The organism is Dietzia sp. IBK-p2-15D, from assembly GCF_057773105.1.
Map to the genome: position 1 here is coordinate 281,600 of NZ_JBYMTK010000002.1, position 110,927 is coordinate 392,526.

At 70.7% G+C, this 110,927-nt stretch carries 107 protein-coding genes, 5 tRNA genes, 1 other RNA gene and 4 pseudogenes (2 of these 117 running past the window's edge); 65 read left to right on the forward strand and 52 right to left on the reverse strand.

Features of this window, described 5'->3' with window-relative positions:
• Positions 1-62 carry the beginning of a TetR family transcriptional regulator gene (locus tag AC3DEV_RS04190; RefSeq protein ID WP_488371381.1) on the reverse strand. The gene continues 475 nt to the left of window position 1, outside the view, so 62 of the gene's 537 nt are visible here — the first part of the coding sequence; it begins with the start codon at positions 60-62; its stop codon lies beyond the left edge, outside the window.
• Between the two features lie 106 nt (positions 63-168).
• Between AC3DEV_RS04190 and bioB the strand changes: the two genes are divergently transcribed.
• Genes bioB through bioD form a run of 4 tightly spaced genes read left to right on the forward strand, consistent with a single transcriptional unit; the run spans position 169 to position 4,793 of the window.
• On the forward strand, positions 169-1,320 hold the full coding sequence (gene bioB / locus AC3DEV_RS04195; protein ID WP_488371382.1) for a biotin synthase BioB: 1,152 nt from the start codon (positions 169-171) through the stop codon (positions 1,318-1,320).
• A gap of 1 nt (position 1,321) precedes the next feature.
• The gene (locus AC3DEV_RS04200) at positions 1,322-2,746 is read left to right on the forward strand and encodes an adenosylmethionine--8-amino-7-oxononanoate transaminase (protein WP_488371383.1); all 1,425 of its coding nucleotides are present in this window, start codon (positions 1,322-1,324) and stop codon (positions 2,744-2,746) included.
• Entirely contained in the window at positions 2,743-3,957 is a 1,215-nt protein-coding gene (locus tag AC3DEV_RS04205) for an 8-amino-7-oxononanoate synthase (RefSeq protein WP_488371384.1), read from the forward strand. Before AC3DEV_RS04200 ends, AC3DEV_RS04205 begins: the two co-directional genes overlap by 4 nt.
• Entirely contained in the window at positions 3,954-4,793 is an 840-nt protein-coding gene (gene bioD, locus AC3DEV_RS04210; protein ID WP_488371385.1) for an ATP-dependent dethiobiotin synthetase BioD, read from the forward strand. The genes AC3DEV_RS04205 and bioD overlap by 4 nt, the downstream gene beginning before the upstream one ends.
• Here the strand turns inward: bioD and AC3DEV_RS04215 are convergent.
• Positions 4,778-5,062, reverse strand: coding sequence for a ribbon-helix-helix domain-containing protein (locus tag AC3DEV_RS04215; protein ID WP_131886375.1), 285 nt, complete (start codon positions 5,060-5,062; stop codon positions 4,778-4,780). The genes bioD and AC3DEV_RS04215 overlap by 16 nt on opposite strands.
• 319 nt (positions 5,063-5,381) lie before the next feature.
• On the opposite strand from AC3DEV_RS04215, the gene AC3DEV_RS04220 reads away from it, so the two are divergent.
• Entirely contained in the window at positions 5,382-5,570 is a 189-nt protein-coding gene (locus tag AC3DEV_RS04220; RefSeq protein WP_067716182.1) for an antitoxin VbhA family protein, read from the forward strand.
• A gap of 16 nt (positions 5,571-5,586) precedes the next feature.
• On the forward strand, positions 5,587-6,291 hold the full coding sequence (locus AC3DEV_RS04225) for a Fic/DOC family protein (RefSeq protein ID WP_488371386.1): 705 nt from the start codon (positions 5,587-5,589) through the stop codon (positions 6,289-6,291).
• Between the two features lie 49 nt (positions 6,292-6,340).
• Here the strand turns inward: AC3DEV_RS04225 and AC3DEV_RS04230 are convergent, their stop codons facing one another.
• A complete protein-coding gene (locus AC3DEV_RS04230) occupies positions 6,341-6,691 on the reverse strand; it encodes an ArsR/SmtB family transcription factor (RefSeq protein WP_069390034.1) in 351 nt (116 codons plus the stop codon).
• Between the two features lie 98 nt (positions 6,692-6,789).
• Here AC3DEV_RS04230 and arsB point away from each other — a divergent pair, with 98 nt between their 5' ends.
• The 3 genes and pseudogenes from arsB (at position 6,790) to AC3DEV_RS04245 (ending at position 8,738) form a co-directional block, all read left to right on the forward strand.
• Positions 6,790-7,902 (forward strand): ACR3 family arsenite efflux transporter, encoded by a 1,113-nt coding sequence (gene arsB / locus AC3DEV_RS04235; RefSeq protein WP_313313004.1) that lies wholly within the window; start codon positions 6,790-6,792, stop codon positions 7,900-7,902.
• Positions 7,899-8,318 (forward strand): annotated as a pseudogene (locus AC3DEV_RS04240) (arsenate-mycothiol transferase ArsC); the annotation flags it as partial. The gene arsB and the pseudogene AC3DEV_RS04240, both read left to right, overlap by 4 nt.
• A 27-nt stretch (positions 8,319-8,345) precedes the next feature.
• Entirely contained in the window at positions 8,346-8,738 is a 393-nt protein-coding gene (locus AC3DEV_RS04245; RefSeq protein WP_386850697.1) for an arsenate reductase ArsC, read from the forward strand.
• 55 nt (positions 8,739-8,793) lie between these two features.
• Here AC3DEV_RS04245 and AC3DEV_RS04250 read toward each other — a convergent pair whose 3' ends face one another.
• The 3 genes from AC3DEV_RS04250 to AC3DEV_RS04260 form a co-directional block, all read right to left on the reverse strand.
• A complete protein-coding gene (locus AC3DEV_RS04250; protein WP_488371387.1) occupies positions 8,794-10,296 on the reverse strand; it encodes a glutamine synthetase beta-grasp domain-containing protein in 1,503 nt (500 codons plus the stop codon).
• Positions 10,297-10,388: 92 nt separating this feature from the next.
• Positions 10,389-11,081, reverse strand: a complete 693-nt coding sequence (locus AC3DEV_RS04255) for a trimeric intracellular cation channel family protein (protein ID WP_488371388.1) — start codon at positions 11,079-11,081, stop codon at positions 10,389-10,391.
• Positions 11,082-11,096: 15 nt separating this feature from the next.
• The gene (locus AC3DEV_RS04260; protein WP_488371389.1) at positions 11,097-12,077 is read right to left on the reverse strand and encodes an LLM class flavin-dependent oxidoreductase; all 981 of its coding nucleotides are present in this window, start codon (positions 12,075-12,077) and stop codon (positions 11,097-11,099) included.
• 307 nt (positions 12,078-12,384) lie between these two features.
• Here AC3DEV_RS04260 and AC3DEV_RS04265 point away from each other — a divergent pair, with 307 nt between their 5' ends.
• The 4 genes from AC3DEV_RS04265 (at position 12,385) to AC3DEV_RS04280 (ending at position 18,090) form a co-directional block, all read left to right on the forward strand.
• Positions 12,385-13,539: a phosphotransferase family protein gene (locus AC3DEV_RS04265; protein WP_488371390.1), complete on the forward strand. Its 1,155-nt coding sequence runs from the start codon at positions 12,385-12,387 to the stop codon at positions 13,537-13,539.
• Between the two features lie 138 nt (positions 13,540-13,677).
• Positions 13,678-14,091 carry a (deoxy)nucleoside triphosphate pyrophosphohydrolase gene (locus AC3DEV_RS04270; RefSeq protein WP_488371391.1) on the forward strand — a complete coding sequence of 138 codons (414 nt, stop codon included), beginning with the start codon at positions 13,678-13,680 and terminating at the stop codon, positions 14,089-14,091.
• An 8-nt stretch (positions 14,092-14,099) separates the two neighbouring features.
• Positions 14,100-17,147 carry a DUF3427 domain-containing protein gene (locus tag AC3DEV_RS04275; RefSeq protein ID WP_488371492.1) on the forward strand — a complete coding sequence of 1,016 codons (3,048 nt, stop codon included), beginning with the start codon at positions 14,100-14,102 and terminating at the stop codon, positions 17,145-17,147.
• A gap of 226 nt (positions 17,148-17,373) precedes the next feature.
• Positions 17,374-18,090, forward strand: a complete 717-nt coding sequence (locus tag AC3DEV_RS04280) for a hypothetical protein (RefSeq protein WP_488371392.1) — start codon at positions 17,374-17,376, stop codon at positions 18,088-18,090.
• A 71-nt stretch (positions 18,091-18,161) separates the two neighbouring features.
• On the opposite strand, the gene AC3DEV_RS04285 is transcribed toward AC3DEV_RS04280, so the two are convergent.
• Positions 18,162-18,371 (reverse strand): hypothetical protein, encoded by a 210-nt coding sequence (locus AC3DEV_RS04285; RefSeq protein ID WP_488371393.1) that lies wholly within the window; start codon positions 18,369-18,371, stop codon positions 18,162-18,164.
• Positions 18,372-18,768: 397 nt separating this feature from the next.
• Here AC3DEV_RS04285 and AC3DEV_RS04290 point away from each other — a divergent pair, with 397 nt between their 5' ends.
• Positions 18,769-19,740 carry a VOC family protein gene (locus AC3DEV_RS04290; protein ID WP_488371394.1) on the forward strand — a complete coding sequence of 324 codons (972 nt, stop codon included), beginning with the start codon at positions 18,769-18,771 and terminating at the stop codon, positions 19,738-19,740.
• A 30-nt stretch (positions 19,741-19,770) separates the two neighbouring features.
• On the opposite strand, the pseudogene AC3DEV_RS04295 reads toward AC3DEV_RS04290, so the two are convergent.
• From AC3DEV_RS04295 to AC3DEV_RS04340, 10 genes and pseudogenes are all read right to left on the reverse strand, one after another.
• Positions 19,771-19,977: pseudogene (locus AC3DEV_RS04295) on the reverse strand (sucrase ferredoxin); the annotation flags it as partial.
• Positions 19,978-20,109: 132 nt separating this feature from the next.
• The gene (locus AC3DEV_RS04300; RefSeq protein WP_488371395.1) at positions 20,110-21,114 is read right to left on the reverse strand and encodes an alpha/beta hydrolase; all 1,005 of its coding nucleotides are present in this window, start codon (positions 21,112-21,114) and stop codon (positions 20,110-20,112) included.
• The gene (locus AC3DEV_RS04305; RefSeq protein ID WP_488371396.1) at positions 21,111-21,983 is read right to left on the reverse strand and encodes an SDR family oxidoreductase; all 873 of its coding nucleotides are present in this window, start codon (positions 21,981-21,983) and stop codon (positions 21,111-21,113) included. Before AC3DEV_RS04305 ends, AC3DEV_RS04300 begins: the two co-directional genes overlap by 4 nt.
• Positions 21,980-23,140 (reverse strand): MBL fold metallo-hydrolase, encoded by a 1,161-nt coding sequence (locus AC3DEV_RS04310; RefSeq protein WP_488371397.1) that lies wholly within the window; start codon positions 23,138-23,140, stop codon positions 21,980-21,982. Before AC3DEV_RS04310 ends, AC3DEV_RS04305 begins: the two co-directional genes overlap by 4 nt.
• A gap of 98 nt (positions 23,141-23,238) precedes the next feature.
• Positions 23,239-24,258 carry an AraC family transcriptional regulator gene (locus AC3DEV_RS04315; protein WP_067714565.1) on the reverse strand — a complete coding sequence of 340 codons (1,020 nt, stop codon included), beginning with the start codon at positions 24,256-24,258 and terminating at the stop codon, positions 23,239-23,241.
• A 115-nt stretch (positions 24,259-24,373) separates the two neighbouring features.
• Positions 24,374-25,276 (reverse strand): ferredoxin family protein, encoded by a 903-nt coding sequence (locus AC3DEV_RS04320; RefSeq protein WP_488371398.1) that lies wholly within the window; start codon positions 25,274-25,276, stop codon positions 24,374-24,376.
• Entirely contained in the window at positions 25,273-26,520 is a 1,248-nt protein-coding gene (locus tag AC3DEV_RS04325; protein WP_488371399.1) for a cupin domain-containing protein, read from the reverse strand. The genes AC3DEV_RS04320 and AC3DEV_RS04325 overlap by 4 nt, the downstream gene beginning before the upstream one ends.
• Positions 26,521-26,799 (reverse strand): hypothetical protein, encoded by a 279-nt coding sequence (locus tag AC3DEV_RS04330; protein WP_061917080.1) that lies wholly within the window; start codon positions 26,797-26,799, stop codon positions 26,521-26,523.
• Positions 26,800-27,056: 257 nt separating this feature from the next.
• Complete coding sequence (locus tag AC3DEV_RS04335; protein WP_488371400.1) at positions 27,057-27,728, reverse strand: enoyl-CoA hydratase/isomerase family protein; 672 nt, start codon at positions 27,726-27,728, stop codon at positions 27,057-27,059.
• Positions 27,729-27,739: 11 nt separating this feature from the next.
• A pseudogene (locus AC3DEV_RS04340) lies at positions 27,740-28,466 on the reverse strand (TetR/AcrR family transcriptional regulator).
• Positions 28,467-28,710: 244 nt separating this feature from the next.
• On the opposite strand from AC3DEV_RS04340, the gene AC3DEV_RS04345 reads away from it, so the two are divergent.
• Complete coding sequence (locus AC3DEV_RS04345) at positions 28,711-29,613, forward strand: YsnF/AvaK domain-containing protein (RefSeq protein WP_488371401.1); 903 nt, start codon at positions 28,711-28,713, stop codon at positions 29,611-29,613.
• Positions 29,614-29,733: 120 nt separating this feature from the next.
• Here AC3DEV_RS04345 and AC3DEV_RS04350 read toward each other — a convergent pair whose 3' ends face one another.
• The 3 genes from AC3DEV_RS04350 to AC3DEV_RS04360 all read right to left on the reverse strand — a co-directional run bounded on the left by AC3DEV_RS04350 (position 29,734) and on the right by AC3DEV_RS04360 (position 31,509).
• The gene (locus AC3DEV_RS04350; RefSeq protein WP_488371402.1) at positions 29,734-30,069 is read right to left on the reverse strand and encodes a type II toxin-antitoxin system PemK/MazF family toxin; all 336 of its coding nucleotides are present in this window, start codon (positions 30,067-30,069) and stop codon (positions 29,734-29,736) included.
• On the reverse strand, positions 30,062-30,289 hold the full coding sequence (locus tag AC3DEV_RS04355) for a hypothetical protein (protein WP_061917071.1): 228 nt from the start codon (positions 30,287-30,289) through the stop codon (positions 30,062-30,064). The genes AC3DEV_RS04350 and AC3DEV_RS04355 overlap by 8 nt, the downstream gene beginning before the upstream one ends.
• Positions 30,290-30,474: 185 nt before the next feature.
• The gene (locus AC3DEV_RS04360; protein WP_069389897.1) at positions 30,475-31,509 is read right to left on the reverse strand and encodes an aspartate-semialdehyde dehydrogenase; all 1,035 of its coding nucleotides are present in this window, start codon (positions 31,507-31,509) and stop codon (positions 30,475-30,477) included.
• Positions 31,510-31,854: 345 nt separating this feature from the next.
• Here AC3DEV_RS04360 and AC3DEV_RS04365 point away from each other — a divergent pair, with 345 nt between their 5' ends.
• Positions 31,855-32,760, forward strand: coding sequence for an endonuclease domain-containing protein (locus AC3DEV_RS04365; RefSeq protein WP_269501715.1), 906 nt, complete (start codon positions 31,855-31,857; stop codon positions 32,758-32,760).
• 117 nt (positions 32,761-32,877) lie between these two features.
• On the opposite strand, the gene AC3DEV_RS04370 is transcribed toward AC3DEV_RS04365, so the two are convergent.
• Positions 32,878-34,140, reverse strand: a complete 1,263-nt coding sequence (locus AC3DEV_RS04370; protein WP_488371403.1) for an aspartate kinase — start codon at positions 34,138-34,140, stop codon at positions 32,878-32,880.
• A 71-nt stretch (positions 34,141-34,211) separates the two neighbouring features.
• On the opposite strand from AC3DEV_RS04370, the gene AC3DEV_RS04375 reads away from it, so the two are divergent.
• The 5 genes from AC3DEV_RS04375 to AC3DEV_RS04395 all read left to right on the forward strand — a co-directional run bounded on the left by AC3DEV_RS04375 (position 34,212) and on the right by AC3DEV_RS04395 (position 40,011).
• Positions 34,212-35,105: a DMT family transporter gene (locus AC3DEV_RS04375; protein WP_488371404.1), complete on the forward strand. Its 894-nt coding sequence runs from the start codon at positions 34,212-34,214 to the stop codon at positions 35,103-35,105.
• 88 nt (positions 35,106-35,193) lie between these two features.
• Positions 35,194-36,006, forward strand: a complete 813-nt coding sequence (locus AC3DEV_RS04380) for a trypsin-like serine protease (RefSeq protein WP_488371405.1) — start codon at positions 35,194-35,196, stop codon at positions 36,004-36,006.
• 52 nt (positions 36,007-36,058) lie between these two features.
• A complete protein-coding gene (locus AC3DEV_RS04385; protein ID WP_069388945.1) occupies positions 36,059-36,490 on the forward strand; it encodes a GNAT family N-acetyltransferase in 432 nt (143 codons plus the stop codon).
• Between the two features lie 158 nt (positions 36,491-36,648).
• A complete protein-coding gene (gene leuA / locus AC3DEV_RS04390) occupies positions 36,649-38,508 on the forward strand; it encodes a 2-isopropylmalate synthase (RefSeq protein WP_488371406.1) in 1,860 nt (619 codons plus the stop codon).
• A 402-nt stretch (positions 38,509-38,910) separates the two neighbouring features.
• Positions 38,911-40,011: a peptidoglycan recognition protein family protein gene (locus AC3DEV_RS04395; RefSeq protein WP_206473353.1), complete on the forward strand. Its 1,101-nt coding sequence runs from the start codon at positions 38,911-38,913 to the stop codon at positions 40,009-40,011.
• Between the two features lie 172 nt (positions 40,012-40,183).
• Here AC3DEV_RS04395 and AC3DEV_RS04400 read toward each other — a convergent pair whose 3' ends face one another.
• From AC3DEV_RS04400 to AC3DEV_RS04410, 3 genes are all read right to left on the reverse strand, one after another.
• Positions 40,184-40,615, reverse strand: a complete 432-nt coding sequence (locus AC3DEV_RS04400) for a phage holin family protein (protein WP_472981813.1) — start codon at positions 40,613-40,615, stop codon at positions 40,184-40,186.
• Between the two features lie 7 nt (positions 40,616-40,622).
• Positions 40,623-41,984, reverse strand: a complete 1,362-nt coding sequence (locus AC3DEV_RS04405) for an aspartate aminotransferase family protein (RefSeq protein WP_067714604.1) — start codon at positions 41,982-41,984, stop codon at positions 40,623-40,625.
• A gap of 167 nt (positions 41,985-42,151) precedes the next feature.
• Entirely contained in the window at positions 42,152-43,093 is a 942-nt protein-coding gene (locus AC3DEV_RS04410; RefSeq protein ID WP_488371407.1) for an exonuclease domain-containing protein, read from the reverse strand.
• Between the two features lie 156 nt (positions 43,094-43,249).
• Between AC3DEV_RS04410 and AC3DEV_RS04415 the strand changes: the two genes are divergently transcribed.
• The 4 genes from AC3DEV_RS04415 (at position 43,250) to AC3DEV_RS04430 (ending at position 47,688) form a co-directional block, all read left to right on the forward strand.
• Positions 43,250-44,323 (forward strand): serine hydrolase, encoded by a 1,074-nt coding sequence (locus AC3DEV_RS04415; RefSeq protein ID WP_488371408.1) that lies wholly within the window; start codon positions 43,250-43,252, stop codon positions 44,321-44,323.
• Between the two features lie 28 nt (positions 44,324-44,351).
• A complete protein-coding gene (locus AC3DEV_RS04420; RefSeq protein WP_488371409.1) occupies positions 44,352-45,659 on the forward strand; it encodes a MurT ligase domain-containing protein in 1,308 nt (435 codons plus the stop codon).
• Positions 45,656-46,489 (forward strand): type 1 glutamine amidotransferase, encoded by an 834-nt coding sequence (locus AC3DEV_RS04425; protein ID WP_488371410.1) that lies wholly within the window; start codon positions 45,656-45,658, stop codon positions 46,487-46,489. Before AC3DEV_RS04420 ends, AC3DEV_RS04425 begins: the two co-directional genes overlap by 4 nt.
• A 269-nt stretch (positions 46,490-46,758) precedes the next feature.
• Complete coding sequence (locus AC3DEV_RS04430) at positions 46,759-47,688, forward strand: amidohydrolase family protein (protein ID WP_488371411.1); 930 nt, start codon at positions 46,759-46,761, stop codon at positions 47,686-47,688.
• Between the two features lie 261 nt (positions 47,689-47,949).
• On the opposite strand, the pseudogene recR reads toward AC3DEV_RS04430, so the two are convergent.
• The 5 genes and pseudogenes from recR to ffs all read right to left on the reverse strand — a co-directional run.
• A pseudogene (gene recR / locus AC3DEV_RS04435) lies at positions 47,950-48,555 on the reverse strand (recombination mediator RecR); the annotation flags it as partial.
• A gap of 112 nt (positions 48,556-48,667) precedes the next feature.
• Positions 48,668-49,003 (reverse strand): YbaB/EbfC family nucleoid-associated protein, encoded by a 336-nt coding sequence (locus AC3DEV_RS04440; protein ID WP_067714618.1) that lies wholly within the window; start codon positions 49,001-49,003, stop codon positions 48,668-48,670.
• 148 nt (positions 49,004-49,151) lie between these two features.
• On the reverse strand, positions 49,152-51,944 hold the full coding sequence (locus AC3DEV_RS04445) for a DNA polymerase III subunit gamma and tau (protein WP_488371412.1): 2,793 nt from the start codon (positions 51,942-51,944) through the stop codon (positions 49,152-49,154).
• A gap of 526 nt (positions 51,945-52,470) precedes the next feature.
• Positions 52,471-53,745, reverse strand: a complete 1,275-nt coding sequence (locus AC3DEV_RS04450; protein WP_488371413.1) for an aspartate aminotransferase type Ic — start codon at positions 53,743-53,745, stop codon at positions 52,471-52,473.
• A 59-nt stretch (positions 53,746-53,804) separates the two neighbouring features.
• Positions 53,805-53,899: signal recognition particle sRNA small type (ffs, locus tag AC3DEV_RS04455), an RNA gene on the reverse strand.
• A 117-nt stretch (positions 53,900-54,016) separates the two neighbouring features.
• Here ffs and AC3DEV_RS04460 point away from each other — a divergent pair.
• The 16 genes from AC3DEV_RS04460 to nuoN all read left to right on the forward strand — a co-directional run bounded on the left by AC3DEV_RS04460 (position 54,017) and on the right by nuoN (position 71,488).
• Positions 54,017-54,104: transfer RNA gene (locus tag AC3DEV_RS04460), tRNA-Ser, on the forward strand.
• Positions 54,105-54,404: 300 nt separating this feature from the next.
• Complete coding sequence (locus AC3DEV_RS04465; protein WP_449757810.1) at positions 54,405-54,824, forward strand: Rv3143 family two-component system response regulator; 420 nt, start codon at positions 54,405-54,407, stop codon at positions 54,822-54,824.
• A 251-nt stretch (positions 54,825-55,075) separates the two neighbouring features.
• Positions 55,076-55,435, forward strand: coding sequence for an NADH-quinone oxidoreductase subunit A (locus AC3DEV_RS04470; RefSeq protein WP_067714630.1), 360 nt, complete (start codon positions 55,076-55,078; stop codon positions 55,433-55,435).
• 27 nt (positions 55,436-55,462) lie between these two features.
• Entirely contained in the window at positions 55,463-56,017 is a 555-nt protein-coding gene (locus AC3DEV_RS04475) for a NuoB/complex I 20 kDa subunit family protein (protein ID WP_067714633.1), read from the forward strand.
• Complete coding sequence (locus tag AC3DEV_RS04480) at positions 56,014-56,766, forward strand: NADH-quinone oxidoreductase subunit C (protein ID WP_488371414.1); 753 nt, start codon at positions 56,014-56,016, stop codon at positions 56,764-56,766. The genes AC3DEV_RS04475 and AC3DEV_RS04480 overlap by 4 nt, the downstream gene beginning before the upstream one ends.
• Complete coding sequence (nuoD, locus tag AC3DEV_RS04485; RefSeq protein WP_206473332.1) at positions 56,763-58,115, forward strand: NADH dehydrogenase (quinone) subunit D; 1,353 nt, start codon at positions 56,763-56,765, stop codon at positions 58,113-58,115. The genes AC3DEV_RS04480 and nuoD overlap by 4 nt, the downstream gene beginning before the upstream one ends.
• Entirely contained in the window at positions 58,112-58,942 is an 831-nt protein-coding gene (gene nuoE / locus AC3DEV_RS04490) for an NADH-quinone oxidoreductase subunit NuoE (RefSeq protein WP_488371415.1), read from the forward strand. Before nuoD ends, nuoE begins: the two co-directional genes overlap by 4 nt.
• 1 nt (position 58,943) lies before the next feature.
• Positions 58,944-60,377 carry an NADH-quinone oxidoreductase subunit NuoF gene (gene nuoF, locus AC3DEV_RS04495; protein ID WP_313312660.1) on the forward strand — a complete coding sequence of 478 codons (1,434 nt, stop codon included), beginning with the start codon at positions 58,944-58,946 and terminating at the stop codon, positions 60,375-60,377.
• Positions 60,374-63,082 carry an NADH-quinone oxidoreductase subunit G gene (locus AC3DEV_RS04500; RefSeq protein ID WP_488371416.1) on the forward strand — a complete coding sequence of 903 codons (2,709 nt, stop codon included), beginning with the start codon at positions 60,374-60,376 and terminating at the stop codon, positions 63,080-63,082. The genes nuoF and AC3DEV_RS04500 overlap by 4 nt, the downstream gene beginning before the upstream one ends.
• A 95-nt stretch (positions 63,083-63,177) precedes the next feature.
• Positions 63,178-64,533, forward strand: a complete 1,356-nt coding sequence (gene nuoH, locus AC3DEV_RS04505; protein ID WP_488371493.1) for an NADH-quinone oxidoreductase subunit NuoH — start codon at positions 63,178-63,180, stop codon at positions 64,531-64,533.
• The gene (gene nuoI, locus AC3DEV_RS04510) at positions 64,526-65,155 is read left to right on the forward strand and encodes an NADH-quinone oxidoreductase subunit NuoI (RefSeq protein ID WP_488371417.1); all 630 of its coding nucleotides are present in this window, start codon (positions 64,526-64,528) and stop codon (positions 65,153-65,155) included. Before nuoH ends, nuoI begins: the two co-directional genes overlap by 8 nt.
• Positions 65,152-65,904: an NADH-quinone oxidoreductase subunit J gene (locus AC3DEV_RS04515; RefSeq protein WP_488371418.1), complete on the forward strand. Its 753-nt coding sequence runs from the start codon at positions 65,152-65,154 to the stop codon at positions 65,902-65,904. The genes nuoI and AC3DEV_RS04515 overlap by 4 nt, the downstream gene beginning before the upstream one ends.
• Positions 65,901-66,200, forward strand: a complete 300-nt coding sequence (nuoK, locus tag AC3DEV_RS04520) for an NADH-quinone oxidoreductase subunit NuoK (RefSeq protein WP_067714654.1) — start codon at positions 65,901-65,903, stop codon at positions 66,198-66,200. Before AC3DEV_RS04515 ends, nuoK begins: the two co-directional genes overlap by 4 nt.
• Positions 66,201-66,225: 25 nt before the next feature.
• The gene (gene nuoL / locus AC3DEV_RS04525; protein ID WP_488371494.1) at positions 66,226-68,232 is read left to right on the forward strand and encodes an NADH-quinone oxidoreductase subunit L; all 2,007 of its coding nucleotides are present in this window, start codon (positions 66,226-66,228) and stop codon (positions 68,230-68,232) included.
• Positions 68,229-69,836: an NADH-quinone oxidoreductase subunit M gene (locus tag AC3DEV_RS04530; protein WP_488371419.1), complete on the forward strand. Its 1,608-nt coding sequence runs from the start codon at positions 68,229-68,231 to the stop codon at positions 69,834-69,836. Before nuoL ends, AC3DEV_RS04530 begins: the two co-directional genes overlap by 4 nt.
• Positions 69,833-71,488, forward strand: a complete 1,656-nt coding sequence (nuoN, locus tag AC3DEV_RS04535) for an NADH-quinone oxidoreductase subunit NuoN (RefSeq protein ID WP_488371420.1) — start codon at positions 69,833-69,835, stop codon at positions 71,486-71,488. Before AC3DEV_RS04530 ends, nuoN begins: the two co-directional genes overlap by 4 nt.
• A 137-nt stretch (positions 71,489-71,625) precedes the next feature.
• Here the strand turns inward: nuoN and AC3DEV_RS04540 are convergent, their stop codons facing one another.
• Positions 71,626-71,982, reverse strand: a complete 357-nt coding sequence (locus AC3DEV_RS04540) for a 4a-hydroxytetrahydrobiopterin dehydratase (protein WP_067714662.1) — start codon at positions 71,980-71,982, stop codon at positions 71,626-71,628.
• A 119-nt stretch (positions 71,983-72,101) separates the two neighbouring features.
• On the opposite strand from AC3DEV_RS04540, the gene gluQRS reads away from it, so the two are divergent.
• The 3 genes from gluQRS to AC3DEV_RS04555 all read left to right on the forward strand — a co-directional run bounded on the left by gluQRS (position 72,102) and on the right by AC3DEV_RS04555 (position 74,420).
• Positions 72,102-73,025: a tRNA glutamyl-Q(34) synthetase GluQRS gene (gene gluQRS / locus AC3DEV_RS04545; protein WP_488371421.1), complete on the forward strand. Its 924-nt coding sequence runs from the start codon at positions 72,102-72,104 to the stop codon at positions 73,023-73,025.
• A 208-nt stretch (positions 73,026-73,233) separates the two neighbouring features.
• Positions 73,234-74,055 carry a queuosine precursor transporter gene (locus AC3DEV_RS04550; RefSeq protein WP_488371495.1) on the forward strand — a complete coding sequence of 274 codons (822 nt, stop codon included), beginning with the start codon at positions 73,234-73,236 and terminating at the stop codon, positions 74,053-74,055.
• Positions 74,052-74,420 carry a CHY zinc finger protein gene (locus AC3DEV_RS04555; protein ID WP_396444350.1) on the forward strand — a complete coding sequence of 123 codons (369 nt, stop codon included), beginning with the start codon at positions 74,052-74,054 and terminating at the stop codon, positions 74,418-74,420. Before AC3DEV_RS04550 ends, AC3DEV_RS04555 begins: the two co-directional genes overlap by 4 nt.
• Here AC3DEV_RS04555 and AC3DEV_RS04560 read toward each other — a convergent pair.
• The gene (locus AC3DEV_RS04560; RefSeq protein ID WP_268099126.1) at positions 74,405-75,094 is read right to left on the reverse strand and encodes a hypothetical protein; all 690 of its coding nucleotides are present in this window, start codon (positions 75,092-75,094) and stop codon (positions 74,405-74,407) included. The genes AC3DEV_RS04555 and AC3DEV_RS04560 overlap by 16 nt on opposite strands.
• 123 nt (positions 75,095-75,217) lie before the next feature.
• On the opposite strand from AC3DEV_RS04560, the gene AC3DEV_RS04565 reads away from it, so the two are divergent.
• A complete protein-coding gene (locus tag AC3DEV_RS04565) occupies positions 75,218-75,913 on the forward strand; it encodes an SIMPL domain-containing protein (RefSeq protein ID WP_069388828.1) in 696 nt (231 codons plus the stop codon).
• A 72-nt stretch (positions 75,914-75,985) separates the two neighbouring features.
• On the opposite strand, the gene tgt is transcribed toward AC3DEV_RS04565, so the two are convergent.
• Positions 75,986-77,263: a tRNA guanosine(34) transglycosylase Tgt gene (gene tgt / locus AC3DEV_RS04570; protein WP_268099125.1), complete on the reverse strand. Its 1,278-nt coding sequence runs from the start codon at positions 77,261-77,263 to the stop codon at positions 75,986-75,988.
• Positions 77,264-77,399: 136 nt separating this feature from the next.
• On the opposite strand from tgt, the gene AC3DEV_RS04575 reads away from it, so the two are divergent.
• A complete protein-coding gene (locus tag AC3DEV_RS04575) occupies positions 77,400-78,005 on the forward strand; it encodes a TetR/AcrR family transcriptional regulator (RefSeq protein ID WP_488371422.1) in 606 nt (201 codons plus the stop codon).
• 299 nt (positions 78,006-78,304) lie between these two features.
• On the opposite strand, the gene AC3DEV_RS04580 is transcribed toward AC3DEV_RS04575, so the two are convergent.
• The 4 genes from AC3DEV_RS04580 to AC3DEV_RS04595 all read right to left on the reverse strand — a co-directional run bounded on the left by AC3DEV_RS04580 (position 78,305) and on the right by AC3DEV_RS04595 (position 79,853).
• Positions 78,305-78,395, reverse strand: a tRNA-Ser gene (locus AC3DEV_RS04580).
• Between the two features lie 74 nt (positions 78,396-78,469).
• Positions 78,470-78,673, reverse strand: coding sequence for a CsbD family protein (locus AC3DEV_RS04585; protein WP_067714680.1), 204 nt, complete (start codon positions 78,671-78,673; stop codon positions 78,470-78,472).
• A 143-nt stretch (positions 78,674-78,816) separates the two neighbouring features.
• A complete protein-coding gene (locus tag AC3DEV_RS04590; RefSeq protein ID WP_271799238.1) occupies positions 78,817-79,254 on the reverse strand; it encodes a nucleoside deaminase in 438 nt (145 codons plus the stop codon).
• A gap of 71 nt (positions 79,255-79,325) precedes the next feature.
• Positions 79,326-79,853, reverse strand: coding sequence for a tRNA adenosine deaminase-associated protein (locus AC3DEV_RS04595; protein WP_069388832.1), 528 nt, complete (start codon positions 79,851-79,853; stop codon positions 79,326-79,328).
• Between the two features lie 36 nt (positions 79,854-79,889).
• Between AC3DEV_RS04595 and AC3DEV_RS04600 the strand changes: the two genes are divergently transcribed.
• The gene (locus tag AC3DEV_RS04600; RefSeq protein ID WP_488371423.1) at positions 79,890-80,852 is read left to right on the forward strand and encodes a prephenate dehydrogenase; all 963 of its coding nucleotides are present in this window, start codon (positions 79,890-79,892) and stop codon (positions 80,850-80,852) included.
• Between the two features lie 61 nt (positions 80,853-80,913).
• Here AC3DEV_RS04600 and AC3DEV_RS04605 read toward each other — a convergent pair whose 3' ends face one another.
• From AC3DEV_RS04605 to AC3DEV_RS04615, 3 genes are all read right to left on the reverse strand, one after another.
• Positions 80,914-81,525, reverse strand: coding sequence for a putative glycolipid-binding domain-containing protein (locus tag AC3DEV_RS04605; RefSeq protein ID WP_301162854.1), 612 nt, complete (start codon positions 81,523-81,525; stop codon positions 80,914-80,916).
• 159 nt (positions 81,526-81,684) lie between these two features.
• Positions 81,685-83,151 (reverse strand): cytochrome P450, encoded by a 1,467-nt coding sequence (locus AC3DEV_RS04610; protein ID WP_488371424.1) that lies wholly within the window; start codon positions 83,149-83,151, stop codon positions 81,685-81,687.
• A 4-nt stretch (positions 83,152-83,155) separates the two neighbouring features.
• Positions 83,156-83,302 carry a hypothetical protein gene (locus AC3DEV_RS04615; protein WP_256820843.1) on the reverse strand — a complete coding sequence of 49 codons (147 nt, stop codon included), beginning with the start codon at positions 83,300-83,302 and terminating at the stop codon, positions 83,156-83,158.
• On the opposite strand from AC3DEV_RS04615, the gene AC3DEV_RS04620 reads away from it, so the two are divergent.
• Both AC3DEV_RS04620 and AC3DEV_RS04625 read left to right on the forward strand, forming a co-directional pair.
• Positions 83,301-83,930 carry a hypothetical protein gene (locus tag AC3DEV_RS04620; RefSeq protein WP_488371425.1) on the forward strand — a complete coding sequence of 210 codons (630 nt, stop codon included), beginning with the start codon at positions 83,301-83,303 and terminating at the stop codon, positions 83,928-83,930. The genes AC3DEV_RS04615 and AC3DEV_RS04620 overlap by 2 nt on opposite strands.
• Positions 83,931-83,995: 65 nt before the next feature.
• Entirely contained in the window at positions 83,996-84,538 is a 543-nt protein-coding gene (locus tag AC3DEV_RS04625) for a PGPGW domain-containing protein (protein WP_488371426.1), read from the forward strand.
• Here AC3DEV_RS04625 and AC3DEV_RS04630 read toward each other — a convergent pair.
• Entirely contained in the window at positions 84,525-86,966 is a 2,442-nt protein-coding gene (locus AC3DEV_RS04630; protein WP_488371427.1) for a glycoside hydrolase family 65 protein, read from the reverse strand. The genes AC3DEV_RS04625 and AC3DEV_RS04630 overlap by 14 nt on opposite strands.
• A gap of 185 nt (positions 86,967-87,151) precedes the next feature.
• Here AC3DEV_RS04630 and AC3DEV_RS04635 point away from each other — a divergent pair, with 185 nt between their 5' ends.
• Positions 87,152-87,613: a hypothetical protein gene (locus tag AC3DEV_RS04635; protein ID WP_067715077.1), complete on the forward strand. Its 462-nt coding sequence runs from the start codon at positions 87,152-87,154 to the stop codon at positions 87,611-87,613.
• Here AC3DEV_RS04635 and AC3DEV_RS04640 read toward each other — a convergent pair.
• Positions 87,568-89,625, reverse strand: a complete 2,058-nt coding sequence (locus tag AC3DEV_RS04640; RefSeq protein WP_488371428.1) for a DUF2339 domain-containing protein — start codon at positions 89,623-89,625, stop codon at positions 87,568-87,570. The two genes, AC3DEV_RS04635 and AC3DEV_RS04640, sit on opposite strands and share 46 nt — an antisense overlap.
• Before the next feature lie 140 nt (positions 89,626-89,765).
• Between AC3DEV_RS04640 and AC3DEV_RS04645 the strand changes: the two genes are divergently transcribed.
• Positions 89,766-90,275, forward strand: a complete 510-nt coding sequence (locus tag AC3DEV_RS04645; RefSeq protein WP_067714703.1) for a CopD family protein — start codon at positions 89,766-89,768, stop codon at positions 90,273-90,275.
• Here AC3DEV_RS04645 and AC3DEV_RS04650 read toward each other — a convergent pair.
• Together AC3DEV_RS04650 and AC3DEV_RS04655 are read right to left on the reverse strand one after the other, a co-directional pair.
• The gene (locus AC3DEV_RS04650; protein ID WP_404850865.1) at positions 90,243-91,214 is read right to left on the reverse strand and encodes an ADP-ribosylglycohydrolase family protein; all 972 of its coding nucleotides are present in this window, start codon (positions 91,212-91,214) and stop codon (positions 90,243-90,245) included. The two genes, AC3DEV_RS04645 and AC3DEV_RS04650, sit on opposite strands and share 33 nt — an antisense overlap.
• On the reverse strand, positions 91,214-92,062 hold the full coding sequence (locus AC3DEV_RS04655) for a T3SS (YopN, CesT) and YbjN peptide-binding chaperone 1 (protein WP_488371429.1): 849 nt from the start codon (positions 92,060-92,062) through the stop codon (positions 91,214-91,216). The genes AC3DEV_RS04650 and AC3DEV_RS04655 overlap by 1 nt, the downstream gene beginning before the upstream one ends.
• A 70-nt stretch (positions 92,063-92,132) precedes the next feature.
• Between AC3DEV_RS04655 and AC3DEV_RS04660 the strand changes: the two genes are divergently transcribed.
• Positions 92,133-92,825 carry an NrtR DNA-binding winged helix domain-containing protein gene (locus AC3DEV_RS04660; RefSeq protein ID WP_488371430.1) on the forward strand — a complete coding sequence of 231 codons (693 nt, stop codon included), beginning with the start codon at positions 92,133-92,135 and terminating at the stop codon, positions 92,823-92,825.
• Here AC3DEV_RS04660 and AC3DEV_RS04665 read toward each other — a convergent pair.
• Positions 92,784-93,728 (reverse strand): DMT family transporter, encoded by a 945-nt coding sequence (locus AC3DEV_RS04665; protein WP_488371431.1) that lies wholly within the window; start codon positions 93,726-93,728, stop codon positions 92,784-92,786. The two genes, AC3DEV_RS04660 and AC3DEV_RS04665, sit on opposite strands and share 42 nt — an antisense overlap.
• Positions 93,729-94,009: 281 nt before the next feature.
• Between AC3DEV_RS04665 and AC3DEV_RS04670 the strand changes: the two genes are divergently transcribed.
• The 4 genes from AC3DEV_RS04670 (at position 94,010) to AC3DEV_RS04685 (ending at position 96,937) form a co-directional block, all read left to right on the forward strand.
• Positions 94,010-94,354, forward strand: coding sequence for a hypothetical protein (locus AC3DEV_RS04670; RefSeq protein WP_404850861.1), 345 nt, complete (start codon positions 94,010-94,012; stop codon positions 94,352-94,354).
• Positions 94,355-94,431: 77 nt separating this feature from the next.
• Complete coding sequence (locus AC3DEV_RS04675; RefSeq protein ID WP_488371432.1) at positions 94,432-95,322, forward strand: oxygenase MpaB family protein; 891 nt, start codon at positions 94,432-94,434, stop codon at positions 95,320-95,322.
• 254 nt (positions 95,323-95,576) lie between these two features.
• Entirely contained in the window at positions 95,577-95,921 is a 345-nt protein-coding gene (locus AC3DEV_RS04680) for a PadR family transcriptional regulator (protein WP_069390443.1), read from the forward strand.
• Positions 95,921-96,937: an HAAS signaling domain-containing protein gene (locus AC3DEV_RS04685; RefSeq protein WP_488371433.1), complete on the forward strand. Its 1,017-nt coding sequence runs from the start codon at positions 95,921-95,923 to the stop codon at positions 96,935-96,937. Before AC3DEV_RS04680 ends, AC3DEV_RS04685 begins: the two co-directional genes overlap by 1 nt.
• Before the next feature lie 59 nt (positions 96,938-96,996).
• Here AC3DEV_RS04685 and AC3DEV_RS04690 read toward each other — a convergent pair.
• Both AC3DEV_RS04690 and AC3DEV_RS04695 read right to left on the reverse strand, forming a co-directional pair.
• Positions 96,997-97,069: transfer RNA gene (locus tag AC3DEV_RS04690), tRNA-Arg, on the reverse strand.
• A 47-nt stretch (positions 97,070-97,116) separates the two neighbouring features.
• A tRNA-Ser gene (locus tag AC3DEV_RS04695) sits at positions 97,117-97,208 on the reverse strand.
• Between the two features lie 105 nt (positions 97,209-97,313).
• Here AC3DEV_RS04695 and AC3DEV_RS04700 point away from each other — a divergent pair.
• The 4 genes from AC3DEV_RS04700 to AC3DEV_RS04715 all read left to right on the forward strand — a co-directional run bounded on the left by AC3DEV_RS04700 (position 97,314) and on the right by AC3DEV_RS04715 (position 101,716).
• Entirely contained in the window at positions 97,314-98,372 is a 1,059-nt protein-coding gene (locus AC3DEV_RS04700) for a pyridoxal phosphate-dependent aminotransferase (protein ID WP_096906230.1), read from the forward strand.
• Between the two features lie 221 nt (positions 98,373-98,593).
• The gene (locus AC3DEV_RS04705; RefSeq protein ID WP_488371434.1) at positions 98,594-100,231 is read left to right on the forward strand and encodes a bifunctional metallophosphatase/5'-nucleotidase; all 1,638 of its coding nucleotides are present in this window, start codon (positions 98,594-98,596) and stop codon (positions 100,229-100,231) included.
• A 256-nt stretch (positions 100,232-100,487) separates the two neighbouring features.
• Positions 100,488-101,414, forward strand: a complete 927-nt coding sequence (locus tag AC3DEV_RS04710; RefSeq protein WP_488371496.1) for an alpha/beta hydrolase family protein — start codon at positions 100,488-100,490, stop codon at positions 101,412-101,414.
• Between the two features lie 101 nt (positions 101,415-101,515).
• Positions 101,516-101,716: a hypothetical protein gene (locus AC3DEV_RS04715; RefSeq protein ID WP_488371435.1), complete on the forward strand. Its 201-nt coding sequence runs from the start codon at positions 101,516-101,518 to the stop codon at positions 101,714-101,716.
• A gap of 79 nt (positions 101,717-101,795) precedes the next feature.
• Here AC3DEV_RS04715 and AC3DEV_RS04720 read toward each other — a convergent pair.
• A tRNA-Ser gene (locus AC3DEV_RS04720) sits at positions 101,796-101,881 on the reverse strand.
• 139 nt (positions 101,882-102,020) lie between these two features.
• Here AC3DEV_RS04720 and AC3DEV_RS04725 point away from each other — a divergent pair.
• On the forward strand, positions 102,021-103,061 hold the full coding sequence (locus AC3DEV_RS04725; protein WP_488371436.1) for an NAD(P)H-quinone oxidoreductase: 1,041 nt from the start codon (positions 102,021-102,023) through the stop codon (positions 103,059-103,061).
• Here the strand turns inward: AC3DEV_RS04725 and AC3DEV_RS04730 are convergent.
• The 4 genes from AC3DEV_RS04730 to AC3DEV_RS04745 form a co-directional block, all read right to left on the reverse strand.
• Entirely contained in the window at positions 103,048-103,599 is a 552-nt protein-coding gene (locus AC3DEV_RS04730) for a PadR family transcriptional regulator (protein ID WP_070720094.1), read from the reverse strand. The genes AC3DEV_RS04725 and AC3DEV_RS04730 overlap by 14 nt on opposite strands.
• Before the next feature lie 4 nt (positions 103,600-103,603).
• Positions 103,604-104,584: an NAD(P)H-dependent flavin oxidoreductase gene (locus AC3DEV_RS04735; protein ID WP_070720092.1), complete on the reverse strand. Its 981-nt coding sequence runs from the start codon at positions 104,582-104,584 to the stop codon at positions 103,604-103,606.
• Between the two features lie 100 nt (positions 104,585-104,684).
• On the reverse strand, positions 104,685-106,037 hold the full coding sequence (locus AC3DEV_RS04740) for a polysaccharide pyruvyl transferase family protein (RefSeq protein WP_488371437.1): 1,353 nt from the start codon (positions 106,035-106,037) through the stop codon (positions 104,685-104,687).
• A gap of 92 nt (positions 106,038-106,129) precedes the next feature.
• Entirely contained in the window at positions 106,130-107,146 is a 1,017-nt protein-coding gene (locus AC3DEV_RS04745) for an NADP-dependent oxidoreductase (protein WP_488371438.1), read from the reverse strand.
• Positions 107,147-107,212: 66 nt separating this feature from the next.
• On the opposite strand from AC3DEV_RS04745, the gene wzm reads away from it, so the two are divergent.
• From wzm to AC3DEV_RS04765, 4 genes are all read left to right on the forward strand, one after another.
• Entirely contained in the window at positions 107,213-108,100 is an 888-nt protein-coding gene (gene wzm, locus AC3DEV_RS04750; RefSeq protein WP_132062167.1) for a galactan export ABC transporter permease subunit Wzm/RfbD, read from the forward strand.
• 12 nt (positions 108,101-108,112) lie between these two features.
• Complete coding sequence (gene wzt, locus AC3DEV_RS04755; RefSeq protein WP_488371439.1) at positions 108,113-108,931, forward strand: galactan export ABC transporter ATP-binding subunit Wzt/RfbE; 819 nt, start codon at positions 108,113-108,115, stop codon at positions 108,929-108,931.
• On the forward strand, positions 108,921-110,072 hold the full coding sequence (gene glfT1 / locus AC3DEV_RS04760) for a galactofuranosyltransferase GlfT1 (RefSeq protein WP_488371440.1): 1,152 nt from the start codon (positions 108,921-108,923) through the stop codon (positions 110,070-110,072). The genes wzt and glfT1 overlap by 11 nt, the downstream gene beginning before the upstream one ends.
• Before the next feature lie 93 nt (positions 110,073-110,165).
• Complete coding sequence (locus AC3DEV_RS04765) at positions 110,166-110,771, forward strand: maleylpyruvate isomerase family mycothiol-dependent enzyme (protein WP_067714750.1); 606 nt, start codon at positions 110,166-110,168, stop codon at positions 110,769-110,771.
• Here AC3DEV_RS04765 and AC3DEV_RS04770 read toward each other — a convergent pair.
• Positions 110,758-110,927, reverse strand: the 3' portion of a protein-coding gene (locus AC3DEV_RS04770; protein ID WP_007633389.1) for a ferredoxin. 22 nt of this gene lie beyond the right edge of the window; the window shows 170 of its 192 coding nt (coding positions 23-192); its start codon lies beyond the right edge, outside the window — the gene reads right to left on this strand; the stop codon is at positions 110,758-110,760. The genes AC3DEV_RS04765 and AC3DEV_RS04770 overlap by 14 nt on opposite strands.

The window sequence follows — 110,927 nt, forward strand, 5'->3', positions numbered from 1 at the left end:
AGCCCCGACTCGCGGAGCAGTTCCAGGGCGGTATCGACGACCGCCGTCTTTGTCAGGGCCACGGGCGCCGATCCTACCGGCCGCCACCACCCTCTCCTGAACGCTGTACAAGTCGACGACCGTGCGCTAGCTTGAACGGCGTTCAATGAACGGCGTTCAGGAGGAACCATGGCCATCACGACCCCCCGCTGGCACGAGCTCGCGGATCACGTACTCGACGGCGGAGTCGTCACCGCGGCGGACGCCCTCGCCGTTCTCCGGTCCCCGGACTCCGAGCTCATGGAGGTGGTCGCGGCCGCGTCCCGGCTGCGGTACGAGCACTTCGGCAACAAGGTCAAGGTCAACTACCTGGTCAACCTCAAGAGCGGCCTGTGCCCGGAGGACTGCTTCTACTGCTCCCAGCGGCTCAACTCCACCGCCGGCATCCTGCGCTACACCTGGCTCGACACCGAGGAGGCCGTCACCGCGGCCAAGGCGGGCATCGCGGCCGGTGCCTCCCGCGTGTGCCTGGTCGCCAGCGGCACCGGCCCCAGCAACCGCGAGGTCGGCAAGGTCTCCGACATCATCGAGGCCATCAAGTCCGACACCCCGGGCGTCGAGGTGTGCGCCTGCCTGGGTGCACTGAAGGATGGCCAGGCGGAGAAGCTGTGCTCCAGCGGCGCCGACGCCTACAACCACAACCTCAACACGGCCGAGAGCCACTACGAGGACATCTGCACCACCCACACCTACGCCGACCGGGAGCACACGGTCGCCCAGGCCCACGGCGCCGGACTCTCGGCGTGCTCGGGCTTCATCGCGGGCATGGGTGAGACGCACGACCAGCTCGTCGAGCTCGCCTTCGACCTGCGCGCCAAGGACGTCGACTCGATCCCGGTCAACTTCCTGCTGCCCTTCGACGGCACCCCGCTCGAGGGCGTGGACACCCTCAACCCGCGCGACTGCCTGCGCATCCTCGCGATGGTCCGCTTCGTCGCCCCCGACACCGAGATCCGGATGGCCGCCGGCCGCGAACGACACCTCGGCTACCTCCAGGGCATGGGCCTCTACGTGGCCAACTCACTCTTCCTGGGCGACTACCTCACCAGCGAGGGCCAGCCCGGCGGCGAGGACCTGCAGATGATCGCCGACGCCGGCCTCGAGGTCCTCCAGATGGACCACCCGGCCTGGGACACCGGGGACGGGACCGTGGAGGCCGCCACCGCGAACGCGCCCGCGAATGCCGCCGGGCCGGCCACACCCGCCGCCGCCCCCGGGCGGGACCAGAAGGTGGCCATCCGCACCCGCGGGGCCGGCACCAGCGAGCCCGCGAACGCCTGACATGTCCGCCTCGGTCCACTCTCCCGGTGCCCGGGACCTCGTCGTCGTCGACACTCCCTCCTCCCCCTCCACCCCGGACGACGCCGCGGCGATGCTGGCCGCCGACGCCGGGCAGGCCGCCACCACCGCGCTGCTCGCCGCCGACGCCGAGCACGTCTGGCACCCCTACGGCGGGTTCCCCGCGAGCACCCCGCCGCTGCCGGTCGTCTCCGCCTCGGGGGTCCGGCTGCGGCTGGCGGACGGGCGCGAGCTCATCGACGGTATGAGCTCGTGGTGGGCGGCCATCCACGGCTACCGGCACCCGCACCTCGATGCGGCCGCGCACCGGCAGGTCGACACGATGAGTCACGTGATGTTCGGCGGGCTCACGCACGCGCCGGCCGTCGAACTGGCGACCCGACTCGCCCGCATGGCGCCGGGCGGGCTGAACAAGGTGTTTCTCGCGGACTCGGGCTCTGTATCCGTAGAGGTGGCCGCGAAGATGGCGATCCAGTACCAGCGCTCGCTCGGCCGCCCCGAACGCACCCGGCTGGCGACGTGGCGCGGCGGCTACCACGGCGACACGCTGGCGCCCATGAGCGTGTGCGACCCCGACGGCGGCATGCACTCGATGTGGCGCGGCGTCGTGGCCGAGCAGGTGTTCGCGCCCGCGCCGCCCGCCAACTACTGCGCTGACTACGTCGCCGAGCTCGAGCGGGTGATCCGTGGGAGCGCCGACGAGCTGGCGGGGATCGTCGTCGAGCCGGTGGTCCAGGGCGCGGGCGGGATGCGCTTCCACCACCCCGGCTACCTTCGCGACCTGCGCCGGTTGGCCGACGAGACGGGCACGCTGCTCATCTTCGACGAGATCGCCACCGGCTTCGGCCGCACCGGCGAGCTGTGGGCGGCCGACCACGCCGGCGTCGCCCCGGACGTGATGTGTGTGGGCAAGGCCCTGACCGGCGGGTATCTCACCCTCGCCGCGACGCTCACCACCGACCGGGTGGCCGAGGTCATCAGCGCCGGCGAGGCGGGGGGCCTGGCGCACGGGCCGACGTTCATGGGCAATCCGCTGGCGTGCGCGGTGGCGTGCGCGTCGCTGGATCTGGTGGAGGCGGGCGGGTGGCTGCGCGATGTGCCGCGCATCGAGGCGCGCCTTCGCCACGGGCTGGCGCCCGCGCTCGACGTGCCCGGTGTGGTGGACGTGCGGGTGCTCGGGGCGATCGGGGTGATCCAGCTGGCCGAGCCGGTGGAGATGACGACGACGACAACGGCGATCACCTCGCACGGCGTCTGGCTACGCCCCTTCCGGGATCTCATCTACACGATGCCGCCACTGGTCTCTACGAATGAGGAGATCGACCAGATCTGTGCTGCCGCCGTCCGCGGCGCTGCTGTGTCGGCAGGCGCTGCGGGGGCGACGGGCGCTGCGGGGGCGGTACGGTGACCGGGAAGCACTCCCCCGCCCTGGACTGGCTCGACGCCGCCGCCGCGGACCGCGCCGCCAGGGGCCTGCATCGTGTCCTGCGCCCACGGCCAGCCGACGACCGCGTGATCGACCTCGCCTCCAACGACTATCTCGGGCTCGGCACCCACCCCGAGGTGGTCGCCGGCGCCGTCGCGTCCACCCGCCGGTGGGGCGCGGGCTCGACGGGGTCGCGCCTGGTCACAGGCACAACAGACGAGCACACGGAGCTCGAGCGCGAGCTCGCCGAGTTCTGCGGCAAGCCCTCCGCGCTGGTGTTCTCTTCCGGGTACACGGCCAACCTCGGGGCGGTGGTCGCGCTGTCCGGGCGGGGATCGCTCATCGTCTCCGACGGCGGATCGCACGCCTCACTCGTGGACGCGTGTCGCCTGTCGAGGGCCCGCGTCGTCGTCGTCGACCGGGGTGACGTCGCGGCGGTCGCACGCGCCCTGGCGCGGCGCACCGAGGAGCGCGCGCTCGTGGTGACCGACTCGGTGTACAGCGCCGACGGCGAGCTCGCCCCCCTGCTCGCGCTGCACGGCGCGTGCCAGGCGCACGGCGCGGTGCTGCTGGTCGACGAGGCCCACGGCCTCGGCGTGCGCGGCAGCGGCGAGGGAGGCCGCGGTGACGGAGGCAGCGACGGGCGGGGGCTCGTGGACGAACTGGGGTTGAGCAGGCACGAGGACGTGGTGGTCACGGCGACGCTGTCCAAGGCGCTCGGGTCGCAGGGCGGGGTGGTCCTGGCGTCCGAGCGGGTGCGCGAGCACCTCATCAGCAGCGCGCGCTCCTTCATCTTCGACACCGGCCTCGCCCCCGCCGCGGTGGGCGCGGCCCGCGCAGCGCTCGGCGTCCTGCGCCGCGACCCCGCGCTCGCCTCGCGCGTGGTGGAGGTGGCCGAGCACCTGGCCGCGGTCACCGGCGCCGAGCAGCCACGCTCGGCGGTGGTGTCGGTGATCCTCGGCGACCCCGCCCGCGCGGTCGCCGCCGCCGGCAGGTGCCTCGAGCTGGGCGTCCGGGTGGGGTGCTTCCGCCCGCCGTCGGTTCCCGAGGGCACCGCTCGACTGCGTCTCACCGCCCGGGCGGACCTCTCCGACGCCGACCTCGCGCGGGCGAGCGACGTGCTGGCGCAGGTGTTGGCCGAGCACGGTCACCCGGTTGACGCGGCCGCGCGGCTCGAGGGGGCCCGCGCATGACCGCGTCTTCCGGCTCCGCATCCCCGCCCGCCCCGGCGCCGATCGTCATCACCGGCACCGGCACGGACGTGGGCAAGACTGTCGCCACCGCCGCGCTGGCCGCCCACGGCCTGTCGGAGGGCCTGGACGTGGGGATCTGCAAGCCGATCCAGACGGGGCTGGGCCCGGGCGAACCGGGCGACGCCCACGAGGCCGCGCGCCTGTCCGGGGTGCGGCGGGTGTTGGAGGTCCGCCGGCTGCCCGATCCGCTGGCACCCGAGACCGCCGCGCGCGTCGCCGGCCTCCCGCAGTCCACTCTGCCGGCGCTGCTCGACCCGATCCGCGCGTGGCTCCGCGCGCCCGGCGGGTCGGCGTCCGACTCCCCGGCGACCTCCGGACCTGCACGCGGGCGCCTGGATCTGGTCGAGGGCGCCGGCGGCGTGCTCGTGCGACTCGGCACCGACCTCACCGTCCTCGACCTCGCCCGGTCGCTCGACGCCCCGGTGGTCGTGGTCGCGAGGGCCGGACTGGGCACGCTGTCGGACACCGAGCTCACCGTCCGCGCGATCGAGGCCGCGGGCCTGCGCTGCGCGGGGATCGTCATCGGGTCCTGGCCGGCCGACCCGGACCTCGCCGAGCGCTGCAACCTTGAGGACCTGCCCCGCCTGACCGGGGTTCCGGTGCTCGGCCGGGTGCCCGCGGGGGCCGGGGCGCTGGAGCCGGACGAGTTCGGGCGGCGCGCACCGGGATGGTTCGTCACCGACCTGCCCGACGTCCTTCGAAGCGGAGATCGGCGGGCGCACTACGGTGAGAAGTCGACGGTTCTCGGATCTCCGGCTTGTCAGGCTGCGGGATGACGTCCGAGGTACTCGTCGATCGCTGACCGGATAACCGCACTCATCGGCTGCCCGGTCCGCTCGGCATAGTCCGCAAGCCTTCGACGGTCCGACTCGGTCAAACGGACAGCCAACGGCCGGGTCTCTTCTGCGACATCACCGGTCCGCGGCCGGCCGGGCCGGTAGTCCGGACGTATTTCGACAGCTCCGGCGTCGATCTCGTACTCGCCGGCCTCCACCGCGTCGGCAAGACGCTCGTAGCGGGCTTCACGTTCACTGGCAGCACTCATCATTCCTCCAATCGCGCTCTCTGCCGGGCACTGACCTCATCGGTCAGATCAACCGCCCCTCCGGTTGCCACGAGGACTTCGCGAGCCACAGCCGCCGTCAGTAGCGGACTATCGGATGCGCCAGCACCGCTCTGATCTCCGCATCCGCAACTCCATGTCGGCGTGCGGACGCGTAGATCACCGCTTTCACATTCAAAACTGTATCACGGTTTGAGGCGACGAGAACGACCGAGGCGGGGCGGGGCGGTCCACTTGCCGGTCGCGGTCCCCGCCCTGCTGAGCAGGTAGAATCGGCTGCACGTCGACGCAAGGAGACTGTGTGGCCACCCGCATCCGCCCGACCACCGACCAGGCACTCGCAGGAGCCGCCGCCGGCCACCGTATGGCCGGCATGGAGCCCTCACCCGAGGCCCTCGAGATCACCCGCCGGTTCGCCGACGGGCTCCTCACCCGCGACCGGGCTCTCGCCGAGATCCGCGCCGCGGTGCGTGAGCGCACCGCTCCCTGACGCTGCCCTCACGCCAATGAACCCCCGAGATCCGTACAAGGAACCCTCGGGGGTTCTGCGTAACCGGCTGGGCATCTCCGACCCCGCCGAGCTGGCGGAATACGAGCGCGACCTGGCCTTCTTCCGGGTCGTGGAACTGGAACTCAGCCCGCTGGAGGGTCGATTCGATTTCGAGCACTTCCGCGCGATCCACCGCTACATCCTCCAGGACATCTTCGACTGGGCCGGCGAGCTCCGCACCGTCGACACCCGCGCCCTCGGCATCCCTCATGCCCGCCCGCAGTTCCTGCCCGACGAACTCGACCGGGTCCTCCGGCAGATCGCCACCCGACCGCCCAGCACCACCGACCCCGACGCGGCCACCGACACCATCGCCGAGCACTGGTCCGAGCTCACCCTCGTCCACCCGTTCCGCGACGGGAACAGCCGCACGCAGCGAGTCTTCTTCGACCAGATGTTCCGCCACGCCGGGTGGGCCGTCAACTGGGCCGGCATCGACGCCTCAGCGGCCCACGCCGCCCGTCACATGTCGGTGTACGGGCGGCCGGACTACCTCGCCGACCAGCTCAGACACGCCGTCCACCCGGCCACCGAGCTCGCCGAAGGCCGCCTGGCCACCACCCTGGGCAACCGATCGCTGCTCGACTCCTCCGCGCACTTCCGCGCCATGCGCGAGCACCACAGGGCCGCGGTCATGACGCCCTACGGCCGCACCGGGTGACCGACGACCGGGCTACCCACCGGGCTCCCCACCGCGTCGTCGCGCCCGGTCAGGACAGGTCGAGGAAGCTGCGCAGGTCGTCGAAGGATTCGCGCACCACCGAGTAGTGCGCCCACTTGCCGCGCTGCTCGCGGACCAGCAACCCGGCCTCGACGAGCTTCTTGAGATGGTGGCTGATCGTGGGCTGGCTGATGTCGACCACCTCGAGGAGGTCGCACGCGCACACCGAGTCACACCCCTGCGCCGCGATGTGCGACAACAGGCGCAGCCGCATCGGGTCCGCGAGCGCCTTGAGTCGCGCCGACATCCGCTCGGCGGTGGGAGCGTCCACCGGCCCCGCCGACATCGAACAACACGCGTCCTGCTCCGGCGCCGACAGGCCGGGTTCCACTGTTGTCATCGTCCACCTCACCTGCCCCCGAAGATACATTGACACTCACCGATATGTCAGCCTAGCCTCCCCCATAGACAATCATCGATCTAAGGACGTTCCCCCGGATGAGCACCATGATGACCGGTCCCGGCGTGGCACCGGTCGCCAAGAAGATGTCGTTCCTCGACCGCTGGCTGGCCCTCTGGATCCTCACGGCGATGGCCGTCGGGCTACTACTCGGACGGTTCATCCCCGGCCTCGACCGGGCGCTGGACTCGGTGAAGATCGGCGGGATCTCCGTCCCGATCGCCATCGGCCTGTTGGTGATGATGTACCCGGTCCTCGCGAAGGTCCGTTACGACGAGACCCACCGGGTCACCGGCGACCGGAAACTGCTCACACTGTCCCTGTTCCTCAACTGGATCGCCGGTCCGGCGTTCATGTTCACGCTCGCGTGGGTCTTCTTGCCCGACCTGCCGGAGTTCCGTACCGGGCTGATCATCGTGGGCCTGGCCCGCTGCATCGCCATGGTGTTCATCTGGAACGACCTGGCCTGCGGCGACAGGGAGGCCGCGGCGGTGCTGGTGGCGATCAACTCGGTGTTCCAGGTCGTGGCGTTCGGCGCCCTGGGCTGGTTCTACCTGCAGCTGCTGCCCTCCTGGCTGGGGCTGGAGACCACGACGGCCGAGTTCTCGGTGTGGGCGATCGTGCTCTCGGTGTTGGTGTTCCTCGGCATCCCGCTACTGGCCGGCTTCCTCACCCGAGTGTTCGGCGAGCGGGCCAAGGGCCGGGAGTGGTACGAGGAGACGTTCCTCCCCCGGATCGGCCCGTGGGCCCTCTACGGGCTGCTGTTCACGATCGTGTTGCTGTTCGCCATGCAGGGCGATGCCATCACGTCCCAGCCGCTCGACGTGGCGCGGATGGCCGTGCCCCTCCTGCTGTACTTCGTCCTCATGTTCCTCGTCAGCCTGTTCGCCTCGCGGGCGGTGGGGCTGAACTACGCCAAGTCGACCAGCGTGGCCTTCACCGCGTCGGGCAACAACTTCGAACTGGCGATCGCGGTGTCGATCGGCACCTTCGGCATCGCCTCCGGCCAGGCCCTCGCAGGCGTGGTCGGGCCGCTCATCGAGGTCCCGGTCCTCATCGGGCTCGTCTACGTGGCCCTGTGGGCCGGACCGAAACTCTTCCCCGGCGACCCGACCCTGCCCGATCGTTCGGTGACCGGGACCCGCTCATGACCGGGGAGCAGCAGGCGCACCACGTCCCTAGCGTTCTGTTCGTGTGCGTGAAGAACGGCGGCAAGTCCCAGATGGCGGCGGCGCTCATGCGCCTGCACGCCGGCGACGCCGTCGCCGTCCATTCGGCGGGCACCGCGCCCGGCTCGGCGGTCAACGCGCTCGCCGCGGAGGCGGTCGCTGAGGTCGGCGCCGACATGTCCGGCGAAACACCCACGGCCATCGACCCCGACCTGCTGCGACAGGTGGACCGGGTGATCGTCCTGGGCGACGAGGCCGCCGGGGAGATCGACGACGACGACGAGGTCAGCGCGCTCGAAATCTGGCGCACCGACGAGCCGTCGCACCGGGGCATCGAGGGCATGGAGCGGATGCGTCTGGTCCGCGACGACATCGATCGCCGCGTCCGCACCCTGCTCGCAGAGCTGACCGATTTCAGGCCCCGCGTGCTGTTCGTCTGCGTCCACAACGCCGGGCGTTCCCAGATGGCCGCCGGTTACCTGTCCCACCTGGCCGGAGGACGCATCGACGTCCTGTCGGCCGGGTCGGCACCCAAGGATCAGATCAACCCGGTCGCCGTCGAGGCGATGGCCGAGGATGGCGTCGACATCACCTCGGCGACCCCGAAGATCCTCACCACCGACGCCGTCCGCGCGTCCGACGTGGTCATCACCATGGGCTGCGGCGACGCGTGCCCGATCTTCCCCGGCAAGCGCTACGAGGACTGGGAGCTCGCGGACCCGGCAGGCCAGGGACTCGAGGCCGTCCGCCCCATCCGCGACGAGATCAAGCGGCGGGTCAGCGCGCTGATCTCCGAACTGCTCGAGACCGGGTCGTAGCGGGCGGGCAGGGGGCTGGCCCGCTCCCCCGGACCACCTCGCCGACCGGGCAGGTTCAGCCGACGTGCCAGTGACGGCGGATGAGCTCATCCCGGTCGGCCTCACCGCTTCCGGAGTCGCCCACCTCGTCGTCGTCGTCGTTGCCGTCGTCATCGTCGTCGTCATCACCGCGTAGCCCCGCGAGCACCGAGTCGATGAGCGCGGCGGGGAACACACCGTCGGCCTCGAATATCTCGCGCTCGGCCTCCAGCACGTCGGCCGACTCCGCGCACGAGGTGGGCAGGGTCCCGAAGTCCTCGCCGTCGGCGGCGTTGAGGCGCTCGGCCTGCTCCAGGCTGCCCGGGTCGTCGAGCCCGCGCCTGGCCGCCACTGCCATGCCCGCCAGGAGCAGGTGCACGTCGGCTGAGCCGTCGCCGAGCCGGAACTCGACGGTCTGGGGGTGCGTGGCGGGCTCGGGGATCGGCTCGGAGCTGCCGGGGTTGGCGTGGGCGACCATGTCGGCCAGGACGTCGCCGCCCCAGGCCAGCGGGACCCGGACCAGGCCGGTACGGTCCTGCATCCCCCAGCAGATGTCCTCGGGCGACTCGTCGCCCTCGGCGAACCGCAGGTAGGAGGTGGGGACGGTGTTGCCGAACGCGGACAGTGCCCGGGCGGCCGAGAGGTAGCCGGCGATCAGTCTGCGCGCGGTGTCGGTGATGCCGGCGTCGTCGACGATGACGTTGGTGCCGTCGCGCACCAGGCGGCTGTGGATGTGCAGTCCGTTGCCCGCGCCGTCGCCGCTCACCAGCGGGGCGAAGGTCGCCTCGAGGCCGTGAGCGTAGGCGACCTGACGCACCACCCACTTGGTCAGGACGATGGCGTCGGCGGCCTGCTCCAGCGGGACGGGCTGGAGTTCGATCTCGTGCTGGACCAGCTGTCGCTCGTCCTCCAAGATGTTGCCGACCTCGCCGTGCACGTACTTCATCGCGACCCCCATCTCGCGGAGGTGCCCCAGCACCTGCTCGCGGACCCGCTCGTGCTTGGAGAAGGGCGCCGACTCCTGGTAGCCGCGTTCGGACTCGACGGGGTAGATCGGCTCGGGATCGGCGGCGAGGTAGTACTCCAGCTCACCGAAGGCCTCGAGCGTCATGCCGGTCTCCCGCGTGAGCACCTCGGCGGCGCGGCGCATGATCTGCTCGCGCGCGTAGGTCAGCGGCGTTCCGTCGGGTGCGTAGAACGAGCAGAGCACGTCGAGGGAGGTCCGCTCGCCGAAGGGGTTGAGGAAGGCGGTGCGGTGCCGGGGGACGATGTAGACGTCGCTGGCCTCGGTGTCGGTGCCGGGAAAGACGCTCGAGCCGTCCACCCGCTCGCCGCGGGTGAGCACCTCGTGGAGGTGCTCGCGCGAGTTGATGGGGAAGGCGAGGGTCTTGAGCCGGCCGTCGCCGCCGACATAGCGCAGGTTGACCTGGCTCAGCTCCAGCTGCTCGACCGCCCGCACGAGGTCGGCGGCGGTGAAGGCGGCGGGCGGCTTGCCCAGCAGTCGGACGAGCGGGTGGGGTTCCAGTGCGTCGATGGCCATGCCCCGTTCTACCAGCGGCGGGGCCGGCCCGCTTCCGGTCCACCGGGCGTCCGCGCGGCCGAGGACGCGCTGCAGTTGACGAGCACGTTGTGTCAGTCCACGTCCTTTGACCAGCCCCGGATACTCCAGCGATGACGCCGACGTCCACGCGAACGGTGCTCGGGCTGCTCGCGCTCCTGGTAGTAGTCGAATACCGGTAGACCGAGCTTGAAGCGGATCGCGGCCACTCGAAGGCTGAACCCCACGACCAGGGTGATCGCCGCGCCCCAGTTCTCCGGGACGCCCGCGGCCGTGAGGCCCACAAAGACGAGCGCGGCCAGGATGGCGACGCTGGCGTACAGCTCCTGCCGGAACACGAGTGGTACCCGGTCGCACAGCAGGTCACGCATGACTCCCCCGAACACGCCGGTGATGACCGCGGCGGCGACGGCGATGATGACGCCGTGGCCCATCTCGAGAGCGATCCGGGCACCGATGATCGCAAAGACCGCCAGTCCGAGTGCGTCGAGCCCCAGGAAGAGCACCCTGAAGTGCCGCATGATCGGGGCGACGACCACGGTGACGACAGCGGCCAGCGCGACCAGTGCGAGGTACGACGGATGCGCCACCCAGATGAGCGGGTAGTGGCCCAGCAGGACGTCCCGGATCGAGCCACCGCCGATCGCGGTGACGCACGCGACGATCACCACCCCGAACAGGTCCATGCGCTCGCGACCGGCGGCCAGCGCGCCGGTCATCGCCTCGGCGGTGATACCGATGAGGAACAGTATGGTGAGGAACTCCACGGGTTCGACGCGCTACTAGAACCAGAGGTCGGCGAGCAGCTCGATCGACCGGTTCCGCACGGCCGGGTCGTAGGCGTAGGTGACGGTGATGAGCTCGTCGGCGTCGGTGCGCTGGACGAACTCCTCGAGCTGCGCCTTGACCGTCGCGGGCGAGCCGACGGCGCTGATCTCGAGCATCGCGGGCGTGCTGCCGGCGAACTCGGACGGGTCGACGGGCGGCTGGATCTTGCGGCTGCGCCCGGCCCGCAGGTCGAGGAACATCTGCTGCAGCGTGGTGAACTGCCGCTGCGCCTCCTCGTCGGTGTCGGCCACGACCACGTTGATGCCGGCCATCACCTGCGGCTTGTCGATGCGCGCGGTGGGCGCCTCGGTGCTGAACGAGTCGCGGTAGACGCGGATGGCGTCATCGATCTGGTCGGGCGCGAAGTGGGAGGCCAGCGAGAACGGCAGTCCCAGCTGCCCGGCGATGGAGGCGCCGTTGACGGTGGAGCCGAGCACCCAGATCGGCACCTCCGTGTTCTGCGAGACCGACGACAGGATCGGGGTGCTGCGCGCCGTGCCCTCCTCGCCGAACCAACCCTGCAGGTCGTAGATGTGCCGAGCGAAGGCCTGCGGCTCCGCGGACGAGCGGCTCAACGCCTGGGCGGTCATGCCGTCGGTGCCGGGCGCGCGGCCCAGGCCCAGATCGATGCGGTCGCCGTGGATGTTGGCCAGCGTGCCGTACTGCTCGGCCACCATGAGCGGCGCGTGGTTGGGCAGCATGACCCCGCCGGAGCCCACGCGGATCCGCTCGGTCACCGACGCGGCCTGGGAGATGAGCAACGCCGTGGCGCTGGAGGCGAGGTTGGGGGTGTTGTGGTGCTCGGCGAACCACAGGCGCGAGTAGCCCAGCCGGTCGGCGAGCTGCGCGGACTCCATCGAGGCGGCGATGCCCTCACGCGCAGTGGAGCCTTCCGAGATGGAGACCAGGTCGAGGATGCTCAAGGGGACCGACACAACACACCTTTTTCTACGTTCACCGTTGCATAAGGGCCGTGCTGGCCCACGCCCAGAGGCTACCGATCCGCCCATGTCGGTGACGGATCACCGATCTCCCCACCCCCTGTCGGTCCAGGGAACTACCGCGAAGCACTGCGACGAAGTACGACGACGACGAGGTCCGCCGCCCCAGACCGCGTGGGCGACTGCGAGGATGCGCATTTCGGATCCCCTGGATTGTGCGCTGGGTCACACTGTGCTCATCGCGGGTCCCGCCCGCGCATCAGGTCCGTACGAAGGGTCCGAACCACATGACGACGATCGCATGACCACCGCACGCTCCGACGAACCGCTCCACCAACGGGTGACCTCGGGCGAGGCGGACCTGGACGAGTTCCGCGACCGCCTCACCGCCTGGCTCGCGGCCCGCGACGAGGTCGACGCCTCCGCAGGTGTCGAGGTCTCCGCCGTGAGCAGGCCGGAGAGTTCGGGGATGTCGAACATCTCGGTCCTCTTCGACGCCACCTGGACCCCGGCCGGCCCGGCCTCGACAGGGGGCGCAGCCGAGCCGCAGTCCGCGCAGCTGGTGGCCCGGATGTGTCCGCAGGACGACGCGTTCCCGGTGTTCCCCGACTACGACCTGGCCAAGCAGTTCGACGTGATGCGGGTGGTAGGAGAGAACACCGACCTGCCGGTCCCCCGTGTCCGCTGGCTCGAGCAGGATCCGGCCATCCTCGGCACGCCCTTCCTGGTGATGGATCGCGCCACCGGCCGCGCGCCGGTCGATAACCCCCCGTACGTCTTCGACGGCTGGTTGCTGGAGATGGACCCCGAGCAGCGCCGAGAGTTCCAGCGCGAGTCCGTGGCGGTGTTGGCATCGATCCACCAGATCCCGCGGCCTGCCGAGTTGGTGTCGTCGCTCGCCCCCGCCCCGGGCATGAGTGCCCTTCGCGCCCACGTCGACGAGCAGCGCGCCTACTACGAGTGGACGACCCGCGAGGACGGGCTCACGATCCCGGTGATCGAGCGGGCCTTCGACTGGATCGAGTCCCACTGGCCCGACGAGACCGGGCCCGATGTACTGAGCTGGGGCGACGCCCGCATCGGCAACATCCTCTACGAGGGCACCACCCCCACGGCCGTGCTGGACTGGGAGATGGCGGCCATCGCTCCGGCCGAGGTCGACCTCGGGTGGTTTCTGTACTTCCACGACCTGTTCCAGGAGCTCGCGGTCGCCTTCGACTTCCCCGGCATCCCGGACCTCTTCGACCACGGCGAGGTCGTCGAGCAGTACGAGCAGCTCACCGGCTCCACGGTCCGGGACCTGCCGTTCTACTACGTCTACGCGGGGCTGCGGCAGGCCATCATCCTGTCGCGGATCACTCGTCGTCGTATCCACTTCGGCGAGCAGGAGGCGCCCGCGAGTCCGGACGAGTACGTCCTCCACCACGCCATGCTCGCCCGGCTGATCGCTGATTGAACACCACCCTGGAGGCGTTCCACCGGCTTGCACCCGACACAATTCGATGGGGTTCGGCCAGTAATTCGGTACGGCTAAGCGTGCTCCTGCGGATAATGTCTACTCCCGGATGTGAGGCGCGATGACAAGGGAGAGCAAGTGCCGCGAATCGAAGTGGTGGCGGCAGTTTTTATTCGGGATGGCAAAGTGCTCGCCTGCCGACGGGCTCCTGGGAAGTCCGCGGAGGGCCAGTGGGAATTTCCTGGTGGAAAGATCGACGACGACGAGACTCCCGAACTCGCACTAGTTCGCGAGATTCGGGAGGAACTCGGTATATCGATCTCGGTTAACGCTCTCGTCGACAGGACCGTTACCCCGGTCGGCAACCTCGAGATTGACCTGGCCTGCTACCTCGTCTCGTCGTCAGAAGCACCCACCCGCAGCTCCGACCACGACGAACTACGCTGGCTACCTGCGACATCGCTGACATCACTTGATTGGGCGGCTCCGGACCTTCCCGCGGTAGCCATTCTTTCCTCTCCCTCCTACATGCGAGGGGCGGAGCGGCCGTGAGTTTGCCTTTGCCCGACGGGCTCTATGAATCGGTCATAACTCCCCGCCTTCAGCGGCGTCTCGACGCGACTACCGGGTCCCGAGCTATCGCCGAATTGGACCCGACTCTCGCTCCCGAGGTACTTGGTCGGCACGTTGGAGACGCGGTACGCAGACACCTTGAGTCCGTGGACCCGACCGAGCGATTAGAAGTCGCTAAGCGGCTTCTTGACGTTCTCGACTCTGAGGGCGACGACCTCGCAGGTGGGTCGCTACTTCAGGCGGTATACCCCACAGGGAAGGCAGCACCGCGTCGCCCGTCGACCCCACTCTCGGAAGGCGCCCTTCTCACTAACGCTCGAGACGAGCCCGGCCTCGGCAACGAACTCGCACTCGAGATGGAATCAGCTGATGAGGTCGACTTGCTGTGCGCATTTGTGAAGTTCACTGGCGTAACGGTCTTGGCTCCGCAGTTCGAACTGCTCGCCGATCGCGGAATAACCCCTCGGGTGCTCACGACGACGTACATGGGCGCGACTGACCGACGAGCGCTCGACGTCCTGGTCAAGGACTACGGCGCGCGGGTCAAGGTGCGGTTCGAGAAAGCGTCAACTCGCTTGCACGCTAAGGCCTGGCTCTTCCGACGTCAGTCTGGATTCGATACCGCCTACGTCGGGAGTTCGAACCTCTCCCGCGCTGCGCTCGTGGATGGACTCGAGTGGAACGTGCGATTGTCCTCGGTCGCGCACGCGGCTCAGATTGCCAAGTTCCGGACGGTCTTCGATTCGTACTGGAACCTGGCGGATTTCGAACTCTACAACCCGGACACAGACGCCGAGAAACTCGATAGAGCGCTCGAGGAGGCGGGTGGAAGGAAATCGAGTTCGGTCTTAGTCACGCTTTCCGGCTTGGAGGTACGGCCGTTCGGCCATCAACAGTTGATGCTCGATGCACTTGCGACTGAACGGGAAGTGTTTGACCACCACCGCAACCTTCTGATCGCGGCCACGGGAACCGGAAAGACTGTCGTGGCAGCGCTCGACTACCGAGCGCTTTCCGAGCAAGCCGACGGCAGGTTGCCCACGCTGCTTTTTGTCGCCCACCGCGAAGAGATCCTTGTTCAAGCATTGCGGACCTATCGCGCAGTGCTTGGGGACGGCTCGTTCGGCGAGCTATTCGTAGGTGGCGAACGGCCGCGCCACTGGAAGCATGTCTTCGCCAGCGTGCAATCACTTAACCGGGACAAGCAGGCATCTGAGGAGTGGGGTGTCCTCGTCATTGACGAGTTCCACCACGCCGAGGCGGCCAGCTACAGACGGTTGCTTTCCAGCATTACAGCGCGGGAAGTGCTCGGGTTGACTGCCACTCCTGAGCGCGCAGACGGCGTCGACGTGCGAGAACTTTTTGACGGGCGCACGGCGTATGAACTGAGACTGTGGGACGCCCTTGAGCAGGACTTGCTGTGCCCGTTTCACTACTACGGCATCTCCGACAACACCGACCTGCGTGACGTGGAGTGGACTGCCGGCCAATACAGTCCCGGCGCACTTTCGGATCTATACACGGGAAACGATGCTCGCACCCTGCTCGTCATTAAGGCGCTCCGAGAGAAGGTGCTAGATCCGACTCGGATGCGGGCGCTTGGGTTCTGCGTCACGGTGGACCACGCAAAGTACATGGCCGAAGCGTTCACCGCGCGCGGACTTCCATCCGCCGTCATTGTCGGTACCACCGACGCGGACGAACGCCGGGCTCTCGTCGAGCGCCTACGGTCCGGCGAACTCCGGTGCATCTTTACCGTTGACGTTTTTAACGAGGGCGTCGACATCCCCTCGGTTGATGTTGTCCTCATGCTTCGGCCAACCGCGAGTTCCACGGTGTTCATTCAGCAACTCGGCAGAGGCTTGCGTCGGTCACCGGGCAAGGCCGTGCTAATTGTCCTGGACTTTGTCGGCCAGCATCGCGCTGACTTCGATCTTGCTGGGCGGTTCCACGCCATGACCGGCCTCTCACGACGACGGCTTGAGTCCGACTTAGACGTGGGTTTCCCATCTCTTCCCGGCGCCTCTCGCATTGTCCTCGACGAGGTGTCACAAGAGGAAGTGCTCCGGTCTATTAAAGCGGCGGTGAAGGCTAACTCGAAGAACGCTCTGGCGAAGGACCTGCGGTCTCTCGGTGCAGTCCCCAGGCTCACCGAGTTCCTTAACGAGACCAACCGACAACTGGACGACATCTATCGCACTGATCGTTCCTGGACGACGATCGTGTCAATCGCGGCCGGAAAACCCGAGCCCGACGGCCAGGAGAAGAAGCTCCTCAAGAGACTTCAGCGGTTGAGGACGGTCGACGATCTCGATCGGATTCGGGAATACACCCGCGTGAGCGAAGGCATCTTGAGCGGCCAGCCCTTCTCCCGGGATGACGTATGGGCGTCGATGCTCATCGACTACCTCCTGCCCTCGCAATCGACGCCCGACTTCGAGCACACGATCGCGGAACTCGCTACGTATCCCCGCTTGTTCGAGGAGATTGTTCAGCTGATGGAGGCGTCTACGAGGAACATTCACCACGTTCCCCTCCCGCTGGATGGCAACCTCGCAGATCTGCCCTTGCGCTCCCACGCGAGCTATAGCCGCGAAGAGTTGCTGTCAGCGCTGGATTGGCGCGGAAAGGACGGGAGGCCGCAGGGTTCTCGGGAAGGTGTCGCCTGGTCAGAGATTCATCAGACGGACATCTTCTTCATCAACCTCCACAAGGACGAGAAAATCTTCAGCCCGTCTACGATGTACCGCGACGTCCCGGTCTCGTCCACTCTGTTCGACTGGGAGTCGCAGTCGAACACCTCCCAGGAATCTAAGGCCGGACGCCGCTACCTCGCCCAACGCGAAGCAGGGACTAACGTGTTGCTCGCGGTCCGCAATTCGCCAAAGGACGACGTTTCGACCGCGCCTTTCGTGCTTCTAGGCAACGCGGACTACGTGTCCCACTCCGGCGAGCGGCCGATTCAGATCCGCTGGAGACTCCGGCGCCCGATGCCGACCGACATCCTGGCCCGAGCCTCCGCCTTAGGAGTCTGAAGACGCGCAATCACTCACTTGCCGGCTTCCGACGGCTGCTCGTGCGTTAGCTGGTCTTTGACTTCTCGGCCCGGCCACTCCCCTAAAGTCGAGACTTAGAGGATCAAAACACGCCACTTCGAGAAATGCGGACACGTCTCCTAACGCATTGATTTCCTCACTTCTACCCACGATGCAGTTTCGAAATCGACTGCCCACTAGATTTGACTGACATATACTTCTGCGCATGCCTATTTGCGCCACCAAGAATGCCCACTTCGAACCCAGCAAGGCTATCGCAGGACGACTTGCACTGAGTCTCGCTTCAACGTCAGCCCTTCTCCTACTGGCAGCGTGTGGCGGGTCCGATGGCGCAGACGAACCAATCGGCGCAACAACTGGAAGCTATTCAGCACAGCCCGAATCGCTGCAAGTCGATGCGCCGATTGGCAGCAATTCGGCACCGTCTGAATCGGCTTTAACGCCCGCCATTGCCGGTCCTGGCATTTATACTTTCGAGTACGAAGGTGCGACCGGAAATATCCTGGTCCCAACACCGACCACCGACCCGCGACTAGCAGAATTCGAGTCCTATCGCAAACTCGCTGACGGGGCGCCTGCCACCTACTTCGTTGTCGAAGTCGACAATATGAATGGTTCGGAGAACCTTAACCTGTACCATGCCGCGATTACGACTGACACAGGCGCGCAATTTGAAGCGGAAAACATCGGAGACCTAATTGACGAATGGCGAAACGCCTTTTCTACCGATACCGAAGAAGGACGCGAAAACTACAATATCGGCGTCAACCTTAGCAACGAAAACATGTTTTACCTTAGGCCTGGCGCAAAGGGTACGGCGGTTCTGGCATTCAGCGGAGAGCTGGAAGGGACGCCAGCTCGGGTCTACGTCTCACCAGCAGGTGCAATGTCAGAGGTTGAAGCGACGAAAAAGGAAGGATAGCGACGCGTCTCTGACTACCGATTTCTACGCTGCGCCGAAAACACTTCTACCAACTCGTGGCACACCCCCGCTCACGACGTGCTGGACCTGGGGGGTGTGCGCCGAAAGGCCCCTGCCGGCTCGCCGCGCTCGGCGCACACCCCGTCGATGTACTGCACCACCGGGGCGACGAGGCCGGCCGGGAGGTCGGGCAGCTCGTCGTCGTCACACTCCCACGTCAGCACGTGGAACCGGTCCCCCAGCCGCGCCGCGACACCCGCCCACAGCTCCCGCGCCGGCACGCCGGGGCCCGGCCCGCACACGAGCAGCGGCAGGTCCGGGGTGCCAGCGAGGGTCTCGCCGGTGATGCGCAGCGGTCATGGTCGTCCTCCTCGGGTGCGGTCCGCGCGCTGCAGGACCACGTCGATGATCAGGTCGGTGGCGCCGACTTACCTGCAGACACGTTTGAGGATGTGCAATGCGGTAACGGGTGACTGTCCTGAGCTCGGGAGACTGCGCACCTCGTCGTCGTCGCCATAACACCCACCCCCCAACACCCCTTTTCCCACCCAGCGGAATCGTTTGGTGACGCGCACCACACCCGCGCCACAGTGTCCTCATCCCCACCCGGGCGCGCGTGCGAAGCTCCCCCGCGGTGACTCCCCGGCGCGCCGGGACCACTTCTCGAAAGGACACCCCATGGGCGACATCCGGGCCCTCGGCTACCTCACCATCGACACCACCGACCTCGACCGCTGGCGCACCCTCGCCCACGATGTGCTGGACCTGGGCGTGGGCGCCGGCGGCGACGACGACACCCTCCACTTGCGCCTCGACGAGCGCGCCCGCCGCATCACGCTGCGCCGCGCGGAGAAGGACAACCTCGCCGCCGTGGGCTGGGAGGTGCGCGACGAGATCGCCCTGGACCGCGTCCGGGCCACCCTCACCGAGCACGGCATCGCCTACCGCGACCTCACCCACGACGAGACACAGGCCATCAAGGTCGACGGCGCCATCACCCTGGACGACCCCTGCGGCCAGCGCCTGGAGATTTTCCACGGCGCCGAGCTCGACCACTCCAAGGTCTCCACCAAGTACCGCACCGAGTTCGTCACCGACGAGCTGGGCCTGGGCCACCTCGTGGTCCCCACCACCGACTACGACGCCACCATCGGCTTCTACCGCGACGTGCTGGGCTTCCACACCCGCGGCGCCTTCCCGTTCCCCTCGGCGCCCGGCATGCCGCCGCTGCGCATCCAGTTCATGGGCGTCAACCCGCGCCACCACAGTTTCGCCGTGATGCCCGCCCCGCACATGGGCCCCGGAATCGTCCACATCATGCTCGAGGTGGCCGAGATGGACATGGTCGCCCAGGCCATGGAGCGCACCACCGAGCACGGGTTCGGCATCTCCTCCACCCTCGGCCGCCACACCAACGACAAGATGGTGTCCTACTACCTGCGCGCGCCCGGCGGCTGGGACATCGAGTTCGGCTACGACGGCCTCATGGTGGACGAGGACCAGTACCTGCCCCAGAACATCACCGCCGACAGCTACTGGGGCCATGACTGGTCCGGCAGCGAGCCCCTGGCCTGCACCATCCCGCTCGAGGAGCCCGCCGCCGAGGCCGTGGCCGAATCCCTGTCCGAGCCCGTGGTGGAGACCGCCTGACGCACTGACGCTTCCTACGCGCCCCTGACCTCGATCAGCTCCCACCACCGCGCGGGCATGCTGCTGGGCGCTCTGCACCGCCGCCGAGTGGCTGCTGCGTCCGCGCAGGTACCGCTCGTCGACGCGACCCTCGGTGTAGCGGGTGACGATGTCTGCCGGGTCCTCCGCCTGGTCGACGCGGCCGTAGAAGAGACCGTGCGGCAGGACGAGCATCGTCGCGGCGAAGCGGTCGCCGCCCGGCTACTGAGCCGGATGCGTGGTCCTCGGCCGGTGCTCACGGACCGGGAGTCCGAGGTCCTGCGCGCCGTGGCCGAGGGGGCTCGAGCAACCGGCAGCCCGCCGAGTCGCTGCACCTGTCCGAAGGCACGGTCAAGACCCATCTCGTGCATGTCTTGAGAGAGGGCGCTGTGAGACCGGCGCCGTCATCGTCCGGCGCAAGAACTCGGCCGTGATCCTGCCGGCGTGGCGGCTGTGCGGGGTCAGGCCGGCGAGCACCGGGAACGCGTGGACTGCCGAGTACCACCGATGGGTCTCGACGGGCCGCCCGGCCGCGTGGAGGCGTTCGGTCAGCTGGAGCGCGGCCGATTCCACGAGTTCGCCCGCAGCCAGGGTGATCAGCGTCGGCGGGAACACCTCCGGATCGCAGGTGAGCATCGAACGGCTGCTCTCCAGCCCGTCGGCGTGGTGCTGCCACAGCCTCTGGAACCGCTGCACCGTGACGGCCGGTTGGTAGGAGTCGCGCGTGGCCCACGGCCCCTCACGCACCTCGCCATCGACGTCGAGCAGGGGCGAGTAGCCCACCATCGCGGCGGGCTGGCGGACGCCATCGCGGGCGGCCAACTCGCAGATCGCGGCGGCCAAGTACCCGCCCGCCGAGTCCCCGGCCACCACGATCCGGTGATCCGCGGGCAGTTGCTCGGACAGAGCGCGATACCCGGCGTAGGCATCCGCGACCACGGTCGCCAGGTCGACCTCCGGCAGCATCCGGTAGTCCAGCGAGTGCACGGTCACGCCGAGGTCTATCGCCAGCCGGCCGCAGAGCCCACGGTGGGTGCCGGGGCCGCAGAAGACGAACGCGCCGCCGTGGAGGTAGAGCAGGGTCACGTCGGCCAATGCGTCCGGGCCGACGGAATCGGGGGTCGACGTCTCGGCCGCGGTGCCGCCGAGCACGGTCCGTTCCACACGCACCCCGGCGGGGCCCGCCAGTCGCGAGAACCCGCGCTCGACTTCGGCCAGCCCCCGGATCCCGGCGCCGGTCATGGGCCAGAAGCGGTACACCTGACGGAGCGTCGCCCGCCCGGCCCAGTAGAGCAACCGGGACTGCAGGTCGACCTCACGATGGATGGTGACGGAGGGGTCTGTCCGAGTGGTCAAGAGCGGGACGATCCTTGCGTTCGTAGGAGAGTGCGCTGCTTCCGGCGACCCTTGGCGGCCATCAGCGGCAGGAGGGCGGACGCCAGGCGGGGGAACGCGGCACCCAGCCTGGCCAGCGCCCCGCGCCTAGCCGGGACGGCCGTAACCGGGCGCCGCGACTCCAGCACCCTGCCCACCGCGCGCACCACGTCCTCCGACTGCAGGAGGACACCCGAGAACGACAGCGCCGCCTGCGGGTCCTCGAGTTTGTCGAAGAGCATCGGGGTCCAGATGCCGTCCGGGCAGATGCACGAGATGTCGATATCGTCCACCCCGGCCAGCCGCAGGTCGGCGGCCGTGCTGGAACTGAAGCCCATCACCGCGTGTTTGGACGCCGCGTAGACGGCCTCGCCCGGGACCGCGGAGATCCCCGCCAGCGAGACGATGTTGACGATGTGCCCGCCACTGCCGGTCGCGCCGGTGCCCGGGATACCAGCGCTGCGGGCGCGCATGGCCTCGATCGCGGCGACCGTGCCGTTGATCGTCCCCAGCGCGTTGACTTCCAGCATGAGCCGCCGCTGGTCGTCGGTCTGCTCCCACGCCGGGCCGGTGAGCAGGACGCCGGCGTTGTTGACCCACACGTCCACGCCCCCGGTCTCCGCGACCAGCCGGTCCCGGGCCTCGTCGACCTGCCCGCGATCGCGGACGTCGACAGCGGCCCAGAGCGCACCCCGCCCGATCTCCGCGGCCGCCGTCCGGGACGACTGCTCGTCCAGATCGGTGATCATGACGCGATACCCGCGGTCGGCCAGCAGGCCCGCGATATCTCGGCCCAGGCCGCGACCGGCCCCGGTCACGAGCGCGCTGCGGATCCTCGTCGTCGTCGTCACTTCCCGTCCCTCAGTCCGGCGCGGATCTCGCCGTAGGAGATCCCACCGTGGCAGTACGTCGGCACCACCGGCCAGAAACGCTTCCACGGCGCCAGTTCGGTGGAGGGCAGGATCTGCAGCCAGCGCGGGTCGGTCGGGCACGGGTCGGCGAGCGTCTTCTCCTTGATCATGGAGTCGTACTGGTCCAGCGCGTCCTCGAGGGTGTTGGCGTTGGGGCAGATCTCGCGGCCGTACTCGCGGTGGTAGCGGCGCACGCCGGGGATCTTCGACAGCTCCGGCTGCCAGTTGTCCAGGGAGATGCCGTTCTCGGAGGACACCCACACGCCGTCCGGGGTGTTGATGACCAGCGAGTGGTTGCCGTCCGTGTGGCCGGGCGTCCACAGCAGGGCGATGCCGGGGCCGAGCTCGATGTCGCCGTCGAACACGGCGAACCTGTCCCGGTGGACGCCGTCGAGTCCGTCCTCGACGTACCAGGCCCATTGCATGGGGTGCAGGTCCTCCAGGGTGGCCAGTTCGCGGCGGTGCACGAGCAGCTGCGCGTCGCCGAACAGGGCGGTGCGCGGCGTCGGCTCGCCCGCGATCACCTCGCTCGAGCCGAGAATCATCCGGGGGTCCTGCACGTGCAGGTGGTCGAACGTGAGGAAGTCCACGTGCTCCGGCCGCAGCCCCACCTTCGCCAGGGCCTCGCCGGGCTCGTTGAAGTACTTGAGAATCGCCTTGCTGGCCAGGCGGCCGCCGGGGACGGCGTCGACCAGCCTCTCCAGACTGGCGTAGAACGGCGCCTTGGCGGAACCGGCGGGGACGGTCGGCTCGAACACCAGGGTGCGGGGCCGACCGTTCCAGTCGTCGTACTGGACCACCACCATGCGGTTGATCATGGTGACCAACGGCAGGCTGGGCACCGACACCGCGTTGTCGAAGGCGTACTTGACCGGGTACGGCGCCCCGGCCACGTCGACTGACCGCACCGCCCGCACCTGCCCCTGCTGCACGAACCGCTTCTTGTACTCGGCGGCCGCCGAGCGCACCGCCCTCAGCCGCTCGCCCCGCGGCCACACGTCGTGGACGCCGTCGAATTCGGGGATCGGCCGCGCGCCGATCTGCTCGAGCATGGGTCCGGACACCTGGTCCGAACGCGGTGGATCTTCGCGCAGCATCGTTCGCTCCTCCTCGCCGATGGGGTGGCCGCCCGGGGGGCGCCGGTCGTTCCCGCGGTCGACACCAGCATCCGGTGTCCGGCGGCGGGAAACTTGTGTCAGGGCGACAGGTTGGTGGTCCGCCTCAGCTCCCCGGGGGACATACCGAACCACCGGCGCGCCGCGTGGCTGAGCGTGGCCTGCTCGGCGAAACCGACCAGGTCGGCGATCTGGGTGAAGGACAGGTCGCTGGTCGTGATGAACCGGTGCGCGCGATCCCGACGCAGGTCGTCGACGACCCGGCCGTAGGTGGTGTCGACGGCGGCGAGGCGACGTTGCAGCGTCCGCGGGTGGAGCAGGAGCGCCCCGGCCACCTCGACGAGGGTGGGGACGCGGCCGGGAAGGCGCTCCCCCACGAGGCGGCGCACCTGGTGAGCCACCGAGTCCGACGGGTCGGAGTACGAGCCCGTCAGGTGATCGAGGGCCGCGCGACGGAGATCCTCATCCGCGGAGGCGAACGTGGCATCCAACATCCGACGGTCGACGCACAGCGCGGCCGCGGGCCGGTCGAACTTCACGTCGACGCCGAAGAAGCCCAGATACCGGCCGACCGGCGAGAGTGGTCCGTGCGGCACCTCCACCGACCGCAACCCGGTGGACTGCCCGACCAGATGCACGGCCACCCGGTAGAACACCCCCAGCCCCAACTCGGCGGCCTGCGGCGAGTACGGCGACTCGGTCAGTTCCTTGCGGTACGTCAGGGCGATCACGCCGCGCCGGCCCCACGGGTCGTCGGCGACCTCGATCCTCAGCGCGGGGCTGTGCACGAACATGAACCGAGCCGCGCACTCCAGTGCCTCCGCGGGGGTCTGCGACGATCCGATCGCGCGCGCGATGGGGCCGAGAATCGTCACGTCCTGCCGTTCGGCCAGCCGCAGACCGAGGTCCGGGCAGCGCAGGTGGGCTGCCGCCACATCGAGCATCCGGTCGTGGTCGGTGATCGACAGCAACCCGTCCTCGTCCGCCAACGTCTCTGGCTCGATGCCGAACCGCGCGAGCAGCCGATCCGGATCCCCGCCGAGTTCGGTGACGAGCTCAGCGAATCCGCGCAGGCTCGCGGCGCGGATCAACGGCTGCATCGACGTCGCCTGTCCTTTCGCGTGCGGAGTCCCCGAGGAGCCGCGGTCGAGGACGTCTCCGCGGAGCCACACGTGGTTCGACCATCCTCGCTCCACCTCGCCCCGACGTCCGGCCCTACCCGCCGCCCCTGACCTCGATCAGCTCCCACTGCCGGACCGGCCCGGGGGCGTGGGCCCGGCACATCGTGAAGATCGGCTCCGAGTAGGTTTCGCGCAGCCACACCTCGATCGGACCGTGCGGGCCCTCGAGCGTCACCTCGACGTGCTCGTCTCGTTCGACCACGCGCACGGGGGCGAAGGCGTCGATGCGGTCGTCGGGCACCACCGCACGGGCGTGATGCTGCGCGCTCTGCACGGCCGCCGAATGACTACTGCGCCCGCGCAGGTACCGCTCGTCGACCCGGCCCTCGGTGTAGCGGGTGACGATATCTGCCGGGTCCTCCGCCTGGTCGACGCGGCCGTAGAAGAGGCCGTGGGGCAGGACGAGCATCGTCGCGGCGAAGCGGTCGCCGCCCAGGTGGGAGCACTCCCAGGTCGCCTCCGGATACCGATCTGCGATCCGCGCCGCGGCGCTGCGCCCCCGCACGGCGCAGCACTGATCGTGCTTCCCGTGCGCGCACACGGCGACCAGCGGCTCCGCTGACGGGGTGCCGGCGGAACCGTCGAGGGGGATCTCGGCGTACCCGACCGGGCCGTCGACCTCGCCCCACCGCAGCGACTCGTGCCCGGGCCGGGCGTCGGCGAGCGCCCACCGCCAGCGTTGCTCCTCTGTATGACGACGACGACCCGGCCTGCGGATCGCGGCCACCCGGACGTCGGCCTCCTGGGCGCGCCCCGCGATCTCGCGACCCAGTTCCGGCGGAAGGAGACCCGGCGAGTCGAGCAGCGCCGAATACCCCCACGGGCCGGACAGCTCGACCATCAGCCACCGCAACCCCCGGGAGCCCGACCCGTCCAGGGGATCGCCGCGGCGCAACGACGAGTCGCTGCACGGCTCCCAGTCCGCAGGCCTGCTCATAGCGCCACCACCACGCCCTCCCGCAACAACCGCCGGAGAACCACCAGGCCATCGTCTGCATTAAGGCCGGGAAGCGTGCCGGCGCTGACGGGGTCGCCCTCAAGGACGGCGCGCAGGGCGGGCGCGCACACCGCCGGGAAGGTGACCGACTTGGTGGGCAGCCTCAACACCACCGCGCCGGAATTGGCGGCGTCGGCGTCGGGGTCGGAGTCGCAGTCGGTGCAGTCCACCCGTGCGTGGAGTCCCTCCCGCAGCCTCAGCTGAGTGTCGGCGTCGAGGGACGCGACGGCATCGAGTGTGGCCAGCGGGCGGATCGCGGCAGGCCTGGTGAGGTCGAGGTACTTCTCGGCGAGCGCCTCGCCGGCGAGAGCGCTGAGCTGCTCCTGCTTCTCGGCGATCAGCCGGGCCAGCACGTCGAGGACCTCGCGGGCGTGGGGCTCGGCGCTCGCGGACTCGGCCGGGGCGAGCCCGAACGGCAACGACGCGCGCAGCTCCTCCTCCGAGGCCAGTGCCTCGATCATCGCCGTGGCGACGTCGTGCCCGGTGAGTGGCGCCACGCCCACGGTGAGGTGGATGGACGTATCGCCCTGCGCCTCGGCCGAGTGGACCCAGCCGCGCGGCAAGTAGAGGCAGTCCCCCGGCTCGAGCACGGTGTCGATGACCGGAGCGTCCTTCGCCCGTTCGGCGATCGCCTCGCGGTGATCGGTCCACGGCTGATCCGCAAGCGGATGGTGGTGGACGGGCTCGTGCACCCGCCACCGCTTGGTGCCGGACACCTGGAGCACAAAGACGTCATGGACGTCGTAGTGCGGATCGAACCCGCGATTCGCGGGCGGGGTGATGTACGCGTTGGTCTGCACCGGATGCCCGATGTCCGAGGTCATGCCGCGGACGAAGTCGATGATCGGCGGCCAGAACCGGTGCAGACCCTGCAGGACGAGCGTCGCCCCGGCGGCGTACTGCGTGAGCACGCCGTCGGGGTCGAGCTGATCGGCGATCTGCGCCCCGAACCCCGCGGCGCGGGTGAAGCACGCCCGGTCGACGAGCGTGCCCTCCCGCGCCATCCGGACGAACGGCGTGCGCACCCCGCGCTCGGCGACGATCTCGTCGACCATCGCGGGCGAGAGCAGGTCGGAGTAGTCGCGTGGCAGCTCGGACGCCCGGGTCAGCAGGGGCCGCTGCCCCCACACCCGAGCCGCGAACTCATCCGAGCCGCACGCGACGCACCGATGAAGCGCCCGCAATTACTGCGTGCCGTCAGCGCCGCCGTCGGCACCATCCGGGTTGGAACCGCCGTCGGCCACCCCTTCGCCGGTGTTCGCGGAGCCATCGGCGGAACCGTCCGCGCCGCCGTCGTGACCGTCCGGGTTCGAACCGCCGTCAGCCAGGCCCTCACCCTCGCCCTTCATGTGGTGGGCGGACCCGTCGGCGCCACCGTCGTGGCCGCCCGGGTTGGAACCGCCGTCGGCGATGCCCTCGCCCTGAGCGCCGGACGTGGTGATGTCGTCGTCGTTGATAGCCATCTGCGTTCCTCTCGTCGGTGCAGGCGTGAACCTGCAGGGAGTCGTGCGAACTGGCCACGTGTTCCAGCAGCAGGCCGGGACACGAGGGGCGTGCAGTTCCACTATGGCACTGGACCGGCCTCTATACGACCGAAGCCGCCGCCGGTTCGGCGTGACCGGGCGACCGCATCGTTTCCGGGCGGCGGCGGTCCTCGTCGTCGTCGTCGAACGATCCCCGCGCCACCCCGAGCTCGCGGTCAAACCGGGGCGGGTGGGCATCAGAGGCTGACGCCGCCGGGGCCCCGGCCCAGCGACTCGGTGACGGAGGCGAACATCGTGGTCTTGATGGCGCCGAGAGTGGTGCGGTCCTTGCCGAGGATCGGCTGGAGACGCCCGAGCGCCGCGGTGACGATCTCGGCCTCCGCAGCGGTGTCGTCGACGAGGCCCGCGGCCTTCGCCTCGGCACCGGGGTAGCGGTGGCCCGTGCTCATCGCGGTCATGGCCGTCTGCGGGGTCGTCTTGGCCTGGATCAGCGCCGCCATGCCCGGTGTGAACGGGATGTTGATGTCCACCTCGGGGAAACAGAAGTAGCCGCGGTCGTCGCGCATCACCCGGTAGTCGTGGGCCATCGCGAGCATCGCACCGCCGCCGAAGGCGTGCCCGTTGACCGCGGCGGCCGTCGGCAGGGAGAACGTCAGGACCCGGGAGAACAGCTCCTGGATCCGGCCGACGTACCAGTCCAGGCGGTCGGAATTGGCCATGAGCCAGTCGAGGTCGAGACCGTTGGAATAGAACTTGCCCGACCCCACGGTGACGAGCCCCTTCGCGGACTGTTCGACCTCATCGAGGTGGGCGTTGATCGCGTCGAGCCGGTCCGGGGAGAAGCGGTTCTCGTCGCTGCCGAGCGTGAGGACGGCGATGTCCTCGTGGTGGGTCAGGGTCGGGATCATGGGTGGTCCTCTCAGGTTGTGGGTTGTGGGGTGTGGGTGGGTCGGGGTCGGGGTTCGGCGGTCGACGGCGGGCTGGCTGGCGGCGGGGCGGTGGGTGGTGGGCTGGCTGGCGGCGTCTCGGTCGGCGGCGGGCCGAGGGCGAGTACTGCGCGAACGGAGGCCGCGATGCGCTCGCGGGCGGCAGGGGTCGGGGTTCGGCGCCCGCGGAGCAGCAGGGCGTTCGGCACCTCGACCACGCAGTCCCGGATGACATCGACGGCGGCACGGTCAGCGCGGCTCCACAGGACCCGCGACAGCTTGACGAACAGGTCCGTGAGGCCGTGGTCGAGGTCCTGCAGCTCCGCTGCCACGTCGGCGGGGAGATCGGCCGAACCGAGGAGTTCGGATCGGCGCACCGTGAGCAGGAATCGCCCCGACGACGGGTGATCCAGGACGAACTGCGCGGGCGCGTCCGCGGCTGCGACCACGGCGTCAGCGGCCGCCTCCGAGGGGCCACCGCCGGCGAGGACGGCCTCCACCATGTCCCGCTGCAGGTCGAGGAATCGACGGGCGGCGCGGAGCCAGGCCCGCCCGACCAGCCCCGCGCGGGAGCCGAACGCGTGGTAGATCGCGCCGTTGGAGACGCCGGTCAGGTCCGACAGAGCGCGCACCGTGACCGCGGCGGCACCGGATTTCCACCGCCAGGCGCTCGGCTGCATCGAGCAGCTGACCAAGGTCGTGGACCCGCGGGCGAGGCATGCGCTGACAGTAACAGAGCGCCCGCTCTTGTATCTCGACTGGCGGCCCGGCCGCAGTTCCTGCCGCATTGAGATGCAACCGTTACGGACCCCTTCCCGTATCAAGTGTGACGCAGGTCGCAGTCTCGGACGCATGGTAATTCCGCCGCTCAGGCGCCTGTCGGGGTCGGTTCTCCGGTCGCTGTCGCCCGTGAAGTCTCTTAGCGTGACTAGACAGCACGATCCGACGACGTGAGGAGTCTGAAATGATCGGCAAGGATTCACTGGATCGACTCACCGGCGCGACCGCGTACGACAACGCCGGCGACAAGATCGGCAAGATCGGAACCATCTACCTCGACGACGACAGCGACGACCCCAAGTTCGCGACCGTCTCGACGGGGCTGTTCGGGATGTCCGAGAGCTTCGTCCCACTGCAGGGCGCACGCATGGAGGGCGACGACCTCCACGTCGCGTACGCCAAGGACCAGGTCAAGGACGCGCCCCGCGTGGACGCCGGCGGCCACCTCTCCCCGGACGAGGAGAACCGCCTGTACGAGCACTACCAACTCGACGACGGAGGTCGGCGTGGCGGGACGGGCACACGCACCGACCGAGGCGACCGCGATGATCGTGCTGCCGGCACCGCGGGGGCAGCGGGTGCCGCAGGAGCCGCGGGCACAGCTGGTGCCGCCGGCGCGGCAGGTGCAGTCGGAGACGACGATCGGCGCAGGGGCGATCGGGATCACGAAGGCACCGAGACCGTCACCGCCCACGAGGAACGCCTCAACGTGGGAACCCGCACGGAGGAGGCCGGGCGAGTCCGGCTCCGCAAGCACACGACCACCGAGAAGGAGACCGTCGAAGTCCCGGTCTCCAAGGAGAAGCTCGTGGTCGAGCGCGAGGACGTCGAGGGCAAGGTCCGCAAGGGCGGCCTCGACGAGACCGCCGACGGCGACCGTGATGAGGAGATCGTCCTCCGTGAGGAGCGGCCCGTGGTGGAGAAGGAGACCGTCGAGCGCGAGCGCGTCAACGTGGGCAAGGAGAAGGTCACCGACACCGAGACCGTGTCCGACGAGCTCCGCACCGAACACATCGACGTCGAGGGCGATGCGGCGGAGGACCGCCGGGGCCGCGACGGCGGGACGAACAAGCCGGGCGGTCGCTGACCCGGCGGGTCCGTCCGGAGAGACAGAAAGCCGCCGCCCGGTCCGCATGACCGGGCGGCGGCTCTCGTCTGTGTGCGCGCCTCACTATTCGCCGCACCGGGGCACCCGTGCGGTCGACCGCTACTCGTCGAGGAAATCCTGGATCCACCGGCGAATGTCTGCCAGGGTCCCCGCATCCACCTGGCCGGCATGGCCGACAACACGCTGGCGCGAAAGGGTGCGCACCTGCTCGGTCATCGCCCAGGAGTCGCGGTCGAACACGTCTCCGCGGAGCAGGACGTGGTTCGACCATCCGCGATCCACCGACGTCACCGGCACCACCATCACGAGAGTATCGGCGAGGGAGATGTGCGCGCGCGACGAGACCACCACCAGGGGCCGGCGACCACTCTGCTCACGACCCGCCACGGGATCGAGGACAACCCATATGACCTCCCCGGGAGTCGGGTCAGGCATCCTGCGCCCGCTCCCACCACTCGGATTCCTCGCGGTAGGATGCAAGATCCTCAGGCGATGTCGCGTCTATCTCCGCACGCAGGCGCTTGAGCCGCCGTTGCTTCTCGGCGAGTGAGGCGAGATACGCAAGATGGTCGCCCAGCGTGCGGTGCTCCTCGGCGGCCTGCCTCTTCAGAAGATCCCGGAGGTCGCGACTCACCTTGATCGTCGTGTGGGACATACCGAAAGTATGCCTTTGGTCATACCGCCGAGACGGCGAACTCCTCGCACGCCCGACGCACGAGAGCCGCCGCCCGGTCTGCGCGACCGGGCGGCGGCTCTCGCCTGTGTGCGACTGCGGGGCCTCGTCGTCGTCGTACTCCCGACCAGCTCAGCCCGCGACTGGCCACTCGACCAGCAGGTGCGCTACTTGACCAGCAGCTCCGCGATCTGGATGGTGTTGAGCGCCGCACCCTTGCGCAGGTTGTCGCCCGCCACCATGAGGTTGAGGCCCTTGTTGCCCTCGATCGACTGGTCCTGGCGGATGCGGCCCACCAGCGACTCGTCGATGCCCGCCGCGTCCAGCGGGGTCGGCACGTCGACGACCTTGACGCCCGGGGCGTTCGACAGCAGCTCGCGCGCCTGCTCCGGGGTGATGTCCTTGTCGAACTCCGCGTTGATGCTCAGCGTGTGACCGGTGAACACCGGCACACGCACGCACGTACCGGCGACCCGCAGCTCCGGCAGGTCGAGGATCTTGCGCGACTCGTTGCGCAGCTTCTGCTCCTCGTCCGTCTCCTCGGACCCGTCGTCGACGAGCCCACCCGCGAGCGGCAGCACGTTGAACGCGATCGGCGCGACGTACGGGCCGTGGTCGTCGACCTTCAGCGCCGAGCCGTCGTGCACCAACTCGTGGCCCGCGCCGACATTGCCGGTGATCTGATCGTTCAGCGTGTCCACGCCGGCGAGCCCGGAACCGGAGACCGCCTGGTACGTCGACACGACCAGGCGCTTGAGGCCGGCCGCGTCGTGCAGCGCCTTGAGCACCGGCATCGCGGCCATCGTGGTGCAGTTGGGGTTGGCGATGATGCCCTTGGGCGGGTTCTTCGCCGCGCCGGGGTTCACCTCGGAGACGACGAGCGGGACGTCGGGGTCCTTGCGCCACGCGCTGGAATTGTCGACGACGACGGCGCCGGCCGCGGCGAACCGCGGGGCCTGCTCCTTGGACATCGTGCCTCCGGCCGAGAACAGGGCGATATCGATCCCCTCCAGCTCCTCGTCGGGCGTGTTGGCGGTGTCCTCGACGACGATGTCCTCGCCGCGGAACGGCAGCGTGGTGCCGGCGGACCGGGCGGACGCGAAGAAACGGACCTTGTCAGCCGGGAAGTCCCGCTCCTCCAGCAGGGCACGCATGACGCGCCCCACCTGGCCCGTGGCTCCGACTACGGCGACAGTGGTCATCGAAAAGGTCAACTCCTGAAAGGTTGGTCCCGGCCCGCCGCGGACGGGTTCTCCGCCCTGCGCTCGACCGACCGGCAGTACCCCATCCTACCGGGGTCGCCCAGCTCGGACAGCGGCGTGCGTCACACCCGGCCGCGCTTCGGGCACAGACACCGCCCCGTCGCGTCGCGTCGCGAAGACAGTCCGGCACACATCGGCCGAGACGAGGGTGTGCGGAACGTCCTTCTCGACGGGGAGGGGGGATCTGGCCGGCGGCCGGCAGAGCGAGTCCAGGAATAACTGACCGCTCACCGACCGCGGGCCGGTCTCTCCACAGCCCCGCCCGCCTCCACAGGCGACGTCGCGATGGCGGGATCGACGGCCGAGGTGGCCCTCGTCGTCGTCGACGCTTGGACCATGCGCCCCGACCAGACCCCCCGCCGCACGCGCGACCTCGTCCCGGAACGCGGGCGGCGCCTGCACTCCAGCGGCCTCGTCCGGCACCACCGCGGACTGTGGTTGCCCCGGACCGCCGATCGCAGCCACCCGCTCACCCGGATCACGGCGATCTCCGCGCTGTACCCGGACGCCGTCGCGACCGGCTGGCTGGCGGCAGACGCACACGGCCACCCGTTCCCGCCACGCGACTACCTTGACGAGTTCGCCGCCGGATCGACCCGGGTGCGCCGGCCCGGGATGATCGGCCGCCAGTACCGGATTCCGCCGGAGCACGTCGTCCACCTGACCGGGACCGCGGGTGCCGGCCTGGCCGCGAGCCCCGCATGGGCACTGTTCGACATCGCGCGGCGAGGCACCCTGACCGACGCCGTCATCGCCCTGGATGCGGGTCCTTCCATCGGCGTCGACCCGGAGCGCGACGTCCGGCCACTCGCGATGGACCCCCGACGGATCCCCGGCAAACGGCAGGTGCTGGCCGCACTCGACCTCTGCGACACCGGAGCCGCGTCGCCGTGGGAGACCCGGACCCGACTATTCCTGCTGGACCACGGTCTGACGGGATTCGAGACGCAGGTGCCCGCACCCGGGCTGCCGTACGTCCTCGACCTGGCGCGCCGTGAGCTGAAGATCGGTGTCGAGTACGACGGCGAGCACCACCGCGACCCGGCGCAGCACGCCAAAGATCTCACCCGCTGGAACCGCCTGCGCCGCGCGGGCTGGCTGGTCTATCCCCTCACCACGACCATGGTCACCCGCGATGCGCACGCGACCGCCGCGGACATCCGGGCCGGGGTCCGAGAGCGTGGAGGGTGAGCGCCCGGGGCGCCGGGGCGCCGTCGAAAAGACAGTTCCGCACGCACCGCTTTCGGGCGATGGGTGCGGAACTGTCTTATCGATGTGGGCGCCGGGGCGGGCCGGGCGAGGGTCAGGTCAGCGGCCGGTGCCGGCGTAGACCTGCGCCTCCTCGTCGCCGCCCAGCTCGAACGCCTTGTGCAGCGCGCGGACGCTGTCGGGCAGCTCGTCCTCGCGGACCAGCGCCGAGATGCGGATCTCGGAGGTGGAGATGAGCTCGATGTTGATGCCGGCCTCGGACAGCGACTCGCAGAACGTCGCGGTGACGCCCGGGTGCGACTTCATGCCCGCGCCGACGAGGGAGACCTTGCCGACGTTGTCGTCGTAGAGGACCTGGTCGATGCCCAGCTCGTCCTTGGCCCTGGACAGGACCTCGGTCGCCTTGGCACCCACCTCGCGGGGGCAGGTGAAGGTGATGTCGGTCTTGCCCTCCGCCTTGGAGACGTTCTGCAGGACCATGTCGATGTTGATCTCGGCGTCGGCCACCACGCGGAAGATCTTGGCCGCGTACCCCGGCTGGTCGGGGATGCCCACGACCGTGATCTTGGCCTCCGAGGCGTCGTGAGCGACTCCGGTCAGGACTGCGTCTTCCACGGGGATGTCCTCCACTTTTCCGGCCACGAGCGTGCCCGGGTTGGTCGAATACGAAGAGCGGACGCGCAGCGGCACGTGGTAGCGGCGGGCGAACTCCACACTGCGCAGGTTGAGGATCTTGGACCCGACGGCCGCCATCTCCAGCATCTCCTCATACGAGATGGTGTCGAGCTTGCGGGCATCGGGCACGATCCGCGGGTCGGCGGTGTAGATGCCGTCCACGTCCGAGTAGATCTCGCACACGTCCGCACCCAGGGCCGAGGCCATAGCGACCGCGGTGGTGTCGGACCCGCCGCGACCCAGGGTCGTGACGTCGCGGGTCTCTCGGGACACCCCCTGGAAGCCCGCGACGAGGGCGATCTTGCCCTCGTCCAGCGCCTCACGGACGCGCCCCGGGGTGATGTCGATGATGCGGCTGTTGCCGTGCCTGGTCGTGGTGATGATCCCGGCCTGGGATCCGGTGAAGGAATAGGCCTCCATCCCGAACGAACTGATGGCCATCGCGAGCAGCGCGTTGGAGATGCGCTCCCCCGAGGTCAACAGCATGTCCATCTCGCGCTGCGGAGGCGAGGGACAGACCTGATCGGCCAGATCGAGTAGCTCGTCGGTCGTGTCGCCCATCGCCGAGGCCACGACCACGACGTCGTTGCCCGCCTTCTTGGTCTCCACGATCCGTTCGGCCACCCGACGGATTCGTTCTGCGGACTCCACGGAGGAGCCGCCGTACTTCTGCACTACGAGTGCCACGCGGTCACACCCTTCCGGTGTTGATCGGCTTACCGCAGACCTACTTTACGGGAGGTGTTTACTCATCAGGGATGAGTGAAATCTGGGCGGCAGTGATTCTCGCCCTCGCGTCCGCCCTCAGCCAGGCCTTCGGAACCGTCATGCGGCACCGATCCCCCCAGCGTGCGAAGGGTCGACACGAGGGTCACTTCAACGTGCTCGCGAGCCGGTACTGGTGGACCGGCATGGTCATCAGCCTCGCCGGATTCGCGTTCCAGGGCCTCGCGCTCGCGTTCGGATCGCTCATCCTCGTCCAGACGATCACCGTTCTCTCACTGACGTTCGCCCTCCCCCTCGGCGCCTGGGTCACCGGTCGGCGGGTCACCAAGACCGAACTCTTCTGGGGGTACGTCCTGACGGGATGCGTGATGGTGCTCGTCATCTACGGACGGCCCACCGGAGGAGACGCCCACCCGCCCTGGTGGCAGTGGGCACTCGCGTGCGCGGGCGGACTCCTCGTCGTCGTCGCCCTCCTCGGTGTCTCCCGCAACCGCCGCTCCAACGGCAACCGTGCCCTCCTGCTGGGCGTGGCCGGCGGCACCGCGTTCGCCTACGTCGCACTGCTGACGAAGGGCGTCACCGAGCGGTTCCACGACGGCGGACTGTTCACCGTGGCCACGACCGGCGAGGTGTACGGACTGGGGGTGGCCGCCGTCGCCGCGCTGACGCTGCAGCAGATGTCGTTCTCGGCCGGCGCGGTGCACCAGGCCGTGCCCGCCTCCACGGTCACCACCCCGGTCGTCTCGCTCGGCCTGGGCGTGGTGGTGCTGGGCGAGTGGTTCTCCGTCGACGGCGCCGCGCTGATGCTCCTGGGCGCCACCCTCACCGTGATGGTGCTCGCGACGGTGCGGCTCGCGCACAAGGAGGTCGACACGGCTCCGCCGATCCCCGACCACCGCGCGCAGAACCACCGCGACTCCGAGTAACGCGCCCGGTGCATGCCGCGACGTCCTCACCATGAGGACCCTCGCCAACCGGCCCGCGCCATCCCCCCGATCGCCTAGGCTTGGCCCCATGCGCCTCACACGTCACAGTGGCCCCACCCGGCCCCGTCGGTTGGCCGCAGCGGTGGCCGCCATTGTCGGGACGGTCGCCGCGTCGCTCGCGGTCGCGGCACCCACGGCCGGAGCCGTGGTGAACGGCGCCCCCTCCGGCCCCGCCCCGTGGGCCGTGCAGATCACCGTCTTCGGCGACGTGCTCGGCGCCCCGTGTACCGGCGTCGTCATCCACCCGCGCTGGGTGGCCACCGCCGCACACTGCGGACCGACGAACCCCGACTCGTACACCCTCGGATTCGGGAACTGGGCCACCGTGCCCGGGGGCTTCGGCTCGACCGCCCCACTGGCCAGCCCGAGCATCGTCGGCGCATTCGGCTCCCTCGACACGGGCAGCCTCGGTCGCCACACCCCGGCCGCCGCCTACAAGGCACCCGCCGGGGACTTCATGCTCCTCAAGCTCCGCCACCCCGCGCCGTCGCCGTCCGTGCGGCGCGCCGGCGTCGACCCCGCCCCCGGCGACGTCCTGCGTTTCCACGGTTTCGGCGAGACCGAACCCCTCGGGATGCGCTCACCCGTCCTGCGCACCGGCCTGACCCGCCTCGAGCGGATCGAGGCGCGACCCGGCTCCCGCGTCGGCCACTCCCACACCACCCAGGGCGGATTCTCGCCCGGCGACTCCGGCGGACCCGTGTTCCAGGGTGACCGACTGGTGGGCGTCCACAACGTCTCCGACCGCGCCCGCCGGCAGCCCGACGGCACCATCCCGGCCCGGTACGAATCGATCCCCGCCCAGAACGGCTGGATCGACTGGATGATCGCCAACCGATGACCCAGGTCACGTGGCAGTGCCGAACCCCCCGGGTTTTTGCCACACTGGACAAATGACCCCGCCGGAGCTCGTCATCCGCCGCGCCGCGCGTGCGGACGTGGACCTCGTGCTGTCCGCGGGCGACCTGCTCAGCACCCCGCCCACCGCGGAATGGACCACGGACTTCCTCGACCGCGGATCCAACCTGCTCGTGCTGGCGCTGCAGGACGAGGTGCCGGTCGCGATGCTCGTCGCGGTGGAGACCGGGCACCTCGGCGCCAGCCCCGACCTGTTCGTCTACGGGATCCGGGTCCGCGAGGACCTGCGCGGCCGCGGCATCGCCCACCGACTCGTCGAGAAGGCGGTGGAGGTGGCCGAGGAGGCCGGCTGCAGCAAGGTGTGGGGATCCATGGTGGTACCCGACGACCTCACGCAGAACCCGCCGGCGGCACCGCCCGAAGGGATCACGGCCGAGCCCTCTACGTTCGTGATTCCGATTCCGTGACGTCCCGCGGGGATGTGTATGATGGCCCGCATGCAGCGCGTGCTCCTTCTTGGGTGCCGCGGCGGGGCCCGCTGAGGCGGACCGGCTCCCCGTCGCGGGATCTCGTCGCGCCGGTCCGATCCCTGCCGATCGCCCCCCTAGGAAGTTGAGCCACTGCAATGAATCCCGCTGATGCCTTCGTCTCGTCGTCGTCGACCCTGACTCCCCCCTCCAAGCCCGGCCGCCCCGACCAGCCGTCGTGGAACAAGCAGCGCGGCTCCTCGATGCCGGCGCACCGGTACCGGCCGTTCGCCGAGGAGGTCGAGGACGTCTCCCTGCCCGACCGCACGTGGCCGGACAAGATCATCACCCACGCCCCCCAGTGGTGCGCCGTGGACCTGCGCGACGGCAACCAGGCCCTGATCGACCCCATGAGCCCCGCGCGCAAGCGCCGCATGTTCGACCTGCTCGTCCGCATGGGCTACAAGGAGATCGAGGTCGGATTCCCGTCCGCCTCGCAGACGGATTACGACTTCGTCCGCGAGATCATCGAGGACGACGCGATTCCCGAGGACGTCACCATCCAGGTGCTGGTCCAGTGCCGCGAGGACCTCATCCGCCGCACGTTCGAGGCGTGCGAGGGCGCGTCCGACGTGATCGTGCACTTCTACAACTCGACGTCGATCCTGCAGCGCAAGGTGGTCTTCCGCAAGGACCGCGAGGCCATCAAGAAGATCGCCACCGACGCCGCCGAGCTGGTCACCACGATCGCCAAGGACTACCCCGACACCAACTGGCGCTGGGAGTACTCGCCCGAGTCCTTCACCGGCACCGAGCTGGCGTTCTCCAAGGAGATCTGCGACGCCGTCACCGAGGTCGTCGGCGCCACCCCCGAGAACCCGATCATCCTCAACCTGCCGGCGACCGTCGAGATGGCCACGCCCAACGTGTACGCCGACCAGATCGAGTGGATGCACCGCAACCTGGCGAACCGCGAGTCGACCATCCTGTCGCTGCACCCGCACAACGACCGCGGCACCGGCGTGGCCGCCGCCGAGCTGGGCTACCAGGCCGGCGCCGACCGCATCGAGGGCTGCCTGTTCGGCAACGGCGAGCGCACCGGCAACGTCTGCCTGGTGACGCTGGGCATGAACATGCTCACCCGCGGCGTCGACCCGCAGATCAACTTCTCCGACATGGACGAGATCCGCCGCACCGTCGAGTACGCCAACCAGCTGCGCGTGCCCGAGCGCCACCCCTACGGCGGCGACCTGGTCTTCACCGCGTTCTCCGGCTCGCACCAGGACGCCATCAACAAGGGCTTCGACGCCCTGCAGGCCGAGGCCGACACCCGCGGCGAGGACATCACCGACATCACGTGGGAGGTCCCCTACCTGCCGGTCGACCCCAAGGACGAGGGCCGCACCTACGAGGCCGTCATCCGCGTGAACTCGCAGTCCGGCAAGGGCGGCGTCGCCTACATCATGAAGAGCGACTACGGCCTGCAGCTGCCGCGGCGCCTGCAGATGGAGTTCTCCGCCCTGGTCCAGTCGGTCACCGACTCCGAGGGCGGCGAGGTCACCCCCAAGGCGATGTGGGACATCTTCTCGCTGGAGTACCTGGACCGCGTCTCGCCCATGGAGCGCATGTCGCAGCACCTCGTCCCCGCCGAGACCGATGACGGCGAGGACGCCATCGAGGCCGTCATCAAGTGGAAGGGCGAGACCCGTGAGCTGGCGGGGTCCGGGAACGGACCCCTCGCCGCGTTCGTCGCCGCCCTGAACGAGATGTTCGACGACGAGGTACGCATCCTCGACTACTCGGAACACGCGATGACGTCCGGGGATGACGCCACCGCGGCCGCGTACGTCGAGGTGCAGTTCGGTAACCGGGTCTTCTGGGGTGTCGGACGGGCCGGTTCCATCACCACCGCCTCCCTGCGCGCCGTGGTCTCCGCCGTCAACCGCGCCTACGCCGACGAGGCCGAGGGCGCCGAGGCCGTCGGTTCGGTCGAGGGCGCCCGCACCTGGGCTCCCTGACCGGCTGACGTCGTCTGGGCCGGCGCGCCGGGTGGGCCCACCGCCCGGGTGGTGCCCGCCGCGCGGGTGGGCCCGCCGCGCGGGTGGGCCCGCCGCGCGGGTGGGCCCGCCGCGCGGGTGGGCCCGCCCTTCGGACATCGACAAGACCGTTCCGCGCACATCGCCCGAGAGGCTGTGTGCGGAACGGTCTTCTCGTCGCGCGTCGTGGCCGCCCGAATCGTGGGGCGGCACAAGCCGTTTGGTCTCATCGTCCGGGCGGACGCCGCCACATCAGTCACATCACCCTCAGATATCCCTCCGGTAACGAGGGTCTCGATTCGGTCACGTCAAGCGCGTAATGTAGCGGCGGGCCGCGCCGATAGGTATGGGTCGGCCCTTCGCAAACCTCAGTCTGGAGCCCGTATGTCCGTGACACGCCGTGGATTTCTCACAGCCGCATCCGTCGGCGTGGGCGCCGCCGTCGCCTCCACCGTCCGAGGTCCCGTCGCCGGGGCCAATCCCTTCACCACCGGCTCGCTCGGCGTGGCCCAGGACCTCATGCAGTCGGTCTCGACCGGCAGCGGGATGATCCAGCCCAACGGCCCTCTCGGCTACGTCGGCGTGACGTTCCCCAGTGCCGAGGAGATCGTCGGCCGGATCCGGTTCGCATTCCCCGACGGCTCGGTCGGTGACTGGCTCCCGCTCGAGGGGATGGACTCCGCCCCGGACGCCGGCAGCACGCCCGCCTCCGAACTCGTCGGCGCGCCCGATGGTGCCGTGGGGTACGAGGTCGATGCGCCCGCGGGCGCCGAGGCGACCGTGTTCGACGACGGCCGCGGAACCCCGCGCAACTACAGCCTCGGCAGCGTCGGTCTGGCGGGCCTACCGGTCATCCCGCGCGCGGCGTGGGGTGCGGGCGATGTCGCGGGCTTCCGCTGGGCGCCCTCCTACTTCCCCGCGCAGTCCATCACGATCCACCACACCGCATCCCCGGTCGGGCCGGACCGTGCGGCCAGCGTGCGGGCGATCTACAACTATCACGCCAACACCCTGGGCTGGGGCGACGTCGGGTACCACCTGCTCATCGACCCCGAGGGCCGGATCTACCAGGGCCGCGGCGGAACGCCCGTCGGAAACCCCGTCTTCCAGTTCCCGCCGGTCGCCGGGATCGCACCCCCGATCGTCACCGGTGGCCACGTGGGGGGCTTCAACAACGGCAACATCGGCATCAGCCTGCTCGGTGACTTCACCGGTGCACCGCCAACCTCACGCGCGGTGGGCGCGGCGATCGACTGCGTCCGGGCCCTGTGCAACGCCACCGGCATCAACCCGCGTGCGGGGATCAACTACCGCAACCCGCAGGGTGGGGCCACGCGACCGATGATGGCCGTGTCGGGCCACCGCGACTGGGGCGGGACCGCCTGCCCGGGCAACTCGTTCTACCCGCAGATGCAGTTCATCCGCGACCAGGCAGCGCGGGGTTGGGCCCCGACCGCCGTCTCCTCGGCGGTGTTCGGCTCCTGACCTGAACGGGGCCGCGCCGCACGCCCCTCGCGGCGTAGCCGTCGCCGCCGAGCAGAGGATCTCTACTGCATCGCCCGAGTAGCGGGTGCGCGAATTCCTCTGCTCGGCGGGCGGGTGCCCGCCCGGGCGGCGGACCCGCCCGGGCGGCGGGCCCGGCGCGGGCCGCCGCCGCTCAGTCGCGGGCGCGGCTGGGGACCAGCATGCCGAGCACCCAGTTGACCAGGCCGATCACGATCGCGCCGAAGAATGCAGCCCAGAACCCGCTGACCACGTACTCGGCCCCGAAGGGCTGCAGCGTGGTGGTGATCCAGCCGGTGAGCATGAGCATCAGCGCGTTGACCACCAGCAGGAACAGGCCCAGGGTGAGGATCGTCAGCGGCAGCGACAGCAACTGAACGATCGGTTTGATCACCGCGTTGACCAGCGTGAACACCACCGCGACCACGAGCAGCGCCGTGATGGTGGGGACGTTCACCTCGTTCTCGATGTCGCCGGCGCCAGAGGCTGCGGCCCCGGAGATCTCGTGCAGGGTGATGCCCGGCACGATCAGCGTCGCCACCCACAGGGCGACGGCGTTGACGATCAGCCGCAATATCAGCGCCATCGAATGGTCAGCTCCTCACGTACTCGTCGGCCACGTCGAGTGCGCGGTCGAAGATGTCGAGGCCCTCGTTGGCCTCGTCCGGGGTGATGATGCACGGCGGCACCACGTGGAATCGGTTGTAGTTCATGAACAGCAGCAGGCCGTCGGACTTTGCCTTACCGAACGTGCGGGCCATCGCCTCCGATGATCCACCGTAGGGCGCGAGGGGCTCGCGTGTCTCGCGGTCGGCCACCATCTCCACGGCCCAGAACACGCCGAGGCCGCGGACCTCGCCGATCGACGGGTGCTTCTCGGCGAGCTCGCGCAGGCGCGGGCCGATGACGTCCTCGCCGATCATCTTCGCGTTCTCGACGATCTTCTCGTCGCGCATGAGATTGATCGTCGCGACCACGGAGGCGCAGGCCAGCGGGTGTCCGGCGTAGGTCAGGCCACCGGTGTAGGGCGTGGTCTCGAAGGAGGCGGCGATGCGGTCGTGCAGGATGACGCCGCCGAGCGGGACGTAACCCGAGTTCGAGCCCTTGGCGAAGGTGATGAGATCGGGCGCCCAGTCGTCGTCGCCGGAGCGGAAGTGGTCCAGGGCGAGCCACTCGCCGGTGCGGCCGAAGCCGGACATGACCTCGTCGCAGATCATGACGATCCCGTACTTGTCGCAGATCTCGCGCACACCGCGCAGGTAGTCGGCCGGCGGCACCATGATGCCGACCGTGCCGGGCACCGACTCGATGATGAGGGCGGCGAAGTGGTCGGGGCCCTCGAGGCCGATGAGCGAGTCGAGGTGCTCGAGCGCCCGGTCGCATTCCTGCTTGTCGTTCTCGGCGTAGAACTGCGAGCGGTACAGGAACGGGGCGTGGAAGTGCACGGCGCCGGTGTTGCCCATGTCGTTGGCCCAGCGGCGGGTGTCACCGGTGAGGTTCATCGAGGTGGTGGTGGCGCCGTGGTAGCTGCGGAACGCCGACAGGGTCTTGTGGCGGCCGGTGTGGCGGCGGGCCATGCGGACGGCGTGCTCGACGGCCTCGGTGCCGGCGTTGGTGAAGAACACGCGGTTCATCCCGGCGGGCGCGACCTCGGCGACGAGGCGGGCGGCCTCGGCGCGGGCGGCGTTGGCGTGCGCCGGGTTGATGGTGCACAGCTCGGCGGCCTGGTCCTGGATGGCCTTGACGACCACCGGGTGCTGATGGCCGATGTTGGTGTTGACCAGCTGCGAGGTGAAGTCGAGCAGCCGGTTGCCGTCCCCGTCGGTGAGGTGGCAGCCCTCGGCCGCGGTGACGACCATCGGGTCGCTCGAGCCCCAGGCCGACCACGGGGTCAGGACGTGGGCGCGTTCCTTCTCGTAGACCTCACGGGCGGCGGCGTTCTGGGGTGCGGGCACTTGCGGTACTCCTGTGGTCGACGACGGTGGCCGTCGCCCATCATGTCAGTTCCGCCGCGCCGCCTCGGACCAGCGCCCCACGATGCGGAACGCGGGGGTCTGGAGGCGCGGAACGCGGGCGCCGAGCAGCGCGGAACGCGGGCGCCGAGCAGCGCGGAACGCGGGGGTCAGAAGAGCGCCCCCTGCGCACTGTCCACGGCCTGGGCCCCGGCGACGGGCCGCCCGGGGGCGACGCCGGCGAGCATCTCCTCGAAGCGCGCGTACGGCACCAGCTCGAGCCCCTTCTTGCGGGCGAACGCGGTCCGACCCCGCACGGCCCCCGGTGCGTCGCACACCGCGAGGGACGTGCGGGACGAGATGCGGTCGGCGACGTAGAGACCGGAGTCGACGACGAGGCCGGCGATCTCCTCCGGATCGCGGTCCACGTCCTGGGTGAAGACCACCTCCATACCCTGCACCAGCCCGCCGCCGCGCTTGAGCCGCCCGGCCGGCCGCCACAGCCTGGGGGCGGCGAGGGCCTCCGCCCACACCGTGGACACGAGGTAGCCGGTCTCGGGATGCGCCACCATCGCGTCGAGTTCGCGCACCTTCGGCTGCACGTCCTTGCCCCTGGCCACCTCGAGCAGTCCGGCGAACACCCCGGCCAACACGAGGGCGTCATCGTGGGCGTCGTGCGCGGCCCGCTGCTCCACCCCGAAGTGCGCGGCGAGCGTCGAGAGCTTGAGGTCGGCGGTGGACAGGTGCAGCCGACCGGCGAAGTCCAGGGTGCACAGGAACCGCTCGAGCGGGGCGGCGAGTCCTGCGCGGCGGGCCTCGGCCGCGAGGAACGACGCGTCGAAGGCGGCGTTGTGCGCGACCACTGTCCGCCCGTCGAGCACCCGGTCCAACTCGGCGGCCACGTCCGGGAAGCGTGGTTTGCCCGCCAGCAGCGCCGGGGTGAGACCGTGCACGTGGACCGGCCCCGGGTCCACCCCCGGATTGAGCAGGGTCGCGAACTCCTCGACCACCTCGCCGTCGTCGTCGATCACCACCGCCGCCACCGACAACACTCGGTCGACCGCCGGCGTCATCCCCGACGTCTCGACGTCCACAACCACCCACCCTGCCATGCCCACCATCGTCCCAGACCCCTCCGACAACCCGGCCGTCACCGTCGCAGGTCACGGTGTTCACACCGCCGATTCCTCCCACCCGGCCCGGAGGGTTAATGTCTACGCCGATCAACCAGTCCCGGCCGCGAGGTCCGGTCCGACCCAGGAGGCGACGTGCGGCGGTACCGGCCCGACACGCCTGCGGCGCGGCTGCGCGACGCCCCGGTCCGCGCGCGGCGCCGCACCCGCCGCCGGATCCGCGTGGCAGTCGGGTCCTACCTCGCGTTGTGCCTCGCCGCGCTGCTCGGGGTGGCCGTGACCGCGCCCGGCGCCACCGTCCGCCCCTCCGCCGCGGACGCGCCGGCACCCCGCGGCGCCACCGTGGCACCCACCACCGCCTCCGCACCGGACGGCCGGGTCGGGGACCCGGTGCGGCTCGTCCGGCCCCTCCCGCGGGGGTGGGTCGAGATCGGTCCCCTGCTGGCCACGGCGGTGGACGACGCCGCCGACGCCGGCCTCGAGCTCGGGGTCTGCGTGCGGGCGATCGACTCCCCCGACGAGCGCGAGGTGTGTGCGGGCGACGACGAGCCGCGCTACGCCGCGTCGGTGATCAAGATCGCCTACGCGGTGGGCGCGCTCGAGGCGTGGGAGGCGGACCCGTCGGCGCAGACCCCCTACGGCGAACTCGACGACCTGCTCGCCGCGGCGCTCACCGTCTCGGACAACGACGCGGCCAACCTCCTGTACGACCTGTCGGTGGACGGCCCCGCGGCGCCCGACACCACCGATCCCATCACCGCGCTCAACGACATCGCCGAGCGCGTGGGCCTGGCCGAACAGTTCCACACCGGCGGCGCGTTCCGTTGGGAGTGGACCGGCGACTGGAGCCGCGTCAGTGCCCGCGGCAGCGTCCGCTACCTGGCCGAACTCGTCCGCGCCGCCGACGGACGGGCACCCGAGGGCGAGGCGCTGACCTCGCCCGCCGTCGCCCGGATCGTGTTGGACACGCTGCTCGAGCAGGAACGGCAGTGGAAACTGCCCGACCGCCTGCCGTCGGGGACGGTCGCCAACAAGACCGGCGAGACCGACACCGAGTCGCACGACATCGCCGTGGTGAACACCGCCAGCGGCCGCTACGCGATCGCCGCGATCGGCACCTCGGCCGGGATGTTCAACGGCCCCGACGAGGTGCTGGCCGAGCTCGGGCACGACGTGGTGACCGCGCTCGGCGGTGCGGCGCGGTTCTGAGGAGGCCGCGCTGCCTAGACTCTGCGACATGAGTTCCCGCGCGATCACCGCACTCACCCCCCGCGGCCGGGCCGCCGTGGCCGTCTCCCGCCTGGCGACCTGGGCGTCGCGGGTCTCGGGACGCGGGTCGGGCGGGATGATCGGCGGCCTGGTGGCGCTGAAGCTCGATCCGGGTCTCATGCGCCAGCTCGCGGCGGGCCGCCGGACCGTGCTGGTCACGGGGACCAACGGGAAGTCGACGACGACGAGGATGGTCGCCTCCGCCCTGTCGACCGTGGGCCGGGTCGCCTCGAACACCGGTGGCGACAACATGGACGCCGGGATCGTCTCCGCACTCGGGGCCGACCGTGTGGCCGGGTTGGCCGCCATCGAGGTGGACGAGCTCCACACCCCGGCGGTCGCGGAGAACACGGACCCCGAGGCGATCGTGCTGCTCAACCTCAGCCGCGATCAGCTGGACCGGGTCGGGGAGATCAACGCGATCGAGCGTCGGCTGCGCGCCGGGGTGGCCGCGCAGCCGCAGGCCACGGTGATCGCGAACTGCGACGACGTGATGATCACCTCCGTCGCCTACGACAATCCGTCCGTGGTCTGGGTGGCCGCCGGGTCGGCGTGGGCGGGCGACTCGGTGAGCTGCCCGCGCACCGGCGAGCCCATCTCCCGGACGGTCGACTCCACCGGGGCCGTGCGGTGGCGGTCGGAGGGCACGCTGCCCGACGGCCGGACGTTCGAGCGCCCCGAGCCGGACTGGTGGGTCGACGACGAGGCCATCCACGGACCCGACGGGTTCACCGCCCCCATGCACCTGGCCATCCCGGGCCGGGCCAACCGGGGCAACGCCGCACAGGCCGTCGCCGCCGCCGTGGCGATGGGCGCCGACCCCGCCGCCGCCGCCCGGGCCGTCGAGCAGGTCGACGACGTGGCCGGCCGCTACTCGACCGTCGACGTGGACGGGCGGGCCGCGCATCTACTGCTGGCCAAGAACCCGGCGGGCTGGCAGGAGGCGCTGGGGATGATCGACACCTCCGCCGACGGCCTGGTGATCGCGGTGAACGGACAGGTCGCCGACGGCGTGGACCTGTCGTGGTTGTGGGACGTGCGCTTCGAGAGCTTCGAGGGGGTGCCCGTGTACGCCGCGGGCGAGCGCGCCGCCGATCTCTCGGTGCGGCTGAGCTACGCCGGGGTCGAGCACGAGCTGGAGCCGGACCCGCTGGCCGCGATCCGGCGCTGCCCACCCGGGCGCGTGGAGGTGCTGGCCAACTACACCGCGTTCCGTGACCTCGGGCGCGCGATCGCCGCGACTGGAAAGGCTCGGATGGGAGGGACCCGGTCATGACCACCCAGGATCCTCGCAACGCCGGGGGCCGCAATGCCGGCGCCTCGGCCTCCCCGCTGGACACCGTGGCCGCGGATTCGCCGCGGACGACCGAGTCGACGGTGCGGATCGGCCTCGTCCTGCCGGACGTCATGGGTACCTACGGCGACGACGGCAACTCGTTGGTCCTGCGTCAGCGCCTGAGGTGGCGCGGATACGACGCCGAGATCGTGCGGATCACCCTGGAGGACGAGGTCCCCGACTCGTGCGACCTCTACACCGTGGGCGGCGGCGAGGACGCGGCCCAGAAGTTGGCGTCCCGGCACCTGTCCGGGTCGCCGGGGCTGCAGCGCGCGGTGGAGCGCGGCGCTCCGGTGCTCGCGATCTGCGCCGGGATGCAGGTGTTCGGCGAGTGGTTCGTCGTCTCCGACGGATCCCGCGCGCCCGGCCTCGGCCTGCTGGACGTCACCACCACGCCGCAGGCCTCCCGCTCGATCGGCGAATTGGTGGTGTCACCGCAGGTACCGGGCCTGACGCAGCCGCTGACGGGCTTCGAGAACCACATGGGCGCCACCGTGCTGGGCCCGGACGCCGCCCCCCTGGGCCGCGTGACCTCCGGGGTCGGCAACGGCGTCCCGGCCGGTCAGCAGGTTCCGGCCGGTGGGCTGGTCGAGGGCGTGGTGCAGGGGTCGATCATCGCCACCTACATGCACGGGCCGGCGCTGGCCCGCAATCCCGAGCTGGCCGACCTCCTGCTGTGCCGTGCGCTCGGTGTGGACTCGCTGCCACCCGTCGACGTCCCGGCGGTCGAGCAGCTGCGCCGCGAGCGGATCGCGGCCGCCCGGCACTGAGCCGGCCCCTCTGCCCTCGCCGACCCCCCCGGCACTGAGCCGGCCCCTCGGATCGCGATCTGCCCTCGATCTGCTCACGGGCCGCCTCGACCTGCCCCGGTCAGATCCGATCCGCCCTCCGATTATTGATTCGCGCTGCGGGGCCCGCGGGCGGATCGCTTACCGAGGGGCCGGTCTGTGGCCGCGAGGTCATTGACCCCGGGGGTGGACGCGACCGGGGACGCCCGGATCGTCCGGCTGCCCGACCCCGCTGACATACCCTCGGTCACATGTGTGAACACCACGGCACCGCCACCCTCCCCGGGTCCGTGTCCCCTCCCGATCCCGCCGTCGAGGCCGCGCAGGTCCGTGCCCTCTGGGAGCCCCTTGGACTACCGGGGATCCTCGACGTCCACACCCACTTCATGCCCTCGCGAGTTCTGGACAAGGTGTGGAACTACTTCGACGCTGCCGGCCCCAAGATCGGGCGCCCCTGGCCCATCACGTACCGGGAGGCCGAGGACGAGCGGGTCGAGCGCCTGCGCTCGTACGGGGTGTTGGCATTCTCCTCGATGCTGTATCCGCACAAGCCCGAGATGGGCGCCTGGCTCAACGCGTGGGCCGCGGAGTTCGCCTCCCGGCATCCGGACTGCTTGCACACGGCGACGTTCTACCCCGAGCCGACGGCGAGCGACTACGTCCGGGATGCCGTCGACGCCGGGGCACGGGTGTTCAAGTCGCACATCCAGGTGGGCGAGTACGACCCCCGTGACCCGCTGTTGGAGCCGGTGTGGGGTGTGTTGTCCGAGGCGCAGGTGCCGACCGTCATCCACTGCGGGTCCGGGCCCGTGGCGGGCAAGTTCACCGGACCCGAGCCGGTGGCTGCGGTGCTCGAGCGGTTCCCGGAGCTGCCGCTGGTCGTCGCCCACATGGGCATGGGCGAGTACTCGGAGTTCCTCGACCTGGCCGAGCGGTTCGAGAACGTTTACCTCGACACCACGATGGCGTTCACGGACTTCGTCGAGGAGACCATGCCGTTTCCGGAGGCCGAGCGCGGTCGCCTGGCCGATCTGGGCCACAAGGTTCTTCTGGGGACCGATTTCCCGAACATCCCGTACCCGTACGCGCACCAGCTCGAGGCCCTGGCCGGGCTCGGGCTCGGCGACGACTGGCTACGGGCGGTGTGGCACGGAAACGCCGCGAGGCTGTTCGGGCTCTGACTCCGCGCCCGGGTAGCCGATCTCCGGGCTCTGCGCGGGGTCGGCCGGGGCCGGGGCCCACGCGTCCTGGGCGGGCGGGGTGTCCTGAGCGGGCGCGGAGGTCGGCGCGGCGGCCGCGGGCGGGGCGGGCGGGGTGTCCTGGGCGGGCGGGGTGTCCTGGGCGGGCGCCGAGTTCGGCGCGGGTACGGCGGGCTGCGCGGGGTCGATCTGCTCGGGGCGCAGCACGCCGCCCGACCGGGGGGCCTGGGCAGGCCCGCCCGAGAGGATGCGGCGCCCCGACAGTGCGCTGCCGAGGGTGAGCTCGTCGGCGAACTCCAGGTCGGCGCCCATAGGCAGCCCGGACGCCAGGCGGCTCACCACGAGATCGGGGAACGGCCGCAGCAGACGGGCCAGGTAAGTGCTGGTGGCCTCGCCCGTGGTGTTGGGATCGGTCGCGATGATGATCTCGGCGATCTCCTCGCCCTCGGCCTCCCCGCCGACCCGCCGCATCAGGCCGGCGATGCGCAGCTCGTTGGGTCCGATGCCGTTGATGGGGTCGAGCGCCCCGCCGAGCACGTGGTAGAGCCCGCGGAACTCCCGGGTGCGCTCGATGGCCTCGATGTCCTTGGGCTCCTCGACCACGCAGATGAGCGTGGGGTCGCGGCGCGGGTCCGAGCAGATACGGCAACGCTCGGCCGCCGCGACGGTCCCGCAGACCTCGCAGTAGGTGACGCCCTCGACCACGGCCTGTAGCGCGGAGCGGAGGCGTTCGACGGAGTCGGGCTCGGCCTGCAGCAGGTGGAAGGCCAGGCGTTGCGCAGACTTCGGACCGATGCCCGGCAGCTTGCCGAACTCGTCGATCAGGTTCTGGACCGGTCCCTCGTACATCGCGCTTTCCTGTGCTCTTGCTGTCCCGACGACGGCTGCGTCGCCGGGTGGCGGGTCCGATTACGGGTCGGAACCCGGTGGCGGGGCCCGGAACGTGCCGGGCCCCGCGGGCTCACATTCCCAGTCCGCCCATCATGTCGCCGAGGCCGCCACCGGAGGCCAGCGGGCCGAGACGGGACTCGGCGAGCTCCTGCACCTTGGTGTGGGCGTCGCCGAACGCGCCCACGAGGAGGTCCTGCAGCGTCTCGATGTCCTCGGGGTCGACGACCTTCGGGTCGATCGTGACGCCGGTGACCTCACCGGTGCCACGCATGGAGACGGTGACGAGTCCGCCGCCCGCCTGACCGTCGACGGTGCTCGCGGCGATCTCCTGCTGCGCCTCGGCGAGCTGGGCCTGCATCTGCTGTGCCTGCTGGAGCAGGGCGTTCATGTCGGGTCCGGGCTGCATGGCGGGGTCCTTTCGGCGGTGTGCGGGGCAGTGCTGAGTTCATGGCTGGTATTCAGGCCTGACCCTGCCGGGGCGGCCCCGGTCGGTCGGTTCCCAGCGTAACCGTCCGGTAGGACACCGTGCCCCGGCGCGCGGCGGGGCGGGTGGGTCAGCTCTCGAGCGGGCGGGCCCCGAGGTGCTCCTTGAGCAGGGCCAACGCGATGTCCTCGCCGGTCCGGTGGTCGAGGTTCTGGGGGCCGCTGCGGGCCTCGTCCACCATCTCCTCCTCGCTGACCGGCTGCGGGGGCGGGCTGTTGGGCTCGCCCGGTTCCGGCTCCGGTTCCTCGGGCGGCGGCGGGATGTCGTCGTACGCGCCGCCCGAGCGACCGCCGCCCTGGCCCTGCCCCGCGTCCGCCCCGCGCAGGCGACGCTCCCAGCCCCGCGGCTCGCCCTGCTGGGGCGCGCCGGGGGCGTCAGTAGGGCCCGCGGCGGATCCCCGTCCGGGTGCTGGAGGCGACGCGTCGGCGGGAGCCGCGGCGTCCCCGGCTGCCGCGGACGCGGAGCCCGACGTGCAGCGGATGGTCCAGTCGCCGCCCACGACCTCGGTGATCGAGTCGGTGATGGCGGTGGCGTTGTGCGGCTGCGAGAGGCGCTTGGCCAGCGGCGCGTAGTCGTGCACCAGGTGGATCACCCGGCCGTCCACCCCGGCGACCGTCGCGCCGGCGAGCATGACCTCCACGGTGCGGGTGCGGGTGCGGACGGCGTCGCGGATGGCGGGCCAGGCCCGGCGGATGTCCTCGGCCTCGATGCCGGGTGCGCCAGCCGCGGGCGCGGACGCCGCCTCGGGCTGCGGCTCCGGGTCCGGCCCGGACGACGCCTGCTCCGGAACCGATGCTGGCGGCACGGGTGCGGACTGCTCGGTCGCGGTCGCGGGCTGTTCGCGCCACGGATCGTCGGTCTGCGCCGGCGCGGGTGCGGGTGCGGGTGCGGGTGGGGCCGACGCGGCGGCAGGAGTCGAGTCGGCGCCGGCCGCGGTTGCCCGCGCAGGATCCGGAGCGCCCGCTCGGGCAGTTGGCGCCTCGGTACCCGCATCGGGACCTGCGGCGGGTGCTGCCGGTGCAGCGTTCGCGGCGTCGGGACGAGCGGCGGGCTCGGATGCCGGCCCGGGCAGGACGTCACCCACGGGCTGCTGCTCGGAGGTCGGCGGCTGGGCCGCTTGCGGGGACTGCGCCGACTGCCGCGACTGAGCGTGCTGCGAGGACTCCGACTCGGGAGTCCGGTTCGCCGCGATCTGCTCCGCGACGGACCCGGCGGGCACGGCCGGGGCGGCGGGGTCGTCTGCCACGGCGGGCTGGTTCGGCGCTTCGGTCCCAGTCGGCGCTTCGGTTCCAGCCGGCGCTGAGGGCTCAGTCGGCGCAGCGGTTCGACTCGGCGCGGACTCGGCGGCGGCGTGTGTCGGCGCTGGCGTCGGAGGCGGCGTCGGAGTCGATGCCGGCGGCGGAGTCGGTGCCGAAGTCGGTGCCGGCGTCGGAGTCGGAGGCGGAGGCGGAGTTGAAGGCGCAGCTGCCGCCGGAGCCGGGGTCGCACCCTGGCCCGCCGGCGCGGGAGTCTGCGGCGTCGGCTGCTCGGCAGCGGGCGCGGCCTGCTGCTGCGACCGGCGCACGAACTTGGGCCGCCCCTCGGCCTGGCCGGCAGCCTGCGGCCCCGGCCCGCCGGCGGAGTCGGGGCGGGACTCGTCGTCGTCGCCCCGAGGCGCCCCTCGCGGCGCGGATCCACCGCCACCGACGGCACCCGCCGCGGCGGCCGGCCGCACGGCGCCCGACTCGAGCGACTCGACACGCTGCAGCAGCGCGATCATGGAGTCGTCCGCCGAGGGCAGGAGCAGCTTGGCGCAGAGGATCTCCAACAACAGCCGGGGCGAGGTGGCCCCGCGCATCGACCCCATCCCCTCGTGCACCATGTCGGCGCAGCGTGCGAGGGTGGCGGGCCCGATGTTCTCGGCCTGACGCCGCATGGTCTCGGCCTGCTCGACCGGCGCGTCGACGAGCCCACGCTCGATCGCCTGCGGCACGGATTGCACCATGATGAGGTCGCGCAGCCGCTGCAGCAGATCGGCGGCGAACCGACGCGGGTCGTGCCCGGCCTCGACCACCTTGTCGACGGTCCGGAACAGCGTGGCCCCGTCGCCGGCGGCCAGCGAATCCACCGTGTCGTCGATGAGCGCGACCTCGGTCGCCCCCAGCAGGCTCACCGCGCGCGGGTAGGTGATGCCCTCGTCACCGGCGCCGGCCATCAGCTGGTCCAGGACGCTGAGCGTGTCGCGCGGCGATCCCCCACCGGACCGGATGACCAGCGGGAACACGGTCGGCTCGACCTGCACACCCTCCTGCTCGCAGATCCGCTCGAGCAACCCGCGCATCGACGTGGGCGTGAGCAGCCGGAAGGGGTAGTGGTGTGTGCGCGAGCGGATGGTGGGCAACACCTTCTCCGGCTCGGTGGTGGCGAAGATGAAGATGAGGTGCTCCGGCGGCTCCTCCACGATCTTCAGCAGCGCGTTGAAGCCCGCGTTGGTAACCATGTGGGCCTCGTCGATGATGAGCACCCGGTACCGCGAGGACGCCGGCGCGAAGAACGCCCGCTCGCGCAGATCACGCGTGTCATCGACGCCGCCGTGGCTGGCCGCGTCGAGCTCGGTGACGTCGAGGGTCCCGTGGCCGCCGGGCGCGAGCGCCACGCACGAGTCGCATTCGCCGCACGGGTCGGCGGTGGGCCCCTGCACGCAGTTGAGCGAGCGCGCGAGGATGCGGGCGGACGAGGTCTTGCCGCAGCCGCGCGGGCCGGAGAAGAGGTAGGCGTGGTTGATACGACCGGAGGACAACGCCACCGAGAGCGGTTCGGTGACGTGCTCCTGGCCCACGACCTCGGCGAAGGAGGCGGGGCGGTACTTCCGATAGAGAGCCACGCCTAGAGGGTACCCAGGGGGTACGACGACGAGGACTTCCGCTTCCGACGACGATCACGCGTGATCCGGGATGGACCGAAATGACCGGAGGGGCCGCGTCATACGCAGCCCCTCCCGACGTCCCTCGCGCGCGGATCGGGCCCCCTCAGACCCCCGCAGCACGGTTCCCGAACCGATATCGGACACCGGCCCCTCACAGCCCCTCAGCTGTCTCCGGTGTCCGCATCCCTCTAGCTCGGACGACTCCGATACAACCAGACGGCCCCGGCCCGGACAAGACCGCACTTGCATTGACACTTGCTCAACAGGCCCGGCGAATTACATTCATGCAGGTGACAGGGTTACCTAAGCTACGGATTTACACATTCACACTTTGGGAATGTGGCGGAGATCACGGACGGGCAGACGCGCTGGTCACCTGACGATTCCCGGGGACGAAGAGGCGGGATCGGGAGCGCGGTCCGTTAATGGCCGCCGTTAACGCAGATGACGCAGTTGTTACACGCCGCCCGAGCCGAGCGATCGCTCAGTCGGCGAGCGCCCCCCGGCAGGCCGCGAGAAGAGCGCACAGGCCCACGACATCCATGGCGGTCTCGACCTCGGCCAGCGGCGGGAGCGTGGGCGCCAGACGGATGTGACGATCCTCGGGATCCTTGCCGTACGGGTACGCGGACCCGGCCGGCGTGAGGGCCACCCCGGCCTCCTTGGCCAGGCGGACGGTCTCGGTGGCGGTGCCGTCGACCACCTCGAGGTCGATGAAGTACCCGCCCTCGGGCCGGGTCCAGCGGGCCACGTCGTACTCGCCGAGCCGGTGGGCCAGGGCCGCGGCGGCGGCCTCGAACTTCGGCGCGATGATCTCCCGGTGGCGGAGCATGTGGGCGCGTACCCCGTCGGCGTCGCCGAAGAATCGGGCGTGCGCGAGCTGGTTGACCTTGTTCGGCCCGATGGAGCGCACGGAGGTGTGGCCGAGGTACCAGTCGAGATTGGCCCGCGAGGCGGAGAAGAACGACACACCCGCGCCGGCGAAGGTGATCTTGGAGGTCGAGCACACCTGCCAGAAGCGGTTGGGGTGACCCGCCTCGGCGGCCAGCGTGTCGACGTCCGGGACCTTGGGGAAATCCTCGGTGAGCGTGTGGACGACGTAGGCGTTGTCCCAGACGATCCGGAAGTCCGGGGCGGCGGTCGCCATGCGCGCGAGCCGGGACACGGTGTGGTCGTCGTACACCGCGCCGGTCGGGTTGGCGAAGATCGGGACGCACCACATGCCCTTGATGGACGGGTCGTTTGACACGAGACGCTCGACCTCGTCCATGTCCGGACCGGTCGGCCCCAGCGGCACCGGGATCATCTCGATCCCCAGCGCCTCGGTGATGTTGAAGTGGCGGTCGTAACCGGGCACCGGGCACAGCCAGCGCAGGACCGGCTCGTCCTTCCACGCACGCTGGGAGTCGGGCGTGCCGAAGAGCATGGAGAACGTCAGCAGGTCGTACATGATCGACAGGCTCGCATTGTCCTGGGCGATCACGCGGTCGGTCTCGACCCCGAGCAGCTCGGCGATGATCGACCGCAGTTCGGGCAGTCCCGTCCCGCCGCCGTAGTTGCGGACGTCGGTCTTACCCGCTGTGTGGTCACCCTCCCCCGGCAGCGACAGCAGGCGCTCGGACAGGTCCAGCTGTTCGGGCGAGGGTTTTCCGCGGGTCAGGTCCAGGGCCAGGCCCTTGTCGGCCAGCGCGTCGTACTCGGCGGCCAGTTGCGACTCGAGTCGGGCGAGTTCGTCGGCGGGGAGATCGGACAGTGCCACTGTGGCCTCCGGCGGGATCGACAACTTCGGTGTTGGTGCCCTAAGACATGTCCCAAGACATAAGGGGACCCCGCGCACCCGCCAGAGCCCGCTGACCCTTGCTGCCTTCCGGCCCTGGGGGAGTTCACAGGATGGACGCCGCGCGGGGTCCACGGACGAGTCTAACCGCCCCGCCTCCCGGGCCGCACCCCACCCGTCCTACGGGCCCCGGCCCGAGCCCACTGGCCCCGCGGTTTGCCTCTGCTTGCGCGTCCTGGGTATTGTCCTCCCCGGAGGATTCGCCTAGTGGCCTATGGCGCTCGCCTGGAACGCGGGTTGGGGTTTATAGCCCCTCAGGGGTTCAAATCCCCTATCCTCCGCCGCAGACGCGGCCCGGAGCCCTCGAGCCCGGGCCGCGTCGCTCATTTCGGCCCCGGGCCGCCGCCGGGCCCGCAGGCTCCGGTTCCTCCCCCGCAGGCCCCGCAGGCCCCGCCACCTCCAGCTACGCGCCCTCAATGCTCGGTTTCCACCCACGTGCGCGTCCCCCTGGGACCATTCCGGACGCACACCTCAGAGTCACACCTCAGAGGAAGCACCACACGCGAGCACCGCGTCGGATCGCCCGACTCCGGAGCGCAACCCGCCACCCGCGGCCACCCGCGCTCGGTAGCATCGCGAACGTGACCGAGACCACGGGCGGCCGGACCGTTGACGACGACGTCGCCCTGCGGGTCCTCGTCTACAGCCACGACGCCGCCACCCGCAGCCGCGTGATGTCCGCTCTCGGCACCCGCCCGCACCCGGACCTGCCCCGGCTCACGTACCTCGAGGTCGCCACGGCCCCGGTCGCCCTCGAACACCTCGACGCCGGCGGTGTCGACCTGGCGATCCTCGACGGCGAGGCGACGCCCACCGGCGGACTCGGCCTGGCCAAGCAGCTGCGGGACGAGCTCGACCACTGCCCGCCGGTGCTCGTGCTCATCGGCCGTGCGGACGACCGCTGGCTCGCCGACTGGTCCCGCGCGGACGCCTCGGTCCCGCACCCGATCGACCCGCTCCGTCTGCGCGACGCGGTGAACGGGCTCCTCGCCCCCGCCTGACACCGGCCCCGCGGCCGCGCGCACTCTTCCCCCCCGCCCGCGGAGCACGACCGACACGCCGTCTGTCCGAACCCCCGACGCACGTCAACACAGTGTGAGTAGAGTCACAGTTGCGGGCCGCACAGTGAACGGCCCGCCGGGGAGACGGACGACCGGACCCCATCAGCGCCGGTCACTCGAACCCCCTGCGGTTGCAGTAGAGGCCCGCCCACAGGCGGCTTCTCATCACAAGCGCGAGGAGTGACGCCGACGTGAACGAATACGTGCCCATCCTGGTACTCGGGGCCCTGGCGGTCGCCTTCGCCGTCTTCTCCTCGGGCGTGTCCTCCTTCGCGGGCCCCAGCCGGTTCAACCGCGCCAAGCTCGAGGCCTACGAGTGCGGCATCCAGCCCACGCCGCAGCCGGCGGGCGGCGGCCGCTTCCCGGTGAAGTACTACCTCACCGCGATGCTGTTCATCATCTTCGGCATCGAGATCCTCTTCCTCTACCCGTGGGCCGTCCACTTCGACCAGCTCGGCGTGTTCGGGCTGGCCGCGATGGCCCTGTTCGTGTTCAACGTCTCCGTCGCCTACGCCTACGAGTGGCGCCGCGGCGGACTGAGCTGGGACTGACCCGGAGAGTCGGAGAGGAGCGCCGAGATGGGACTCGAGGAGAAGGTGCCGGCCGGCTTCCTGCTGACCACGGTCGAGCAGCTGGCGGGCTACATGCGCAAGGGCTCGCTGTGGCCGGCGACGTTCGGTCTGGCGTGCTGCGCGATCGAGATGATGTCCACGAGCGGCGGCCGCTACGACCTGGCCCGATTCGGCACGGAGGTCTTCCGCGCGTCCCCCCGACAGGCCGATCTCATGATCGTCGCGGGCCGGGTCTCGCAGAAGATGGCCCCGGTCCTGCGGCAGGTGTACGACCAGATGGCCGAGCCCAAGTGGGTCCTGTCGATGGGCGTGTGCGCGTCGTCGGGCGGGATGTTCAACAACTACGCGATCGTGCAGGGCGTCGACCACATCGTGCCCGTCGACATCTACCTGCCCGGATGTCCGCCGCGGCCGGAGATGCTCATGCACGCGATCATCACGCTGCACGACAAGATCCAGAACATGCCGCTGGGCGCGAACCGGGCCGAGGCGATCCGTGCCGCGGAGCAGGCCGCGCTCGACCAGCGTCCGCTCATCCCCGTCGAGGGGATGTTCCGATGACCGATCGTCGCCCGGACTCCGGCGCCGCGGACCGCGACCGGGCCCCCGACGCACCGAACCCACCCGACCGCACGGACAGCCCTGGCCCGGACACCGTCGGCGTGCGCCACGGCATGTTCGGCGTCCGCGGCTCCGGGGACACCACCGGGTTCGGGGGCCTCGTGCGCCCCAAGGAGATGCCCGGCGGTACCCCACCGCCCTATGAGGACGACGACGACGAGGTCATCCGCGCGCTCACCGCGGCCCTGCACCAGCGGGGTGGGCCGAGTTTTCAGGAGGCCGTCGAGAGGGTCGTGGTCCATCGCGGGCAGCTCACCCTGCACGTGGAGCGGCAGCACCTACCGGCGGTGGCCCTGACCCTCAGGGACGCCCCGGACCTGCGCTTCGAGATGTCGTTGGGCGCCAGCGGGGTGCACTATCCCGACGCTTCGGGCCGGGAGCTGCACGTGGTGTATCCGCTGCAGTCCATCACCCACAACCGTCGCGTCATGCTCGAGACGTCGGCCCCGGACGCGGATCCGCACATCCCCACGCTGACCCGCGTGTATCCCACGACGGACTGGCACGAGCGGGAGACGTACGACTTCTTCGGCGTCATCTTCGACGGCCATCCGTCGCTGACGCGGATCGAGATGCCGGACGACTGGGAGGGCCATCCGCAGCGCAAGGACTACCCGCTGGGCGGGATCCCGGTGCAGTACAAGGGTGCGACCATCCCGCCGCCGGATCAGCGGAGGGCGTACTCATGACCGCCGATCGCACCCGCGCGAGGCGCTCGGGCCGCTCGGCCCGTGCCGACCGCGCCGCGGACTCCGACACTATCCTCACCGCCTCCGGGCAGGACTGGGACGCGATCAGCGAGGCCGCGCGCAACGCCGACGACGACCGCATCGTGGTCAACATGGGCCCGCAGCACCCGTCCACGCACGGGGTGCTGCGGCTGATCCTGGAGATCGAGGGCGAGACGGTCACCAAGGCCCAGTGCGGGATCGGTTACCTGCACACGGGCATCGAGAAGAACCTGGAGTACCGCTACTGGACCCAGGGCGTGACGTTCGTGACGCGGATGGACTACCTGTCGCCGTTCTACAACGAGGTCGCCTTCTGCCTGGGCGTCGAGAAGCTGCTCGGGATCTCGGACCAGGTGCCGCCGAGGGCGTCGGTCATCCGGGTGATGCTCATGGAGCTCAACCGGATTTCCTCCCACATGGTGGCCCTGGCGACCGGCGCCCTGGAGCTGGGGGCGAGCACCCCGATGCTCTTCGGATTCCGCGAGCGGGAGCTGGTCCTGGATGTCTTCGAGGTCATCACCGGTCTGCGGATGAACCACGCCTACGTCCGGCCCGGCGGCGTGGTCCAGGACCTGCCGGACGACGCGGTGCCGAAGGTGCGTGAACTGCTCGAGGTGATGCCCGGGCGGATCCGCGAGATGGAACTGCTGCTGCGCGAGAACCCCATCTGGAAGATGCGGCTGCAGGACGTCGGCTACCTCGATCTCACCGGGTGCATGGCCCTCGGCGTGACCGGCCCGGTCCTGCGGGCCACAGGACTGCCCCACGACGTGCGCCGGTCCGACCCGTACTGCGGATACGAGGACTACGAGTTCGACGTCATCACCGGTTCGGCGAGCGACTGCTACGACCGGTTCGTCATCCGGGTCGAGGAGATGAAGGAGTCACTGAAGATCGTCGAACAGTGCCTGGACCGGCTCGAGCCCGGGCCGGTGATGGTCGACGACCCCAAGATCGCCTGGCCCGCCCAGCTCAAGGTGGGACCCGACGGACTCGGCAACTCCGCCGAGCACATCCGCAAGATCATGGACAGCTCCATGGAGGCGCTGATCCACCACTTCAAGCTGGTCACCGAGGGCTTTCCGGTCCCGCCGGGCCAGGTGTACGTGCCGGTGGAGTCCCCGCGCGGCGAGCTGGGGGTGCACATGGTCTCCGACGGCGGGACCCGCCCGTACCGGGTGCACTACCGCGACCCGTCGTTCACCAATCTGCAGGCCGTGGCAGCGATGTGCGAGGGCGGGATGCTCTCCGACGTCATCGCCGCGGTCGCCAGCATCGACCCCGTGATGGGAGGGGTGGACCGATGAGCAGCACGGAGTCGACGAGTCGCGAACCGGTCTTCCTGCAGTTCGGGCAGCAGCCCGACGAGCCGGGGGCGATCGTCCGGCCCGACGCCCGCCGGCGCTACCCCGACGACGTCCTGACGCGACTGCGGGCCGACGCCGAGGTGATCATCGCCCGCTATCCGCAGGCCCGGTCGGCGTTGCTGCCACTCCTCCACCTCGTCCAGGCCGAGGACGGGCACCTCACGCCCGCCGGCATCGAGTTCTGTGCCCTCGCCGTCGGACTCACCTCCGCCGAGGTCATGGCCGTCGCCACGTTCTACTCGATGTACCGGCGCACGCCCACGGGCGACTACCTGGTCGGGGTGTGCACCAACACCCTGTGCGCGGTGATGGGCGGCGACGAGATCTACGCCGACCTGCGTGACCACCTGGGGCTCGACGGGCCCGGCACCACCGACGACGGCCGCGTGACGCTCGAGCGCATCGAGTGCAACGCGGCCTGCGACTACGCCCCGGTGATGATGGTCAACTGGGAGTTCTTCGACGACCAGACCCCTGCCTCCGCCCGGCAGGTCGTGGACGACCTGCGGGCTGGCCGGACGGTGACCCCGACCCGGGGCGCTCCGTTGTGCACGTTCCGCGAGACCTCCCGCCTCCTCGCCGGCTTCCCCGACACCCGCCCCGGCGCGAACGACGGCGCCCCCGGCGACGCGACCCTGGTCGGGCTGCGGATCGCCCGCGAACACGACATGCGCGCCCCGGCGGGGCCGGGCGACTCCACTGAGCCGCTCACCACCGAGCCGCCCACCACCGCACCGCCCACCACCGCACCGGACGAGGAGGCCTGACATGCCGCTCGCTCCATACCTCAGCCGCTACTGGGACGCCCCCGACAGCTGGACGCTCGAGACCTACCTGGAGAACGACGGCTACACGGGCCTGCGAAACGCCCTGGCCACCGGACCGGACGAGGTCATCTCCACCGTCCTCGACGCCGGCCTGCGGGGCCGCGGCGGCGCCGGGTTCCCCACCGGCCGGAAGTGGGGCTTCATCCCGCAGGAGACCGGCGACGAGGGTACAGACGGTTCCGGTACCGAGTCCTCGGCCGCCGCCAAGCCCCACTACCTGGTGGTCAACGCCGACGAGTCCGAGCCCGGCACCTGCAAGGACATGCCGCTCATGATGGCCACCCCGCACGTGCTCATCGAGGGCATCATCATCGCCGCGTACGCCATCCGCTCCTCGCACGCGTTCATCTACCTGCGCGGTGAGGTGGTGCCCGTCCTGCGCCGCCTGCAGGTGGCGGTCGCCGAGGCCTACGAGGCCGGGTACCTCGGCCGCGACATCCTCGGAAGCGGATTCGACCTCGAGCTGATCGTCCACGCCGGCGCCGGCGCCTACATCTGCGGCGAGGAGACCGCCCTGCTCGACTCGCTCGAGGGGCGCCGCGGCCAGCCCAGGCTGCGGCCGCCGTTCCCCGCCGTCGCCGGCCTCTACGCCTGTCCGACGGTGGTGAACAACGTCGAGTCCATCGCCAGCGTCCCGTCGATCCTCCAGCACGGGCCGGAGTGGTTCCGCTCGATGGGATCCGAGAAGTCCCCCGGCTTCACCCTGTATTCGCTGTCCGGGCACGTCACCCGGCCCGGCCAGTACGAGGCCCCGCTGGGCATCACCCTGCGCGAGCTACTCGACCTGGCCGGCGGGATCCGCGAGGGCCACACCCTCAAGTTCTGGACCCCCGGCGGTTCGTCGACCCCACTGCTCACCGACGCCCAGCTCGACATGCCTCTCGACTACGAGGGCTGCGCCGCCGAGGGCACCATGCTCGGCACCAAGGCTCTGCAGATCTTCGACGACACCACCTGCGTCGTGCGGGCGGTGCTGCGGTGGACGGAGTTCTACGCCCACGAGTCGTGCGGCAAGTGCACCCCCTGCCGCGAGGGCACGTTCTGGCTGGAGCAGATCATGCACCGACTCGAGGACGGCACCGCCACCGCCGACGATCTGGACCGACTGCTCGACATCTCCGACAACGTCGCCGGCAAGTCGTTCTGCGCCCTCGGCGACGCCGCCGCGACCCCCATCATCTCGTCGATCGCGCTCTTCCGCGACGAGTACCTCGCGCACATCCCGGGTGGCTGCCCGTTCGACCACAGCCGCTCCACCCTCTTCGACCGGACCGACCGTGCGGGTGCCGGCTCCCGGCGTCCGCCCGTGCGGCCGGCCACTCGACCGGATCCCCCACGACCGGATCCCACACGACCCGAGGAGGTGGCCCGATGACCTCCGCCCAGTCAGGTGTCCCCCGCGACGCCCGCGGTCCCGGCCAGGAACCGGACCATGACCGCGCCAAGTCAGAGCGCGCCGACGACCTCGTCACGCTCACCGTCGACGGCCGCGAGGTCTCGGTGCCGCCGGGCACGCTCATCATTCGCGCCGCCGAGCGGTTGGGCGTGCAGATCCCCCGCTTCTGCGACCACCCGCTGCTCGAGCCGGCGGGGGCGTGCCGCCAGTGCATCGTCGAGGTCGAGGGCGCGCCCAAGCCCGTCACCTCGTGCACCACCCCGGTCACCCAGGACATGCAGGTGCGCACGCAGTTCACCTCCGAGATGGCCGACAAGGCCCAGCGCGGGGTGATGGAACTGCTGCTCATCAACCACCCGCTCGACTGCCCGGTCTGCGACAAGGGCGGCGAGTGCCCGCTGCAGAACCAGGCCCTGTCCAGCGGCCACGGGCGGTCGCGCTTCACCGAGGTCAAGCGCACGTTCCCCAAGCCGATCGCCATCTCGTCGCAGGTGCTGCTCGACCGCGAACGCTGCGTCATGTGCGCCCGGTGCACCCGATTCTCCGAGCAGATCGCCGGGGACCCGTTCATCGACCTCTTCGAGCGCGGCGCCCGGCAGCAGGTCGGGGTGTACGGCGACGAGCCGTTCGAGTCCTACTTCTCCGGCAACACCGTGCAGATCTGCCCGGTGGGCGCCCTGACCGGCGCGCAGTACCGCTTCCGCGCCCGCCCCTTCGACCTGGTCTCCAGCCCGGCGGTCTGCGAGCACTGCGCGAGCGGCTGCGGCCAGCGCACCGACCACCGCCGCGGGAAGGTTCTGCGCCGCCTCGCCGGCGACGACCCCGAGGTCAACGAGGAGTGGAACTGCGACAAGGGCCGGTGGGCGTTCACCTACGCCACCCAGCGCGACCGCATCACCACCCCCATGGTCCGCGGCGAGGGCGGCGGGCTGGTCCCGGTCCCGTGGTCCACCGCCCTGGCGACCGCTGTCCAGGGATTGGCCGCCGCCCGCGGACGGGCCGGGGTCCTCACCGGGGGGCGGCTCACCGCCGAGGACGCCTACGCCTACGCCAAGTTCGCCCGCACGGTGCTCGGCACCAACGACGTCGACTTCCGCGCCCGCCCCCATTCGGCCGAGGAGGCGGACTTCCTGGCAGACCGGGTTGCCAGGCGCGGCCCGGGCGGCGGGTCGGAGCAGGGATCCGGCGGCGGGCCGGAGCAGGAGCCCGGCGGCGGGCCGGAGCGGGGATCCGGCGGCGGGCCGGGCCAGGGCGGCGAGGCCGTCACCTACACCGATCTCGAGACCGCCCCCGCGGTGCTGCTCGTGGGCTTCGACCCGGAGGAGGAGTCGCCGATCGTCTTCCTCCGCCTGCGGCGGGCCGCGCGCGACCACGGGCTGAAGGTCTTCTCGATCGCGCCCTTCGCCACCCCGGCCATCCGCAAGACCCGCGGCGCTCTGCTGCCGACCGTCCCCGGGGCGGAGCCCGAGGTGCTCAGCGCCCTCGCCGTCGTCCCCTCCGACCCCGGCGGCGCAGACTCCGCGGCCGACCCCACCCGCGGCGCCCTGCCCACTCTGCTGCGCGAGCCCGGCGCGGTGATCCTCGTCGGCGAACGGCTCGGCGCGGTCCCGGGCGGGCTCACTGCCGCGGCCGCCCTCGCCGACGCCACCGGCGCACGGCTGGCATGGATTCCCCGGCGCGCGGGTGAGCGCGGGGCGCTCGAGACCGGATGCCTTCCGGGACTGCTGCCCGGCGGCGCCCCCGTCACGGACGACGCCGCCCGGCGGGCCCTCGCCGAGCTGTGGCGCTGCGACGACCTGCCCACGATGCCCGGCCGGAGCACCGCCGAGCAGCTGGCCGCTGCCGCCGCTGGCGAGCTCGGGGCCCTGCTCGTCGGCGGGGTCGAGGCCGCCGACCTGCCCGACCCGCGCGCCGCGCTGGACGCGATCGACGCCGCCGGCTTCGTCGTGAGTCTCGAACTGCGCCGCAGTGAGATCACCGACCGCGCCGACGTCGTCCTGCCGGTCGCTGCGGTCGCCGAGAAGGCGGGCACGTTCGTGAACTGGGAGGGCCGGACCCGCCCCTTCGCCGCCGCCCTGACCGGCACCGACGCTCTGCCCGACCACCGGATCCTCAATGCCCTGGCGGAAGAGACCGGTGCATGGTTCGGCTTGGCGGACGTGGAGTCGGTGCGCCGCGAGATGCAGGCCGTCGGCCACGCACTCCGCCCCGCATCCGCCCACGCGGATCCGCAGCCGCACCCCGGCAGGGCGTCTCGCACCGACCGAGGCGCAGGCGAGACGCCATCGTCAGGAGCGGCTGCGGATGGGAGGGCCTCAGCGGCGACATCTGCGCGGGCGGCTGCGGGTCCGGAGCCCGGCGCCGGGCAGGCGGTCCTGGCCACGTGGCGGATGCTGCTCGACGCCGGACGTATGCAGGACGGGGAACCGCACCTCGCCGGCACCGCCCGCCGCCCCGTGGTCCGCCTGTCGCCGACGACCGCCCGCGAACTCGGAGCCGCCGACGGCGACCCGGTGACCGTGTCCACCGACCGCGGGGCGATCACCCTGCCGCTGGCCATCACCGAGATGCCCGACCGCGTGGTCTGGGTGCCGCAGAACTCGCCAGGGTCCGCCGTGAACGCGACTCTCGCCGCCGGCGCGGGCGACGTGGTGTCCATCGCGGCCGGGGAGGTGGCGTCATGACCGGGGTCGCGATGAACGGGGCCGCGGTGAACGGACCCGCCGTCCTCGCCGCCGCGGACCTGTCGACCACCGGCGCCGACCTCACGGCCTTCGGTATGGACCCGTGGTGGCTGGTGTTGGCCAAGGTCCTCGCGGTCTTCGTGTTCCTGGTGGTCACCGTGCTCGCGGCCATCTACCTGGAGCGCAAGATCCTGGCGTGGATGCAGATGCGCATCGGCCCCAACCGCGTCGGCCCCGGCGGGATCCTGCAGAGCCTGGCCGACGGCGTGAAGATCGCCCTCAAGGAGGGATTCATCCCGGCCGGGGTCGACAAGCCGATCTTCCTGCTCGCACCGGTCATCGCGGTGATCCCGGCGTTCATGGCGTTCGCGGTGATCCCCTTCGGGCCCGCGGTCTCCGTCTTCGGCCACTCCACGCCGCTGCAGCTCACGGACCTGCACGTGGGAGTGCTCTACATCCTCGCCGTCACCTCGATCGGCGTGTACGGGATCGTGTTGGCGGGCTGGTCCTCCGGCTCGACCTACCCGCTGCTCGGCGGCCTGCGCTCCACGGCCCAGGTGATCAGCTACGAGATCGCGATGGCGCTGTCGTTCGTCGGGGTGTTCCTCTTCGCCGGCACCATGTCGACGTCGGGGATCGTCGCCGCCCAGTCGCAGGTGTGGTTCGTGTTCCTGCTGCTGCCCTCGTTCGTCATCTACGTCATCTCGATGGTCGGCGAGACCAACCGCGCCCCCTTCGATCTGCCCGAGGCCGAGGGCGAACTCGTGGGCGGATTCCACACCGAGTACTCCTCGCTGCGCTTCGCGATGTTCATGCTGGCCGAGTACGTCAACATGACCACAGTCTCCGCGCTGGCGGCCACCCTGTTCCTCGGCGGCTGGCAGGCCCCCCTGCCGTTCTCGCTGATCGACGGCGCGGATTCCGGGTGGTGGGCGCTGCTGTGGTTCGTGGCCAAGGTGTGGGCGTTCATGTTCCTGTTCATGTGGCTGCGGGCCACCCTCCCGCGACTGCGCTACGACCAGTTCATGACCTTCGGCTGGAAGGTGCTCATCCCCGTCTCGCTGGCCTGGGTCATGGCGGTGGCGACCATCCGGGTGGTCGTGGGCCCCGGGTCCGCGCTCCTCACGCCCGCCATGGTGATCGCGGGCCTGGTGGCGGTGGCGGTCATCGTCGTCGTCCATCGGTCCCGCTCCCGGCGCGGCGGCCGGGCCACGCCCACCGGCGGCAACTCCCCACCCGCGTCCGTCACGCGGGGCGCGCCCGTAGGCCCCACGTCCGGCGAGCGTGCGCCCTCCGACTCCGCTTCCTTCACCCCCGCGCCCTTCGACGCCGCGCCCTTCGACCCCACGGCCGGAGGGTTCCCCGTCCCGCCGCTCCCCCACCAGCGCGTCGCGCTCGACCGCGCCACTTCTGCAGACACGCCCCCCAGACAGGAGTCCCGCCATGCCTAGGCAGTCACGGTCCCGGGTTCCCGGGTTCCTCGAACCGCTCGCCGGGTTCGGGGTGACGTTCTCCACGATGTTCCGCAAGGCGCACACCGAGCAGTACCCGGAGGAGAAGGTCCCCACCGCGCCCCGCTACCACGGGCGGCACCAACTCAACCGCTACGCCGACGGGCTGGAAAAGTGCATCGGCTGCGAGCTGTGCGCCTGGGCGTGCCCGGCGGACGCGATCTACGTCGAGGGCGCCGACAACACCGCCGAGGAGCGCTTCTCCCCCGGCGAACGCTACGGGCGTATCTACCAGATCAACTACCTGCGCTGCATCGGCTGCGGCCTGTGCGTGGAGGCGTGCCCGACCCGGGCGCTGACCATGACGAACGACTACGAGATGGTCGACGACAACCGCGCCGACCTCATCTATGAGAAGCACGACCTGCTCGGACCGATGCTCGCCGGGATGGTCCCCGCCCCGCACGACATGTACCCGGGCGCCGACCACTTCGACTACTACCGCGGAGAGATCACCGGCTCCGCACCCGAGCAGGGCGAGCCGTACGAGCCCGGGGCGCCCGAGGCGCGCGGTGCGACCGCAGCGAGCTCGCGCGGGCGCCGCGGGAAGGGGGCCTCGTGACCACCGGGGAGTCCGTCCTGTTCTGGGTGCTGGGCGCCATCGCCGTGGCCGGGGCGCTCGGGGTGGTCTCGGCGACCAAGGCGGTCTACTCGGCGCTGTGCCTGGCCGCGACCATGGTCTCGCTCGCCGTGCTGTACATCGCGCAGGGGGCGGTGTTCCTGGGCGTGGGCCAGATCGTCGTCTACACCGGCGCCGTGATGATGCTGTTCCTGTTCGTGGTGATGCTCATCGGGGTGGAGTCCTCGGACTCGCTGGTCGAGCGGATCCGGGGGCACCGGGTGGCGGCGATCATCGCAGGCCTGGGGTTCGGCATCCTGCTGGCCACCGGCCTGGCGCGGGCGCAGCTGCCGCCGTTCGCCGGGTTCGCCCCCGGATACTCCGACGTCCCCGCGCTGGCGGAGCTGCTGTTCTCCCGGCACGTGTGGGCGTTCGAACTCACCGGGGTGCTGCTCATCATCGCCACCCTCGGCGCGATGGTCCTGGCGCACCGCGAGCGCTTCACCGGACGCCTCACCCAGCGGCAGATGTCGCAGCAGCGGTTCCTCGACTGGCAGGCCGACGACACCGCCCGCGTGACCCCGCTGCCCAGCTCCGGCGTGTACGCGCGCCGCAACTCCGCCGACATGCCCGCCCGACTGCCCGACGGGTCCGACGCCCCCGACTCGGTGAGCGAGGTGCTGCGGCGCCACGCGGCCGATCGCGCGGACGGCCCTGACGAACTCGGCACCGGCGGAGGTGAGCGGCCGTGAACCCCGAGTACTACCTGTACCTCTCGGCCGTGCTGTTCACCATCGGCGCGGCCGGGTTCCTGCTGCGGCGCAACGCCATCGTCCTGTTCATGTGCATCGAACTCATGCTCAACGCGACCAACCTCGCCCTGGTCGCGTTCGCGCGGATGCACGGCGACGTCACCGGCCAACTCTTCGCGTTCTTCATCATGGTCGTGGCCGCCGCCGAGGTCGTGATCGGCCTCGCGATCATCATGGCCATCTACCGCTCTCGCCGATCGGCGTCCGTCGACGACGCCAACCTGCTCAGGTACTAGGGGGACGACGATGACGACGACCGTGATGACGACGACGACAACGACCGCAGCCGCCCTCGCCCCCGCCGTCGCCGGGTCCGCGCTCTGGCTCATCCCCGCACTGCCGCTGTTCGGCGCGGCGGTCCTGCTGCTGCTCGGTCGCCGCGCGGACGGGTGGGGCCACCTGCTCGGGTGCGCGACCGCGCTGGCCTCATTCGCCGTGGCGGTGTGGCAACTCGTCGTCATGACCGGCCGCGACGCCGGCGACCGCGCGGCGGGTCAGACCCTGTTCGAGTGGGTCTCGGTCGGGGAGTTCCAGCTGGACTTCGGCCTGCGTCTGGACGAGCTGTCCATGGTGTTCGTCCTGCTCGTCACGGGTGTCGGCCTGCTCATCCACGTGTACTCCATCGGCTACATGGCGGCCGACCCGGCGCGGCGCAAGTTCTTCGCCTACCTCAACCTGTTCCTCGCGGCGATGCTGCTGCTGGTGCTGGCCGACAACTTCCTCGGTCTCTACCTGGGCTGGGAGGGTGTCGGCCTGGTCTCCTACCTGCTCATCGGGTTCTGGCAGCACAAGCCGTCCGCCGCCACCGCGGCGAAAAAGGCGTTCGTCGTCAACCGCGTCGGCGACATCGGTCTGGGTGTAGCGCTGATGGTCATGGTCACCCAGCTGGGCACGCTGTCCTACGAGGGCGTGTTCTCGGCGATCGGCGGCGGGACGGCGGGCGGCGAGGGGGCCGGGGCCGACGGCGGGGCGGTGAGCTCGGGGCTGGTCACCGCGCTCGGGCTGCTGTTGCTGCTGGGCGCGTGCGCCAAGTCCGCCCAGGTGCCGCTGCAGTCCTGGCTCGGCGACGCGATGGAGGGTCCCACCCCGGTGTCCGCCCTCATCCACGCCGCGACCATGGTCACCGCGGGCGTCTACCTCATCACCCGGTCCAACCCGATCTATGACGCGACCCCGACCGCGCGCGCCGCGGTGATCGCGGTCGGCGCCGTGACGCTGCTGTTCGGTGCGGTCATCGGTTGCGCCAAGGACGACATCAAGAAGGTCCTCGCCGCCTCCACCATGAGCCAGGTCGGGTACATGGTCATGGCCGCCGGCTTCGGGCCCGCCGGATACGCGCTGGCGATCATGCACCTGCTCACCCACGGTTTCTTCAAGGCCGGCCTCTTCCTCGGCGCCGGCTCGGTGATGCACGGGATGAACGACGAGGTCGACATGCGCCGCTACGGCGCCCTACACGCGGTCATGCCGATCACCTTTGCCACCTTCGGACTCGGCTACCTGGCCATCATCGGCGTCCCTCCGTTCGCCGGCTTCTACTCCAAGGAGGGCATCATCTCCGCCGCGTTCGACGTGGGCAGCGGGTCGGCTGCGGGTGCGGGCGCGTTCGGCTCAGGATCGGCGGTCGGCTACCTCCTCGGGGCGGTGGCCCTGCTCGGCGCGGGCCTGACCGCCTTCTACATGACCCGCGTGATGATCCTGACGTTCTTCGGTCCGCAGCGCTGGGCCGACGACGCCCACCCCCACGAGTCGCCGGCGATCATGACGGGGCCGATGATCGCGATCGCCGTGGGATCGGTGCTCTCCGGTCTGCTGCTGTCGCTCGGCGGGCGGCTTCAGGACTGGCTCGCCCCGGTCGTCGGAGAGCACCACCCGGAGCACGTCCTACCGGTGTGGCTGGTCACCGCCGCCTCCCTGGTCGTGGTGGCCGTCGGCATCGCCCTGGCCGTGCACCGCTACACCCGTATTGAAGTCCCGGCCACCGCCCCAGTCGGCTCAACGCTCACGCGGGCCGCCCGGCGCGACCTGTATGCCGACGACCTCAACGAGGCGGTGTTCATGCGACCCGGCCAGGCCCTGGTCGCGGGCACGGAGGTGATCGACCGGCGGGTGGTGGCCGGGGCGGCGACGGGCGTCGGCACCACCCTCGGCGCACTGTCCGCCCGGACGAGGCTCCTGCAGTCCGGACTCACCCGCTCCTACGCGCTGTACATGCTGATCGGCGCGGTTCTGGTGATCGCCGCGATGTTGGGGGGTGGCGTGCTGTGACCGGCCCCGGACTGCTCACCGCGCTGTGGCTCACGCCCCTGGTCGGCGCCCTCGTCGTCGTCGTCCTCCCTGCGAGCGCGCGCCGCGCGGCGAGGCCCCTCGCCCTGGTCACGTCACTGATCGTCCTGGGGGTGGCCGTCGCGCTGGCGGTCGGGTTCGAGCCGGGCGGCGAGACCCACCAGTTCGTCGAGTCGCGGCCGTGGATCCCCGCGTTCGGTGCGACGTACACGCTCGGGCTCGACGGCGTGGCGCTCGTGCTGGTGCTGCTCACCGCCGCGCTCATGCCGCTGCTCCTGCTCGCCGGATGGCGTGACACCGACGGGCCCGGCGGCGAACGCGCGGGCGGCACCGGCGAGAACCTGCGCGACGGCCGCAGCCCGGACGGTCGGCGATCGCAGGCGTACCCCGCGTTGATGCTCGTCACGCAGGGGCTCGCGCTGGTGGCGTTCACGAGCCTCGACGTGCTGCTGTTCTACGTGGCGTTCGAGGCCATGCTCATCCCGCTGTACTTTCTCATCGGGGGATTCGGAACAGGCGCGTTCGGAGACAGCGGCGCGGACCGGGCGCGGGCGGCCGTCCGGTTCCTCCTCTACAACCTGCTCGGCGGGCTCGTCATGCTGGCCGCGGTGCTCGGGCTCTACATGTACACAAACCGGGCCGGACTCGGGCCCGACGGCCGCGGCACCTTCGACTACCGCCTCATCACCGACGCCGTCGCCGACGGGCGACTGCAGATCCCGCCCGGCGCGATGCTCCTGCTGTTCGCCGGGTTCACGTTGGCGTTCGCGATCAAGGCCCCGCTGTGGCCGTTCCACACCTGGCTTCCCGGGGCCGCCGTCGCCGCGACGCCCGCCTCCGCGGTGCTCATGATGGCCGTGGTCGACAAGGTCGGCACCTTCGCGATGCTGCGGTACTCGCTGCCGCTGTTCCCCGAGGCAGCGGCGACCGCGACGCCCGTGATGGTGACGCTGGCGGTGATCAGCATCGTCTACGGCGGCATCATGGCCATCGCCCAGACCGACCTCCTGCGCCTCATCGCGTACGCGTCGATCTCCCACTTCGGGTTCATCGTCCTGGGCGTGTTCGCCGCGACCGAGCAGTCGGCGGCCGGGTCCACGCTGTACATGGTCAACCACGGCATCGCCACGGCCGCACTGTTCCTCGTGGCCGGGTTCCTCGTCCGGCGGCACCGGATCCGCGAGATCGGCTACTACGGCGGGGTGCAGCAGGCCGCGCCCGTGCTCGCCGGGGTGTTCCTCATCGCCGGGCTCGCGACGCTGTCACTGCCCGGGCTGGCCCCGTTCATCAGCGAGTTCCTGGTGTTCGTCGGCACGTTCGAGGTCTACCCCGTCGCCGCCGTACTGGCGACGGCGACGTTCGTCCTGGCGGCCGTCTACATCCTGTGGACCTACCAGCGGGTGATGGGCGGGCCCCTCGCGCCGGGGTTGCGGTCCACGCCCGACCTCACGACCCGCGAGCGCGTGGTGCTGGCCCCGCTGGTCGTGGCGCTGATCGTGCTGGGCTTCTACCCGCAGCCGGCGCTCGACGTGATCGACCCGGCGGTCGCCGAGACCGTCACCCACGTGGAAGGTGCCACCCGATGACCCCGGACATCGCCTACTCCTCGCTCCTGCCGCTGCTCGTGGTGCTCGGGACGGCGATCGTCTCGGTGCTCGTCGAGGCGTTCGCCCCCGCCCGACACCGCTACGCCGCGCAGATGGTGCTGTACCTCGGCGGGCTCGTCGCGGCGCTGGTGACGGTGGTTCTGCTCGCCGGGACGCGGCTGGTGACGGCCGGCGGCGCCGTAGCCGTGGACGGGCCCGCGCTGTTCCTGCAGGGGGCGACGGTCCTCGTGGCGATCGGGGCGGGGGTGCTCATCGGGGAACGCTCCCGGGTGGGCGCGGCGGCCGGGGCCTCGTCGGGTTCGGTGGGCGCGTCGGCCACGGCCCGTCGCCCGGTGCTCGCGGGCTTCGCCCCGCAGGCCGCCCTGGCCCCGGGCGGCGACGCCGAACGCGAGGCCGAACGCGCGGGCGTCTCCCAGACCGAGGTCTTCCCGCTCGCACTGTTCGCCACGGGCGGGCTCATGTTGTTCCCCGCGGCGAACGACCTCATCACCCTGTTCATCGCGCTCGAGGTGCTCTCCCTGCCGCTGTACGTGATGTGTGGCATGGCCCGCCGCCGGCGACTCCTCTCGCAGGAGGCCGCGGTCAAGTACTTCCTGCTGGGGTCGTTCTCCTCGGCCATCTTCGCCTACGGCGCCGCACTGATCTACGGCTACGCCGGGACCGTCGAGTTCGGCGGGATCGCAGCGGTAGTAGCGGCCGAGGGCGGCAGCTCACTGGCGCTGATCGGTGTGGCGATGATGTCGGTGGGCCTGCTGTTCAAGGTCGGGGCCGTGCCGTTCCACACCTGGACCCCGGACGTCTACCAGGGCGCGCCCACCTCGATCACGGCGTTCATGGCCGCCGGGACCAAACTCGCCGCGTTCGGCGCGATCCTGCGGTTCTTCCACACCGCCGTCCCCCGCCTCGAGGACGACTGGGCACCCGTGCTCTGGGTGATCGCGGCGCTGACGATGATCGTCGGCACGGTCGTCGGTGTCACGCAGAACGACGTCAAACGCCTGCTGGCCTACTCCTCCGTCGCGCACGCCGGATTCCTGCTCACCGGGGTGCTCGGCCCTCCGGCGGCCGGGACCTCCGCCGTGCTGTTCTACCTCGCGGCGTACGCGGTGAGCACTGTCGGCGTGTTCGCGGTGGCCGGGCTGGTCCGCGCGCCCGACGGCGCCGAGATCACCGACCTGCGGGCCTGGGCCGGGCTCGGCCGACGCCAACCGCTCGTGGCGGGGGCGTTCGCACTGCTGCTTCTCGCACTCGCGGGCATCCCCCTGACCAGTGGGTTCAACGCCAAGTTCGCCGTGTTCTCCGCAGCGGTGGCCGGGGGCGCCGTGAGCCTCGTGGTGATCGGCGTCCTCACGAGCGCGATCGCGGCCTCGTTCTACGTCCGCGTGATCGTGGTGATGTTCTTCCGCGATGCGGGCGAGGAGGACTCCGGAGGCGCCGGATCCGGGCGGTTCGGATCCGCTGGGTCGGGCTCCGCAGGGTCGGGATCCGCAGGGTCGGGTGAGGTGGCGTTCGCGCGGAGGCCCGTCACGTACGCGGTCGTCGGCGTCGCGGTCCTGGTGACCATCCTGCTGGGGATCATGCCGCAGCCGCTACTCGACCTGGCCTCGACGGCGGCCGCGTTCGCGGGGTAGGAGTTCGCGGGGTAAACAGCCATCCGGCCGTCAGTAGCCGCGTCGACAAGAGTCTTTCACCCGTATCGGTCGAGTAGCAGTGCACGAAACACTCTTCTCGACGACTGCCGCCCGCTGTCTGCCGCCCGCCGCGCCCCCTACTCCCCCAGGCCCAGCGGGGTGGCGTCGAACTCCCCGGACAGCGCGGACACAGACCGAGCTAGTCGGAGGTCACGCTGGGTGACCCCGTCGACGTCGTGGCTGCGGAGATCGAGGGTGACCTCGTCGTAGCTCCACAGCAGATCGGGGTGGTGGTCCTGCGAATTGGCGGCCTGCCCGATCGCGGCGACGAGGTTGATCGCGGCCTGCGGGGTCTCGCACACGGCCGTGTAGGTCAGCGACCCCTCCGAGAAGGCCCAGCCGGGCAGATCGGCGAGGCCTTCGGCGATCTGCTCCTCGGTCAGGCGGGTGTTGTCGTCGGCGGCGGGGCGGGCGTTGTCGGCGTCTGCGCTCATGCCGTCCAGTCTGGCACCTCGCGGCGCACCCGGCACTCCCGCCGGGGCGCAGACTCTCACCGCCGCGCCCGGCACTTCCCGCCACGTCGGCCACCGGTCGCGCCGCCTACCCTGTTGGAGTGGAATCCCCCGCCAGCTCTCTACCTCCCGGCGCCGGCCGGTACGCGCCCAGCCCGTCGGGCGACCTGCACCTGGGGAACTTGCGCACGGCGGTGGCGGCGTGGGTGCTGGCCCGCGATTCGGGCCGGGCGTTCCGGATGCGCGTCGACGATCTCGACGCCGCCCGCGCCCGGCCCGGGGTGGCCGAGCGTCAGCTGGCGGACCTGGCGGCGATCGGCCTCGACTGGGACGGCGAGATCATGTGGGAGTCCGAGCGGACGCACGCCTACGCCGCGGCGGCGAACCAGCTGTCCGACCAGGGCCTGGTCTACGAGTGCTACTGCTCGCGCCGCGAGATCGCCGAGGCCCCGCGCGCACCGCACTCCCCGCCCGGGTCGTACCCCGGCACGTGCCGTGACCTGTCGGAGGCGGAACGGGAGCGTCGCCGGGAGGCGCTCGGCCCGGGGCGGGTGCCGGCGCTGCGACTGCGCGCAACGGTCGACGAGCTGACGATCACCGACGGCGTCCACGGGCCGTACACCGGCGTCGTCGACGACGTCGTCCTGCGCCGCGGGGACGGCGTGTGGGCGTACAACCTTGCCGTCGTCGTCGATGATGCCGAGCAGGGCGTCGACCAGGTCGTGCGCGGCGAGGACCTGCTCTCCTCCACTCCCCGCCAGGCCCACCTGGCCGACCTGCTGGGCCTGCCGCACCCGGAGTACGTGCACGTGCCGCTTGCGGTCAACGCCGCCGGTGAGCGTCTGGCCAAGCGGGACGGCGCGGTGACCCTGGCCGATCTGGCGCAGGAGGGGACGACGACGAGGGCCGCGGTCGCCCGTATCGTGGCCTCACTCGGTGGGCCGGAGGGCGCGGACTCGATCGAGGCGCTGCGGGGGGTGGTCACCGCTGAGTCCTTGCGGGCCGGCCCCTGGGTGGTGGCCTGATCGGCCGACGCGCGCCCAGCCCGGCCCGACCGCCTCGTCGAAAAGAGCGTTCCGCGCAGACCCCCTCGCACAACGCGTGCGGAAGCGACTTGTCGATCAACGGTGACGCGGCGCGACGCGACCTATTCGGCAGGCAGGGATTCGGCATCGCGGCGGGCGGCGCGGATAATCGTCGTTCGTGACCACTTCCCCGCAGAATTCCGACCAGCTGGGGACTGGGCGGCCGGACGGGAACACTCCCGAGCCGGCGCCCAGTACCCCTTCCACCGCGTCCGCCGCCTCCGCCGGTCTCCCCGGCCGCGCCGTGTTCGCCACCGTCGCCAGCCCGTACTACGGCTATCTCATCGCCCTGTTCGTCGGCGTGATGCTCATCAGCAACGTCACCGGAACCAAGGGCGTCCTCCTCTTCCCCGACCTGAGCTTCGAACTCTGGTTCCTCTCGATGGACGGGCTCGTCACCGACGGCGCCTTCCTGCTCTTCCCGCTGGCCTACGTGCTCGGCGACGTGATCAGTGAGGTGTACGGCTTCAAGGCGATGCGCCGCGTCGTGCTCTCCGGTTTCGCCGTGCTGGCGCTGGCCGCGTTGAGCTTCAGCCTGACCGTGCAGTTGCCGCCGGCCGACTTCTACGAGAACCAGGACGCGTTCGAGGCCGTCGCGGGGGTCATCCCGCAATTCTTCCTCGCCGGCCTGGCCGGGTACGTCGTCGGCGAGTTGCTCAACTCCTACGTCCTGGTGTGGATGAAGCGCCGCACCGGTGAGCGGAGCCTGTGGGCGCGGCTCCTGGGGTCGACCGTGGTGGGCCAGCTCGCCGACACGCTGGTGTTCTGCACGATCGCGGCTCCGGCGCTGGGCATGGTGCTCGGCTCGGGCGACTACTGGAACTACGTCGTCATCGGCTTCGTCTGGAAGACCCTCGTCGAGGCGGTCCTGCTGCCGGTGACCTACGTGGTGATCGCGTGGATCAAGAAGCGCGAGCCCAGCTATCAGGCCGCCCTGTCGGGTTCCGCCCTGTCACACTCGGCGGTATGACCTCCGCTGACCGGGACGCAGACGACGGTCGCGACGCCGCTCGACCCGCCGCGGTAATGGTGCTCGGCGAGACGGTCGACGACCAGACCAGGTGCATCCACTACCACGGCCCGTTGGACGTCATCGCGATCCGCTTCCACTGTTGCGGCGAGTTCTATCCCTGTTTCCGCTGCCACGCCGACGCCACCGACCATGCGCTGTCGGTGTGGCCGCGGGACGAGTTCGACACCGATGCCCTGCTCTGCGGCGCATGTTGGAGCACGCTGACCATCGCCGAGTACCAGGCCGTCGACGCCTGCCCGGCCTGCGGCACGGCGTTCAACCCGGGCTGCTCGCTGCACTACCCGCTCTACTTCGAGTCATAGGTCGAGTTCAACGGCGCGCGAAACTCCTCGACCATGCGTGCTGCCAGGACCAGGTGAGCCCGGATCACGCCCGCGAGTTCGTTCTCGATGCGTTCTCGGGGCAGGTCCCGAGCTCTGGCCCCCTCCGGCAACCTGTCAGCCACCCGTTGTAACCCGTCGTTGTGGACCCCGCCGCGTCGCTGTCTCCACGGGTCGGAGAGCACGTCGAGGATCGATGCCCGGAGCGTCGCGAATGCCACTGGGTCCGCCCCGTACGCGGCTCTGTAGATCCCAGTCGCCACCGAGACCCGGGGCTCCTCCTCCTCTAGTTCGGCGATCAGTTCGTCGTCTTCGTCGAAGTACGCCGCCTCGTACAGATCCTTCTCCTCCTCGAACTCTTCTACACCTTGCTCGAGCACCCCGGAGAGAATCTGGTCGGCGGCCACCAGCTGTGGCCACCTAACCATGAGCTCGTCGAACTCCAGATCCGCCATTCTGCTGATCAGTCGCCGAACCGCGGCGTCATCCCCGGCCAGCGAATTTCGTAGCGCCTTCTCCGCGAGGTTGAACGCGGCGGTCTGCCACGTCTCACTCTTTTCTGAGCTATCGCGTACCGGACTGTGCAGGAGGACGCCCAACGGCGAGCGCCTCTCGAGGTCGTCGTGGGGGTGATCGTTTCTGGTCTGGTTCGTCATGCGCGCAGCGTCGCACGCAGCACCGACACCTACGAGTCGCCTCGGTCGTGCGGAGCTCATCAGCTGGTCGACCAAGACCGACGTGTAGGCCCGCCTATGTCGGTTCCTGCGTCATAGTGACGTATGGCCTCACCCCGCGTACCCGCCGCACTCGCACTCCTCACCGCCGCACTGCTCCTGGCGGGTTGCTCGGGTCAGAGTGAGGATCCGCCGGTCATCAGCACGCAGGGAACCGGCATCGTCACCGGTTCTCCCGATACCGTCACCATCGTGCTCGGCGTCGAGACCCGGGCATCTGACGCCAGCACAGCGCTGACCGACAACGCGGAACGCGCCCGATCCCTTATCGAGACCATCAAGGCCCAGGGCGTCGAAGAGGAGGACATCGCCACCAAGAACCTGTCGGTGCAGCCCAATTTCCTGCCCAGCGGCAGCATCGACGGATACATCGTCACGAACCAGGTGACGGCGACCTTGCGCGACGTCGACAGGAGTGGCGATCTCATCGATGCAGCGGCGGGCGCCGCCGGCGACGCGATCCGGGTTCAGCAGTTGACGTTCTCCATTGACGACGACAGCGACCTCAGGGCCCAGGCCCGGGCGCAGGCGGTCACGCGAGCTGAAGAACAGGCCCAACAGATCGCCGAGGCGGCCGGGGCGGAGTTGGGGGCGGTGCAGTCGATCACCGAGGTACCGGAGACCGAAGCGACTCCGTTTCCGGTCTCGAGGTCGTTGGCAGACGGCGCAGCTTCGACGCCGATCGAGGCCGGTAGCCAGGACCTCACTGTGTCCGTCTCCGTGACCTACGAGATCAACTAGCTGATCCCGCCGACGGATACGGGCGGCCGGGCGTCCTGGCCGCGCGGCCAGGGCTGCCAGGGCGGCCAGGGATCAGCGTCCCGAGTAGTACCGCCCCAGGAACTGTTCCTTGTAGGCGACGTACTCGTCGGGCCCGGCCGCCATCGCCGCGCGCACCTCGTCGACCAGCCGCACCACAAAGGCGAGGTTGTGCAGGGTGAGCAGGGTGGAGCCGAGGAACTCCTTGGCCTTGAACAGGTGATGCAGGTAGGCGCGGCTGTACTCGCGCGACACCTCGGACGGCCCCTCGGGGTCGAGCGGGGTGTGGTCGTGGCGGAACTGGGCGCGGGTGATGTTGACCCGCCCGTCGAGCGTGTAGATCCCACCGTGGCGGGCCAGCCGGGTGGGCGCGACGCAGTCGAAGGTGTCGGCGCCATTCTCCACGGCGGTGAAGATGTCGTCGGGCTCGCTGATGCCCAACAGGTGTCGCGGCCGGTCCTCGGGCAGTTCCTCGGTGCACCAGCCGACGATCGTTCCGAGGTTCTCCTTCTCCAGCGCGCCGCCGATCCCGTAGCCCCCGAAGCCTCGTCGCCCCTCGGCCTCGGCGCGCTCGCTCATCTCCACGAGCCCGCGCACGGCCTGCCGCCGCAAATCCTCGAACTGTGCACCCTGGATCACGCCCCACAGTGACTGCCCCGGCCGGTGCCCCCGCTCCAGCGACAGCCGCTCGTGCTCGTCGAGGCAGCGTTGCGCCCACCGTCGGGTCCGCTCCACCGAACTCTCCTGGTACTTCCGCGTGTTCATCAGCGTGGTGAGCTCGTCGAACGCGAACAGGATGTCGGCGCCCAGCGAGTGCTGGATGCGCATGGACACCTCGGGCGAGAAGCGGTGCCGGGAGCCGTCGAGGTGCGAGGTGAAGGTGACGCCGTCCTCGTCGACCTTCGCGAGCCGGCCCTGCCCCTTGTTGGTGGCCGCGTCGTCCGGTGTGGCGCCGGCCGACATCTCGATGACCTTCTTGAACCCCACCCCCAGGCTCATCACCTGGAAGCCGCCCGAGTCGGTGTAGGTGGGCCCGGACCAGCGCATGAACTCCCCCAGCCCGCCGGCGGCGTCGACGACCTCGTGGCCTGGCTGCAGATAGAGGTGGTAGGCGTTCGCCAGCACCGCCTGGGCGCCGGTGGAGCGAACCTGCTCGGGGGTCAGCGTCTTGACGGTGGCCTTGGTGCCGACGGGGATGAACGCCGGGGTGGCGATGTCACCGTGCGGCGTGTGGATGACACCCGTCCGCCCACCGGCCGTCCCGTCGAGGACCATCCGCTCGCCCACGTCGAAGGTGGTCGCGCGGGTGGCGGGCGTGGCGTTGTCCGGCATCACTCCATCGTGGCATGGCGGTCGCGGATTGCGGACGTGACCCTAAGATGGGGAGGTACGTCGGCATGGGGGGCGTAGTCGTCGGCGTCGGAGGGCGCGACGTGCGCGCCCGAGAGTACGACGACGAGGTGGGGCGATGACCACATCAGGTGGCCGTAGGCTCTCCAAGCACGAGCGCCGTTCACAGCTGATCGTGTTGGGGATCCGTTTGCTGGAGACCGTGCCTTTCCATGCCCTGTCGCTGGACGACGTCGCCGAGCGGGCCGGGGTGTCCCGCAGCCTGCTCTTCCATTACTTCCCCACCAAGCTGGATTACCTCACGGCGGTCGTGCGGGCAGCGGCCGACCACGTGCTGTCGCTGACCGAGATCCCGGTGGGCGCGCACGCCGAGGACAGCACGCGCGCGATCATCACGGCGTTGGTGCGCTACATCCAGCGGCGGCGGGACAACTACGTGGCGGTCCTGCGTTCCGGCAGGGCTGTGGATCCGGCGCTGGAGAAGGTCGTCGACGGCATGCACCGCACGATCAGCCTGCGCATCCTCGACAGCCTCGGGGTACACGAACCGGACCCTCTGGCGCTCGCTCTCACGCGGGCGTGGTTGGCCGGCACCGAGGAGTTGGCGTTGCTGGGTGAGGAGTCGGGCCTGCCGCAGGCCACGGTGATCGACGCGTCACTGTCGACCCTGAGCTCGGTCGTGACGCTGCCGGACTTCGCCGAGGAGTCCTCCGACCACGTCTGACAGCGCGTCTCGACTGCGCCCGCTCCTGCCCCACACACAGCCGCCCGCCAGCATGGCGTCTCGCACCTGCCCCACACACAGCCGCCCGTCGCCATGGCGTCTCGCACCTGCCCCACACACAGCCGCCCGTCGCCATGGCGTCTCGCACCCACCGCGGGGCAGGCGAGACGCCATCGTCAGGGGCGGCTGGCGCGGGGGCGGCTGCCGAGGGGGCGGCCAGGCGCGGGAACGGCTGCCACGGGCGAGGGGGCGGAATGACGAGAGCCCCGGACCTCTCTCGAGATCCGGGGCTCTCCCCGTGGCGGTGGCGGTGGGATTTGAACCCACGGTTGGGGGTTACCCAACACAGCATTTCGAGTGCTGCACCTTCGGCCGCTCGGACACGCCACCGCCGATTAGGCTACTTCACGCATGGCCCCAGACGAAAATCGCCAGGCCAGAGGCGAGGAGTCAGCTGCTGCAACTCACTTGTCGTTGCCGGTGAGCTTGCTCGCGGCCTCGTTGGCCTTGTCCTTGAGCTTCTCGGCACCCTGCTTGATGCCGGCCTCGCCCTGGTCGGCCTGGCCCTCGGCCTGCAGGTCACGGTCTCCCGTCGCGGCGCCGGCCGACTCCTTGGCGCGGCCGCCCAGCTCCTCGGCCTTGTTCGAGAACTTGTCTCCCACTCCCATGTGGTGCTCCTCTCGATCGCGGCGCCGGGGTCCGGCACCTCTCACGACCCACGGTACGGAGGTGCCGAGCCGGCCTCCACCGCGAGCGGGTCACGATCGGGTCACCGACGGGCGCCCCGCCGCGGACCCCGGCACAGCCGCCGTCATCGACGAGCGCGGAAGAAACCCTCCAGGACGGCCGCACACTCGTCCTCGAGCACACCACCCCGCACCTCTGGACGGTGCACCAGACGTCGGTCGCGGACGACGTCCCACAGCGACCCACACGCCCCGGTGCGCGGCTCCCAGGCTCCGAAGACGATGCGGCCGACCCGCGCCGCGACCGCCGCCCCCGCGCACATCGTGCAGGGCTCCAGGGTCACCACGAGAGTGCAGTCCTCCAGCCGCCAACCGTCGCCCAGGACCCGCGCGGCCTCGCGGAGCGCGATCACCTCGGCGTGCGCGAACGGGTCACCGTCGGCCTCCCGCCGATTGGTGGCGGCGGCCAACTCCCGACCGTCGGGGCCCAGCACCAGCGCGCCGACGGGCACGTCCTCGGCCGGGGTACCGCCCGCCACGGCCAGGGCGCGCCTCACCAGCATCTCGTCGGCCACCCGCGCGGAGCCCCGGTGTTCGGGGTGCGCCGATCCGGGATGCGCCGGACCTGCCGGGCTCACGAGTCGGGCTGGTGCCGCTCGAACTCGTCGCCGAAGCCCATCCGCTCGGCCACCGACTGCAGCTGTTCGTCGGCGTACAGGTCGGTCTCGGAGACGATGATCTCCAACACTCCGGCGGGCAGGCCCATGTCGTCGAGGATCGCCATGTCGCCCTCACCCCACGGGTCGGTCTGCTCGAGCTCCTCGTCGGTCATGTCGGGCACGTCCACGTTGAGCTCGTCCAGCACATCCGCGGCGAGGTCGTAGTCCAGCGACGCGGTCGCGTCCGAGAGCATGAGTCGCATCCCGGACGGGCCCGGGCGCAGGATCACGAAGAACTCGTGGTCCACGTCGACCAACCCGAACGACGGTCCCTCCGCGCGCAGCGACCGGACCTGCCGGGCCGCGTCGTCGAGACTGGTGAGGGCGGCGTCGTCCAGACGGGTGACCTGCCAGGAACCGCCGTCCTGGACCACCCCGAGTGCGATGCCGGTGACCGAGTCGTCGTCGGAGTCGCGGGAGAGTCGGTCGGAGCTGCTGGGCATGGGCTCAACCGTAGTCTGCTGTGAGAACCTTGTCAGGTGACGGTGACGGCGGACGTGTGCGTGCTCGGGGTCGGCCTGATCGGCGGCTCACTCCTGCGGGCCCTCGGCCCCGATCGGACCTTCGGCTGGAACCGCTCCCCCGCCGGCGCCGAGGCCGCCACCGCCGCCGGTTTCGACGTCACCACGGATCTGCCCACCACGCTCCGCCGGGCTGCGGAGTCGGATGCCCTCGTCGTCGTCGGCGTCCCCCTCCCCGCCCTCGAGTCGGTCCTGGGCGCGGTGGCCAAGCACGCACCCACGGTCGCCCTCACCGACGTGATCAGCGTCAAGGGCCCCGTCCTGGAGGCGGTACGACGTCACGGACTGGGGGCGCGGTTCGTCGGCGGGCACCCCATGGCCGGCACCGCCCACTCCGGCTGGGACGCAGGCGACCCCGACCTGTTCCGCGGTGCCACGTGGCTCATCGCGGCCGACGACGACGCCGACCCCGACACCTGGGGACGAGTTGCGCGGCTCGCGCTGGACAGCGGCGCACGGGTGGTCGCGGCGACCTCCGCCGACCACGACGCGGCCGTCGCCCGGATCTCCCACCTGGGGCACGTGCTGGCCGAGGCGCTCGCGCTGGCGGGCGGCCGGGGCGGCGACCTCGCGCTCTCGTTGGCGGCGGGGTCGTTCCGCGACGGCACGCGCGTCGCCGGGACCGCGCCCGATCTGGTGCGCGCGATCTGCGAACCCAACCGGGACGCGCTGCTGGACGTGCTGGACGAGTGCCTCGCCGACCTCGGGGCCGAGCGGGCGGCGCTGGCCGAGCGGGGAACGCTGGGGCCGCTCGTCGACGACGGCCACCGCGCGCGGCGTGCCTATGAGGACGCGCAGGCCGATCGCACCGGCGGGGATCTCCGACCGGCGGAGGTCACGCCGGGGGCGGCCGGGTGGCTCGAGGCGCTCCGCGAGGCGGGCGCCTTGGGCAGGGAGGTCCGGCTCGCCGACAGGCCGTAGAGGCCCCTCGGCTGGCCGTTCAGGCCCGGCGGCTGGCCGTTCAGGCCCTTCGGCTGGCCGTTCAGGCCCTTCGGCTGAGCCCCGGCACGTCGATGATCACGCCGTCGGGGTCGACCGTCGCGCTGGTCGACGCGGTGGCGGTGATGCCGTGGACCTGCTCGTCGTCGCTGGAGAGCGTGACCGTGTCCTCGGTGACGTCGAGCGTCATGGAATCCACCGACAACACCCGCACATCCTCGGAACCCGGCTGCGCGTGCAAGCCCAGGCGACGGATCATGACGCTGGCGAAGAACACGCTGTAGGTGATGTCCACGTCCACCACGCCGTCGCCGCCCACGCGGGAGCGGGTGCCGGAGGAATCCTCGAGCAGCCAGGCCCCCTCGTCGTCGCAGACCAGGTCGATCGTGCGCTCGTGTTCCTCCGTGGTGAGGGTCAGCCACACCCGGCGCAGGGTCGTGTCGGCGCCGAGTTGAGCCTCGTACTCCACGGTGAAGGCGGAGTTGTCCGGGCCGGCGGCGGCGACGATCCGACCGCGAGCGCGGCTGGAATCACCCTTGGGGACGACCCTGACCTGCTCGATCAGTCTGCCGTTCTCGGATATCCACGTGTACATACGGGTGACCGAGGCGCGGTGCGCTTCGGTCTGCGGCGAGGACGTCTCAGAAGCGTTCACAGCCTCCACGGTAGGAAAATCTCCACCAAAACGCACATCTGAGTCCCGTTAACCTCCTGCCCACCACCCGTCACACAGGCGGATCCGGCCCCCGGACGGCCCTGAGGAGGAACTGAGGGCCCGGGACGGCGGCGGGCGCCGCCGGCCCGTACGCCGGGCTCAGCGTCGCCGCAGGTCCACCCGCGCACGGCGCCACGGGTACAGGGTGACGTTGCGGGACCGCGGCCACTCGCGACCGCTGCCCACCGACTCCAGGTGGTACCGCTCCAGCAACTGCCGCAGGATGACCTGGCCCTCCATCATCGCGAACGATGCCCCGATGCAGCGGCGCGCGCCGCCGCCGAACGGCAGCCACTCGGTGGGCGTGGGCACCTCGCCGAGGAACCTCCCCGGGTCGAAGTCACGGGGTCCGGCGTAGGTGGCCGCGGAGCGGTGGGCCAGGACGATCGACGGCGAGATCGTCACTCCCCGCGGGTAGGTCCGCCCGCCGACGGTGGCCGGCTCCTGCAGCTCCCGCATCACCATCGGTACCACCGGATGCAGCCGCAGGACCTCCTTGAGCACGGCGTCGAGGTACTCCGACCCGCCCTCGGCGATCTCGGCCACACACCGGTCCTGAACGTCCGGGTGGCGGGCCAGTTCCAGCATCGACCACGCCATCGCGGTGGCCGTGGTCTCGTGCCCGGCCGCCACGAGGGTCATGAGCTGGTCGCGCAGCTCCTGGTCCGACAGTCCCTGCGCGTCGGCCGCCGAGGCGCGGACCAGCAACGCCAGGAGGTCCCGCCGCTCGGACAATCCCGGGTCGAGGCGGGCCGCGGAGATCTCCTCGCCGAGGAACTCGTGGATGGTCTCCAGGTCGCGCACCTCCCGGCTCCACGGCCGGAACCTGCGCAGCGCCGGGATCCCCAGGCCGATCATCACCACCGGACCGGCGTCGACCGCCCGGGCGACGATCGGCCGCATGCGGTCCAGGCGCGCCGAGTCCGTCACCCCGAAGACCACCCGCAGGATCACCTCGAGCGTCAGCTGGTTGAGCAACACGTGCGCGCGGACGCGACCCGACCGCGGCCAGTGGTCCAGCTGTTCGCGGGTGACCTCCTCGACGAGCGTGCGGTAGCCGTCGATCTCGCGCCGCCCGAACGCCGGCGCGAGCAGCCGCCGGGCGCGCGCGTGCTCGTCGCCGTCCTGGAGGAGGAGGGAGTGCTCGCCGAGGAGGGGACGGAGCAGGTCGTTGCCCTTGCCGGCGTGGAAGACCGACGGCGAGCCGGCGAACACGTCCTTGATCTGCGCGGGCTCGGACACTGCGACGACCTTGCGCCCGGCGGGCATGAGATCGAGCGTGAACGGCACCCCGTAGCGCCGGGCCGCCGCCGGGAAGACGACGGCGGGAGCCGACAGGGCCAGCACCGCCTGCAGGATCCGCGGGAGCCGGGGGCCGGGCGGGAGCCCGTCCCGCCCGATCCCGGCCTGCGTGGTCGGGCCGGGGCCCGCGTGACCGTGTGCCGGGCCGGGGCCCGCGTGACCGTGTGCCGGGCCGGGGCCCGCGTGACCGTGTGCCGGGCCGCGGCCCGCGTGACCGTGTGTCGGGCCGGGGCCCGCGTGATCGTGTGTCGCCTCGCTGCGCATGCGCTCACCGTACGAGTCGGCACGCCCCCGCCGCAGCGGGATCGGTGATGCCCGGCGCCCGCCCGCGCACCCCTGCGTCACCCGCGGGTAGCCGGACGTTCACCGGTATCGCCACCTCGTCGTCGTCGATCAGGTCTAGCGTGGACCACATGGCCGTGCTCCCCGTGGACCTGGACTCGACGCCCGACGACATCGCCTCCCTCCTCGCCGTGGACGCCGCCGTCCGCGCGGCGGTGGGCCTCGACCACCACGCGCCCGCCACCGGCGCCCTGCACTGGTCGGTGGACGAGGGGATGTGGATGGCGTTGCTGCGACCGGGGCCCGGGCGCGCACTCCTCGCCGGCTGGCACCACGAGTTCTCGCTCACCGAGGGCAGCGGCAATGCCGGCGAGGCCGGCACCGACCTGGTGGGCGACGCCCCCGGCTGGTGGCGCCGCGGCGTCGAACACGCCCGCACCCACGACGCGTGCCTGGGCTTCCTGTACGGGTGGGACGGGTCACGGTGGTGGCGACTGGATCAACCCGCCGACGACGGCTTCGACCCCGAACTGTTCCCGGTGACGCGGGCCGCCCTGCGCGACATCGTCGACGAGCTGGCCGACGACACCCTGCTCGACGCCCCCGACCCCGATGCCGTGGAGGCACTGCTCACCGCCGGGTCCGCCCTCACCGCCGTCGAGCTCGGCGCGGTGCTCCACGCCCCCGACGGCTGGCCCGAGGTCGACCTCGACGCCGGCGCCCGGGCCGCCCGGGAGTTCCGCTCCGCGGTCCCCGCCTGATCCCCCTCCGGCACCGCACCCCGCCACATTTCTGTAACCATGGTCCGGTGAAGAGACTCGGCTACGTGGCGGTGAGACGCCTCGCGCTCGAGATCATCGGGTGGACGCTCATCGTTCTCGGCATCGCCGCACTGTTCCTCCCGGGTCCCGGGCTCCTCATGCTGTTCGCCGGGACGGTGGTGCTCTCACGGCAGTACGAGTGGTTCGACCGGCGCCTCCTGTCGATCAAGCGCGTCGCCATGGAGGGCGCCTCCCGCGGGGTCCAGTCGTGGCCCAAGATCGCGGGGTCGCTACTCGGCGTGGCTTGGCTGATCGGCCTGGGGATCTTCTGGGGGATCGGCTCGACAGTGCCGACCTGGTGGCCGCTGTCGGCCGACCTGTGGCTCATCGGCGGCTGGGGCACCGGCGGCACGCTCATCTTCTCGGGCCTCGTCGGGCTGGCACTGCTCGTCTACGCACTGCGTCGGTTCCGCGGCAGCCCGTACGACCACGAGGCGGAGGTGGTGCACGACCACCAGCGCCGCGAGGAGCGGCGCCGGGCACGGGCCGCACGGCGACACGCCCACGCGGCGGCACGCCGCGCCGACCCCGGCGTCACTCCAGGCTGAACCGCTCCTCGCCGCCCACCTCGACCATCCGCTGCTCTCCGCGCACGCACACGCACACGGGGGTCTCGTCGATCACACCGTCGCGGTGACGGATCACCACCTCGTCCCGCATCACCGTCACCGTGAGCGGCGAGCGCAGGTAGGTCATGTTGAACGAGACCCCGTCGATACCGCCGGGCAGGTTCGGGTCGAACTGGAGCATCCCGCCCTCCACCCGCATCCCGGCGTAGAAGCGCTGCACGAGGTCGACCGTGCCGGACATGACCCCCATGTGGATGCCCTCGCGGGTCGTCCCGCCCTGGATGTCGTGCACGTCGCTGCCCAGCGCGACCTTGAACCGTTCCCAGGAACTGTCCGGGTCGAAGCGTGCGAGGACGCCCGCGTGGGTGATGTACGACAGGGTCGACCCGTGGGAGGTGCGGCGGTCGTAGTACTCGATGGTGCGCCGCGCGGCGTCGTCGGGGAACTCGTACCCGAGACGCCCGAACACCCGTCGCAGCTCGTCGTCACTGAACAGGAAGAACAGCATCACCGCGTCGGCCTGCTTGGCCAGTTTGTACCGGTCCGGGGTGTCGCCCTCGGCCTTGAGGATCCGGTCGAGCCGCTGGATGTTGCCGTACGTGGCGCGGTATCCCTCCCAGTCCAGTTCCTCCAGCTCCTCGTAGCCCTCGAACTGGCTGATGATCCCGTCGTGGAACGGGACGAACATCTTCCGGCTCATGTCCTTCCACCGGGCGATCTCCTCGTCGCGCAGTTCGAGCCGGGCGCGGACGGCACCGGCCTGGGGCGCCGGCAGCAGGTCGAGCAGGTGGGCGGCGATGTCGCAGATCCACGCCACGAAGACGTTGGTGTAGGCGTTGTTGCGCACTCCGCCCTCGGACGCGCCCGGGTACTTCTCGTGGTACTCGTCGGGCCCCATCACGCCGTGGATCTCGTAGCGCTGCCGCTCGGGCGAGTAGTGCGCGATGGACGACCAGAACCGCGCGATGCCGAGCATCATCTCCGCGCCCCGGAACTCGAGGAACATCGTGTCCTCGGTGAGGGTGACGTACTGCCACACGTTGTAGAAGATCGCCGCGCTGACGTGCCGCTGGTTGTGCGACAGGTCGATGTCCCACCGCCCGGACATCGGGTTGAGGTGGAGTTCCTGGGTCTGCTCCGTGCCCAGCGATCCGCTCTGCCACGGGAACATGAACCCCTCGTAGCCGGCCGACACTGCCGCGACCCGCGCCTCGGACTGCCTCCGGTAGCGGTACATGAGCAGGCTGCGGGTCACGGCCGGGAGCCGGAAGGTCAGGAACGGGAAGACGAACAGCTCGTCCCAGAACACGTGGCCCCGGTAGGCCTCCCCGTTGATCCCGCGGGCGGGCACGCCGGCGTCGAGGTCGGAGGTGTTGTGCGAGCACGTCTGCAGGATGTGGCTGATGTGCACGCGCAGCAGGTGCTGGGCCTCGTCGTCGCCGAACACGTGCAGGTCGCACGCCTGCCACAGCCGCTCCCACGACTCGCGGTGGTGCGCGTACGCGGCGTCGAACGGTCGCGACCGGGCGGCCGACCGGGACGCGCGCAGGAGCGTGTCCCCCGTGGCCGGGTCACGGGAGGTGAACAGGGCGACCGATTTCTCGATCGTCGTGGGGACGTCGCGCTCCAATTCCACGTGGAGGGTCTGCTGGATGTAGTCCGCCGTCCGGAAGTCGGAGCGGGCCACCTCGCGTTCCCGGCCCCCGGTCGAGACGAGGGTGCGTGCCGCGACGCCGACGTTCACCTCGGACTGCCGGGTGCGCACCTTGAGCGCCATCACCTCGGGCTGCGGGAACACCGTGCTGCCCGGCCGGAGGTGATCGCTCTCGAGTTGCCGGTAGCGGGGCACTCCGTCGTTGGTGACGCGCCCGTCGAGCGCACTCACGATCTCCGCCTGGCCGGACCAGTTCAGCGGCGTGATCGTCCACTCGAGGTAGGCGTGGTGCATGCTGGCCATCGACGCGAACCGCCGGCTCACCAGCTCGGTCTCCCGTCCCTCCCGGTCACGGAAGCGGATCTGGCGGGTCATCAGCGCCGAGCGCAGGTCCACCCGGTGGCGGTACTCGAGGATCTGCACCTCCGAGAGCCGTAGTACCTCGGCGCCACCGATGCGCAGCTTGAGCGGCAGCCAGTTGGGGAGGTTGACCAGGTCCTCGTTGTGCACCGGCACGCCGCCGAGCATGGTGGTCGCGCGGTTGTAGAGGCCGTGGACGTAGGTGCCCGGGTAGTGGACCCCGTCGTTCTCCTCCCATTCGGCGGCGCCGCGGGTGGACATGTACCCGTTGCCGGTCGAGGTAAGCGTCTCGCGCAGACCCTCCTCACCGGGGTCGAACCCGTCGTAGGACAGCGAGAAGGCGTCGTCCTGCCCGCCCGGGGAGGCTGCACGTCCGGTCTGTGAGGTGGTCACACGCCCGACCCTAACCAGTCCGTCGGCTCCTCGGCGGCGGTCCGGCCGGACGGCTCGGCGAGATCGTCATCCCGCCGAGACCCGCCCCGCACGGGTCTACGATATGATCTACGTCACAGTCGGGACGGTTCGGGGCCGCGCCGCGATCCCTCTTGTCGACCGTCTCCGTCCGACAGGGGTTCATCATGACCGTTCAGCTCATCGAGATCACCGAGGACGTCGCCGACCGGCTCCAGGTCCTCACCACACCGACGGCCTGTCAGGTCGGCGATGCGCGCATGATCATCATCGATCTGCTCGGTTCCGGGCCGTCGTGGCCGTTGTCCGTCCTGGTCGACCACGTCTGCACCTCCTACGAGGCCCCGGACGGCGAGCGCCTCATGGTCGACCTGCGCGACCGTGAGGGCCTGGCCGACCACCTCCTGCGTGACGAGCCCGCCCTGCGCCACGTGACGTGGGTCCGCGCCACGCGCCAGGCACTGCGCGAGTTGACCGACGCCGGTGAGGTGGTGTGGAGCCTGCCGTCGGACGATCCGGACGAGGTCGACCATCCGGAGGTCGAGGTACTGATGTCCGGCGCCCAGCCGCGCGCGTTCCGCGTCTACGTCGGCGATCCGCTGCCCGACGGCTCGGTCTCCCTGCGGTAGCGGACGGCCACCGCGAGCATCACCGCGCCGACGGCGATGAACGACAGGACGCGGAACAATCCCGGCAGCGTGGCGAGGTCGAGCAGGAGCAGCTTCGCCAGCGCGAGGGAGCCCAGGACGAACCCGAGTCGACGTGCGTCGGCGACGCGCGGGTTCGCGGTGAGCACGAGCCAGGCCGCGCAGCAGATCCACAGCACGGTCACCACCAGGTGTGCGGCGAGGAACCCGTTCCGGGCCACCCCGGTGAGGTCGCCGATCACGACGCCGGCCGCGACCACCATCACCGAGAAGGCCGCCAGTGCCACGACGGCGCCCACCATCATCACGCGCGTCGACTCGCGGGGCAGGCGGCGGCGCGCCCACCACGTCACGGCGACCGCCAGCGCCGTGATGGCGAACGCGGAGACCACGTCCCAGTAGGTGAACTCGCGGACCGCGAGCCGGTCGCTCAGCGCGAGGTGCGGTTGGTTGACGGCCGCGTAGACGAGCACGGCGATCACGGAGGCGGCCGCGGCCACCAGGTCCACCCACCGTCGTCCCCACAGGCCGGCGGCCACGACGTAGGCCAGGGCGCTCAGGGTCAGCGCGAAGCCGGTGAGCTCGCGCCCTCCCAGTTCGACCCACGTCAGCAGCAGCAACGCGCTCCCGACGAACCCCGTGACCGCGGCCAGATGCACGTGCGCCCTGTCGTGGCCGGTACGGCCGGCGAGAACCGCGACGGCGAGGTAGGCGGCGGCGAGGGCCAGTCCGACGGGCCAGCCGGGCCGGAGGAGGTGGGTGGCCGGCAGGAGGGCGAGGGGCAGGGCGGTGGGGACGACGACGAGGGCGGCATTGGCGAGTGCCGGGCGGCGGTGGGCGGTGTCGTACCAGGCCACCCCGACGCCCACGGCGGCAAAGACGAGCGCGGTCGCGATGAGTGCGATCTGTTCGCCGCGGCTGTGGAGTGCGGCCTGCGAGAGGTAGCCGGCCAGCAGGAACCCGGGCAGGACGGACCACACCACGCGGACGGCCGCCCCGAGTTCGGCGGCGAGTATCGCGGTGGCGATGCCGACGATCGCGACGAAGATCGGCAGCTCGACACCGGTGGAGATGAGGGGCGCCAGGAGCATCGTGCCGGCCGAGACCAGGCAGGCCAGCAGCCCGGAGGACCAGCGCCCCGCGAGTGCCATCCCTCCGAGGGCGAGCCCGCCCACGAACATGTACGCGGCCGGGACGGGGATCCACAGGTAGAGCGTGGTGCTGGCGATGACGTCGAGCATCGCCGCTGCCAGGCCCGTGCCGACCAGGGCCAGTGCGCCGGGGTTGACCGGGGTGCCGTCGGGGTCGGCGGCGGGCCGGGGGTCGGTGTGGGCCGCGGGGTCGGTGGTGGCGGATTCGTGGCGGGACTGCAGTCGCAGGCCGAGGCCGACGAGCACCACCGCCAGCACCGCGGCGGCGACGACCCGCGCGAGCGGCGGGAACAACCCCGCCTGGATGGCCACGACCAGTAGGAACGCGATGCCGGCGAGCATGACCGACCCGCCGATCGCGGCGATGACAGTGGCGGCCGTGATGCGCGGCCTCCGCCGCGGCGACTGGCGCGGCGCCGCGTCCCACGGTTGCCGCCACGGCCGGTCGGCCTGTTGCCACGGCCGGTCGGGCAGCTGCGCCGGCCGGTCGGGGTGCGCGGGCGGCGGCCCGTACCGCCCCGCGGGGTCGTCCTGTCCGGGTGGCCGCCAGGGCCCGCCCGGACGTGCCGGGGCGGGCACAGGCTGCGAGGGAGCGCCAGCCGGGGCCGGGGCGCCAGACGGGGCCGGCGTCACCGGGTGCGGCGTCCCCTGAGGCGGCGCGCCCGCACGCCACGGCGACTCCGCTGGCGACTCCCCCGGTGACTGTCCGCCCACCGCCGGACCGGACTGTCGGGCGAGTGCCGACAACCCGGCCCGGACCTCCCCGACCTCTGCGGTGATGCGTCCGAGACGGGCGTCGAGGTCGGCGAGGGCGCGCTGCAGGTCGGACTGCTGGGGGTTCACCCCTGAATCATCTACCGCTCCGTTGCCAGCGTCCATGCCCCTCTCCCCTGACACCTCGACACGGAGCGCCGTCCCGGACTAACGACTCCGCCCGCCGGGCCGATAGATCAGAATGAGCTACGGGCCCGGACGGAGCAGGCATGAGTGAGAACATCATCGGCGTCGAGGGCGGAACCCCGATGCACTTCATCTCCGAGGGCGGCACCCTCTCTTGGCACCACCAGTCGGCCGAGACCGAGGAGACCACAGCGTGGTGTGGCGAGGTCGTGGACGTCGATACCAGCGCGGTCACTGCGTGGGAGCCGATCTCCCTCAAGGGAACACTGTCCTGCCCCCGGTGCGGTCTGGCCGGCGGGGTCCTCGAGGGCACGTTCATCCGCGTCTTCCGGCAGGAACCGGGCCAGACCCGGGCTGAGGCATTGGCGGCCTACCACAGGTACCGCCTGGGGCCTCGCAGGATCTGGTCCCCGAGCGACCCCCGATCCCCGGGGGCCACACGCTGGTCCGTCAGCGCGCGGGGCCGGGAGGGACGGGTTCATATCCAGGATCCGCCCGAGAACATGGATCCAGACCAGACCGAGGAGTTCGCGAAAGCGCTCCTGGCAGCGGCCGAGCAACTACGCGCGTGGAAGGCAGGCGTCGATCGATAGCCGCTCGAGTTCGCGTGACCCGATACCCGGGTAGCCGTGGCAGATGTCCCGCCACTGCGCCGGCACGGCCGAGGCACCCCAGCGCGCGCCCAGCAGGCCCCCGGCGATGGCGGCGACCGTATCGGTGTCGCCTCCGATCCCGATCGCCGTGACCAGTGTGTCGGCCAGGTGCCGCCCGGGATCCGCGGCGGGGATCGGCGTGTGGTGGATCGCCGACCACGCGGCCTGCAGCGCGGTCACCACCCAGCCGTTGCGGCGGAACCGTCCGGGCGGCCCCTGCTCGGCCTCGTCGATGCAGGCCTCCCAGTACTCCCGGTCCGGCCCGTCGAGGTGCGCCAGTCCGCCGCGGAGGTCCAGGACCTGCTCCCGCACAGCGCGGTCGAGAGCCGTCGACCACAGGACGCACGCCTGGGCGGTGCGCGGGTCGGAGTGGGTCAGGTCGCTCACAGCCGTGGCTGCCCGGACGATCGCCCCGGTGTCGCCGAGGTGGGCCAGGGCGACAGGTGCGGTCCGCATGAGGGAACCGTTGCCCGCGGAGTGGTGACTCCGCCTGAAGTGCTCCTCGGCCGCCTCCCGCGCGGCGGCGGCCGTCGGCGCGGGCCCCGCGGCCCGCAGGACCGCGGCGGTCTGGTTGCCGATGTCCGGCGGGCCGGAGTCGTACCACCGCCCGAAGTTGCGGGTGACCTCCGAGAGCGCCTCGTCCGTGAGCAGGCCCCCACCCCTGGCGGCCACGTCGAGCACGCACCACGCCATGGACGTGTCGTCGGTCCACTGTCCGGGCGCGAACCCGCCCAGTCCGCCGCCGATCATCTGCGGCCCCTCGGGACCGAGCGGCGCGGAGCCGTACTCGTATCCGGCGCCGAGGGCGTCCCCCACGGCGGTACCGAGCATCACCCCGGCGACCCGGTCGTCCCACCCCCGGTCTCCACTGCCCGTCATCACGCCACCTTCCCTCCGAGCCGGTACGCCAGCTCATCCCGGTTCTGTTCGAGGTCCTTCGCGAACGCGCGGAGCATGCCCTCGATGTTGTCCGCCGAGAGCGGGCGCGCGGGGAGGGTGATCCGCTGGAACACGTCGCGCCCGCTGAGGTACCAGGTGCTCCACATCCCCTTGCTGTTGAGCAGGTCCACCTCGACCGCGGTGTTGCGACGGCTGTACACCCCGCGGACCACGAGCGCCCAGGCCTGGACCAGCCCGCCGTCGGGGCTGAAGATGACGAATACCGTGGTGCCGGCGACGGTGAAATACACGTCGCCGTCGTCGTCGACGCCCGGCTCCTGCCCGAACATCCTCCCCACGGCCTCCACCACCACCGGACGCAGCACGTCCGGACCGCCGCGGACCCCACCGTCCGTACGGCCGTCCGGCCCACCCGGCGCGTCCGCGTCCGCGAGCCCCAGGGACTCCGCCAACTCGGCTGCTCCTCGTCCGCTCGCGCGGGCCGTGAACAGCTGGGGGTGCGGCAACCGCAGGTCCTCGCGCGCCACGCGGACGATCGCGTCCGCCAGTGCGAACGCCCCGTCGGCGCCGGCGCTGGCCACGACCTCCTCGGCCGCCGTGCTGCCGGAGATCCCGCGGGTGACCCACATGAATCCCCGACCACGGTCCGACCGGATGACGAGCTGCTGGCTCCACCCCTCCGGCCCGGGCGGGGCCACCAGCGCCAGCGCGTCACCGTCCCCGACAGCACCGATCCGCAGGATCAGCGTGTCCAGGAACACGCCCCAGGCGCACTCGGTGGCCTCGCCACCGACCCCGTCCATGCCGTCGTCTCGTCGACTTCCCATGACCCCTCCACTCCTTTAGCACTCTCAACGCGCTAAACATTAGCACGCCAATCGCGCTAAAGTGAAGACCATGTCCGATCTCGATAAGTTCCCCCGGCCCGCCGTGGCCGTGGACCTGGCGATCCTCACCGTGACAGGGGCCGGCGGCACCGACCCCGAGCTGCGGGTATTCACGCAATCACGCCGGAATCCGGACGGTCGCGCGCTCCCGGGCGCGTTCCTGCGCGAGCGGACGACCGTCGCCGAGACCGCGGACCACGTACTCCGCGAGAAGGTCCGGATCGCGCCACACGAGACCATCCGTCCGCGCCTACTGCGGCTCTTCGACGACCCGGAGCGCGACGAGCGGACCTGGGCCGTCTCCGCCGCCCACGCGCTCCCCCTGCCCGAGTCCGCGCTGGCCGGAGCGAACGGCGAACTCACCCGCGTCACCGCGGACGGTCGGCTCGACGGCATCGAGTCGCTACTGTTCGACCACGACGCGATCGTCGACGCCGCGATCCGCGACGTCCGCGAGCGCTACGAGATCCGCCTGCGCTACGTCGACGTGGGCCCCGACCCCGACGGCTTCCTGGCCGAACCGTTCACGCTGCTCCAACTGCGTCGCGTGCACGAGGCCGTGATCGGCGAGGAGCTGCACAAGGACAACTTCGCGCGCCGGATGCGACCGCACCTGGAACCCGTCCTGGACGACCACGGTGAGGTGGCGCTGTCCACGGCCCTACGCGGTCGCCCAGCCGCGCTCTTCCGGCGCGCGCGCTGAGGCGTCCCGCGCCGCCCGCGACCGCAGCACCAGGGTCACGCCGACCGCACTGATCGCCATGCCGACCACGGCCGGGAGGGTGATCGGGACACCGAACATGAGCCACACCCAGACCATGGTCGTGGGCGGGGTGAGGTAGAGCAGCACGCTCGCGACTGTGGCGCCGCGGGTGCGGGTGACAAAGACGAAGAGGACGTACCCACACAGGGTGGACAGGAACACCAACCAGGCCACCGCCGCCCAGAAGTCGGGTTCGGCCACGGGCGCCGCCTGGCCGGTCACCAGAGCCGCGGACATCAGGGTGACCCCCGCGACGACGGACTGCATGGTGATCGACTGCAGCAGCGTCTCGGTGGGCCGCAGACGCTGCGTGAGAACCGTGCCCGTGGCCAGACTGAGCATGCCCGCCGCCGGGAACAGGTACGCCCACCACGGGGCGGCGCCCGCGTCGAGACCGCCGGAGACCACCACCACGACGCCCGCCATCCCCAGCACCATGCCGACCCACATGCCGGCCGTCGTGCGCTCGCCGAGGACCCTGCCCGCCACCGTCGCCACCAGCAGCGGCTGGAGCGCGGCGATGAGCGCCGCGGTGCCGCCGTCGACGCCCCGGGAGACCCCCTCGAAGATCATGAACAGGAAGAACGCCTGACTGAACAGGCCCAACACCGCCTGCCGCGTCCACGCCGCGCGATCGTTCAACCGCACCCCCAGCACGAGGCAGACGGTCACCAACAGCACGCCGAGGATCGAGAACCGCCAGCCCAGCAGCTGCAGCGGGGTTCCGTCGGCCCGGATCCCGAGTTCCGCGCCGACATAGCCCGAGCTCCACATGAGCACCAGGGCCACCGACGCCAGATGGCCGGCGTTGCGGCGGAGCGCCTCTCGCGCGGGCTGAGCCATCGGCACAGCCTACGAAGCGGCCGACCTCGTCGTCGTCGTACTCCTCCGTCCCACCCCCGGCACGTGGCCGTTCACCCCTCCGCGCTCACTCCTCTGCGCTCACTCCTCTGTGCTCATTCCTTCGCGTCGACGATCACCGTCCCGGCCTCGAGCCGGGTGTCCGTGGGGCCGTCACCGCCTCCTCGAGCGACGACGGCGCGCGGTCAGAGGTCGGACTGTGGTTTCTGTCGCGGCTCCGGGACGGGCCCCACTTGTCGGGCGTGGGGGAGGCGGTCGGGTCCATGGGATTCGCACTCGCGGTCATCGGGGTGTGCATCCTTATCGGCGGGACGCGGCTGCGGTGGCTGTTCTGGCCGGTACGGGTGCTGGACGCGATGCCCCTGACCGCGTACACCGCACATCTCCTCGTCTGGGCGGCGTGGATCGCCATCGCGCGCGCCGAGGGCCGACAGTTCGACCCGATGGACGACTTCCGCGCCCTGGACCCGTTCTGGCCGATGACTCTCGGGGGGACGGCCGGGTGCGCCCTCTGGGCGGTGTTCGTCGGGCGAGGCCCCCTCGAGACAGCCGTTTCGCGGCGCGCGGTCGCGGACCTTCCTCACCGTCTGCGTCGGCACGAAGTATGAAGGACTTATTATCGACGGTGTTGGTCGGGCTCTCACCGACCGACACTCCCCGATCCACCTAACCCGAAGGTGACTCCATGACCGACACCCGCGTGCCCCTGCGGCTCTCCGACGCCCCTCGCTCCGACGACGGCTACTACGGCCCCGACAGCATCTCCTGGCGGGTGTTCTCGGACCCGGCCTCGGGGCTCGGCGCCAAGAACGCGCTCTTCCTCCAGATGCTCGAACCGGGCATGATGACCCACTTCGATCGGGTCTCGCTGACCAGCGAGGGCGCCGACGAGATGGCCGCCCGGTTCGACCGCACGGCCGCCTACCTACGGGACTCGGTCTTCGCCGACACCGCCCACGCGGACGCGGCGACCAAGCGCGTCGACCACCTCCACGAGATGGCGACCTGGACCAACCCGGAGACCGGAGAGGTGGAGAAGGCCAAGCAGCCGGAATGGATGCGGTGGACGTGGTGGACGTACATCTGGTCGGCCGTCCGGGGCTACCAGGAGTTCGGCCCCGGCCTGAGCACCGCGGACGCGGACCGCCTGGTGATGGAGTCCCACATCGGCGCGGACAAACTGCACGTCCCCGGCCCGCACCTCGAGACCTTCGCAGCGGTCGACCAGTACGTCACCGAGGGCCTCGACACCAAGGCGTTGACCATCTTCGCCGCGATGGCCGGCCACTCGCTCCGACACCCGGACGCGAAGGGCCCGGTGGCCAGGTGGGTCACCCGCCAGATCCTCAACGGCGTGCTGTCGCTACTCCCCGACAAGGCCAAGCTGTTCTTCGCCGTGGAGGACCGCAGCGCCAAGGAGTTCGCCCGCGGGGCCCGGTTCACCAAGCTCGTCGCCACACTCGCGCGGAAGAACCGGACCGCCGAGGACCTCATCGCGCAGGCGATCGGCGAGTCCGTCGCTGCCCCCTACCAGCGGGTGCGGGTCAAGAAAACCAAAGCCTCGCCGGCTTCCTGACGCGTCGACCGCGAGACCCCACGCAGTCCCGCAACCCGGCAGTGCGCCGGGCCGCGGCCTCCCGACCTGCGGTGCCCTGCACACCGTCTTCAGGGCACCGCAGGTCAGGGCCGGTCAGGGCCGGTCAGGGCCGGTCAGGGCCGGTCAGGGCCGGTCAATGGCGGAGTGTCGCGGTGCGGCGGGTGGAGCGAGAGGGCCCGCGCCGAGACTGTGCGCCATTTACATAGTGTGTGCCACACACTAACGTGTGCCGCATGGGCGACGACGCGGACGCGGCACTGGGCACCCACCTGCAGGAGCTCCGGCGCGGGTCGGTCGTCCTGGCGAGTCTGCTGGCCTGCCGGACGCCCAGGTACGGGTACGCCCTGCTCACCACGCTGGCCGAGGCGGGAATCGCCACCGAGGCCAACACCCTGTACCCGCTGCTGCGCCGCCTCGAGGGGCAGGGACTGCTCACCTCGACGTGGCGGACCGAGGAGCCCCGGCCCCGCAAGTACTACGAGACCACCGCGCTCGGCACCGAGACCGCCGAGCGCCTGCACGCCGAGTGGCTGGCATTGGGTGCCGGTTACACCGATCTGCGGAAGGCGGACGCGTGATGTCCACACTGACCGATCGCTACATCTCCGAGGTGGTCCGCCACCTCCCCGAGGACCAGCGCGGCGACATCTCCTCGGAGATCGCCGCGACCATCGCCGACATGGTCGCCGCCGAACTCGACGCCGCGAACGACGCGAGCGGAACCGGCCCGGGCGGGACCACCGATCGCGAGTCCGCCGAGCTCGTGTCCGCCGAGCGCGCCGTCCTGGTGCGACTGGGCGACCCGGCCGAACTCGCTCGCCGCTATGCCGGCGCCCGCCAGTACCTCGTGGGGCCGGAGGTCTACCCGGTCTGGGCCCGGGTACTGCGGTGGCTCCTGCCCGTCGTGGGTGTCATCGCCGCCCTGGCCGGCGGCATCCTCTACATCTCCACCACCGCGGAGCCGGAGCTCGGCGGTCTCATCGGCCAACTCGTCAGCTCCGTCGCCGCCGCCCTGCTGTGGGCATTCGCGGCTTGGACGCTCGTTGTGGTGATAATCGAGCGGACGACCCCGGAGGGCGAACGCAGTCCGTTGACCCTGACCCCCACCTGGGACCCGGCGCACCTCGACGGGCCCCGGGGCGGGGCGGACACCCGCGTCGACGCGGTCGTGTCGCTGGTGATGCTGGCCATCCTGGTCGCGGTGCCGTTCGTCCCGTCGACGTTCCTGTACATCGGGCATCTCAACGGCGGCGAACCGCTGGTGAACCCCGCCATCCCCACCGGGTGGCTCACGGGGTACGTGCTGCTGATCGGAGCGCTGGCGCTCGTCCAGGTGTGGCGCCTGGTGAGGCCGGGCAGGTCACCGGCGCGGCTCGGCATCGACGTAATGGTCGACGTGGTCTTCGGCGTCTTCCTCACGGTCCTGGTGCTGAGTCACGACTCGGTGATCCACCCCGATCTCATCCCGGCCGACGGCGGCACGGCGGCCACCGCGATCCGATGGAGCGTCATCGCCACGATCTGGGTGATCGTGGTCTGGGACCAGTTCGAGACCCTGCGGGCGTATCGGCGGGGGGCCGCGAACGCCGCGTGAACACCGCAGGCCGGAAATGGCGAACGCCCCCGTCCGCGTGGACGGGGGCGTTCCTTCTGTGCGCCCGAAGGGACTCGAACCCCTAACCTCTTGATCCGTAGTCAAGTGCTCTATCCATTGAGCTACGGGCGCAATATTCTTCTGTCGTGCCAGCTATCCGGTCACCCGGATCCCCGGCATGGCGGAGGCGAGAGGATTTGAACCTCCGGTCCCCTTTGAGGAGGACAACTCATTAGCAGTGAGTCCCATTCGGCCGCTCTGGCACGCCTCCTGGAGGCTCTGCTGAGCCAACGAGGAATTACAGTACACACAGGCCGGGCCGGTGCGCAAAACGGCCGGACACCGGGCCCGCAGGGGGTGGTCCTACCCTGTAGTCATGTCCCCCGACGTGCGCAGCGACCTCGACGCCATCCCCGCCTACATTCCGGGCGCCTCCGTGCCGGGCGCGGTCAAACTCGCGTCCAACGAGACCACCGCGGGCCCGCTGCCGAGCGTGGCGGCGGCCATCGCCGAGGCCGCGGCGGGCGCCAATCGCTACCCGGACATCACCGCCGGCGCGCTCGTCGACCGGCTCGCGGACTTCCTCGACGTGCCCACCGGGAACGTCACCGCCGGCTGCGGCTCGGTCGCCCTGTGCCAGCAACTGGTCCAGGCGGTGTGTGCACCGGGCGACGAGGTGGTCTTCGGCTGGCGCTCCTTCGAGGCGTACCCGATCATCGCCCGCATCGCCCACGCGGTCCCGATCGCGGTCCCCAACCGGGACGACGGGTCGCTGGACCTCGACGCGATCGTCGCCACCGTCACCGACCGGACCCGGCTGATCTTCGTCTGCACGCCCAACAACCCGACCGGCCCGGCGGTGACCCGCGCCGAACTCCTCGCTTTTCTCGACCGCGTCCCCGAACGGGTCACCGTGGCGCTGGACGAGGCCTACTACGAGTACATGCGATCCGAGGACCCGGTGGACGGCGTCGCCGAGGCGATGTCGCGGCCCAACGTGGTCTCGCTGCGCACCTTCTCCAAGGCCTACGGTCTGGCCGGCCTCCGTGTCGGCTACCTCGTCGGACCCGCCGAACTGGTGGTACCGGTGGCGAAGATGGTCGTCCCGTTCTCGGTGAGCTCCCTGGCGCAGGCCGCCGGAATCGCCTGCCTCGAGGCCGGGGACGAACTGCGGGCCCGCACCGACGCGGTCGTCGCCGAGCGCTCCCGCGTACGGGCTTCCCTGCTCGACATGGGGCACGCGGTCCCGGACACCCAGGCGAACTTCGTCTGGCTACCCCTCGGGGACGCCGCGGCTGATTTCGACGCCCACTGCCGCGAGCACCTGGTCGTCACCCGGTGTTTCGCCGGCGACGGAGTGCGGGTGTCCATCGGGGATCCCGAGGAAAACGACCGATTCCTCACTGCCGCCCGGCATTTCGTGACCAGAACGTAATGCTTCCGGCGGGGTCCCGTGACATCGCGAGGGCAGCATGGGCCGGGTTTGGGAGAGCAGGTCACGATCTCGCGATCCCCGGATCGCGGAACGTGCGAGCCCCCGCCCCCCTAGGAGACGATGTGCAGCAGAAGAGTTCATGGCACGAGGTGAACTCCGCAGCTATCCACACGTCCATAACGGGCCGCGTCGGGCCGGTCGCTTTCGCACTGTTCGCGGCCGTGGTCCTCGTCGCAACCCTCGCCTCCCCTCCGCGTGCCGACGCGCAGACCAGCAGTCCCTGGAGCCCGGCGGCGGAGACCCGGTCGGTCCGCATCCTGGGGATCGGGGAGTTCTCCGGTGCGCTGTCCCGGCCCGTGGGGTTCCAGGGCGAGCTCCGTGACGGCTCGGGCAACGTCCGCCCCGCCGGTGGCGGGCCACACCTCGCGGCCACGGTCGGAAAGTTGCGCGACCAGGCCGAGGATTCACTGCTGTTCGCCACCGGCGACTCGATCGGCGGGACCGCCCCCGAGGCCGCGTTGCTGGGTGACCGAGCGACCATCGAGTACTTCAACCGGCTCGATGTGGACGGGGCCGGCGTGGGACGACGCGAACTCGAGAAGGGCGCCGACCACGTCCGATCCCTGGTCACGCCGGGGTGCGCGACCGAGCGGGATTGCCGCGTCGATCCCCCGCTCCCGCCGTTCCGTGGGGCGGCGTTCCCGTTCCTGGCATCCAACGCCATCCCGTCGCCCGATTCGGCCCCCACCTTCCCCTTCGCGATCCACCGAGTCGGTGACGTCCGGGTGGGGGTCGTGGCGGTGACCTCCCCGTCGACGTCCGTCCCGGAGACGACCACGCGGTTGACCGACCCCCTCCGCGCGATCGACGAGACCGTGGAGTCACTGCGGTTCCTGGGCGTGGAGGCGATCGTCGCCATGGTCCAGTCCGACGCCGTCCACGACAATCTCGATCCGGCGGCCTGCCCCGACGAGCTCACCGAGTTGGACCTGGTCAAGCAGCTCAACCCCGCCGTGGACGCCCTGATCGTGGGAGCCTCCGGCGGCCCGGCCACCTGCCGTGTCTTCGACTCGGACAACGACGAGCGCGTCGTCGTGGCCCCCGCGTCCCACGGCCGGTCCGTCACCGTCGTCGACCTGGCGGTCGACCCCTCCACTGGCGACGTGATCCGGCCCCAGACGTCGGTGTTCAACCAGACGGTCAACCTCGACATAGAACCCGACGCCGGGACCGAGGAGCTCGTACGCCAGGCCCAGGCCGCTGCGGCACCGCAAGCCCGCGAGGTCATCGGCACCGCCGACGAGACCATCGAGCGGGCCATGGATGCGAACGGTGAGTCACCACTGGCGGATCTCATCGCGGACGGCCAGCTCCACGCCGCCCGGGGTCGGGGCGCCGAGCTGGCCCTGTCCAACCCGGACTCCCTGCGCACCGACCTCCCCGCCGGGCCCCTCGACTACGCCGACCTGCACACCGTGCAGCCCTACGGGGATCGCCTCTACCTGGTCACCGTGACCGGGGAGGAACTCCACGCGGCCTTCGACCACTTCGCCGACGACATCGGCCGCAACGGCCCCGCGGTCTCGTCGAACGTCCGCTATACCGTCGACCTCCGCCGCCCGCCAGGAGCCCGGGTGTCGGAGATCCTGGTCGACGACGAGCCCGTCGACCCCCGGCGCGAGTACACCGTCGTGGTGAACGAGTTCCTCTCCTCCCCCGAGTGGGACGGCTCGGTCCTGGCCGAACGCGGCGACCGCCGCGAGGCCGGGGTGACCGATCTCGACGCACTGCGTCGCTACGTGGCCGAGGAGGGCCCGCTGAGCACCCCCGAGACCGGCCGGATCAGCGTCGTCGGCTGACACGACCTGACAGTCGCACCGGCTGGCCGCGTGCCGTGCTCGGCACGGCACGCCGGGGGCCGACACGGGGGGCACCTCTCAGCACCGCGGGCCTGGCAAAGAGTAAGATCAGCTTCACTCTCCGCGATTCCGGACGACCCCGCCCCAGTGCACCGTGCCCACCCAAGGAGAAAAAAGGTACTCCGCCTTATCGACTCCTGAGGAAGTGGTGGCCATGTCGTCGCGAAGACCCGTCGTGGGACCGGGGCACGTCCTCATGCGTGGCGCGGCCCTGGTGGGCGCCGCACTCACCCTTGTCGGCTGCATGACGACGACCGCCGTTCCGCAGGTGGACCCGACTTTTGCGGGAACCGTCCGACTGGACGAGGTCACGGTCCAGCGCTTCGAGTACCCGACCCGGGATTCCGACGCCGATCCCGAACAGAACTGGGCGGACCTGTACCTGCCGTCCGGGGCCCAGGGGGTCGACACCATCCCGCTCGCGGTCCTCATCCACGGAGGGGCGTGGCAGAACCAGCTGGGTGCGGACATCTTCGACCCCCTGGCGCGCGAATTGGCGAGCCGCGGAATGGCGGTCTACAACGTGGAGTACCGCCGGGTCGGGTCCGGCGGCGGCTGGCCCGTCACCTTCCGGGACATCGCGGACGCGCTCGACCACGTGGTCGAGGTGGACCGGCGCTTCCCCCAGATCACGACCGATGACGAAGTGGTGGTGGGCCACAGCGCGGGCGCCCAACTCGCCGTGTGGGGCGGCACCCGCCACCTGCTCGAGGACGGCGAGGTGGGCTCCGAGCCCGCGTTCCGGCCCACGCGCGTGATCTCGATCGCCGGACCACTGGACATGGTCTATGCAGCGAACCACGGGGACGACAGGATCGTCACGGCGATCGGCGGGACGCCCTCCGAGTTCCCGTGGCGGTACGCGTCGGTGGACCCCATCCAGAACATCGACACCGGCACACCGGTCGTCGCGATCCACGGCAACCGGGACGCGGCCGTCTCGGCGGAGAACTCCCGGCGCTACGTCGACGAGGTCACCCGCCGGGGAGGACGCGCCAAACTGGTCCTGCTCGAGGGTGAGGACCACGTCTCGATCGTCTCGGGAAAGTCCCGCTCGTACCCGCGGGTGCTCGAGATCATCCGCTACGTCGCGGCAGCGGACCTGCAGGAGACGACCGCCTGAGCCGGCCCTCGGTGACGAATTCCCGGCATCTCGGCCCCGTGCGGTGACCAGCCCGAGCGGCGGGGCTGACGTCTGCCCCGGGTCGGCGTAAGCTTCTGCCGATGACCGTTCGAGTGACCACGCACGACGTCACCTGTCAGCGGTGCGGAGCGCCTGTCCCCGCTAGCACCCCTCAGCGGTTCTGGCTAGGACCTCGCCCCAACTGCGTCGAGTGCGACGAGCGGGCTCTGGAGAACTACGGCAACTACAAGCGTCGGTGCATCGAGCACAACGAACGCCGTCGCCGGGAGCTCGAAGACTAAGGCCTCTGACACGACAGTGACACGAGCCCCAATACCGGCCCCGTAAATCCCCCTGAACTGGAAGTTCTTTGAGCTAGTGCGGAAGTGGAGGGATTTGAACCCCCGGTGCTGTTTAGGCACGCTCGCTTTCAAGGCGAGTGCATTCGGCCGCTCTGCCACACTTCCCCGCCGCCTGCCGCGACACGCACGACCGCGTGGTTCCACGTGGAACCCGCGTTGACGACGCCGTTCATCGTAGTGGACCGCCGGCGTGCGCACCCAGCCCGCCTGCCCTCGGGTCTCATCCCGGCTACCGTCGGAGGACATGAAGGCAATCGCATATGACAACGGCCCCGACACCCTGCGCCTGACCGAGGTCGACGACCCGGTCGCCTCCGCCGGCGAGGTACTCATCGATGTCGCGGCCTCCGCGGTGAACCGGGCCGACCTTCTGCAGTCCAGGGGCCACTACCCGCCGCCTCCCGGCGCCTCCGAGATCCTCGGCCTCGAGTGCTCGGGCCGCATCTCCGCGGTCGGCGAGGGCGTGGAGGGCCTGGCGGTGGGCGACGAGGTGTGCGCGCTACTGGCCGGCGGCGGGTACGCGGAGAAGGTCGCCGTCCCGGCCGGTCAGGTCATGCCGGTCCCCGCCGGGGTCTCGCTCCACGAGGCCGCGTCCCTCCCGGAGGTGGCGTGCACCGTGTGGTCGAACCTGGCCATGACGGGAGGGCTCGGCCGCGGCGTCCTGGCCGCGCAGGCCCGATGGGGCGACACGGACCTCGGTGCCCCGCGTGTGCTGATCCACGGCGGCGCCGGCGGCATCGGCTCGCACGCGATCCAGGTGTGCCGCGCCCTCGGGGCCCGCGTGGCCACCACCGCGGGCGGGCCGGAGAAGGTGCAGATGTGCCGCGAACTGGGCGCGGACCTGGTGATCGACTACCGGGACGAGGACTTCGTCGAACGAGTCAGGGACTGGACCGACGACGACGAGCGCGGCCGCGGCGTCGACCTGATCCTGGACGTGATGGGCGCGAAGTACCTGGAGAAGAACATCGCGTCCCTGGCGCCGGACGGTCGCGTCATCGTCATCGGCCTCCAGGGCGGGGTCAAGGGTGAGCTCAACCTGGGCCGGTTGCTGCCCAAGCGTGCCGGCATCCTCGCGACCAACCTCCGGGCCCGACCCGCGGACGGCCCCGGCGGCAAGACCGGCATCTGCCGGGAGGTCGTCGACCAGGTGTGGCCGATGGTCGCAGCAGGGGACGTCACCACCCGGGTCTCCCGCGAAATCCCGCTCGACCGGGCCGCAGACGCACTTGCCCTGCTGGAGTCGGGCGAGAGCCACGGCAAGATCCTGCTCACGGTCGACTGAGGCGATCCAGCAGGTCGAGGGTCTCGTCGCACCAGCCCACCCACGCCTGCTCCGCCTGGATGCCCAACTTGAGCACCTGGTGTTGGAGCGCACCCCGGACCTCAACGGGGTCGCGGTCCGCGAAGTCCTGCTCCTCGATCTCCCGGTACCGCCGCAGGTTCTCCACCCGCTGGCGGCGGTGGTACCCGAGGGCCCGCCGAAGGTCGTCCACCCTGCCCGTGGCCGCGGCCGCGCGGACACGGACCGCGAGGCTCGAGCGCATCGGTTCGGGCTCGTCGTCCTCCCCGATCCACTCCACCAGCAGGGCCCGGCCGGTGTCGGCGACGGCGAACCTCCTGGGTTGTCCCCGCCGCGGCGGTCCCTGCTGCGGCAGCTCGCGGATGAGGCCCGCGGACGCCAGCCGATCGAGCTCGCGATAGATCTGCTGGTGGGTCGCGGGCCAGAAGTACCCGATCGACTTGTCGAACCGGCGGGCGAGTTCGATGCCGCTGCCCTCCCGCTCGGTGAGGGAGGTGAGGATCGCGAACTTCAGCGACATCGGGTCAGCGGGTCGCGGGCAGACCCGCGGTGAGGGCCGCCACCGCGTCGTCGTACTCGGACCGCAGCCGCTCGACCAGCTCGCGGACGGGCCCGACCGAGTCCACCGCGCCCACGCCCTGACCGGCGCCCCAGATGTCGCGCCACGCCTTGGAGTCGGTGGTCCCCCCGGAGCCGAAGTCCATGGCCGAGGGATCGGACTCGGGCAGATCGTCGGGGTTCAGGCCGGCGGCCTCGATACTGCCCCGCAGGTAGTTTCCGTGGATACCGGTGAAGAGGTTGCTGTAGACGATGTCGCCGGCGCCGCTGTCGACGATCATCTGCTTGTAGGCGTCGGTGGCGCGGGACTCCTCGGTCGCGAGGAACGCCGAACCCACGTAGGCGAGGTCGGCACCGGCCGCCTGCGCGGCGAGGATCGAGCGACCGTGGGCGATGGCCCCGGACAGCAGCAGCGGGCCGTCGAACCACTCGCGGATCTCGCTGATCAGCGCGAACGGAGACTGGGTGCCGGCGTGTCCCCCGGCGCCCGCGGCGACCGCGACGAGCCCGTCCGCCCCCTTCTCGACGGCCTTGCGGGCGAACCGGTCGTTGATCACGTCATGCAGGACGATGCCGCCGTACGAATGTACGGCCTCGTTGACCTCCTCGCGCGCGCCGAGGGAGGTGATGACGATCGGCACCTCGTGCTCGACCACGGTGGCCAGGTCCTGCTCGAGCCGATCATTGGAGCGATGGACGATCTGGTTAACCGCGAACGGGGCGACGTACCGGTCGGGATTCGCGGCGGCGAACGCCTCGTTGCTCTCCCTGACCTGCTCGATCCACTCGGCCAGCGCCGACTGCGGCCGCGCGTTGAGCGCCGGGAACGACCCGATCACCCCCGCCTGACACTGCGCGGCCACCAGCTCGGGGCCGGAGTAGATGAACATCGGCGAGGCGACCACCGGGACGGTGAGCGGGCCGGCGAGCACGGAGGGAAGGGCCATGAGCAGTCCTGTCGTAAGCGGGGCGGAGCAGACTTCTCCCCCGACCGTACGGTCGCGCCAGCGTTCATGCAACTAGTTGCACAAAGCGGTTGTGTCGCCCTCAGCGGCCGGGCCGGTAGATCTCCCGGGCGAGGCGCTCCGCGCCCTCCACGAGCGCGGCGACGGCGGCCGGATCGATGCCGCCCGCCGCGGGCACCCCGGAGACGACGGAGCGCGGGTCCTCGTCCGCCGGCACCGAAGTCCACTGCGACCCGGCAGCGAGCAGCGAACCGTGCTTGACGTCGTAGTAGGCGGACCCCGACCGCAGTGCTACCCCGGAGGCCCCGCGGGCCGCCGCGAAGAGATGCGGATGGAAACGGGTGGTCAACCACACCTGTCCCGGCCGGGCGGGCAGACCCGTTGCCCACAGTTCCTGGAACGGCACGAAACGCGCGCGGGGCAACCGCAGGTCGGCCAGGGCGCGGCCCACCTCGTCGTCGTCGCCGTCTCCACCCTCCCCACCGCCGGCACCGGACGCGGCCGCCGCGCGCGCACACACCCTGTCCCACACCACCCGGTCCCCTCCGGGGATCGACTCGACGACGGTGATCCGCTCGCCCGGCACCGCCCACGCCGCGAGGATCCGCGCGATGGTGTCCGCGAGGACCTCCGGCTCCACCAGGTCGGACTGGGCGCACAGCACCAGGTCGCGGCACGCGTCCGGGTCGGGCGAGTAGACGGGGTGGTCGCCGGCCTCGACGACACCCGCCGCCGACAGGGCGAGCCAGCCGTCGTCGGCCACGTGGCGGACCGGCACCCCCGTGCCCGCGAGGAGCTCGAACGAGTCGGCGTCACGGACGGTGACCAGGTCGTAGTCGCGCAACGCCCCCGCCAACCGTCCGGCGTCCCCGCACGGCACGAACCCCTGACCGGTGGCCACCACGCGCGCGCCCGCCGCCCGGCCGGCCTCCCCCGCCGCCGCGGCCACGCCCAGGTGATGCGGCCACAGGTCGTTGACATAGCCGCCGCCGATGAGGTGCACGACCGACGCGCTGCGTAGCAGGTCGATTCCCGTGGCCAGCGCCGGACGCAGCCCGGGGTCGCCCATCGCGGCGCGGCAGAACCCGATCGCCTCGTCGGCGCCGGTGTGCTCGGAGGCCAGGCGCCACAGGGTGTCGGTGAAGAGCACGTCCGGGTGCTCGGAATGGTGCAGGACCGCCGCCTGGCCGGGCGTGTGGCAGTCCACCACGACGGGCGTCCCCGGCAGTGCGTGCCGCAGGTAGCGCAGCCACCCCGCCAACAGCTGCTCGTCGCCGTGGTTGGGGTGACCGGCCGGAGCGACGAGGTACACGGGCCGGTGGCCCTCCCGCGGCCGGCCCCACCGCGCGTCCGCGGTGGCGCGCACGGCGTCGAGCCGGCGTCGGGCCCGTCGTCTCAGGCGGGCGGCGGGCGCGGCTCGGCGAGTCGGCGTCATGACGTCAACCCTGCCGCACCCCCGTGGGGCCCCGCCGCCCGGGTCAGACCGCCGCCGGCCGCCGGACCGGACTGGGGGTCAGATCGGTGGGATCAGATCCGCACGAGCATCTTGCCCACGTTCGCGCCCTTCATCAGATCGAGGAACGCGTCGACCGAGTTGTCGATGCCGTCGACGACGGTCTCGTCGAACACGATCTCGCCCGAGGCGACCCACGGGCCGACCTTCTCCGCGAACTCCTTGAACAGATGCATGTACTTGTTCACCGTGAAGCCCTGCAGGGTGAGGCCGCGGGTGATGGCGTGCCACATGTTGTCCGGCCCCGGCGCACGCTCGGTGGCGTTGTACGAACTGATCGCGCCGCACAGGGCCAGTCGGCCCCCGTCGTTCATCAGGTCGAGCGCGGCCTCGAGGTGGTCACCGCCCACGTTGTCGAAGTAGACGTCGATACCCTCACCGTCGCGGGCGCCGAAGTGCCCCCGCAGGAGCTCACGGACCGAGCCGTCCTTGTAATTGATCGCGGCGTCGAAGCCATAGCGCTCCGTGCACGTGGCGACCTTCTCCGCGCTGCCGGCCGAGCCGATGATCTTGGACGCGCCCTCGCGCCTGGCGATCTGGCCCACCGCGGAGCCGACGGAACCCGCCGCACCCGAGACGAACACCGACTCGCCCGCCCGGAACCGTCCGATGTGCATGAGCCCCACGTACGCCGTGAGTCCGGTGGTGCCGAGGATGCCCAGGTACGCCGAGACCGGCACGCCGTCGATCTCGTCCACCACGCGGAACTGCCGACCGTCGGCCTGCGCGACGTCGCGCCACCCCAGGTCGTGCAGGACCACCGCACCGACGGGGTGGGCGTCGGACCGCGACTCGACGACACGCCCCACCGCGGCGCCGGTCATGGTCTCGTCGAGCTCGAACGGCGGGATGTAGGAGCGCCCCTCGTTCATGCGGCCACGCATGTAGGGATCCACGGAGACGTACTCGTTGGCCACCCGCACCTCGCCCTCGGCGAGCTCGGGCAGGTCGACGGTGACCGTGCGGAAGTTGTCGTGGGTCGGCCATCCGCGGGGGCGGCTGGCGAGCTGGATCTGCGTACTGGTCGTCATCTCTACTGTCTACGCGCACTCGCTGCGGGGCTGCCACCGCCGGCCGCTCTAGTAGGCTTCCCGATCGTGCAGGACCAGTCCCTTCCCGATCCCACCTCGGCGACGCTCCCCGACGAGCGCGTGCGCGGTGAGATCGTCAACGACTCCCACACCTTCCGCCGGGCCGTCGCCGACCTGCGGCAGGGGCTCAGCCAGCGCGAGCTGTGGTTGTCCCTGGGCTGGCAGGACATCAAACAGCGCTACCGGCGGTCCACGCTCGGACCCCTGTGGATCACCATCGCCACCGGCGTCATGGCCGTCGCACTCGGCCTGCTGTACTCGATCCTCTTCCAGATCCCGCTCGCCGAGTTCCTCCCGCACGTCACCGTGGGCCTCATCATGTGGGGCTTCATCTCCGGGTGCATCAAGGAGGGCTCCGAGGTCTTCATCGCCAACGAGGGCCTGATCAAGCAGCTGCCCAGCGCGTTGAGCGTCCACGTCTACCGCCTGGTCTGGCGGCAGTTCCTGTTCCTGTGCCACAACCTGGTGATCTGGGTGGTGCTCATGCTGGTCTTCCCGCGCCCACTGGGCTGGGACCTGCTGCTGTCCGTCCTGGGACTGGCGGTGCTCATGATCAACGGCGTCTGGGTGGCCATGCTGTTCGGCATCCTCGCCACCCGGTTCCGCGACATCGCGCCGCTGCTGGACTCGATGGTGCAGCTGCTGTTCTACATGACCCCCATCGTCTGGACCACGCAGACGCTCTACGAGCAGGGCGGGGAGATCGCCGAGCGGGCCCGGATCGCCGAGCTCAACCCGCTCTACCACTACCTCGAGATCGTCCGCGCCCCCATGCTCGGGGAACCCACCGCCGCCTATCACTGGTGGATCGTCCTGGGCTGCACCGCCGTCGGCCTGGTCCTCGCGTTCGTGGCCCTGCGCCAGTTCCGCTCCCGAGTCCCGTACTGGGTGTAGGAGATATATCCCATGAGCTCCGCTGTCCCCACGCCCGGCGGCGTGTCCATCGACTGCGTGGACGCCTGCGTCGACTTTCCGATCTTCGACGCCAAGTCGCGATCGCTCAAGAAGGCCGTGCTGGGATCCGCCGGCGGCGCGATCGGCCGGAACGCGTCCAACGTCGTCGTCGTCGAGGCCCTCAAGGACATCACCCTCTCCCTCCGGGAGGGCGACCGCATCGGGCTGGTCGGACACAACGGGGCCGGCAAGTCCACGCTGCTTCGCCTGCTCTCCGGCATCTACGAGCCCACCCGCGGGGCGGCCCGGATCCGCGGTCGCGTGGCGCCGGTCTTCGACCTGGGCGTCGGCATGGACCCGGAGATCTCGGGCTACGAGAACATCATCATCCGCGGGTTGTTCCTCGGGCAGACGCGCAAGCAGATGAAGGCGAAGGTCGAGGAGATCGCCGACTTCACCGAGCTCGGCGAGTATCTCGACATGCCGCTGCGCACCTACTCCACCGGCATGCGGGTCCGCCTGGCGATGGGGGTGGTGACCTCCATCGACCCCGAGATCCTGCTGCTCGACGAGGGCATCGGTGCCGTCGACGCGGAGTTCATGAAGAAGGCGCGGGTCAAGCTAGCCGAGCTGGTCTCCCGCTCCGGCATCCTCGTGTTCGCGTCCCATTCCAACGAGTTCCTCGCGCAGCTGTGCGACTCGGCCATGTGGATCGACCACGGCCGGATCCGCCAGCGCGGCAGCATCGAGGAGATCGTCACCGCCTACGAGGGCCCCGAGGCCGGACGGTCCATCGGCGAGTACATCGGCAGGATGCAGCATGAGGACTGATCGGCAGCGCGGAGCGGGCGGTGCGGGCGGTGCGGGCAGCGCTGGCGACACGGGCGACACGCCCGGGCCGGACGCCCCTGAGGTGATGGGCTCGGACCTGCGCGCCCAGAATGGTCCCGACACGCAGCACAACCCCGCCGGAAGCGAGCATTCCGCCAGCGCAACCCAGCGGGGCGGGGACGGGCGGCGCGTCGTGGCCGTCGTGGTCACGCACCGCCGGCTGGAGCAGCTGCGCGCCTCGCTCGCGGTGGTGTGCGGCCAGACCCGCCCGATCGACCACCTGGTGGTGATCGACAACGCCGACGAGCAGGCCGTGCGAGAGCTCGTCGAGGCCCAGCCGGTCGAGGCCACGTACATCGGCTCGAAGCACAACCTGGGCGGCGCGGGCGGGTTCGCACTGGGGATGCTCCACGCCCTGGCCACCGGGGCGGACCTGGTGTGGTGTGCCGACGACGACGGCCGCCCCGAGGGGCCCGAGGTGCTGGCGACCCTGCTGGGCTGCATGGACCGCCACGGACTGGCCGAGGTGTCGCCGGTGGTGTGCGACCTCGACGATCCCGACCGTCTGGCGTTCCCGCTGCGGCGCGGCCTGGTGTGGCGACGACACCGCTCCGAGCTGTTCACCGACGGCGGGACCGGTGGCGAGGCGGGCGGCGAGGCGGGCGGCGAGGCGGGCGGGGCTGCGGCGCCGCCCGAGGACCTGCTGCCCGGCATCGCGTCGCTGTTCAACGGCGCGCTGTTCACCGCCGACTGCCTGGACCGGGTGGGCGTTCCGGACCTACGCCTGTTCATCCGCGGCGACGAGGTGGAGGTGCACCGCCGGCTCGTCCGCTCGGGCCAACCCTTCGGCACCTGCCTGACCACCGCTTACCTGCACCCGCAGGGCTCGGACGAGTTCAAGCCGATCCTCCGCGGCCGGATGCACACCCAGTTCCCGGACGACCCGGTCAAGCGCCACTTCACCTACCGCAACCGCGGGTACGTGCTCACCCAGCCCGGCAATCGGCGACTCATCCCCCAGGAGATCCTGCGCTTCGGCTGGTACTTCCTGGTGACGAGGCGCGACCCGGCGGGCCTGCGCGAGTGGCTGCGTCTGCAGCGGATGGGCGCCGGCGAGCGGTTCGACAAGCCCGGCGGCTGACCCACGAAATCCGCTACTGCGAATCCGGATCCGCTATGCCGATTGGACTCGCGGATCCCGAGGCGGAGTAGCGGATTTTGGCAGGATGGGTCCATGACCGACTGGATCGCCCTGCAGTCCCGCGCCGCCGACCTCTACGACGAGGTCCTGCCCGCCATCACCGACTGGGACGCCGCCACGCCCTGCAGCGACTGGACGGCGCACGAGGTGCTGGCCCACGTGGTCGATGAGCAATTGTGGGTGCCGGGGCTGTTGGCCGGCGGCACCGTCGACGAGGTGGCCGACGATCTGGAGGACCGCCTGCGTCGCCTCCACGAGGCGACCGGGCCGGAGCTGGTCACCGACTGGCACGCGATCCGTCCGCCGGTGGCGGCGGCGTGGCGGGGGACCCCGGACGACGACGAGGTGCACCTGTCCTACGGGCTGGCGCCCGCGAAGCACTACCTGGCGCAACAGGTGTTCGACCTCGCCGTCCACGCGTGGGATCTCGCCGTCTCCCAGCGGATCGACCTACGGTGGGGCGACGAGCTCGACCGGGCCGTGCTGGAGTTCGTCCGGGCGGATCTCGCCGACAACCCGGCCCCGGAACTCTTCGATCCCCCGGTGCCCGGTTACGAGGGGCCGGACGTCCCCGCCCGGGACACGGCGCTGGCGCTGACCGGACGCGATCCCGGGGCGTGGCCCGTCAGGCCTCTCTGAGAGCAGCCATCGGGCACTTCGCGACGGCCTTCCGTGCCCGCTTCTCGTGCTCCTCGGGGACCTCGTCGACGATGACGCGCACCACCTCGTCGTCGTCCCCCAGCTCGAACACCGCGGGGGCGAGCCCGACGCACACCGCCTGGCCCTCGCACCGGT

What these genes read in the sequence shown, in the direction of transcription:
- bioB (WP_488371382.1), top strand. Translation starts at nt 169, where the DNA reads ATGGCCATCACGACCCCCCGCTGGCACGAGCTCGCGGATCACGTACTC.
- AC3DEV_RS04200 (WP_488371383.1), top strand. Translation starts at nt 1,322, where the DNA reads ATGTCCGCCTCGGTCCACTCTCCCGGTGCCCGGGACCTCGTCGTCGTC.
- bioD (WP_488371385.1), top strand. Translation starts at nt 3,954, where the DNA reads ATGACCGCGTCTTCCGGCTCCGCATCCCCGCCCGCCCCGGCGCCGATC.
- AC3DEV_RS04215 (WP_131886375.1), bottom strand. Translation starts at nt 5,062, where the DNA reads ATGAGTGCTGCCAGTGAACGTGAAGCCCGCTACGAGCGTCTTGCCGAC.
- AC3DEV_RS04225 (WP_488371386.1), top strand. Translation starts at nt 5,587, where the DNA reads ATGAACCCCCGAGATCCGTACAAGGAACCCTCGGGGGTTCTGCGTAAC.
- AC3DEV_RS04230 (WP_069390034.1), bottom strand. Translation starts at nt 6,691, where the DNA reads ATGACAACAGTGGAACCCGGCCTGTCGGCGCCGGAGCAGGACGCGTGT.
- arsB (WP_313313004.1), top strand. Translation starts at nt 6,790, where the DNA reads ATGAGCACCATGATGACCGGTCCCGGCGTGGCACCGGTCGCCAAGAAG.
- AC3DEV_RS04250 (WP_488371387.1), bottom strand. Translation starts at nt 10,296, where the DNA reads ATGGCCATCGACGCACTGGAACCCCACCCGCTCGTCCGACTGCTGGGC.
- AC3DEV_RS04265 (WP_488371390.1), top strand. Translation starts at nt 12,385, where the DNA reads ATGACCACCGCACGCTCCGACGAACCGCTCCACCAACGGGTGACCTCG.
- AC3DEV_RS04280 (WP_488371392.1), top strand. Translation starts at nt 17,374, where the DNA reads ATGCCTATTTGCGCCACCAAGAATGCCCACTTCGAACCCAGCAAGGCT.
- AC3DEV_RS04290 (WP_488371394.1), top strand. Translation starts at nt 18,769, where the DNA reads ATGGGCGACATCCGGGCCCTCGGCTACCTCACCATCGACACCACCGAC.
- AC3DEV_RS04310 (WP_488371397.1), bottom strand. Translation starts at nt 23,140, where the DNA reads ATGCTGCGCGAAGATCCACCGCGTTCGGACCAGGTGTCCGGACCCATG.
- AC3DEV_RS04315 (WP_067714565.1), bottom strand. Translation starts at nt 24,258, where the DNA reads ATGCAGCCGTTGATCCGCGCCGCGAGCCTGCGCGGATTCGCTGAGCTC.
- AC3DEV_RS04320 (WP_488371398.1), bottom strand. Translation starts at nt 25,276, where the DNA reads ATGAGCAGGCCTGCGGACTGGGAGCCGTGCAGCGACTCGTCGTTGCGC.
- AC3DEV_RS04330 (WP_061917080.1), bottom strand. Translation starts at nt 26,799, where the DNA reads ATGGCTATCAACGACGACGACATCACCACGTCCGGCGCTCAGGGCGAG.
- AC3DEV_RS04335 (WP_488371400.1), bottom strand. Translation starts at nt 27,728, where the DNA reads ATGATCCCGACCCTGACCCACCACGAGGACATCGCCGTCCTCACGCTC.
- AC3DEV_RS04345 (WP_488371401.1), top strand. Translation starts at nt 28,711, where the DNA reads ATGATCGGCAAGGATTCACTGGATCGACTCACCGGCGCGACCGCGTAC.
- AC3DEV_RS04350 (WP_488371402.1), bottom strand. Translation starts at nt 30,069, where the DNA reads ATGCCTGACCCGACTCCCGGGGAGGTCATATGGGTTGTCCTCGATCCC.
- AC3DEV_RS04355 (WP_061917071.1), bottom strand. Translation starts at nt 30,289, where the DNA reads ATGTCCCACACGACGATCAAGGTGAGTCGCGACCTCCGGGATCTTCTG.
- AC3DEV_RS04360 (WP_069389897.1), bottom strand. Translation starts at nt 31,509, where the DNA reads ATGACCACTGTCGCCGTAGTCGGAGCCACGGGCCAGGTGGGGCGCGTC.
- AC3DEV_RS04365 (WP_269501715.1), top strand. Translation starts at nt 31,855, where the DNA reads ATGGCGGGATCGACGGCCGAGGTGGCCCTCGTCGTCGTCGACGCTTGG.
- AC3DEV_RS04375 (WP_488371404.1), top strand. Translation starts at nt 34,212, where the DNA reads ATGAGTGAAATCTGGGCGGCAGTGATTCTCGCCCTCGCGTCCGCCCTC.
- AC3DEV_RS04380 (WP_488371405.1), top strand. Translation starts at nt 35,194, where the DNA reads ATGCGCCTCACACGTCACAGTGGCCCCACCCGGCCCCGTCGGTTGGCC.
- AC3DEV_RS04385 (WP_069388945.1), top strand. Translation starts at nt 36,059, where the DNA reads ATGACCCCGCCGGAGCTCGTCATCCGCCGCGCCGCGCGTGCGGACGTG.
- leuA (WP_488371406.1), top strand. Translation starts at nt 36,649, where the DNA reads ATGAATCCCGCTGATGCCTTCGTCTCGTCGTCGTCGACCCTGACTCCC.
- AC3DEV_RS04395 (WP_206473353.1), top strand. Translation starts at nt 38,911, where the DNA reads ATGTCCGTGACACGCCGTGGATTTCTCACAGCCGCATCCGTCGGCGTG.
- AC3DEV_RS04400 (WP_472981813.1), bottom strand. Translation starts at nt 40,615, where the DNA reads ATGGCGCTGATATTGCGGCTGATCGTCAACGCCGTCGCCCTGTGGGTG.
- AC3DEV_RS04410 (WP_488371407.1), bottom strand. Translation starts at nt 43,093, where the DNA reads ATGGCAGGGTGGGTGGTTGTGGACGTCGAGACGTCGGGGATGACGCCG.
- AC3DEV_RS04420 (WP_488371409.1), top strand. Translation starts at nt 44,352, where the DNA reads ATGAGTTCCCGCGCGATCACCGCACTCACCCCCCGCGGCCGGGCCGCC.
- AC3DEV_RS04425 (WP_488371410.1), top strand. Translation starts at nt 45,656, where the DNA reads ATGACCACCCAGGATCCTCGCAACGCCGGGGGCCGCAATGCCGGCGCC.
- AC3DEV_RS04430 (WP_488371411.1), top strand. Translation starts at nt 46,759, where the DNA reads ATGTGTGAACACCACGGCACCGCCACCCTCCCCGGGTCCGTGTCCCCT.
- AC3DEV_RS04440 (WP_067714618.1), bottom strand. Translation starts at nt 49,003, where the DNA reads ATGCAGCCCGGACCCGACATGAACGCCCTGCTCCAGCAGGCACAGCAG.
- AC3DEV_RS04475 (WP_067714633.1), top strand. Translation starts at nt 55,463, where the DNA reads ATGGGACTCGAGGAGAAGGTGCCGGCCGGCTTCCTGCTGACCACGGTC.
- AC3DEV_RS04480 (WP_488371414.1), top strand. Translation starts at nt 56,014, where the DNA reads ATGACCGATCGTCGCCCGGACTCCGGCGCCGCGGACCGCGACCGGGCC.
- nuoD (WP_206473332.1), top strand. Translation starts at nt 56,763, where the DNA reads ATGACCGCCGATCGCACCCGCGCGAGGCGCTCGGGCCGCTCGGCCCGT.
- nuoE (WP_488371415.1), top strand. Translation starts at nt 58,112, where the DNA reads ATGAGCAGCACGGAGTCGACGAGTCGCGAACCGGTCTTCCTGCAGTTC.
- nuoF (WP_313312660.1), top strand. Translation starts at nt 58,944, where the DNA reads ATGCCGCTCGCTCCATACCTCAGCCGCTACTGGGACGCCCCCGACAGC.
- AC3DEV_RS04500 (WP_488371416.1), top strand. Translation starts at nt 60,374, where the DNA reads ATGACCTCCGCCCAGTCAGGTGTCCCCCGCGACGCCCGCGGTCCCGGC.
- nuoH (WP_488371493.1), top strand. Translation starts at nt 63,178, where the DNA reads ATGGACCCGTGGTGGCTGGTGTTGGCCAAGGTCCTCGCGGTCTTCGTG.
- nuoI (WP_488371417.1), top strand. Translation starts at nt 64,526, where the DNA reads ATGCCTAGGCAGTCACGGTCCCGGGTTCCCGGGTTCCTCGAACCGCTC.
- nuoL (WP_488371494.1), top strand. Translation starts at nt 66,226, where the DNA reads ATGACGACGACGACAACGACCGCAGCCGCCCTCGCCCCCGCCGTCGCC.
- nuoN (WP_488371420.1), top strand. Translation starts at nt 69,833, where the DNA reads ATGACCCCGGACATCGCCTACTCCTCGCTCCTGCCGCTGCTCGTGGTG.
- AC3DEV_RS04540 (WP_067714662.1), bottom strand. Translation starts at nt 71,982, where the DNA reads ATGAGCGCAGACGCCGACAACGCCCGCCCCGCCGCCGACGACAACACC.
- AC3DEV_RS04555 (WP_396444350.1), top strand. Translation starts at nt 74,052, where the DNA reads ATGACCTCCGCTGACCGGGACGCAGACGACGGTCGCGACGCCGCTCGA.
- AC3DEV_RS04560 (WP_268099126.1), bottom strand. Translation starts at nt 75,094, where the DNA reads ATGACGAACCAGACCAGAAACGATCACCCCCACGACGACCTCGAGAGG.
- AC3DEV_RS04565 (WP_069388828.1), top strand. Translation starts at nt 75,218, where the DNA reads ATGGCCTCACCCCGCGTACCCGCCGCACTCGCACTCCTCACCGCCGCA.
- tgt (WP_268099125.1), bottom strand. Translation starts at nt 77,263, where the DNA reads ATGCCGGACAACGCCACGCCCGCCACCCGCGCGACCACCTTCGACGTG.
- AC3DEV_RS04575 (WP_488371422.1), top strand. Translation starts at nt 77,400, where the DNA reads ATGACCACATCAGGTGGCCGTAGGCTCTCCAAGCACGAGCGCCGTTCA.
- AC3DEV_RS04585 (WP_067714680.1), bottom strand. Translation starts at nt 78,673, where the DNA reads ATGGGAGTGGGAGACAAGTTCTCGAACAAGGCCGAGGAGCTGGGCGGC.
- AC3DEV_RS04590 (WP_271799238.1), bottom strand. Translation starts at nt 79,254, where the DNA reads ATGCTGGTGAGGCGCGCCCTGGCCGTGGCGGGCGGTACCCCGGCCGAG.
- AC3DEV_RS04595 (WP_069388832.1), bottom strand. Translation starts at nt 79,853, where the DNA reads ATGCCCAGCAGCTCCGACCGACTCTCCCGCGACTCCGACGACGACTCG.
- AC3DEV_RS04610 (WP_488371424.1), bottom strand. Translation starts at nt 83,151, where the DNA reads ATGCGCAGCGAGGCGACACACGATCACGCGGGCCCCGGCCCGACACAC.
- AC3DEV_RS04620 (WP_488371425.1), top strand. Translation starts at nt 83,301, where the DNA reads ATGGCCGTGCTCCCCGTGGACCTGGACTCGACGCCCGACGACATCGCC.
- AC3DEV_RS04615 (WP_256820843.1), bottom strand. Translation starts at nt 83,302, where the DNA reads ATGTGGTCCACGCTAGACCTGATCGACGACGACGAGGTGGCGATACCG.
- AC3DEV_RS04635 (WP_067715077.1), top strand. Translation starts at nt 87,152, where the DNA reads ATGACCGTTCAGCTCATCGAGATCACCGAGGACGTCGCCGACCGGCTC.
- AC3DEV_RS04645 (WP_067714703.1), top strand. Translation starts at nt 89,766, where the DNA reads ATGAGTGAGAACATCATCGGCGTCGAGGGCGGAACCCCGATGCACTTC.
- AC3DEV_RS04650 (WP_404850865.1), bottom strand. Translation starts at nt 91,214, where the DNA reads ATGACGGGCAGTGGAGACCGGGGGTGGGACGACCGGGTCGCCGGGGTG.
- AC3DEV_RS04655 (WP_488371429.1), bottom strand. Translation starts at nt 92,062, where the DNA reads ATGGGAAGTCGACGAGACGACGGCATGGACGGGGTCGGTGGCGAGGCC.
- AC3DEV_RS04660 (WP_488371430.1), top strand. Translation starts at nt 92,133, where the DNA reads ATGTCCGATCTCGATAAGTTCCCCCGGCCCGCCGTGGCCGTGGACCTG.
- AC3DEV_RS04665 (WP_488371431.1), bottom strand. Translation starts at nt 93,728, where the DNA reads ATGGCTCAGCCCGCGCGAGAGGCGCTCCGCCGCAACGCCGGCCATCTG.
- AC3DEV_RS04670 (WP_404850861.1), top strand. Translation starts at nt 94,010, where the DNA reads ATGGGATTCGCACTCGCGGTCATCGGGGTGTGCATCCTTATCGGCGGG.
- AC3DEV_RS04675 (WP_488371432.1), top strand. Translation starts at nt 94,432, where the DNA reads ATGACCGACACCCGCGTGCCCCTGCGGCTCTCCGACGCCCCTCGCTCC.
- AC3DEV_RS04680 (WP_069390443.1), top strand. Translation starts at nt 95,577, where the DNA reads ATGGGCGACGACGCGGACGCGGCACTGGGCACCCACCTGCAGGAGCTC.
- AC3DEV_RS04685 (WP_488371433.1), top strand. Translation starts at nt 95,921, where the DNA reads ATGTCCACACTGACCGATCGCTACATCTCCGAGGTGGTCCGCCACCTC.
- AC3DEV_RS04700 (WP_096906230.1), top strand. Translation starts at nt 97,314, where the DNA reads ATGTCCCCCGACGTGCGCAGCGACCTCGACGCCATCCCCGCCTACATT.
- AC3DEV_RS04710 (WP_488371496.1), top strand. Translation starts at nt 100,488, where the DNA reads ATGCGTGGCGCGGCCCTGGTGGGCGCCGCACTCACCCTTGTCGGCTGC.
- AC3DEV_RS04715 (WP_488371435.1), top strand. Translation starts at nt 101,516, where the DNA reads ATGACCGTTCGAGTGACCACGCACGACGTCACCTGTCAGCGGTGCGGA.
- AC3DEV_RS04725 (WP_488371436.1), top strand. Translation starts at nt 102,021, where the DNA reads ATGAAGGCAATCGCATATGACAACGGCCCCGACACCCTGCGCCTGACC.
- AC3DEV_RS04730 (WP_070720094.1), bottom strand. Translation starts at nt 103,599, where the DNA reads ATGTCGCTGAAGTTCGCGATCCTCACCTCCCTCACCGAGCGGGAGGGC.
- AC3DEV_RS04735 (WP_070720092.1), bottom strand. Translation starts at nt 104,584, where the DNA reads ATGGCCCTTCCCTCCGTGCTCGCCGGCCCGCTCACCGTCCCGGTGGTC.
- AC3DEV_RS04740 (WP_488371437.1), bottom strand. Translation starts at nt 106,037, where the DNA reads ATGACGCCGACTCGCCGAGCCGCGCCCGCCGCCCGCCTGAGACGACGG.
- AC3DEV_RS04745 (WP_488371438.1), bottom strand. Translation starts at nt 107,146, where the DNA reads ATGACGACCAGTACGCAGATCCAGCTCGCCAGCCGCCCCCGCGGATGG.
- wzt (WP_488371439.1), top strand. Translation starts at nt 108,113, where the DNA reads ATGAGCTCCGCTGTCCCCACGCCCGGCGGCGTGTCCATCGACTGCGTG.
- glfT1 (WP_488371440.1), top strand. Translation starts at nt 108,921, where the DNA reads ATGAGGACTGATCGGCAGCGCGGAGCGGGCGGTGCGGGCGGTGCGGGC.
- AC3DEV_RS04765 (WP_067714750.1), top strand. Translation starts at nt 110,166, where the DNA reads ATGACCGACTGGATCGCCCTGCAGTCCCGCGCCGCCGACCTCTACGAC.